The sequence below is a fragment of the Duganella violaceipulchra genome, assembly GCF_019166075.1.
GTDB classification, from domain to species: Bacteria; Pseudomonadota; Gammaproteobacteria; order Burkholderiales; family Burkholderiaceae_D; genus Rugamonas; species Rugamonas violaceipulchra.
This window is the reverse complement of sequence record NZ_JAHTGR010000020.1, coordinates 1-102,537: the sequence shown is the minus strand read 5'-3', so window position 1 is coordinate 102,537 and position 102,537 is coordinate 1. Positions and strand designations below refer to the sequence as shown.

The window sequence follows — 102,537 nt, the reverse complement described above, 5'->3', positions numbered from 1 at the left end:
TGGTGGAGGTAAGCGGGATCGAACCGCTGACCTCTTGCATGCCATGCAAGCGCTCTCCCAGCTGAGCTATACCCCCCGGGCGCAGAAATAATAAAAGCCGCTTGCGCGACTTTTGTTTTCACTACTTGTATCTATCCAGCATAAAGCCAAACATCAAACAAATCAGTACAAACAACGTCAACTACAACATCTACAACTTATCACAACCTTGGCGTCCCCAGGGGGATTCGAACCCCCGTACTCACCGTGAAAGGGTGATGTCCTAGGCCTCTAGACGATGGGGACTGCGAACAACCAATTCTGCAACGTGGTGGAGGTAAGCGGGATCGAACCGCTGACCTCTTGCATGCCATGCAAGCGCTCTCCCAGCTGAGCTATACCCCCGTTTGCTGCAGAAACAAGAGTATAGCAAAGAAGCTGGACTATGCAAATACCCTTTTGCAACTTTGCTCTGGATTCAAGTCAAAATCACAGAAATTTCGCCAGGCGCGCCACAATCGTCTCGCGACCGAAGATCTGCAGCACGGCGTCGATGGCCGGAGTTTGCAGCTGGCCGGTGACGATCAACCGCAGCGGCATCGCCATCTGCGGCATCTTCAGCGTGTTGGCGGCCAACACTTCCTTGATCATCGCCGCCAGCGCTTCCTTGGTCCACTCCACCGTGGCGCAACGCTCGGCGAACTGCGTCAGCGCCGGCTTGACGGCGTCGGTCAGGTGCTGGGTCATCAGCGCGGCGTCCGGCTGCGGCGCGCGGTAGAACAGCATGGCGGCGTCGGCCAGTTCGTTGACGGTGTTGACGCGCTCCTTCATCAGCGCCAGCACGGCCGGCAGCGCAGGCGCGCCGTCGAACACGGCGCCGGCGGCCAGCATGCGCGGCTGGGCCAGCGCGGCCAGGCGTTCGTTGTCGGCCTGCTTGATATAGTGGTTGTTGAGCCAGTTCAGTTTTTCGATGTTGAACTGCGCGGCCGAGTTGGACAGGTGGGTGCCGTCGAACCAGCCGCACACCTGCTCCATCGAGAATACTTCCTCGTCGCCGTGACTCCAGCCCAGGCGCGCCAGGTAGTTCAGGATCGCTTCCGGCAGATAGCCCTGCGCCGGGTAGTCCATCACGTTGACCGCGTCCTTACGCTTGGACATCTTCTGGCCGTCGGCGCCCAAAATCATCGGCAGGTGGCCGTACAGCGGCAGCGGCGCGCCGATGGCGCGCAGGATGTTGATCTGGCGCGGCGTGTTGTTGACGTGATCGTCGCCGCGCAGCACGTGGCTGATTTCCATGTCCCAGTCGTCGACCGCCACGCAGAAGTTATAGGTCGGCGTGCCATCGGGACGGGCGATGACCAGGTCGTCCAGTTCCTTGTTGCCGATGGTGATGGTGCCCTTGACGAAATCGTCCCAGCTCACTTCGCCGTCCAGCGGGTTCTTGAAGCGCACCACCGGCTTGCGGTCGGCCGGGATGGCTGGCAGGGTCTTGCCAGGCTCAGGACGCCAGGTGCCGTCGTAGCGCGGCTTTTCGCCGGCTTCGCGCATGCGCTCGCGCATCGCTTCGACTTCTTCCTGCGACGAGTAGCAATGGTAGGCGGTGCCCGCTTCCAGCATCTGCGCCACCACTTCGCGATAGCGGTCCATGCGCTGCATCTGGTAGAACGGGCCTTCGTCGTGGCTCAGGCCCAGCCATTCCATGCCTTCGATGATCGCCTGCACCGCTTCCGGGGTCGAACGCTCGAGGTCGGTGTCTTCGATGCGCAGCACGAAGGTGCCGCCGAAGTGACGGGCGTAGGCCCAGGAATACAGCGCCGTGCGGGCGCCGCCCAGGTGGAGGTAACCGGTCGGGCTTGGTGCGAAACGGGTGCGGACTGGCTTGGCTGGTGCAGTAGTCATCGAAGTAGGAGTGCTTATGTGTAAAAGAAGCTATTTTACCGCGTCGGCGAAGGTGCGGCGATAGCGCTCTTCCGCATCGGCGCGGGTGTTGATCTCAAATAGCAGCCCGCCCGGCGCCTCACAGAAGAAGCGCGAGCCGCGCTCGTGATAGAAGACCTCGGTTTTCATGGTCACGCCCTCCTGCTTGAATCGGGCATGCAGGGCGCGCACCTCGTCGGCGCTCGGCAACTCGAAGCCGAGATGGAAGTTGTGCGGCCACACGGTCGTGCGGTCGCCGCAGTCTTCAATGACGATATCGAAGCCGTCGCGCTTGAGGATGCTGGTCGGGCCGGCCAGCTCGACCCGGCAGCCCAGCTGGCGCTCAAAGAAGGCAACGCTGGCGGCGACGTCGCTGGAAGGGAAACTCAGATGATTTAAACGCATGATGGACTCCGGTTGCGTGGGTTGGTAGAGACCACAGCATACGGAGCCGGCCGGGCGCCGGCTATTCGCCGCAGCGCAGCTGCGCCGCGGCGAATAGCCGGCGTTAAAACAAGGGCTTACGGCTTAGATCAACAAACCGCTGGCGGCGCTATTCGCATTTTTGAACTCAGACCGATGTCAGCGAAGTAAACAACGCCACCTGCGGAATGATCATGGCCAGCGTGATCAGATAGGCCACCACCAGCACCAGCCAGCGCGCAATCGTCGCCAGCGGCGAGCCGCCGTAGACATTCTGCATCGCCCTGGCGACATACAGGGCCAGCACACCCAACAGCAGCCGGGTGCCCCACAGCGGCGTCAGGTACACCAGCGCCATGATGAAGAAGGCGAACGCATTGACGTGCAGCGCGAACAGCAGGTATTCGCCGTAGCGCCGGCCCGACGGCAAGTACAGCAGCTTGAGGAACAAGGCAAACACCGGCACCATGCAGAAGATCAGATACGGCATGCGGGCGAAGAAACCATGCGTCATGCGCTCGGCCCTTTGCTGGGGCGACAAGGCGTAATACCGGTCGAGCGATTGCTGGAAGGTCGGGAACACGGCACGCAACGCCGACAAGCCCAGCGAAGGATGTTCGCTATCGGGCAGCGTCAGCCCGAAATTGACCTGATTGCCCTCCGGCGTGATGTCCAGTCCGAAGTTGTAATAGCCCAGCAAGAGCTGGTAGCGGGTGACATCGGCCCGGTCCGGCGTCGGATTCCTGGCGTCCTTACGCCCGATATCGGCGGTGACCGAAGGCTGCTTCGCCGCCTTCGCTTCAGACTTGGCCTCCCCCACCGAAAATCCACTGAACTGCAGGAAGGCGAACAGGATAACGCTCAAGGTCAGGAACAGCCGCAGCGGCTGCATGTAGTTGACGCGCTTGCCGGCCATATAGGCCTTGGTCAGCGCGCCCGGACGCAGCAACAGCAGGCCCATCGTGCGCCACAGCTTGCCTTCGATGGCAACGTAGTGGCCGATGAACTCGGCAAGGAATTCCCCCGTGCTGGGTGGATGGAGCACCGCTTCCTGGCCGCACCCATGGCAAAAATCCCCGACCAGGCGGGCTGCACAACCGGGGCAGAATTCAGGGGCGACGTGGTGGGCGGACGGTGCGGGGATGCTATGCAGGGAGGACGACGTCAAGGCTGGCTCGCGGGCAAAGAAAACCCGCATGCTACCCCAGGATGTTGCGTTTTTTAAAATCTTTTTTGGAAAGGTTGCGCTCAGTGTGGGCCGCACGCAACCTTTCCGTCGACGAAAACGCTTACTTGACGGTGACCTTGATCGAGGTGCTCATGCCCGGACCATAGGACTGGTGCAGGCCGTTGGCGAACTGCAGCGACAGGACATAGTTACCGGGCGCCAGCTTGACTTCGGTCTCGGTCTGGCCCTTGCCGAAGTGGATGTGCTGGTCGTCGGCCGGCACCACTTCGCCCGCCTTGACCGGCGCCGCGTTGACCAGCAAATGGTGGTGGCCGGTGTTGGCCGTCATATCGCCGGCCGGCTTGACGTCCATGCCGGTGACGGCGAACTTGACGCGAAACGGGCTGGTGACGGTGGAGCCGTCGAAGGGCTCAACGAAGGCCACCGACTGTTGGGCGTAGGCGCTGGCGCTCAAGGCCAGGAAGGCTGCTGCGATTATTTTTTTCATCATGGGTAATCTCCGGTTAGTCGTTCTTGATGACGATGCTAGGGAACTTGCTGGTCATATCCTTGGCCTTCTCCGAGACCTGCACTGCAATCTTGCGGGCGATGTCCTTGTAGATGGCGGCCACCTGGCCGTCCGGCTCGGCCACCACGGTCGGCTTGCCGGAATCGGCCTGCTCGCGGATGGACAGGGTCAGCGGCAAGGCGCCGAGGAACTCGACGTTGAAATCCTTGCACATCCTGGCGCCGCCGCCGGCGCCGAAGATTTCTTCCGCATGGCCGCAGTTGGAGCAGATGTGGGTGCTCATGTTCTCGACGATGCCGAGGATGGGGATGCCGACCTTCTCGAACATCTTCAAACCCTTGCGCGCGTCCAGCAGCGCGATGTCCTGCGGCGTGGTGACGATGACGGCGCCGGTGACCGGCACCTTCTGCGACAGGGTCAGCTGGATGTCGCCGGTGCCCGGCGGCATGTCGACGATCAGGTAGTCGAGGTCGCGCCAGTTGGTCTGCTCCAGCAACTGCTGCAGCGCCTGGGTGACCATCGGGCCGCGCCACACCATCGGCTCGTCCGGGTCGATCAGGAAGCCGATCGACGACACCTGCACGCCGTAGTTCTCCAGCGGCTCCATGGTCTTGCCGTCCTTGGTTTCCGGACGGCCGGACACGCCCAGCATCATCGGCTGCGACGGGCCGTAGATGTCGGCGTCCAGCAGGCCGACCGAGGCGCCCTCGGCGGCCAGCGCCAGCGCCAGGTTGACGGCGGTGGTCGATTTGCCGACGCCGCCCTTGCCGGAGGCCACGGCGATGATGTTCTTCACGTTGGGCATCAGCTTGAGGCCGCGCTGCACGGTGTGCGAGATCACCTTGCTGTGCACGTTGACGCTGACATTGCCGGCGCCGGGCAGCACGCGCAGCGCGGCGATGACGCTGGCGCGGATGGCGTCGAACTGGCTCTTGGCCGGGTAGCCCAGCTCGATATCGAGGGAGATATCGCCGCCCTCGACCTTCAAATTCTTCACGGCCTTGCCGGAGACATAGTCTTTCGTTGTATTTGGGTCAACGATTTGGGACAGCGCGGCTTTGACGTCTTCTACTGTGATGCTCATGTAACTCTCTCCGTAAAATGTGCCCTCATTCTAGCGCATAGCGACAGAAAAGCCCTCAGACGTGTGCAGTTGCGGCTTCCACTGTTAAAATGTTCTTTTTCCACCCACAAAGTGCATCAACCATGACCCGCAAGCTGTTCGTCACCACTGCCCTGCCCTACGCTAACGCCGCTTTCCATATTGGCCACATGATGGAGTACATCCAGGCCGACATCTGGGTCCGGTTCCAGCGAATGCAGCGCGACGGCGCGAGCGGGGAACAACGCGTGGTGCACTTTGTCGGCGCCGACGACACCCACGGCACGCCGATCATGATCGCCGCCGAAAAGGAAGGCATCACGCCGCAGGAGTTCGTGGCCAAGATCGCCGCCGGCCGCGCCCAGTACCTGGACGGTTTCCATATCGCCTTTGACAACTGGTATTCGACCGATTCGCCGGAAAACGTCGAGCTGTCGCAGGGCATCTACCGCAAGCTGCGCGATAACGGCCTGATCCAGACCAAGATCGTGCCGCGCTTCTACGACCCGGTCAAAGGCATGTTCCTGGCGGACCGCAACATCAAGGGCGAGTGCCCGACCTGCCACGCCAAGGACCAGTACGGCGACAACTGTGAAGTGTGCGGCGCGGCCTACCAGCCGACCGAGCTGATCAACCCGTTCTCGGTGTTCACCAACGCCACGCCCGTCCTCAAGGATTCGGAGCAGTACTTCTTCAAGCTGTCCGACCCGCGCTGCTACCAGTTCCTCAAGGACTGGCTGAACACGCCCGGCCGCCTGCAGCCGGAAATGGTCAACAAGGTCAGCGAGTGGCTGGGCGAGGCCGGCGAAAAGCTGGCCGACTGGGACATCTCGCGCGACGCGCCCTACTTCGGCATCCCGATCCCCGACGCGCCGGGCAAGTTCTTCTACGTCTGGCTGGACGCGCCGGTCGGCTACCTGGCCAGCCTGAAGAACTACTGCGAGAAAAAGGGCATCGATTTCAACGCGCTGCTGAACGATCCGGGCACCGAGCAGATCCACTTCATCGGCAAGGACATCGTCTCCTTCCACCTGCTGTTCTGGCCGGCCATGCTGAACTTCGCCGGCCATCCGGTGATCGACAAGCTCAAGGTCAACGTGCACGGCCACCTGACCGTCAACAATGAAAAAATGTCCAAGTCGCGCGGCACCGGCATCTCGCCGCTGCGCTACCTGAACCTGGGCATGAACCCGGAATGGCTGCGCTACTACATCGCCTTCAAGCTGAACTCCAAGGTCGAAGACCTGGACTTCACCGGCGACGACTTCGTGGCCCGCGTCAACAGCGACTTGATCGGCAAGTACGTCAACATCGCTTCGCGCTGCGCCGGCTTCATCGCCAAGAAGTTCGACGGCAAGCTGGCGTCGTCGCTGTCCGAGGGCGCACAGGGCTGGATCAAGCGCGCGCTGATCACCGCTGACGGCGTCGAGCGCCAGGCCAGCATCGCCGCCAATTTCGAGGCGCGCGAGTTCGGCAAGGCGCTGCGCGAGATCATGGAGATCGCCGACATCACCAACCAGTACGTCGACGAGAACAAGCCGTGGATACTGGCCAAGGACGAGGCCAAGCTGGCCGAGTTGCACGACGTCTGCACCACCGCGCTGATCCTGTTCCGCCAGCTGACCATCCTGCTGTCGCCGGTGCTGCCGGGCGTGGCCGCCAACGTCTCCAAGTTCCTCAACGACGAACAGCTGCTGTGGTCCGATACCGACGTCGCCAGCGGCATCGTGTCGAGCGCGATGCTGGGTCGCACCATCGGCGCCTACGCGCACCTGATGACGCGCGTCGACGCCAAGATGATCGAAGACCTGTTCGATGCGCCGGCCCAACAAGCCGCAGCCGCCGCGGCTCCGGCGGTCGCCGCCAAGCCTGCCAAGCAGCCCGCCGCGCCAGCCGCACCGGCGCTGCCGATGCCGGAAGGCGTGGAAGAACTGGCGCCGCAGATCAGCATCGACGACTTCGTCAAGATCGACCTGCGCGTGGCCAAGATCGTCAACTGCGAACACGTCGACGGTTCGGACAAGCTGCTGCGCCTGACCCTGGACGTGGGCGAAGGCCGCCTGCGCAATGTCTTCTCGGGCATCAAGTCCATGTACCAGCCGGAAGAACTGGTCGGCAAGCTGACCGTGATGGTCGCCAACCTGGCGCCGCGCAAGATGAAGTTCGGCGTGTCCGAAGGCATGGTGCTGGCCGCTTCGGCCAAGGACGAGAAAGCCAATCCAGGCATCTACATCCTCAACCCATGGCCGGGCGCTGAGCCAGGCATGCGCATCCGCTAAGGGCCGGACGATGAACATCGTGGTTCGGGAAGCCAGGAATGACGATGCCAAGCTGATTGCCGACCTCACGCGCGCCGCGTGGGCCGGCAAGGTCAGCGTCACGTCCAGCGGCCACCGCGAAACCGCCGTCCTCGTCGCAGAACACCTGCGCAATGGCGGCGGTTTTGTTTTATTGGTCGATGAACAGCCGGTGGGTTCGGTGCGCTGGCTGCCGCTCGATGCGGAGCCGGATGTCTGGGAGATCTGCCGCATGGGCGTGCTGCCGCAATACCGTGGGAGCAATCTGTCGCAGCATCTGCTGGAGGCGGTGATCCATCACGGCCTGGCGTGCGGCGTGGAGGAAGTGAGGCTGGCCGTGCGCGGCGACCAGCCCAAGCTGATCGACTTCTACACCGCCTTTGAATTCGAACTGGCCGAAGAGCTTGAATACTCGCACGCCAATCCGATGGAACCTCCGCCGCTGGTGATGCGGCGTACGCTCAAGCACTAAGCCGCTACGTCGTGGCGTGGTTGATGTGCTTGAGCAGGGTTTTGATATCGGCTTCCGCCTCCGGCGACACCTGGGTGAACATGCAGCCCACATGGAGCTGTTCGCCCAGCAGAAAGGAGCGGACGCCGCGCGTGACCCGGATTTCCATTTCCGCGACGACCACGGACTCCGATTCCGATTCCGTCTCCAGCTCCAGCCGCACCTCCACCACCTTGCGGCCCTTGAGCAGACCCTTGGTGGCGCTCTTGGTGCAGCGCAGGCCCATCCCGCCCAGCGCGAAATCGTAGATGGGCAGCTCATACATCCTGCCGTTCACCTCGAACGCGGCCATGAACGTGACGCCGAGCGGCGTTTCCACGCGCTCCGATGCGCGCCGGTTCAGCACCGCGCAGGTTTCCGGGAATTTCATCGGGATCAGCTGCGACTGGCCGGGCAGCGAGTTCCAATCCGCATCGGACAGGCGAAACTGAATCTTCGCGTTGCTCATGACGGTGACAAAGGTGACTTTGCCGGGCTGCAGGGTCGAGCCTTCGTTCAATTCCATCACGAAATGCGGCTGCTCGGGATCGACTGACAGTATGCGCCCAAGCACCGGCTCGCGGACGCCGCTGGTGTACATCGAGATCGCTTCGCCACTCGCGGCAAGGGAAGTGAAGGCGTCGCCGATATCGTCCTCGGTCGTCATGTCATACGTGTTGGCGGCGGCTGGGATAGGGCCTATCGCGTCTTGTGGCCGTGGCGGTCCTTTGCGGATCGTGACGGCAGTGTGCTCAGTGAGTAGCATTTCACCACCTATATGTCGACGTTATTTGGGTCTCTTTATAACTTCATCATAGTTTGTGATTTGCTCCATGGCAACCTATTTTTTATAACTTGAAATATAGGAGTGAGAACAACCCACTCCCGCCACCTCTATTTACTTGTAAATACCACAACCGATCACGACGTCGTCCACGCGCTCGACATAGGTGCGCTTGCCGTCGACGGTGCCGGTGCTTGGGTTGGGCCACTTGTAGTCGACCCAGCCCTTGCCTTCCTTGCTCATGCCCAGCGCCAGGATGTCCTTGATCAGGAACTTGCCGTCTGCATCCTTCATCTCCAGCACGTTCTTGCCGACCAGCTTGATGTTGGCGCCGTTGGCCAGTTCCACGCCGTCGCCGTTGGCGCCGAAGGCGAAGATGTACAGATCCTTCTGGATGAACTGCCCCTTCGGATTATTGAACTCGGCGAGGGCCTTCTCCTTGCCGTTCTTTTTCAGGAACTCGCTGGCTTTCTTGACCATCGCCACCGCTTCGTCGGCCGTGCCCTTCTCCGCCGCGCCCGCCCCCAGCGCCGCCAACATCATCAGTCCAGCAAACAAACCCGTGAATAGTTTTTTCATGACCGCTCCTTAGAAAACGTGACGAATGCCGAGATTGAGGCCGCGATTGCCGCTACCGCCTTCGATCGCGCTGCCGACCGTGTAGCCCGCGCCGTTCTTATTGCGGATGTAAGCATACACCCCGTATAAGTCCGTGCGTTTGGACAGGTAGTGGCGATAGCCCGCCGCCAATTGCTGCGCATCCTGGTTGAAGCTGGTCTTGTCGTTCTTGCGGATGTAGGAGGCCAGCCACGTGCCCATCCCCTGCGGCACCGTCACGCCCAGCAGCACCACGCTGCTGTCGATCGACGGCGTCGGCGCCACGGCGTAGCCGAACGGGTTGTTCAGGTTGCGCGGCAAGGCGCTGTTCAAACCCTTGTCGACGCCGTAGGCAAAGTGCGCCTTCGCCACGCCGAAGTCGTACAGCGCGGTCAGCACGGTGTTCTTGGCGCTGCTGGTGTTCTTCAGCGTGGCGGTGTCGTTGTTGCGGTTGTGGTGCGCGAGGCGCACCACCAGCGGGCCGCTGGTGTAGGCGAGCGCGCCGCCGAACTGGCGCTGCGCCGTGCTGTCGCCCGCCACCTCGCCGACGCCGTAGACCACTTCCGCATTGAAGCCGTTGACCACCGGCGACGCGTACTTGACCGCGTTGTCCATGCGGCTGGCGCTATTGCCGGTGGAGGCCATCAGGTTCTTGGTGTCGCCCGCCGTGCCGGAACCGAAGGGGTCGACCGCCGCCACCGCCAGGTACTGCGGCGTGTACTGGCGGCCCAGAGTCAAGGTGCCTGCGGTCTTGCTCTGCAAGCCGACGTAGGCCTGGCGGCCGAACAGCAAACCGCCCTGCCCCATCGCGCCGGTATCGGCCTGGAAGCCGTTCTCCAGCAGGAAGATGGCGGACAGGCCGCTGCCCAGATCCTCGGTGCCTTTGAAACCCAGGCGCGAACCCGATTCAACGCCGCTGGTCAGCTTGGTGCTGGCAGCGGCCGTGCCAACGCCGCCGCTTTCGCGCACCACCGCCACATCGACGATGCCGTACACCGTCACATTGGATTGGGCCGCAGCCGTACCGGCCAATGCGCTCAGCGCCAGCGCAAACATAGTTTTATTCATTTTGTCCCCAGTTGTACAGGCTCTGATAATGGAAGCGGGATAACGAGCCCTGGCTATCCCGCCGGTTGACCTATTTTGCGCCGAAGCCACCGCCGCCGGGAGTTTCGATGGCGAAAACGTCGCCTGGCTGCATCACTGCGGTATGCGTGGCGCCGAACTCCTCGACTGTGCCGTCGCCGCGCTCGACCCAGTTGCGGCCCAACGCTCCCGGCTCCGCGCCTTCCAGCCCGAACGGCGCGATGCGTCTGTGGCCGGCCAGGATGTTGGCCGTCATCGACTCAAGGAAGCGGATACGACGCAGCGCACCGTCGCCGCCCCGCTGCGCGCCCTCGCCACCACTGCCGCGACGGATGGCGTGGGTTTCCACCAGCACCGGGAAGCGCCACTCCAGCACTTCCGGATCGGTCATGCGCGAGTTGGTCATGTGGGTCTGCACGGCGGCCGTGCCGTCGAAACCCGGACCGGCACCGGAACCGCCGGCAATGGTTTCGTAGTACTGGTGCTCGGCGTTCCCGAAGGTGAAGTTGTTCATCGTGCCCTGCGAAGCCGACATCACGCCCAGCGCGCCGTACAAGGCATCGGTGACGTACTGCGACACTTCCACGTTCCCCGCCACCACCGCCGCCGGATAGCGAGGATTGAGCATCGAGCCTTCCGGGATGATCAGCTTGAGCGGCTTGAGCACCCCCTCGTTCATCGGAATGTCGCTGTCGATCAGCGTGCGGAACACGTACAGCACGGCGGCCTTGCAGACTGACAGTGGCGCGTTGAAGTTGGTCGGCCGCTGCTCGCTGGTGCCGGTGAAGTCCACCGTGGCGCTGCGGCTTTCATGGTCGATGGTCAGCTTCACCTTCAGCATCGCGCCGTCGTCCATCTCGTAGGCGAAGCTGGCGTCGCGCAGGCCGCCGATGGCCTTGCGCACCGCCGCTTCGGCGTTGTCCTGCACGTGCTGCATGTAGGCCAGCACCACGTCCTCGCCGTAGCAAGCGGTGGCCTTCAGCAGTTCGTTGGCGCCGGTTTCGCAGGCGCCCAGCTGGGCGATCAGGTCGGCGATGTTCTGGTCGATGTTACGGCTCGGCCAGGGGCCGGCGCCGAACAGCTCGCGCACCAGCGGCTCCAGGAACACGCCCTTGTCGACGATCTTGATGTTATCGAGCAGGACGCCCTCTTCCAGGATGCTGGTGCTGTTCGGAGGCATGGAGCCGGGCGTGATGCCGCCGACATCGCCGTGGTGGCCGCGCGCGGCGACGTAGAACAGCGGCTGGTCGCCGTCGCCGTACACCGGGCAGACGATGGTGATGTCCGGCAGGTGGGTGCCGCCGTTGTATGGCACGTTGAGCACATAGGCATCGCCCGGCGCTATCGTCGCCGCGTGCTGGCGGATCACACACAGCACGCTGTCGCTCATCGAGCCCAGATGGACCGGGATGTGCGGCGCGTTGGCGATCAGGTTGCCCTCGCGGTCAAAGATGGCGCAGGAAAAGTCCAGCCGTTCCTTCATGTTGACCGAGTAGGCGGTGTTCTCCAGCGTGGTGCCCATCTGCTTGGCGATCGCCATGAACAGGTTGTTGAAGATCTCCAGGTGGATCGGATGCACGTCGGTGGTCATCTTGTGCGCGCTGCCGGCGGCCACGCTGCGCTCCAGCAGCAGCGAGTGATCGGGCAGTACGCGCGCGCTCCAGCCGGCGTCCACCACGGTGGTGGCGATCTCCTCGCGGATCAGCGCCGGACCGGCGACGCGGCTGCCCACCGGCAGTTCGGCGCGCACGTGCAGCGCGATCGGCACGGTCTGGCCGTCGACGTAGCTGTAGACGCGGCCTGGCGAATCCGCGCCACCGCCGGCCGGCACTTCGATGACGAAGTCGGCGCCATCGCCCGCGCCGATCGCTTCGGCCGATATCGATTCGATCACCAGCGGCTGGCCTTCCATGACGAAGCCAAAACGGCCGCGATACAGCGCCGCAAAGGCCTCGCTCATGTCGGCCATGTCGGCCAGCGGGATGACGAAGGCGGAATCGCTGTCCTGGTACTTCAGGCGGGCGCACAGTTCGACGCGGATGTCTTCCTGCGCCACCTGCTGCTCCAGCAGTTCGGTGGCGGCGTCGCGCGCCAGCGCCACCAGTTGCGGTCCCAGCTCGGCCAGCGTGACGTCGCTGAGCGGCTGCTCGACCGCGCCTTCGCGCATGGCGCGGATGTCGGCCAGGCCCATGCCGAAGGCCGACAGCACGCCGGCGAACGGATGGATCACGATCTTGGTCATGCCCAGCACGTCGGCCACGCGGCAGGCATGCTGGCCGCCGGCGCCGCCGAAGCAGCACATGGCGTAGCGGCTGACGTCATAGCCGCGTTCCACCGAGATCGACTTGATCGCCTGCGCCATGTTATCGACCGCCACCGCCAGGAAGCCATCGGCCACGGCGGACGGCGACAGCCGGGTGCCGGTTTCGCGGGCGATCTTCTCGGACAGTTCGCCGAAGGCGCGCACCACCACGTCCCGGTCCAGCGGCTGCTCGCCGTTCGGACCGAACACGCGCGGGAAGTGCTCCGGCTGGATACGGCCCAGCATCACATTACAGTCGGTGACGGTCAGCGGGCCGCCCTTGCGGTAGCTGGCCGGCCCCGGATTGGCGCCGGCCGATTCCGGGCCGACCTTGAAGCGGCCGTTCTCGAAGCTGCAGATCGAACCGCCGCCCGCCGCCACGGTATGGATGTGCATCATCGGCGCGCGTACCCGCACGCCGGCCACCACAGTCTCGAACACGCGCTCGTAGGCGCCGTCGTAGTGGGCGACGTCGGTCGAGGTGCCGCCCATGTCGAAACCGATCACCTGTTTCAGGCCGATCGCCTCGCAGCTCTTGACCGCGCCGACGATGCCGCCGGCGGGGCCGGACAGGATCGCGTCCTTGCCCTGGAAGCGGCCGGCGTCGGTCAGGCCGCCGTTGGATTGCATGAACATGATGCGCACGTCGCCTGTATCAGCCGATACCCGCGAAACGTAATCGCGCAGCACCGGCGACAGGTAGGCATCCACCACCGTGGTGTCGCCACGGCCGACAATCTTCATCAACGGGCTGACCTGATGGCTGACGGAGATCTGCGTGAAGCCCACCTCCTCGGCCATCGACCGCAGCCGCTGCTCGTGCTGCGGATAGCGATAGGCGTGCATCAACACGATGGCGATGGCGTCGATACCCTTGGCGCGCATCGCGACGAACTGGCCGCGCAACACCTCTTCATCCGGCGCTTGCAGCACCTCGCCGCGCGCGCCGATGCGCTCGTCGATCTCGATCACTTCCTCGTAGATCAGGTCCGGCAGTTCGATGCGCATGGCGAAGATGTCCGGCCGGTCCTGGTAACCGATGCGCAGCTGGTCGGCGAAGCCGCGCGTGATCGCCAGCGCGGTGCGCGCACCCTTGCGCTCCAACAGCGCGTTGGTGGCGACGGTGGTGCCCATCTTGATCACTTCGATCTGATCAGCCGGCAGCGGATCGCCCGTCTTCAGTCCGAGCATGTCGCGCATGCCTTGCGTGACGGCGTCGTCGTAGCGCTCCGGGTATTCGGACAGCAGCTTGTGCGTGACCAGCTTGCCGTCCGGGCGGCGCGCGACGATGTCGGTGAAGGTGCCGCCGCGATCGACCCAGAACTGCCAGCGAAGTTGTTGAGCGGGGATGTCGTTTTTCATGGTATTACCTTTTTGATTCAAGATTCAAGTTGTTTGCCGGCGGTTTCGGGCAGCGTCAGGGCGGCCAGGATCATCACGCCGTAGGCGGTGCCGGCGAATACGCCGATCGCCTCGCCCAGCGCCATCGACTGGCTGCTCAGGCCTATCATCAGCGGGAACAGCGAGCCGATGGCGCGGCCCATGTTGTAGCTGAAGCCCTGGCCCGAACCGCGGATCGAGGTCGGGAACAACTCGGTCAGGAAGGCGCCCATGCCGCTGAACACGCCGGACACGCAGAAGCCCAGCGGGAAGCCGAGGAACAGCATCACGCCGTCGGTCACCGGCAAGCGGGTGTAGGCCAGGGCGATGCACAGCGAGCCGGTGGCGAACAGGATGAAGTTCTTCTTGCGACCCAGGTAGTCGGTCAGGAAGGCGCTGACGATGTAGCCCACATACGAGCCGACGATCACCATCGCCAGGTAGCCGCCGGTGCCCAGCACCGTCAGGTGGCGCTCGGTCTTGAGGAAGGTCGGCAGCCAGGTGGTGATGGCGTAGTAGCCGCCCTGGGCGCCGGTGGTCAGCAATACGGCGCGCAAGGTGGTGCTCAGCATCCTGGGTGCGAAGATCGCGGCGAACGAGGCGCGGTCCTCCGGCGCCACCGCCTTCTGCTGCGCCACGAACACTTCCGGCTCATCGACGAAGCGGCGGATGAAGATCACGAACAACGCCGGCAGTATCCCCAGCAGGAACAGCGAGCGCCATGCCCATTCCGGCGGCAGCAGCGAGAACATCAACGCATACAGCAGCGCCGACACGCCCCAGCCGATCGCCCATCCCGCCTGCACCATGCCAACCGCCTTGCCGCGATCCTTGGCGCGGATTACCTCGCCGATCAGGATGGCGCCGGCGGTCCACTCGCCGCCCATGCCAAAGCCCATCAGGCCGCGCGCCACCAGCAGTTGGGTGAAGTTCTGCGCCAGTCCGCACAGCACGGTGAAGAAGGCGAACCACAGGATGGTCAGTTGCAGCGTCTTGACGCGGCCGATGCGGTCCGACAGGATGCCGGCGATCCAGCCGCCGAGGGCGGAGGTCAGCAAGGTGACGGTGCCGATCAAGCCGGCGTCGCCCTTGGACAGGCCCCAGGTGGCGATCAGCGTCGGGATCACGAAGCTGAGGAACTGCGTGTCCATCGCGTCGAGCGCGTAGCCGATCTTGCAGCTCCAGAAGGTGCGGCGCTCCTTGCCGGTCAAGGCGTGGAACCAGGAGAAGAATCCCTCCGGCTGGGTGGTTGATAGTGCTCTGGTATTCATGGTGGTCCCCTTTTTTGTCAGGCGTAGCACTCCCCTGCGGACGCGCTGTGCGGGTCCGTCGCGGGTGCTACTTTGGTTTTAAATCAGAACGCGGCTAAAGATGAATTCAGTATGTCGGTCACCAGCATGTAGCCCGGCTGGTGGGTGATCGCCAGCGGCAAGCGCGCGTGGCGGATGGCTTCCTGCGGCGTGACGCCGCATGCCCAAAAGACCGGTATTTCGTCCGGCATGATCTCGACCGGATCGCCGTATTCGGGCCGCGCGATGTCGGCGATGCCGATCAGCGACGGGTCGCCCAGGTGGACGGGCGCGCCATGCACCGCCGGATAGCGGCTGGTGATCTGGATCGCGCGGATGGCGTCGGCGGCCTTCATCGGCCGCATCGACACCACCATCTCGCCGCCGAACGGGCCGGCGCTCTGGTTGCGGATATTGGTGCGGTACATGGCGACGTTGCGGCGTTGTTCGATGTGGCGCAGTTTGATGCCGGCCTCGATCAGCATCTGCTCGAACGAGAACGAGCAGCCGATCGCGAACACCACCAGGTCGTCGCGCCAGACGTCGTGCAGCGAGTGGGTTTGCGACGCCAGCTGGCCGCCGCGATAGATGTTGTAGCCGGGGATATCGCTGCGCAGGTCCATGTCGGCGCCCAGGCGCGGCAGGTTCCACTGGTCAGGCTCGCCCACCGCCAGCAGCGGGCAGGCGCGTGGGTTGCGCTGGCAGAAGCGCAGGAACTCGTCGGCATGCGCCTGCGGCAGGATCACCAGGTTGGCCTGGGCGTAGGCGCCGCAGTAGCCGGAGGTCGGCAGGCGGAATTCGCCGCTGCGTACTTTGTGACGTAATTCGAGTGGGGTCATGGCGCTGGTCTCGTTCATCAAATCGTGAATAACTTGCATGAGTTAAGAATAAACTTGAATAACCCTACACGCCATCTAGTTATTTTTGCTGTTGTTGTATAGTTTTTCTTACCACTCTGCGCTATCTTGGTGCGTCAGGTTAAGGTATTCTTGTTTGCCATGAACATCCGCTTCCTGGAGACTTTCGTCACCCTCGCCCAATTGCGCAGCTTCCGCGCCACCGCCCGCGCGCTGCACGCCACGCCGGCCGCCATCTCGCTGCGCATCAAGACGCTGGAAGAAGAACTGCAAACGGAATTGATCGACCGCGCCAGCAAGGAGTTCCGCCTCACCGCCAACGCCGAATACCTGCTGGGCCACGCCAAGGCGGTGGTCGACGCCACGCGCCGGCTGATGGCGGCGGCGCAGAAGGACAGCGCGATCCGCGGCCGCCTGCGCGTGGGCGTGATCGAATCGGTGGTGCACAGCTGGCTGGCGCAGTACATCCGCGAGTTGAACACCATGTATCCGGAGCTGGAGGTCGACCTGACCGTCGACATGAGCAATGTGCTGGAGCGGCGCCTGCGCGCGCGCGAGCTCGATCTGGTGATCCAGGTCGAGGGCGTCGAGAGCAGCGACATCGTCTCCGAGGCGCTGGCCGTGTATCCGCTGCACTGGATCGCCCGCAAGGGCCTGATCGACACGCGCAAGGAAGGCCTGAACCAGCGCCTGCTGGCCCTGCCCATCCTGACCTTCGGACGCGGCACGGCGCCGCAGCGCATGATCGAGGAAATCGTCAGCAAGATGGCCAACCTGGCGATGGTGCCGCTGGAGCAGACCCGCATCACCTGCTCGCCGTCGGTGGCGGCCATCGTCCAGCTGGTGAAGGACGGCTACGGCGTTGCCGCCATCCCCAGCCTGTTCGTGGTGGACTCGCTCAAGAACGGCGAGTTCATCGAACTGCCGGTGCAGCCCGAGCCGCCGGCCATCATCGTCTCGATGTGCTTCCATTCGAATGCCGAGATGCTGGTGCACGCCGCCGCCAACGCCGCCCGCCAGGCCTGCGCCGGCTACTGCGCGCAGATCGATCCCCGCTACATCAAGTCGCTGGGCTGAGCCTTTTCCTGCTGATTGCACAACAGTAAAAATACTGGGGTGCGCGTGCGCGCGCGGTTTTGATCTACTATTTTCCTGCTGCCGGCGCACCCACCAACAACAACGGAGACATATCATGGCTATCAACATCAAGCGATTGATGGGGCACGCGTTCGTCTGTATCGTCTGTACCATCCTGCTGGCGGCGGCCTGCCCGGCGCAGGCGGTGACGGCCGGTCCCGGCACGTGGAGCGCGCAGCAGACCTGGGCCGCAGACAGCGTCAACGGCGGCAACCTCACCGGTTATTTCTACTGGCCCGCCTCGCAGCCCACGCTGGGCGGCAAGCGCGCGCTGGTGCTGGTGCTGCACGGCTGCCTGCAAACGGCCGGCGGCGACGTGATCAACAGCGGCGGCGACGGCGGCTACAACTGGAAGGCGATGGCCAATCAATACGGTGCCGTGGTCCTTGCGCCCAACGCCACCGGCAATGTCTACAACAACCACTGCTGGGACTACGCCAACACCACCCACACCCGCAGCGCGGCCGGCCACGACGCCATCTTGCTCGACCTGGTGAGCCGCTTCGTCAACGATCCGCAGTACGCCATCGATCCCAAGCAGGTGTATGTGACGGGCCTGTCGTCGGGCGGCGGCGAGACCATGGTGCTGGGCTGCCTGGCGCCGGACGTCTTCGCCGGCGTCGGCATCAATGCCGGGCCGCCGCCGGGCACCACTACCTTGCAGATCGGCGCGGTGCCTTCCGGTTATACCGCCACCACGGCCGGCAACCAGTGCAAGGCGATGGCCGGCGCCAACGCCGGCGCCTTCGCCACGCAGATCGCCGGCGCCGTCTGGGGCACTTCCGACTTCACGGTGGCGCAGGGCTACGGCCCGATCGACACGGCCGGCATCCGCCTGGCCTACGGCGGCAGCTATAGCAAGGGCGGTGCGGTCGCGGTGGCGGGCGGAGGCAGCAACGTGCCCTACACCGACAGCAACGGCAAGCTGCGCACACACGAGATCACGGTGACCAATATGGGCCACGCGTGGCCGGCCGGCAGCGGCGGCCAGAACACCAATTATGTCGACAACACCAAGGTCAACTACCCGGCCTTCGTCATGGATTTCTGGTTCAAGAATAATCTGCGCGCTTCGACGACGCCGGGGCCGGTGATGACTTCCTGCGGCACCACGGTGATCAGCGGCAGCGGCGTCACCATCAGCGGCGCGGCCACGGCCAGCGGCGCCGTGGGCAGTTATGCGGTGCAGCTGAACGGTCCTACCGCGATCAACGATGCGGCGGCCGGCAGCGGCGCCAGCTTCAGCAAGAGCTACAACGTCGCCAGCGGTTACTACACCGGCGGCGTCACCGCCTCCGACACGCTGGGCCAGGTTTCGGGCGCCTGCCCGCTGGCGCAATTCCTGGTCGGCAGCGCGCCGGTGCTGCCGCCACCGACCGGCTTGAGCGCGGGCACGCCGACCGCCAGCGCGGTGGCACTGGCCTGGAACGCCGTCAACGGCGCCACCGGCTACAACGTGTATCGCAACGGCGCCAAGTTGACCGCGTCGCCGCTAAGCGCCACCAATTACACCGCCAGCGGGCTGGCGGCCAGCACCAGCTACAGCTTCGCGGTGTCGGCGGTCGGCGCTGCGGGCGAGAGCGCGCTGTCGACGGCGATCAACGTCACCACCGCGTCGGCGTGGAGTTGCACCGCCGTCAGCGCCAGCAACTACGCCCATGTGCAAGCGGGCCGCGCGCACGACAGCGGCGGCTACGCGCTGGCCAACGGTTCCAACCAGAACATGGGACTGGACAACCTGTTCTTCACCACGGTGCTGGCGCAAACGGCGGTCGGCTACTACGTGATCGGCGCCTGTCCCTGAGGCGTTACAGCGCCAGCACGATGGCTGCGCTACCGGCGGCGGGAACGGCGGAACACATCAGCACCTGCCCCGCCGCGAGCTCGGCGCCGCAGGTGCGCGTGTATTCGACGGCGCCGGAGACCAGGCCAGCCGCGCACGAGCCACATTGCCCCGAACGGCAGCTCGATTCCACCGGAACGCCCTTGGCTTCGGCCAGCTCCAGCAGGCTGCCGGCGCTGCCGTCCCATAGCGCAGCCATGCCCGATTGCGCAAACTGCACCGGCACCGGCGCGGTCGGCTTGGCAATGCTGGTGGCCGCTGGCGCATCGCGCCGCACGCTGGCCGGACCGAACGCCTCGAAGCGTATGCGCGCATCGGCGATGTTCAGGCTGCGCAAACCGTCATACATCTGCTGCATGAACGCGGCAGGGCCGCACAGGTAGAAATCGTAATCATCAAACGACAGCTGGGACCTCAACCAATCGAGGTCGATGCGGCCGGCGCTGGACTGCCAGTTGGCGATGTCGCTGGCCTCGGCCTCGCCGCCGCTGTAGCGTATGTGGACGTTGAGGTTGCGATGCCCCGCAGCCAGCGTTTGCAGGCGTTCGGCAAACGCGTGCTCGTCGCGGTTACGGGCGCCGTGGAAAAAGTAGATGGGATGACGGTGCCGCGTGCGGCTGCCGTTCACCAGCAGACCGTTCAGCATCGCGATCATCGGCGTGATGCCGATGCCGGCCGACAGCAGCACCGCCGGCCGCCGCGTGCCCTGCTCGAACGTGAAATCGCCACCTGGCCCCAGCAGTTCGATGCGCGCTCCCGGCGCCAGATGGTCATGCAGCCAGCCGGATACGGCGCCGTCGCGCTTGACGCTGATGCGATAGCTGCGGCCGTTCGGCGCGTCGGACAGGGTGTAGCTGCGGATGCGCGACGCATCGTCCACCGGCACGCGCAGCGAAATGAACTGGCCCGGCACATGCGCGGCCACGCCCATGCCGTCGGCCGGCTCCAGATGGAACGATCGCACCGTGGCGCTCTCCCGCACCACGTCGGTGACGGTGTAGGGCCGCCAGGCGCTGGTCAGCGCGGCCGCTTGCAGCACGCGGTCCGCCTCCTCCCACACGCCGGTGCGCGCCACTTGCGCGGCAGGCTTGGGAGCGCTCCAGCGGAACGGCAGCGCGCCCACATTGCGCACCACTTCGCGCACATGGAAGCGCAGCAGCTGCTCGGCGCCGGCAAAGGCCCGTAGTTGCGCGCCTTCCCAGATGATCTCCGCCTCCACCGCCACATGCAGCATGTCGCCGCGTTCGAAGTCGATGAACAGCAAGCCCGCGCGCGGATAGCCGAGCAGGTTGCCCATCGTGTTGAAGAAGAAGTTGCCAACGAATTCGGGCGACGTCAGCGTGCGCTCGTCGTCCACCCGCACGAAGCCGGGCCGGCCGCCGCGATGCGAGACATCGACGCCCCGCCCCGATTCGGTCTCCAGGTTGGCGCTGGCGATGAAAAAGGTGTCGGCGCGGGCGATCAGCTCGCGGTCCTGCGCGCTCAACACGGCGGCGCGCAGCACCTGAGGCACAGGCGCGGCCGGCACAGGCGTCTGTACCCGGTCCTGGATGTACTGCGGGCAGTTGCCGAAGCTCTGCGTCACCGCCACCCGCATGCCGGCTTCGTCAATCGCAGCGATCACGCCGTTGACGCGGTTGCGCCGCCGCGTGGTCGGCACCAGTCCCAGCCCGCCGATGTGGGCGCCCTCGCGCAGCTGGCCTTGCAGCGGATCGCCGGCCAGCATGCCGCCGGCGATATGCAGCGTGCGCGCATCCGGCGTCGAGACGAAGCCCGCATCGTTGACCAGCATGGTGGCCCACGGCTGCCCCGCGCCATCCAGCGCGCCGATGAAGAACAGCGGCAGCTCGCCGAAGAACTGGCGATGCTGGTCCGGCATGTAGTCGCGCACACCGGCCGCGCCGGCGCCGGCCATCTGCTCGCGCACGCCCACGCGCTGCTGGATCGCCAGTTCGCCCGCATGGAAAGGTGTGGCGTTCATGATGGCCTCCGCTCAATAGGTTTCGGGCGCCAGGCCGCACGCCGTGGCGACCATCGGCACAAAGCCGGGTAAGGCGCGGACGTTGGCCAGCCAGGCACGGATGTTCGGATAGGGCTTGAGCGAGACGCCGCCTTCCGGCGCATGCTCGATGTAGCTGAATGCTGCGACGTCGGCGATGCTGGGCTGATCGCCCAGCGCGTAGCGGCGGCCGGCCAGTTCCAGCTCCATCGCGTCGAACAGCCGCACCGCGATGCTCTTGGCGCGCTCGTGATCGAACGGCATGCCGAACGCCACCACCAGCCGCGCTACGCACGGGCCGTAGGCGATCTTGCCCGAAGCGTTGGACAGCCAGCGCTGCACCGTGGCCGCCGCCAGCGGTTCGCGCGGCAGCCAGCGGCCGCTGTCGTCGTATTTCGAGGCCAGGTAGACCAGGATCGCGGTCGAATCGGGCAAGGTCACGTCGCCGTCTTCCAGTACCGGTATTTCGCCGAAGGGGCTGCGCGCCAGATGCTCGGGCGTGCGGTTCTCGCCGGCCCGCATGTCGAGCTGGACGAATTCGTACGGCACGTTCAACAGGCTGAGGAACAAGCGCACGCGGTGGGTGTGGCCGGAAAGGGGGGAGCCGTATAGTTTCATGATCAATCTCCTGCGAGGATGGATGGTCTGGCCAGTATATTGAGCGGCGATCGTGCTGATAAGCTGGACAAAACCGGATACTAAGTTCACTCTAGGTGGACAATCATTCTTCGCACACGCCATGGCCGATTTAAGCACCGTCAACCTGAACCGCCTGATCACCTTCGTCGCCGTGGTGGACGCCGGCTCGCTGACGGCCGCCGCCGAGCGCCTGGGACTGGCCAAGTCCATGGTCAGCAAGCATATGCAGTTGCTGGAGGCCGAGGTCGGCGTCGGCCTGCTGCTGCGCTCGACCCGCAAGCTGTCGCTGACCGAGGCCGGGCGCGACTTCTACGACGCCAGCCGGCAGCTGTTGCAGCAGGCCGAGCTGGCCATCGAGCACGCCCGCAGCGGCCGCGCCGTCCCGCAGGGCACGCTGCGGGTGGCCGCGCCGATCGACTACGGGGTGATGGTGGTGGCGCCGGTGCTGTCGCAATTGCGGCTGCGCTACCCGGCGCTGAAGGTGGAACTGCTGTGCGGCGACAGCCTGATCGACCTGATCGCCGAGGGCATCGATGTGACGGTGCGGCTGGGCAAGCTGGCCGATTCGGGCTATATGGCGGCGCGCATCGGCCGCATGGTGCGGCTGCTGGTGGCCAGCCCGGAGTTCGTGGCGCGCTACGGCATGCCGGAGCATCCGCAAGCGCTGGCCCAGTTGCCCTACATTTCGCTGACGGTGCTGACGCAGCCGAACAGCTTCACGCTGGTGGACGGCGCCGGCCAGCAGAGTGAAGTCCGGATGCGCAACATCGTGTTCTCGACCAACACCGCCCCCGCTTGCCGCGCCGCCGCGCTGGCCGGCGACGGCCTGCTGCGCGCCACCTGGTTTTCGGTGCGGGAAGACCTGGCGGCAGGCCGGCTGGTGCGGCTGCTGCCGGAATGGTCGCTGCCGGAGGGCGACATCCACGCCGTGTTCCCGGCCACGCCGCACCTGCCGCAAAAGGTGCGCGTGTTTATCGACGCGCTCAAGCTGGCGGCCGGCGACTAGCGAGCCAGCGGCGGCAACGTATGAGCAGCGCCATCGCCGTCACCGCCGCAACACCGAACCAGAGCCAGGTCGCGATCACCGACGGCGGTTTGCGCTCGCCGGGCGCGGCGCCATCCTTGAACGCCGCGGGCAGCACACGCGGCGCCACCGGCACGATCTTCCAGTCCGCGCGGTTGGCCGGGGCGCGCTGCTGGTATTCGCGCAGCGACAATACGGGATCGTGGCCCAAGGCGCGCGACGACGGGAACTGCGGTATCCGCACGAACAGCAGCGCCTCCAGGTCCGCGCCCAGCTGCGCCTCCAGCGTGCCGCCGGCCGCCCTGCCCGGCACCGCCAGGCGCTTGAGCAAATCGTCGGCAATGGTGTCGAAGGCGACGAAGGGCAGCAACTCGGTGCGCTCGGTCTTCAGGTAGTCGTAGGCGCTCTGGCCGCTGGCCAGGCTGACTTCCTTCAACGCCATGTATGGCAGGGCCACCGCGGCCTTCAGCGGGCTTTCGCCACCCAGGCGCGGTATGTTCCAGCCGAGCGTGCGCAGGGTTTCGACGTTGATGCCGGCGCAATTGGTGCTGGCGTGGCGGTAATGGAAATCCTGCCGGTAGAAGTGGTTGAACACGCGGCCGATCGCCTCCTGGACCAGGGCGGGCGCGCGCTGGTCTTTCAGCACCGCCACCAGCATGTAGGATGGGCGGTACCAGGCCTGGCCGCTGTTGAGGTCACCCATGTAGGCGTCCATCGGCAGGATAGCCGCGACGATGCCTTTTTCGCTGATCGAGGCCAGGCTGTAGAAATTGTTCACCAGCCAGTTGTCCCATTCGCCGGCGGCCCCGAAGCGGCCGGTGGCGACGGCGAAGTGGCCGCCATAGGATTCATCGTCGTCGCCCTGCGCGCCGTTGAGCATGAAGGCCAGCACCGGCTTGCCCGCCAGCGGCAGGGGCGCGCGGCCGCCGTCGCGGCGCCACAGGGTCCGGCTGGCGTAGGGCGCGGTGGCGCCGCCGTGCTGGGCGCGGACCAGGCTTTCGATGGTCTCGCCAGCGGCCAGCGGCGCGCTGGGCGCGGCCGCGCCGAGCGCGTAGCGCTTGGGCCACAGCGTGCGCATCACGAAGCGTTCCTCGGTCAGCGCGCCACGGGCCTTGACCTCGCCGCCGGAAAAAAACGTCAGGCTGCTGCGGTCCACATACGAGCGGTTGGTCGATAGCCTGGGGGTGAACTCGACATTCAGGGGCGCGGCGCCGCCGGCGCGTGCCAGCCGCGCATCGGGCTCCAGCCGGCCCTCGGCCACATGGGGCGAACCTATCCACACCAGCGGCGGCGCCTGGTCGCGCGCGCGCCCGCCGGCAGCGGCCAGCCAGGTCTTGACGTCCTCCTGGGCCCGCTGCCGGGGCGCATAGCCGGCGCCATCGGCCTTGGCCACGGCGATCATGTCGTCGCTGAAGTACCACAGCGCCTGACCGGGCGCGGCGCAATCCTGGCAGCGGCCGGTCGCCAGCTTGAAGCGGTCGCTGGGATAGAGGCCCAGCAAGCCGGGCGCAAGCGCGTCACGCACGCTGGCATCGACGGCTTGCGCCGCTTGCCACGGCAGCGCGGCGCCGATCAGGGCCGCTGCCGCCAGGATGCCGCTGGGGTTGTATGGACAATGCCGCATGATGTCGCTCCGCTGGGTGATGGCGAAGCTGCAGTGTAAGGCGGCCGGTTTTGTGGCTTGTTACGTTCCGTCAATATTTCTTGCGCTAGCGCCGCGCCGACACCACGATGCCGCCGACGATCAGCGCAAACGCCGCCACGTGGTAGCCGTGCGGCGCCTCGCCCAGGAAGGCGGCCGACAACACGGCGGTGAACAAGGGCGTCAGGTTGACGAAGAAGGCGCCGACCGACGGCCCGGCCGCCTGCACGCCCTCGCCCCAGCAGCGGAAGGCGATCACACCCGGCCCGACCGCCACATAGGCCAGCGCGGCCGCCAGGGTCCAGCTCCATTGCACCGGCATCGCGCCCAGCGCCTGCTCGCCCAGCGCGAAGCCGCCCGACCACAGCACGCCAAACGCCACCTGGGCCAGCAGGAAGCCGGCCCAGTCGGCGCGCAGCGCGGCCGGTTCGCGCGCGCGCGTGAGCAGCCAGCTGTACAGCGACCAGGCGATGGTGGCCAGGATCATGAACAGGTCGCCCGCCACCAGCCGCAGCGCCAGCAGATGCTCCCACTCCCCGCGCGCCAGCACCAGCAGCACGCCGGCGATCGACAGCACGGCGCCGGCCACCTGGCGCCGGCCGACCGGCACGCCGAAGAACAGCCAGCCGGTCAGCATCATCCACACCGGCATGCCGGAGGCCACCAGGGTGACGTTGATCGGCGTCGAGGTTTGCAGCGCCATGTACTGCAAGGTGTTGTACAAGCCGATGCCGAGCAGGCCCAGCAACGCATACTGCTTCCAGTAGCGCCACATGCCCGCCGCCCGTCCGAACACCGGCCCGGCCAGCGGCAGCAGGATGGCGGCCGCCAGCGCCCAGCGCAGGAAGTTGAGCAGCACCGGTGGCAGTTGCGCGTGCACCAGGCGGCCGACGATGGAGTTGCCGGCCCACAGCAGCGGCGGCAGGGTCAGCAGGAATACGGTGCGGGGCGTCAGGCGCTGGGTCATCGAGGGTGGACAGTTGTTGAGAAATGAATTGCTGCTATGCCATCGCACTGCTAGCATGGCGCCTTGCTGATTTGCCTAGGCATGCAATCATACCGGGGAACGCGATGCAACGCATAGTGATGGGTATTTTGATACTGTATGTATCTTTTTTCGGAATGGCGCGCGCTGCGGGCTACGAGGTTGAGATGCGGCAGGTGGTCTACCGCGACCTGGTGGCCCATCTGTACTTGCCCAAGACAGCCGCCAAAGTGCCCGTCGTGGTGGCGATCGGCGGTTCGGAGGGCGGGCTGGGCACCGGCGACGCCAATGGCCAGATGATGGCCCCGCACGGTATCGCCGTGCTGGGGCTGGCGTATTTCAGCGCGTCGGGGCTGCCGGCCACGCTGGACCAGATTCCGCTGGAATATTTCATCCGCGCCCTGGACTTTCTGCAGACCCAGCCCGAAGTGGACGCCACGCGCATCGGCTTCGTCGGCGGCTCGCGCGGCGCCGAAGCGGCCTTGCTGGTGGCGTCCATCGATCAGCGCATCAAGTCGGTGGTGGTGACCACGCCCAGCTCGGTGGCCTGGTTCGGCCGCACCCTGCCGAAGTCGGCCTGGACATGGCAGGGCAAGGATGTCCCGGCCATGAGTCCCACGCAGGACCAGGCGCTGCCCCAGGTCGGCCGCTTCCTGGCGGCGCTGGACCAGCAGCAGGTCGTGCGCCAGGCGCGCATCGCGGTGGAGAAGATCAACGGCCCTATCCTGCTGATTTCGGCGCAAAACGACCAGATTTGGCCGTCTTTCCAGATGTCCAACGATATCGCCGCTGAGTTGAAGGCGCAACACTACCCGCACGCGGTCACGCACGACAGCTACCCGACCGGCCACGGTTTCAGCCAGGAGCTGGCGCCGCACATCAAGCAAAGCATCATCGACCACTTTTTGCACACCCTCTAGCCCCGGCGGACGCGGCGGCCAACGATAGAATCACCGCCGGCCGTCGCGGCGCGGTAAAATACGCGTTGCTGATCCACCCACTTAAAAAATATGAAACTCTCCAAACAACATTCGATGTACGAATCCGAGCACACCCTGTTCATCAAGGCGCTGAAGGAAAAGAATCCGGGCATGGAAGCTGGCCAGCAACAAGGCCGCGCCTTGCTGTGGGATCGTCCGCCGGTGTCGCTGGATGAGCAGGAGCGCCAGCTGAAATCGGCCATCAAGCAACAAGCTTACGTTTATCAGAACAAAGTCTAAGCACCGGGGCGGCAAGGATGTTGCCAGACGATACGGCTGAAGCCCAGCCGACTGTGGCCGACCACGGCATCGCCGAGGCGACGGCACTGCCGTCGCCCGAGGCCTTGAGCGACGCGGCCGACGCGGCCGGCGCTGGTGCCTCCGAGGCAGCCGCCGAGGCGGTCGCCGTGACCACCGAAGTGGCCGCCCTCGCCCGCCTGTACGGCGAGCCGCTGCTCAAGATGCCCAACGACCTGTACATCCCGCCGGACGCGCTGGAAATCTTCCTCGACGCCTTCGAAGGTCCGCTGGACTTGCTGCTCTACCTGATCCGCAAGCAAAACTTCAACATCCTCGACATCCCGATGGCGCAGCTGACGCTGCAGTACCTGAAATATGTCGACCAGATCCGCCTGTCCAACCTGGAGCTGGCCGCCGAGTACCTGCTGATGGCGGCCATGCTGATCGAGATCAAGTCGCGCATGCTGCTGCCGCAGCGCCAGTCCGAGCTCGACATCGAGAGCGACGACCCGCGCGCCGAGCTGGTGCGCCGCCTGCTGGAATACGAGCAGATCAAACTGGCCGCCTACGACCTGAACACGATCCCGCAGCTGGACCGCGATTTCGTCCGCACCCAGATCTTCATCGAGCAAAGCCTGGTGCCGGCCTGGCCGGAGGTCGAGGCGATCGACTTGCAGCAAGCCTGGCTGGACGTGATGAAGCGCGCCAAGCTGACCCAGCACCACAAGATCAGCCGCGAGGAACTGTCGGTGCGCGAGCACATGACCGGCATCCTGCGGCGCCTGCAATCGAGCCGCTTCGTCGAGTTCGCCGACCTGTTCGACATCGCCGGCGGCGTGCCGGTGGTGGTGGTGAACTTTGTCGCGCTGCTGGAGCTGGCCAAGGAAACGCTGATCGAAATTACCCAGGCCGAGCCGTTCGCGCCCATCTACGTGCGGCTGGCGTACTCGCCTGCCTGAATCCCCCATTCCCATTACGTCCAGAGCGACCACGACATGAAAATCGTCACCTCCATAGAAGAATTGCGCGACCAACTCAGCGGCCAACTGCGCACCGCTTTCGTCCCGACCATGGGCAACCTGCACGAAGGCCACCTGTCGCTGATGCGCCTGGCGCGCAAGCACGGCGACCCGGTGGTGGCGTCGATCTTCGTCAACCGCCTGCAGTTCGGCCCGAACGAGGACTTCGACAAATACCCGCGCACCTTCCAGGCCGACGTCGAGAAGCTGGAGAAGGAAGGCGTGTACGTGCTGTTCGCGCCGACCGAGAAAGACCTGTATCCGGAGCCGCAGGAATTCCGCGTGCGCCCGCCCGACGACCTGGGCAACACGCTGGAGGGCGAGTTCCGTCCCGGCTTCTTCACCGGCGTGACCACCGTGGTGCTCAAGCTGTTCTCCTGCGTGCAGCCGCGCGTGGCGGTGTTCGGCAAGAAGGATTACCAGCAGCTGATGATCGTGCGTAACATGAGCCGTCAGTTCGCGCTGCCGACCGAGATCATCGCCGCCGAGACCTACCGCGCCGACGACGGCCTGGCGCTGTCGTCGCGCAATATGTACCTGTCGCCGGCCGAGCGCGCCGAGGCGCCGGCCCTGTACCAGAGCCTGAACTCGGTCGCGGCCGAAGTGCGCGCCGGCCACCTCGACGTGTTCCAGCTGGAGCACAAGGCGATGGACGACCTGGCCCAGCGCGGCTGGCAGCCGGACTACATCTCGATCCGCCGCCGCATCGACCTGCAGCCGCCGAGCGCCGGCGACCTGGCGCAAGGCACGCCGCTGGTGGTGCTGGCCGCGGCCAAGCTGGGCTCGACCCGTTTGATCGACAATCTGGAGATTTAAGGCTTGGGGGGCGCTGCGGGCGCCACCGGCAACACGGTGACGCCCTGGGGCGGCAGCTGGATGACCATGGCCGGCGGCGCAGCGGCGGTTGGCTGCGCCTTGGGGATCGCATTATTCAGCACGAAGGTCATGACCGTCACCACGATAGTGATCGCCGCGACCAGCACGCCCACCATCCATTTGACGGACTGCGACGTCGCCCGTTCGAAAGCGCTGTCGATTTTCGCCTCCAGCGCCGCGCGCGTCTCTATCATCATCGCAACGATGGCTGCGAGCTTGGCGTCGGTGGCCTCGAACTTGGCGTCGACGGCGGCGAACCCGGCATCAATCTTGGCGTGGGTGCCAGCAAGCCCGGCATCGAGCTTGGCGTTGGTGGCGTCGATCTTGGCGTTGGTGGCAGCTAGCCCGGCATCGAGCTTGGCGTCGAACGACGACACCTTGGCGTCGATATAGTCTTTGTCGGAATTGGCGTTCATGGGCCGATCATCCGCCTCGCCATCGGCGCTGTCAACGCCCGCGCCGGCGCCGCTTGCGACCGATCAGGCCGCGACGTTTTGGGCCCAGGCCAGCGCCGACAGGTGGGCTTGGTTGACCTCTTCCGGGCTCAGCTTGAGGGAGGCGGCCAGCGAGGCCACCAGGTCGGAATTGAGTTCGCAGGCCTCGGCCAGCGCCAGGTAGGGCCCGTACTTGCCGCTGCGTGTCAGCAGCGCGGCGACCACGTCGTCGGACAGCTGGATGTTGGCCAGCACTTCCTCCATGGCGATGCCCAGCAGCCGGTCCAGCAGCGAGAACATGCCGGCCACGAAGACGTTTTCCGCCTCGCCCTTGCCCAGCGCCGCCAGCGCCAGCAGCTCGGCCAGGCGGCCGCGCACCACCGCCGTCTCCAGCAGCACCGGCGAATAGCCCGAGGTGCTGGCCGTGGCCAGCAGCAAGGTCAGCCAGCGGTACAGCGGCGTGTAGCCCAGCAGCGTCAGCGCCTGCTTGAGCGACTGGATCTCGCGCCCGGCGCCGAAGCCGGCCGAGTTGATGAAGCGCAGCAGCTTGTAGGACAGCGTGGCGTCGCGCTTGAGCACCGCCTCCAGCTGCGGCAGGTCGGCGTTCTGGCGCACCATCTGCATCAGCTGCATGATGATGGTCTGGGCCGGGTTCATGCCCTTGCTGTCGCTGCTGGGGCGCGGCGTCAGGTGCAGCTTGCCGACGAAGGCGTTCAGGCCAAGCGCGGCGCAAGCGTCGAAATCGGCCCAGTTGCTGACCGGACGCGCCACCATCGCCACCGCCGACTGCTTCAGCGCCGCATAGGAGCGCGCCTGGCTGCCGACGTCGGCGCCGGAAAAGCGCACTTCCACATACGAGGCGATGGTCGGCAGGCGGGCGCCGATGCGGGCCAGGTCGGCCTCGCGCAGCAGGATGCCGACGCCGCCGGCGCGCAAGGCTTGCACGGCGGCCAGCGTGTCGGGCTGGGCCAGTTCGGAGGTCTTGATCGACAGCACGGTGCGTTCCGGCGGCAGCTGGTGCAGCGCGTCGGTCGACAGCATGGCCGGCACCGCTTCGAGGAACAGGGTCTTGTCGCGCAGCAGCCAGTTGCCGTCGTCGTCGACCATCTGGCCGGCGACGAAGGCCAGCAGCAATTCGAGCTCGGCCGGCGTGGACGGGGCCGCGCCCTGCCGTTGCCAGCAGAGTTCATACCCAACCACACGCTGCTTGGGGTCGAGCAGCGGCTCACGGACGAGGAAATTGGTTTGATGCATGATGCTCGTATCGGAGTAGGCCCGCGGCGAACGGGCCGGTACAGATCAGAAGCCCAGACTATCCAGCAAGTCGTCCACCTGCTCCTGGTCAGCCACCACGTTCTCGCGGGTCGGATCGATTTGCGGTCCGTTCAGCAAGCCGTTGTCGATTTCCTTCTTCATCTGTTCGGGCGCAAAGTCGATCAGCATCTGCACCAGCTGCTTTTCGAGGTTCTGCGCGATCGACGTGACCTTCTTGATCACCTGTCCGGTCAGGTCCTGGAAGTCCTGCGCCATCATGATGTCCATCAGATGCGCCTTGGTCTGCGAGGTCCCGGCCGATGCGCCGTCCAGCGCGGCGACGGTTTGCTGCGCCAGCGCGCGCCACTGCTGGTCCGAGGCGCCGGCCGCCAGCAGGCCGTTCCACGAGGCGCTCAATTGCCTGGCGTCGCCGGCGATCTGGTCCTGCAAGGGACTGGCGGCGTCGGTGGCGTTCAACACCTTCTGCGCCGCGTCTTCGCTCAGGCGCGCCACGTAGTCCAGCCGGTCGCGCGCGTCCGGGATGTCCGACGCCGCTTTCTCGATCAATTTGTCCAGGCCCAGGCCGCGCAGGCTTTCATGCAAGGCGCGCGTCATGTGACCGATGCGCGACAAAAACTCTTCATTCGGCTCCACCGCAGCCGCGATGGCGCCGCTTTGTTGCTCAACCATCATCAAGCTCCGAGCTTTTCGAAGATCTTGTTCAGCTTTTCATCCAGCGTTGCAGCGGTGAACGGCTTGACCACGTAGCCGTTGGCGCCGGCCTGGGCCGCCGCGATGATGTTTTCCTTCTTGGCTTCGGCGGTCACCATCAGCACCGGCAGCTTGGCCAGCGCGGGATCGGCGCGGATGTTCTGCAACATCGTCAGACCGTCCATGTTCGGCATGTTCCAGTCGGACACGACGAAGTCGAAGGTCTCGGCGCGCAGCTTGGCCAGCGCCATCACGCCGTCTTCCGCCTCGTCGACATTGGCATAACCCAGTTCTTTTAACAGATTCCGGACAATGCGGCGCATCGTCGAAAAATCGTCAACGACTAAAAATTTCATCTTTGGATCAGCCATGAATTACTCCGTTGTTTCTCTACGCGGTGGTTGTTAATAAGTTCTACGTGCCAGCAAGTTGTAGGATAGCATTTTCGTTGCTTTAAGGCGAACAAAGTAGCAGTAAAACGTCACACTTGACGATTTAAAGCTTTTTACACCCGCAATGCGCGCATGCCGTGGGCCGCCAGGTAGCCCAGCACCATGCCGGGCAGCGCTTGCAAGGCTCCCACCTCGTGGGCGGCGCCGATGGCGATCGCCTCGCGCGGCATGCCGAACACCACGCAGCTGGCCTCGTCCTGGGCGAAATTATACGCCCCCGCCCCCTTCATCTCCAGCATGCCGGCCGCGCCGTCCTTGCCCATGCCGGTCAGGATCACGCCGACCGCGTTCTTGCCGGCGCACTGGGCGGCCGAACGGAACAGCACGTCGACCGAGGGCCGGTGGCGGTTGACCGGCTCGGCCTGGTCGATCCTGGTCATGTAGTTGGCGCCGCTGCGGGTCAGGTACAGGTGCGAGTGGCCGGGCGCGATGTAGGCGTGGCCGGGCAGCACCCGCTCGTTGCCGGCCGCTTCCTGCACCGAGATCTTGCACAGTGTATCGAGGCGCTTGGCGAACGAGCGCGTGAACCCTTCCGGCATGTGCTGGGTGATCAGGATGCCGGGACAGTCGGACGGCATCTGCATCAGGAATTCGCGGATCGCCTCGGTGCCGCCGGTGGAGGCGCCGATGATGATCAGCTTTTCCGACGAGGTCAGCGGATTGCGCAGCTGCGGCAGCTGGGTTTGCCCGCCCTGGCCGTCGGCGCCCGGCTGCGGCAGGGTGCGGGCCCGCACGCGCGCCTTGGAGGCGGCGCGGATCTTGTCGGTGATGAGCTCGGTGTACTCGCGCATGCCGGCCTGGATCGAGATCTTCGGCTTGGTGACGAAGTCGACCGCGCCGAGCTCCAGCGCGCGCATGGTGATCTCCGAGCCGCGCTCGGTCAGCGAGGACACCATCACCACCGGCATCGGCCGCAGCCGCATCAGCTTTTCCAGGAAGTCGAGGCCGTCCATCTTCGGCATCTCGACGTCCAGGGTCAGCACGTCGGGGTTGGTCTGCTTGATCAGCTCGCGCGCGACCAGCGGATCGGGGGCCACGCCCACCACTTCCATGTCGGGCTGGCTGTTGATGATCTCGCTCATCACGCTGCGGATCAGCGCGGAGTCGTCGACGATCAGGACTTTGATCTTCATAAAACGCTACTTTCCGGGCAATAGGCCCTGACTACACATTCAAAATAAGTTAAAACAGGTCGATCTCGCCGCCCACCGGCGCCTTCTTCAGGCGGCTGGCGTATTCGATCTCGCGCTTGGCCAGGGTGTCGTTGTGGGTCTGCATCAGCTTCTTGACCAGCACCTTGCCGCTGCGCGGGAAGAAATACACCTTGCGCGGATGGATGTCGTTCAAGTCCTCGGCCACCACGCGGATTTTCTCGACCTTGAGGAAGTTCAGCACGAAGGCGGCGTTGCGTTCGCCGACGTTGATGGCGGTGAAGCCCTTCAGCACCGCGCCGCCGCCGAACACCTTGGCCTCCATGTTCTCGCGCTTGGCGCCGGCCTTGAGCAGGTCGTTGATCAGGATCTCCATCGCGTAGGTGCCGTAGCGGGCCGAGGCCGACACCGGGCTGTTGGTGTCGCTGCCGCCGTCGGGCAGCATGAAGTGGTTCATGCCGCCCAGGCCGGTGACGCGGTCGCGGATACAGGCCGACACGCAGGAACCGAGCACGGTCACGATCAACATGTCCTTGTTGGTGAAGTAATACTCGCCCGGCAGGATCTTGGCGGCCTCACAGTCGAACGTTCTATCGAAATATACGTTCGTGGCAAATTGTTCGAGGTCCATGTTTTACTCTCATGTGCGTTGCGTTGCTTTGAGGGCAGCGCCACGGTGTTGTTCGTCCAGCTCATACACCGTCTTGCCGCGTAGTTTGAGCGACTCCGACACGTAGAGGAAATTCTCCGAGTGGCCCGCGAACAGCAGGGCGTCCGGTTTCATCAGCGGGACAAAGCGGGACAGTATTTTACGCTGTGTGGCTTTGTCGAAGTAAATCATGACGTTGCGGCAAAAGATCACGTCGAACTGGCCGCTCAGCGGCCAGCTGTCGGCCAGCAGGTTGAGCGGCTTGAAGGTGATCATGTTGCGCAGCTCGGGCCGCACGCGCGCCATGCCCTCGCGGTCGCCCTTGCCCTTGAGGAAAAAGCGGCGCGAGCGCTCCGGCGACATCTTCTCCAGCCGGTCCATGGTGTAGACGCCGTTGGCGGCCGTGGCCAGCACATTGGTGTCGATGTCGGTGGCGATGATGTGGCAGTTGGGCGTGAGCGTGTTGAAAGCCTCGCACACGGTCATGGCGATCGAGTACGGTTCCTCGCCGGTCGAGCTGGCCGAGCACCAGATGGTGATAGCCTCGCGCTTGTGCTTGATGTGCTCGGCGAGCAGCGGAAAGTGGTGGGCCTCGCGGAAGAACGAGGTCAGGTTGGTGGTCAGCGCGTTGGTGAACGACTCCCATTCCTCGCCCAGGCGGCCGGCCTCCAGATCGTCCAGGTACTTGCCGAACGAGCCGATGCCGGTGGCGCGCAAACGCCGCGCCAGGCGGCTGTACACCATCTCTTGCTTGCTGTCGGCCAGCGAGATGCCGGCCCGTTTGTAGATCAGGCCGCGGACGCGTTCGAAGTCCTTGGCGTTGAAATCAAACTCTTTGACGGTGTCTTTGGGTTGCGGCATGTTCTGTATTCCTTCATTTAAAACTAACAATGCCTGCAACGGCGCCGGTGGCGCCGCTTTGCTGCGGACTGCTTAAAACTCTTCCCACTCGTCGCCGGCGGCCGGCGCGGCGCTGGCCAGCTTCTTGGGCGCGGCCGGCTTGGCGGCAGCCACCGCCGGACGCGCGGCCGGGCGGCTGCTCACCACCGGCGCCGGACGCGGCGCCGGCACGGCCGCGCGGGCGGCCGGACGGCGGGCGTCGTCCTGGTTCAGCTTGAAGATGCTGACCGCCTGCGCCAGCATCTCGGCCTGTTCCTGCATGCTCTCGGCGGCGGCGGCGGCCTGCTCCACCAGCGCGGCGTTCTGCTGGGTCATCTCGTCCATCTGGGTGATGGCCTGGTTGACTTCCTCGATACCGTTGCTCTGTTCCTGGGTGGCGGCGGTGATCTCGCCCATGATGTCGGCCACCTGGCGGATCGAGGTGACGATCAGGCCCATGGTCTGGCCGGCCTCGTCGACCAGCTTGCTGCCGGCGTCGACCTTGTTGACCGAGTCGCCGATCAGTTCCTTGATTTCCTTGGCGGCGCCGGCCGAGCGCTGCGCCAGGTTGCGCACCTCGGAAGCGACCACCGCGAAGCCGCGGCCCTGCTCGCCCGCGCGGGCCGCCTCGACGGCCGCGTTCAGCGCCAGGATGTTGGTCTGGAATGCGATCCCATCAATCACGCCGATGATGTCGACGATCTTGCTGGAGCTGGCCTTGATCGAGCCCATGGTCTCGACCACTTGCGAGACCACGGCGCCGCCCTTTTCCGCCACCGACGACGCGGTCACGGCCAGCTGGTTGGCCTGGCGGGCGTTGTCGGCGTTCTGCTTGACGGTGGAGGTCAGTTCCTCCATCGACGAGGCGGTCTCCTCCAGCGAACTGGCCTGCGACTCGGTGCGCGCCGACAGGTCGGCGTTGCCGGAGGCGATTTCCTGCGAGGCCGTCGAGATCAGCTCGGTGCCGGTGCGGACGTCGCCAACGGTCTTGGCCAGGCTGTCGTTCATGTCCTTGAGCGCCTGCAGCAGTTCGCTGGTCTCGTCCCGGCCTTCGACCTGGACTTGCGAGGTCAGCTCGCCGGCCGCCACCTTCTGCGCCACCTCGACCGCGCCCGACAGCGGCACGGTGATCGAGCGGGTGATGACCATGGCGCACACCACGCCCAGCGCCACGGCCACCGCGCCGAGCACGAACAGCACCATCATCAGGCTGCGGTCGGCGGTGACGGAACCGTCCATCACGTCCTTGGCGTAGGCGCGCTGCATGTCGACCAGTTTGTTGATCAGGGTCAGGGTCTGCTGGTTGAGCGGGTCGATGCGGCCGGAAATGACCTTGGCCGCGCCTTCGCTGTTAAACGCCAGCACCTGGCCGATGGCTTCCTTGAAGGCCTTGTCGACGTCGGCGTCCAGCGCCGCGATGTCGGCCAGCGCCTTCTTCTCGGCGTCGTTCAGGCCGAGCGCCTTGAGGTCGGCCAGCGCCTTGTCGTAGCGGGCGCGCTGGTCCTTGACCTTTTGCTCTTCCTTCTGCATCAGGCTGACGTCCGATTGCAGGCCGATGTTGCGCATGGCGATGCCGGTCTCGAGCATCGAGCTCTTCATCGTGCCGGCCTGCAGGTTCTTGGCGTTCGACAATTCCAGGCCCTGGGTCAGCTTGTTCTTGTTGCTGTAGTTGAGGTAGTTGGTCATCAAGACCATCGCCACCAGGATCGCCAGGATGCTGCCGAAGCCGATGCGCAGTCGTGCGCCAATTTTGAAGTCGCGTAAATTCATGGTGTTTTCTCCCCTATGCCGTCTGTTCTATCGTCCGCCGGGAACTGCCTGCGGACCCCGTTATCGTGTGGGTACTCTGGCGCGCACTCTGTTGGGCGCTGCCGTCATTGCTTGCCGCGGCGTGGTCTAGGCCGCGATTTGTTCCATCAAGCCCATCTCGGCGCTCGACATCAGTTTGTCGATGTTCACCAGGATCAGCATACGCTCATCAATGGTGCCCAGTCCAATCATGTAGTCGGAACTGAAGGCGGTGCCCATTTCCGGCGCCGGCTTGACCTGCTCGGGCGTGAGCGTGGTCACGTCCGACACCGAGTCGACCACCATGCCGACGATGCGCCCGCCGATGTTGAGGATGATGACCACGGTGAACTGGTCGTACACCGGCTCGCCCAGGTTGAACTTGATGCGCATGTCGACCACCGGGATGATGATGCCGCGCAGATTGATCACGCCCTTGATGAAGGCGGGGGCGTTGGCGATCCGGGTCACCGTTTCGTAACCGCGGATTTCCTGCACCTTGAGGATGTCGATGCCGTATTCCTCCGAACCGAGCGTGAACGCCAGGTATTCGTGGCCGGCGATCTCGTTGGCCCCGGTGGTTAGTACGTCTGCCATGATGATTTCCTTGGTGGGATTAGCTAAAAATCTGTTCGTCAGCGAGCTGACGGGATGAACGTATCAGGGCGGCCACGTCGAGGATCAGCGACACGCCGCCGTCGCCCAGGATGGTGGCGCCGGAGATGCCGGCCACCTTGCGGTAATTCGATTCGAGGTTCTTGACCACCACCTGCTGCTGGCCGACCAGGTCGTCGATGAACAGGCCGGCCTTGCGGCCGTCGGTCTCGATGATGACCACGATGCCCTGGCAGGGGTCGGTGTAGCGCGGGGCGATGCCGAACATCTGGTACAGCGGCACCAGCGGCAGGTATTCGCCGCGCACCTTGATGACCCGGCCCTTGCCGGAGATTTCCTTGACGTCTTCCGGCGCCGGCTGCAGCGATTCGATGACAAAGCCCAGCGGCAGGATGTAGACCTCCTCGCCGACCCGGATCGACATGCCGTCCAGGATCGCCAAGGTCAGCGGCAGCGAGATCGAGATGGTGGTGCCGAAGCCCTTGGCCGAGCGGATGTCGACCACCCCGCCCATGGCGGTGATGTTGCGCTTGACGACGTCCATGCCGACCCCGCGGCCGGAGACGTCGGTGACCTGCTCGGCGGTCGAGAAGCCGGGCGCGAAGATCAGTTGCCAGACCTCGGCGTCGCTCATGTTCTCGTGCAGCGGCAGGCCGTTCTGCTCGGCCTTGGCCAGGATGCGTTCCCGGTTCAGGCCGCCGCCGTCGTCCGACACCTCGATGATGATGTTGCCGCCCTGGTGGGAGGCCGACAGGAACAAACGGCCGGCGTCGCTCTTGCCGCCGGCGCGGCGCACCTCGGGCATCTCGATGCCGTGGTCGATGGAGTTGCGCACCAGGTGGGTCAGCGGATCGACGATGCGCTCGATCAGGCCCTTGTCGAGCTCGGTCGCGGCGCCGTTGGTGATGAAGTCGACCTTCTTGCCCAGCTTGGCCGCCAGGTCGCGCACCATGCGCGGGAAGCGCGAGAACACGAAGTCCATCGGCATCATGCGGATCGACATCACCGCTTCCTGCAGGTCGCGGGTGTTGCGGGTCAGCTGGCTGACGCTGTTCAACAGGCGCTCGTGCACCATCGGGTCGAGCGTGTCGACGCGCTGCTCGATCATCGCCTGCGTGATGACCAGCTCGCCCACCAGGTTGATCAGCTGGTCCACCTTCTCGATCGACACGCGGATCGACGACGATTCGGCGCCGGGGCCGGCGCCGCCCTTCTCTTCCTTCTTGGCGGTCTTCTTTTCCTCGTCGGCGGCGGCCTGCTGCACGGCCGGCGCCTCGATGACGATGCCGGCGGCGGCGCGGATCTGCTCGACCGGCTGGAAGAAGCCATAGCCCTGGGCGTCCTCGCTGCCGGCCTGGGCGGCGGCGCGGATCTCGTCGAGCGGCTGGAAGAAGCCGTAGCCATCGGTACCGGCGGCGGCCGGATGCAGCTCGGCCTCGTCGAAGAAGCCGTAGCCGAGGTCCTGCTCGACCTTGGAGCGCTCGGCGTTTTCCAGGCGCGCCTGTTTGGCGTCCAGCGCCGGCAGCTCGGTCACCACCATGTCGTCCGGGTTCAGCACGAAGGAGCAGATGGCGATGATGTCGTCCAGGCTCTCGTGGGTGGTGACCAGCATGGCGTTGCGCTCCTTGTCGAGCGGCGTGATCGACACATGGCCCATCAGGCCCAGCTCGGCGCCCAGGGCGGTCACTTCGCGGTGCACCATGACCGGCAGCTCGAGCCGGTAGCGGCGTCCGCCGCTGTGGTCGACCACCTTGGCCTCGGCCGCGTGGAACGACGGCGCCACGGCGGCCATGGCCGCCAGCGGCACGTCCTGCGCCAGCGACTGCAGCATCATGCGCACGTCGCCGACCGCGTCCTGGTCGACCGTGCTGCCGTGGCGGTGGCCGTCGAGCTGCATCTTGAGGATGTCCTTGGCCGCCAGGAAGGCGTCCACGTGCTCCGAGGTCAGCGCCATCTCGCCCTTGCGCACGCGGTCGAGCAGGGTCTCGAGGATGTGGGTCACCTCGGTCATGTCGGTCACGCCGAACGTGGAGGCGCCGCCCTTGACGGAATGGGCGGTGCGGAAGATCGCGTTGAGGTCTTCGGCGTCCGGCTGCGCGACGTCGACCGCCAGCAGCAGGCGCTCCATTTCAGCCAGCAGCTCCTCGGCCTCATCGAAAAAGACCTGGAAGAACTGGCTTATATCGATGGTCATGGGGATACTCCGTAAGTTTCGCTCAGCTTCATTGCATGCGCCTTATCAGCCGATGACCTTCTTCACCACCTCGATGAGCCGCTGCGGATCGAAAGGCTTGACCAGCCAGCCATTGGCGCCGGCGGCGCGGCCCTTGGCTTTCATCTCGTCGGACGATTCGGTGGTCAGCATCAGGATAGGGGTCTTCTGGTAGGTCGGCAGTTCGCGCAGCAGCTTGATCAGCTGCAAGCCGTCCATGCGCGGCATGTTCTGGTCGGTCAGCACCAGGTCGACGCTTTGCAGCTTGGCTTTTTCCAGGCCGTCCTGGCCGTCCACCGCTTCCACCACCAGGTAGCCGGCGGCCTTCAGGCTGAAGGCCACCATCTGGCGCAGGGAACTGGAATCATCAACTGCAAGTATTGTCTTGGCCATCTTTGCTCTCACTCATTAAATGCGGGACACGCGCCCCGTTGGTATCAATCGGCAGGTTGCGGCGTTCAGAATAATTCGATGTCGCCGCTCTCCAGGTGTTGTTGACTGACGGCCTTGCGCAGCACGCTGCGCAGCTCCAGGCTCTGGATCGCCAGCGCCATGCTGACCTTGCCCAGCAGCGCGACGATTTCCTCGTTGTCGCTCTCGGGCAGCATCTCGGCGCCGTGCGCGCCCAGGGTGCCGAGGAATTCGCGCAGGCCGGTCACCCGCTTGAGGGTGCGGTCGAGCAGCTGGCTGGTCATGTCCTGGAATTGCAGGCTGGTGATGGCGGCGTTGACATAGCCGCCCACCTGGCCCTGCAGGGCTTCCAGCTGGCTGCGCTGCTCGGGCGTGGCGGTGCCGCCGTCGAGCAGCAGCTGGATCGTCGCCTGCTCGGCCTCGACCGCCTGATGGATGGCCATGAAATTGAAGGACAGCTTTTCGATCGCCTCCTCCAGCAGCAGGCCGGTCTGGATCAGATCGGTCTCGACTTCGGTCAAATGCTTGCGTCCATGGTCAGACACGCCCGACAACAGGCGTTTTACATGTGAGCCCAGGATTTTTTTTCTCGTCATAACAGTCTCGTTGTTCCGCGCTGATCGTACACCCACTACTTCGTTACATCCGCCTATTTGCGCACCGGCGGTCCGGCCGGCGCCGGCGCCGGCGCCGTCTCCGCTTCCGCGCCCACGTCCAGCTGGCGGGCGCCGTCGCGCATCACATTTTCCTCGGTGCGCTTGTTCATCACGATGATGCTGATGCGGCGGTTGATCGGGTTGAACGGGTCGGCCTTGTCCAGGTGGGCGGCCGAGGCCAGCCCCACCACCCGCAGCACCTTGCCGTCGGCCATGCCGCCGGCGATCAGCTCGCGCCGCGAGGCGTTGGCGCGGTCGGCCGACAATTCCCAGTTGCTGTAGCCGGCGTCGCTCAGGTAGGGCGTCGAGTCGGTGTGGCCGGACAGGCCGATCTTGTTGGGCACCTCGTTCAGCACGAAGCCGATTTCATGCAGGATCTCGCGCGTGTACGGTTGCAGCTCGGCCTTGGCCAGCGCGAACATCGGACGGTTCTGCTCGTCGACGATCTGGATCCGCAAGCCTTCGCTGGTGATGTCGAGCAGCAGCTGCTCCTTGTACTTCTTCAGCAGCGGGTTGGCCTCGATCTTGGCTTCGATCTTTTCCTTGAGCGCCTTCAGGCGCTGGTTTTCCTCGGCCTCCAGCGCGGCCTTGGCGGCGGTCAGGTTGAAGGTCTTCTTGACCACCGGGTCGTCGCTGGCCTTGACCTGGCCGTCGCGCCGGGTCAGGTCCTTGCCGCCGCCGGGGATCACCGAGGAGCTGTCGCCGCTGCCCGAGCCGCCCTGCAGCGCCACCTTGAGCGGCGTCTTGAAGTATTCGGAGATGCCGTTGAGGTCGCCCTTGGTGGTCGAGCCGAGCAGCCACATCAGCAAGAAGAAGGCCATCATCGCCGTCACGAAGTCGGCGTACGCGATCTTCCAGGCGCCGCCGTGGTGGCCGCCGCCGCTCTTCTTGATGCGCTTGACGATAATCGGCCGCAAGCCTTCTTCAGCCATGGCGATTCCTTATGGTGGCCGCGGCGCCGCCTGTCATGCGCGCGCTCACTTGGCCTTCGATTTCTTGATATGGTCTTCCAGCTCGGCAAAGCTGGGGCGCTCGGTCGAATACAAGACCTTGCGGCCGAACTCCACCGCCAGCGCCGGCGCGTAGCCGTTCAGGCTGGCCAGCAGGGTGACCTTGACGCACTGGTACATCTTGGTCGATTCGTCCAGCTTTTGTTCCAGCAGGCTGGCCAGCGGACCGACGAAGCCGTAGGCCAGCAAGATGCCGAGGAAGGTGCCGACCAGCGCGTGCGCGATCAGGATGCCCAGCTCGGCCGGCGGCAAGCCCACCGATTCCATCGTATGCACCACGCCCATCACCGCCGCCACGATGCCGAAGGCCGGCATGCCGTCGCCCAGCTTGGCCAGCGCATGCGCCGGCACCGCGTGCTCGTGGTGGTGGGTCTCGATCTCGTTGTCCATCAGGTTCTCGATCTGGAACGCATCCATATTGCCCGACACCATCAGGCGCAGATAATCGGTCATGAACTCGACGATGTGGTGGTCCTCCAGCACGCTGGGATACTTGCTGAACAGCGGGCTCTGGTCCGGGCTGTCGATATCGCCTTCGATCGACATCAAGCCTTCCTTGCGCACCTTGGAGAGCACGTCGAACAGCAGCGACATCAGCTCCATGTACAAGTCCCTGGTGTAGCGCGAGCCTTTGAACAGGGTCGGGATCGCGGCCAGCGTGGCCTTGATCGCCTTGGCGTTGTTGCCGACCAGGAAGGCGCCCAGCGCGCCGCCGCCGATCATCACCAGCTCCAGCGGCTGCAGCAGCGCGGCCAGATGCCCGCCATTCATGGCGAAGCCGCCGAACACGCCGACGCAGACCACTACATATCCAATTATGACTAACAAAGTGCCCTGACTCCCCGGTATGAACTCGGCCGGCATCCACCTAACAATCGGCCGATTTCAATAAATTTACATGTAGAACTACAATAGCGTGACTAGGGGGGAGCGGGCAAGTGATTAACGCGAAATGATGCTTAAAAGTACCATATGTAGAGGGCTTCCTCGGCCGCTGTGGCGCGGATGGTCCGGTCGGGCGCACGGGCGTCGATAGCGAATTCGTAGCTGGCCAGCATGGCGCCGGGACGCATCTCGGCCGCCGCCTTGCGCCACAGGCCGGCCATCGCGGCCGGCGACAGATAGGCGAACACCAGGTCGTAGCGGCCGAAGTCGAGCCGCTCGTAGTCGCCCAGGGTGAAGCGGGCGCGGCTGCCGCCGGCGGCGGCGCGCAGCCGGCTCGCCAGCCACGGCAGCGGCGCCAGCTCGATGCCGCTGCACTCGGCGTCCGGCCGCTGGCGCGCCAGGTACAGCACCAGCCCGCCCAGGCCGCTGCCGATGTCGATCACGCGCAGCGGCCGGCCGTCGGCCGCCGGCGGCGGCAGGACTTGACGTACCGCATCCCAGACCGCCGGCGTGGACGGGTAGTACGGCACTTGCGTACGAAAAGTCGACCAATACCAGCCCAGCAACAACAGGAACACGGCCAGGAACAGCCACGACGGCAGTTGCAGCGCCTGCGCGGCCAGCAGCGCCGGCGGGAACAGCAGCTGGATCGCGCGCCACCACACGGCCAGGCCCAGCTTCCAGGTCAGGCCGGCCGCCAGCAAACCCTGCACCACGGCCACGCTCCAGAGATCGACCGGTAAACGACAACTGGCCATCACATAGATGATGGCCAGCGTCAGCGGCGCAACGCCGCATTGGATCAGCAGCGCCCGCACGGCGGGGGCGCGGGCGATGCGCTTCAGGTAGGGGTCGGGGCCGGGCCGGCTCACGCGGCCAGGGCGTCGGCGTCGCGCGCCTTCTTGGTCTTGCCGGCGCGCGAAGGCATATGGCACAGGCCGCAGACATAGCTGCCGTTCAAGTCCATGCAGTTGACCACGAACTTGCCCTGGCACTTGCCGCACGGGGCCAGCTCCAGCATCCGGCCGCTGAAGAAGCGCACCAGGGTCCAGGCGCGCGTCAGCGACAGCAGCGGCTCCTCGCCCGCCTCCGGCGGCATTTGCTCCAGGTACAGCTTGTAGGCTTTCATGACCGCCTCGATGCCGGTGGCGCCGGCGTGCTCGGTCAGGAATCGATGGATGTTGATGAACAGCGAGGAATGGATGTTCGGCTGCCAGGTCAGGAACCAGTCGGTGGAGAATGGCAGCATGCCCTTCGGCGGCGACACGCCCTTCAACTCCTTGTACAGCTTGAGCAGGCGCTCGCGCGACAGCGACACTTCCGACTCCAGCAGCTGCAGGCGCGCGCCCAGCTGGATCAGTTCGATGGCCAGCTGGATTTCCTGGGCTTCCGTCACTACGCTTTTCTTGGACATGATGCGGCTCCGGCTCGGGGTCAGGCGATTTCTTCGACGGCCTGGCCGGCCATCAGGATGGCGGCGTGCGACTGGGCCAGCACGCGGTCTTTATTGTAGTTGGTCAGCATCGACAGGATGGCGCTGTCGTCGAAGCGGAAGCGGGCCAGCATCATGTTGCCGCCTGCCAGCTTCAGGATTTGCGCGTTGCTCATGCCTTCGATCAGCTCGGCGATGTCGGCGGCGATGCCAAGGCGGAAGATCGCGGTGACTTTGTCGGCGCGTATCATCTGCTGGGCCAACATCAGGTAGCTCAGGTTGGCGTCGCGAATTTCAGCCATCATATCGTTAGCGGTCATTTCCATCTCCTAGTCCGTTATCTGCACTGCGGAACACATTTGCGTTTCCAGTGAGATACATTCTGCGGGAGCAACAAAAATACGAGTAGAGGAGGTTCTCCGTATTTTCCGTCCGGAAATAGCGAACACGACCCGTCGGTGTTTGTCTGACAAACACTCGCAGATCGTTCATCCACGCCCTTGCGGCGCAGGTTTGGTAAGGTCCCAGTTCTTCAAAAAAGTCCTGTCATGAAACGAAAAATAGTGCAGTTCAGCGACTCTTTTTTGCTACATCTAACCCGGTTACGGCAGCATTTCGAGGAACTTTAGGGTTCCAGTGAAAATAATTTGAATTATTCTCGACTCCAGCTTGCTACCCGATGGCGCTTTTCCGCTCATCATGAAACTGGTAACGGCAGCGTTTTGGGGAACTTGAGGGTTTTTTTGAAAAAAATCGAAAATAATTTAAAAAAAGTCGCCAGGCCAGTGTTCATGCGGGTTTGCGCTTACCCCGCAAGCCTGGGGTCTGACCCCGCACGGGGTCAGACCCCGGTTTTTCGGGTTACACTGGCAACTTATTGAAGCCTAAAGCATCCACCCACCTTGCAAGAAGGTTACATAATGACAACTCGCAACGACTGCCTGGGCCGCGACGCGCACGATCCGCTCGCCGCCCTGCGCGACCAGTTCGACCTGCCCGCCCATGTGATTTATTTGGATGGCAACTCTTTAGGCGCCCGCCCCAGGGCCGCGCTGGCCCGCGCCCAGCAGGTGATCGCCCAGGAATGGGGCCATGACCTGATCCGCAGCTGGAACAGCGCCGGCTGGTTCGACCTGCCCAAGCGCCTCGGCAACCGCCTGGCCCCGCTGATCGGCGCCGCCGACGGCGAAGTGGTGGTCACCGATACCACCTCGGTCAACCTGTTCAAGGCACTGGCCGCAGCCCTGCACATGCAGGCCAGCGACCCGGCCCCGGCGCAACGCGAGCGCCGCGTGATCGTCACCGAACGCTCCAACTTCCCCACCGACATCTATATGGCCCAGGGCCTGAGCGCTTGGCTGGAACGCGGCTACACCGTCAAGCTGGTCGACAGCGTGGAAGAACTGCCGGCCGCCATCGGCGCCGACACCGCCGTCGTCATGCTGACCCACGTCAACTACCGCACCGGCTACCAGCACGATATGCGCGCCACCAGCGCGCTGGTGCACGCCGCCGGCGCGCTGGTGGTCTGGGATCTGGCGCACTCGGCCGGCGCGGTGCCGGTCGACCTCAACGCCGACGGCGCCGACCTGGCCGTGGGCTGCACCTATAAATACCTGAACGGCGGCCCCGGCTCGCCGGCCTTCATCTGGGTGCCGGCCAGGCATCAGGCGCGCTTCCGCCAGCCGCTGTCGGGCTGGTGGGGCCACGCCGCGCCGTTCGCCATGGCGCCCGACTTCGCCCCCACCGACGGCATCGGCCGCGCGCTGTGCGGCACCCAGCCGGTGGTGTCGCTGGCGATGGTCGAGTGCGGCCTGGACGTGTTCGGCCAGACCAGCATGGCCGCCATCCGCGCCAAGTCGCTGGCCCTGACCGACCTGTTCATCGAACTGGTCGAGCAGCGCTGCGCCGACCATCCGCTGGGCCTGGTCACGCCGCGCGAGCACGCCCGCCGCGGCAGCCAGGTCAGCTTCACCCATCCGCACGGCTATGCAGTGATGGCGGCGCTGATCGCGCGCGGCGTCATCGGCGACTACCGCGAACCGGCCATCATGCGCTTCGGCTTCACGCCGCTGTACACCAGCTATGCCGATGTCTGGGACGCGGTGGACATCCTGCGCGACATCCTGGACCGCAAGGACTACAACGTCGACGCCAAGCGCGACGCAGTAACCTAATAACGAGATAAACAATATGAGCGATACCAAAGACACCGCCAGCGGCTGCCCGATGCACGCCGCCGCGCCCGCCGCCGGCGCCGATGCCCAATGGCACGGCGCGCAAATGGACTTCAGCAACAAGATGAACTACGGCGACTATCTGGGCCTGGACCAGATCCTCACCGCCCAGCATCCGCTGTCGCCCAACCACAACGAGATGCTGTTCATCATCCAGCACCAGACCAGCGAACTGTGGATGAAGCTGATGCTGCACGAAATGCACGCGGTGCGCGCCCACCTGCAGTCGGACGACCTGGCCCCGGCCTTCAAGATGCTGGCCCGCGTGGCCCGCATCATGGACCAGCTGGTGCACGCATGGGATGTGCTGGCGACGATGACGCCGCCTGAATACACGGCCATCCGCCCCTATCTGGGCGCGTCGTCGGGCTTCCAGTCCTACCAGTACCGCGAGATCGAATTCATCCTCGGCAACAAGAATGCAGCGCTGCTCAACGTCCACACCACCGCGCCGGACGCCTTCGCCGTGCTGGACAAGGCGCTGCGCGAGCCATCGGTGTACGACGAAACGATCAAGCTGTTGGCCCGCAACGGCCTGCCGGTTTCCGCCGAGCGCCTCAACGCCGACTGGACCCTGCCGACCACCGCCGACGCGTCCGTCCAGAACGCCTGGCTGGAAGTCTACCGCGATCCGTCCCGCTACTGGGCGCTGTACGAACTGGCCGAGAAGCTGGTCGACCTCGAAACCGCGTTCCGTTTCTGGCGCTTCCGCCACGTCACCACGGTCGAGCGCATCATCGGCTTCAAGACCGGCACCGGCGGCACGGCCGGCGTCAGCTACCTGCGTAAAATGCTCGACGTGGTGCTGTTCCCCGAACTGTTCGCGCTGCGCACCGCCCTTTGAGATTGCCGCGGGAATACACACCATGGGTGTACCCCCGCGCTCCTTCTAGCAAACCTGCTGAATTTTTTACTGAATCCTACTGGATTGAACTTCCTTGGGCTGCTGCGGTCTAACTCAGTAGATCCAAGCAAAATTCAGCAGATTTCAGCAAGGAGTACAGCATGGTTGCTACAACGAGCGTGAATGTCTCACCCACCACCCTGCTCGCGCTGATGGAGCGGCTGCGCGAGACCGGAGCGAGCATCGATCCGGCCGAAGCGATCGATGCCGCGATACGCCACTGGCTCGCAACATCGGCTCATGCGCCTGACGCCGCGCCGCGCGGCTACCAATGGAAAACGCTGTTCCTGCCTGATGGCACATGGCTGCGCATGGCCTACCGTGGCGACCATGAATACGCCATCGTCGAAGGCGACCGCATCATGTACAAGGGCCGCGCCATCTCGCCCAACCAGTTCGCCAGTGGCTACGCCGACAGCGTGCGCAACGCATGGCAAGACATCTCGATCCGCATGCCAGGCGAAAAGCACTGGAAATTGGCCGGCGTGCGCCGCCGCGAACTGGTGCGCGCAGCAGCAGCAGCAGCAGCAGCGCCCACGCCCGCTGCCGCAAGCGCTCCAGCCATCGCACCACCTCCACTCGTCGCCAGTGCGCCATGCGTGGCGCCGCCCCTGCCCCGCAACACCGACCCCGGCCAAGGCTGGACGGAGCCCGAACGCAGAAAATTCCGCTTCCGACTCGAAGACGTCGCATTCAATTGAAGACAATTGTCCACGCTTGCGCATACTGCCAGCGCCGGCAAGTATCACGCGCCCCGCCGAGGTAAGATCAATACCATCTTACCCAGCAAGGAAAACGCATGGACTACGAAATACTGACCCTGGCCGGCCTGTGGAATTCCGGTCCCGCGCACTGGCAAACGCAGTGGGAAGCCAAGCACCCCGACTGGCTCCGCGTGCCGCACCGCGACTGGGAAACGCCGGACCGCGACGACTGGGTGGCCGACCTCGAAGCCGCCATCGCCCGCTGCAAGCGCCCGCCGGTGCTGGCCGCGCACAGCCTGAGCTGCTCGCTGGTGGGCCGCTGGGCCGCCTCCGGCTCGCCGCTGAAGATCGCCGGCGCCTTCCTGGTCGCCCCCAGCGACACCGACGCCCCCGGCTATCCCGACTGCACCACCGGCTTCCAGCCCATGCTGCTGGCGCGCCTGCCCTTCCCCAGCCTGGTGATCGCCAGCAGCGACGACCAGTACGTCAGCCCGCGGCGCGCGCGCCAGTTCGCGCAGGCCTGGGGTAGCGAGTACATCGAGATCGGCAACGCCGGCCACATCAACGGCGACGCCGGCTACGGCCCCTGGCCCGAAGGCGAACAAATGCTGCTGAACTTCTGCGCAGGTCTACCCCTCTAACCTGTGCATCACGCACCAAGGAGGGAATAAAAATGAACCAGCGTATCCGCAATTGCGCAGCAGCCGCCGGCCTGCTGTTCACCGCCATGACGGCCAGTGCCGCCAACTACACGGCCATGCTCACCGGACCGAAGGAAGCACCGCCCAACAGTTCTACGGGCATGGGCGCGGCCTTCGTCAAGTTCGACGCCGCCAGCCACGTTCTCGAAGTGGACGTCGCCTTCGGCGGCCTGCTCGGCACCACCACCGCCGCGCACATCCACTGCTGCACCGACACGCCGAACACCGGCACCGCCGGCATCGCCACGGAAACACCCACCTTCGGCGGCTTCCCGCTGGGCGTGACCAGCGGCGCCTATTCCAACACCTACAACACCTCGCTGGCGGCCAGCTGGAACCCGGCCTTCCTCAGCAGCCACGGCGGCACCACGGCCGGCGCCGAATCGGCCTTCGCCGCCGGCCTGGCCAGCGGCGCAGCCTATCTCAACATCCACAGCAGCCTCTACCCTACCGGCGAGATACGCGGCTTCCTGACAGGCGCGGCCCCGCCGGTGCCCGAACCGGCCAGTTTCGCCATGCTGGGCCTGGGCGTGCCTGCCATGCTTCTGGTGGCGCGGCGCCGCCGCAAAGCCTAGCTAACGCGTCGCGCCAACCAGCGGCAGCTCGATATAGCTGTCGTGGTAGACGCGCTGGGTCGCCTTCCTGTAGTCGGACGGCTGGGCGTAGAAGATATTCGGCACAAAGGTCTGCGGATTGCGGTCATACAGCGGGAACCAGCTGGACTGCACCTGCACCATGATGCGGTGGCCCGGCAGGAACACATGGTTGGTGGTCGGCATGGCGAAGGTGTAGGGCAAGGCCGTGTTGGCCGCGATCGGCCTGGCCGTCTCCAGGCTCTCGCGGTAGCGGCCACGGAAGATATCGGCCGACACCATCAGCTGGTAGCCGCCCATCTCCGGCTGTGCCGCCACCTGGTCCGGATAGACGTCGATCAGCTTGACGACCCAGTCCGCGTCGCTGCCGCTGGTCGAGGCCAGCAGGTGCGCCACCGGCTCGCCGCTGATCTTCACCGGCGCCGTCAGCACGTCGCTCGTGTAGCTCAGCACATCGGTGCGGCCGGACGCCTCGCGCTGGTCGTCCACCAGCCAGCGCGGCCAGGTCTGCCCCTTGGCCTCGTCATAGCCATACGGCGCGATCGGCCGCGCGCGGAACGGCACCGGCTTGCCCGGATCGGACACATATTCATCGAACGCGCCGCGCTGCGCCGGCGCCGAGGCCGGCCGCGACGCCTCGTTGCTCAGGCTCAAGCGGGCATTGGCCGCCAGCCTCAGCGTGGCCGGCGCGATCGCGCAGCCGCTGACGCAGCCGCTCGGCCAGCTGTTGAGCGAACGCCATTTATTGGTCCCGGTCTCGAACGCCGACACCGGCGCGATCTGCGCCGCCGGCGCATCGTCCTTCAGATAGTGGTCCAGGAAGGGCCGCAAGATCTCTTGCCGGAAGTGCAGCGCAGTATCGCTGTTGAAGCGCAGCGCGCCCAGACGGCTGCCGTCGCCGATGCCGCCGCCGTGGTTCCACGGCCCCAGCACCAGGAACACCTTGTTGTCCTTGTCCTGCGGCTTGATCGCCTTGTACACCGCGATGGCGCCATAGATATCCTCGGCATCCCACAGGCTGTGCACCAGCAGGGTCGGCACCGTGACCGGCTGGCGCGCCAGGATCTGGTCCATCGCCTGCGCGCTCCAGAACGCGTCATAGGCCGGATGGGCGACCATCTTGCGCCAGAAGCCGCTCTGCTCCACCCCGCGCTGGCGCGCCAGCTCGCCCGCCGAGCCGGCGCGGAGAAAGGTGTCGTAATCGTCGAAATGGCTGCTGTACCACTTGGCCTCGTTGCGCCGCGTGACCACCTGCTCCAGCACATACGACAGGTTGATCTGCCGGAACGCGCCGTTGTGGAACCAGTCGTCGCCGCGCCAGCCATCCACCATCGGGTTCATCGGCACCGACGCCTTCAGCGCCGGATGCGGATTGACCAGCGCCATCAGCGGCAAAAAGCCGTCGTAGGAAATGCCGATGATGCCGACCTTGCCATTGGTCTCGGGAATATTCTTGACCAGCCACTCGATGGTGTCCCAGGTGTCGGTGGAGTGGTCGACCGGCGTCGGATTGAGCGCGCTGCCGCTCAGCGGCCGGTTCATCACATAATCGCCCTCGGAGCCGTACTTGCCGCGCACATCCTGCACCACGCGGATATAGCCGCCCTCGACGATGACGTCGGCCGCGTTGTCATAGCCCTGCAGGATGGATTCCATCTGCGAGCTCTCGTTGTGGCTGGTCAGCTCGACCGCGTTGTAGGGCGTGCGCGTCAGCAGGATGGGCGCGTTGCGCGCCTTGCGCGGCACGATGATCACGGTGTTGAGCTTGACGCCGTCGCGCATCGGCGCCATCACGCTGCGTTTGACGTAGTCGAGCCCGTCGACCGGCGCCTTGAATTCGTCCGGCGTCTCGCTGGGCAAGGCGGGATAAAGGGGCGCGGCCGCCACGCCCGGCGTCGATGCCGGCAGCTGGGCCAGAACGGCGGGAGCGGATACGACAAGGGCGCCAGTCAGCGCCCAAAGGATCTTTTTCATGTATATCCCGGGAGTGTGCCAGTGAAACCTAAAAATAGCACAACTCCCGGAACCGGCCTTATTTGCTGGCGCCGTTCAGCAGCATTTCATTCAGACGCTTGACGAAGGTGGCCGGATCGCTCAGCGAACCGCCTTCGGCCAGCAAGGCCTGGTCGAACAGGATGTTGGCCCAGTCGCTGAAGGAACTACCAGCTTCCTCGTACTTCAGGCGCGTCACCAGCGGGTGGTTCGGGTTGATCTCCAGGATAGGCTTGGACTCCGGCGCGCTCTGGCCGGCGGCCTTGAGCATGCGCAGCAGGTTGCCCGACAGCTCATGCTCGTCCGCCACCAGGCAGGCCGGCGAATCGGTCAGGCGGAACGTCACGCGCACGTCCTTGGCCTTGTCCGACAAGGCTTCCTTCATCTTGCCGACCAAATCCTTGTACGAGGTCTCGGTCTCCTCGTGTTCCTTCTTCTCGGCCTCGTCTTCCAGCGCGCCCAGATCCAGGCCGCCCTTGGCCACCGACACCAGCTCCTTGCCTTCGAACTCGGTCAGGAAGGACAGCATCCACTCGTCCACGCGGTCGGTCAGCAGCAGCACTTCCACGCCCTTCTTGCGGAAGATCTCCAGGTGCGGCGAGTTTTTCGCGGCGACGTAGTTATCGGCCGTGACGTAGTAGATCTTGTCCTGGCCTTCCTTCTGGCGCGCCACGTACTGCTCCAGCGAGACGCTCTGCTCGTCGTTCTCGTTGGCGGTCGAGGCGAAGCGCAGCAGCTTGGCCAGACGGTCCTTGTTGGTCGCGTCCTCGCCGATGCCCTCTTTCAGCACCTGGCCGAATTCCTTCCAGAAGGTGACGTACTTGTCCTTCTTCTCCTGCTCATCGGCGTTCGCCAGTTCCTCCAGCATGCCGATCACGCGCTTGGTCGAGCCGTCGCGGATCACCTTCACATCGCGCGACTCCTGCAGGATCTCGCGCGACACGTTCAGCGGCAGGTCGGCCGAATCGATCACGCCCTTGACCATGCGCAGGTAGGCCGGCATCAGCTGCTCGGCGTCGTCCATGATGAACACGCGCTTGACGTACAGCTTGATGCCGCCGCGCTTGTTACGGTCCCACAGGTCGAACGGCGCCTTGGCCGGGATGTACAGCAGCTGCGTGTATTCGCTGCGGCCTTCGACGCGGTTGTGCGTATGCGTCAGCGGCGCCTGGAAGTCGTGCGACACGTGCTTGTAGAATTCCTCGTACTGCTCCGGCGTGATGTCCGACTTGTTGCGGGCCCACAGCGCGCTGGCCTGGTTGATGGTCTCCAGTTCGTCCTTGACGACGGTTTCCTTCTTCTCCTCGTCCCACTCTTCCTTCGCCATCACGATCGGCAGCGAGATATGGTCGGAATACTTGCGGATGATGGACTTGATCTTCCACGACGACAGCAGCTCGTCCTCGCCTTCGCGCAGGTGCAGGATGATGTCGGTGCCGCGGCCGGTCTTCTCGATCTGCTCGACCGAGTAATCGCCCTCGCCGGCCGATTCCCAGCGCACGCCTTCGGCGGCGTCCGCGCCGGCGCGGCGGGTTTCAACGGTGATCTTGTCGGCGACGATGAAGCCCGAATAGAAGCCCACGCCGAACTGGCCGATCAGGGCAGCGTCCTGCTGCTGGTCGCCCGACAGCTTGCCGAAGAACTCCTTGGTGCCCGACTTGGCGATGGTGCCCAGGTGCGAGATCGCCTCGTCCCGGCTCATGCCGATGCCGTTGTCGGAAATGGTGATGGTGCGCGCGGCCTTGTCGAACGAGACCTTGATCTTCAGTTCATGGTCGTTGCCGTACAGGGCGTCGTTGTTGATCGCCTCGAAGCGCAGCTTGTCGGACGCGTCGGACGCGTTCGAGATCAGCTCGCGCAGGAAAATCTCCTTGTTCGAGTACAGCGAGTGGATCATCAGCTGCAGCAGCTGTTTCACTTCGGCCTGGAAACCCAGGGTTTGCTTGTCGTTGTCTGCCATTTTAAGAGCCTCAATAGTCTTGTGGTGAATGTGATTAAAAACGCAAAGGTTTGACGAAAGTGGGGATTATAAGAGGGATTTCAAGAGCGGCCCAATTCTCTTTCGAGGAAGCGCCACACCGCCGGCTCCTGCATCGCCGCCACATTGAGCCGCATGCGGGTCGACGGCAGCTGCTTGGGCGAGAACAGACTGCCCGGCGCCAGCAACAGGTTGTGCGCCATCGCCCTCTCGGTCAGCACATTGGTGTCGCAGCCGGCATCGGCCCACACGAACATCCCGGCCGGCGACGCCACATCCACCGTCAGCCCCACCCGCTCCATCTGGCGGATGGTCTTGGCGCGGATCGCGTCCAGCCGCGCGCGCACCCGGTCCGTGTGCTTGCGGAACAATCCCTCCGACAGCACCTTGTACACCACCCGCTCGCCGATATCGCTGGTGGTGAGCATGGTCAGCATCTTGCGGTCGGCCAGGCGCTCGGCCCGTTCCGGCGACGCCGCGATATAGCCCACCCGCAGATTGGCCGCCATCGTCTTCGAAAAGCCGCCCAGGTAGATCACCCTTTGCAGCTGGTCCAGCGCCGCCAGCCGCGTGGCCGGCTGCACCGCGCTGCCCGGATGCAGGTCGCAATAGATATCGTCCTCGACGATCAGAAAATCGTGCTCCTCCGCCAGCCGCAGCACCTGGAAGGCCTTGGCCGCCGACAGCGAGGTCGAACTGGGGTTGTGCAGCACCGAGTTGATGATGTACAGCTTGGGCTTGTGCAGCGCCGCCAGCTCCGCCAGCTGCGCGATGTCCGGGCCGTCGGCCAGGCGCGGGATGCCCACCACCTTGGCGCCCAGCGCGGCGAAGGAGCCGAACATCAGGAACCAGGCCGGATCGTCGACGAAGATGGTGTCGCCCGGCCGCGTGAACTCGCGCGCCACCAGGTCCAGCGCCTGCGTCACGCCGGCCGTGGTGACGATCTGCTCCGGCGCGGCGGCGATCTCCAGCTCGGCGAACTTCAGCTGCAGCTGCTGGCGCAGCGGCAGGAAGCCCTGCGGCACGCCGTAGCTCACCAGCAGGTTGGGGTGCTGCCGGCTGACCGAGCGCAGCGCGTTGGCGATGGCCGCGCCGTCCTGCCAGTCGGGCGGCAGCACGCCGGTGCCCGGCATCTGCGCGTGCGGCATCTGCCGGAACATGTTCCGCACCAGCCAGACCACGTCGATCGGCTTGGCGCCGGGGTGTTCGCGCTCGCCCTCGGCCGCGCGGCGCCGCGCGCCAGGCCGGCGCTGCGCCAGGTTCAGCTCCATCGCCGCCGGCTCCCGCACGAAGAAGCCGGCGCCCCGGCGCGACTCCAGGTAGCCCGAGGCCACCAGCTTGTCGTACGACGCCACCACCGTGAACGCCGACACCGCGTGCGCCGCCGCGAACGCGCGGATCGACGGCATGCGCGCGCCGCCGCGCAGCAGGCGGTCGTCGATGCGCGCCGTCACCGAGCGCACGATCTGGTCGATCAGCGTCTCACCCGACTCGCGCGACAGCAGCCCCACCATCGCCCCTGTCTTCGCAGCCTTCGATGGCGCGACCGCCACCGACGTCACGGCCGGTCCCGGCGCTGCAGCCGCCTTGGCTGCCGAACGCGCCTCGGCCGCCGCCAGCGCCTCGGCCACCGCCTCCGCCGCGGCCGACGCGGCGGCGCCCAAAAGTGAAGTGCGCGAGCGTGTATTGGTCATATTACCGTCACAGTATGAGAAATTATGTGCACAAGTGTACTGGCACTGTACTGGTTTTGTCACGTAGCATACATCCATACCGCCTATAACCATATTGATAACGCCACGGAGACCCGCATGACCCACAGCGCCCCGCCGCCCGCCGCCGCCATCATCCCCACCCGTCCGGGGCTGAGCGACGAAACCACCGGCATGTTGCTCGGCCTGATCGCGGTCGCCATCTTCAGCCTGACCCTGCCGTTCACCCGGCTGGCGGTCGGCGGCGGCGAGGCAGGCAACGGCCTGGCGAGCGCCAGCCATGGCGCCGGCCTCAGCGCAGGCTTATCCCCCACCTTCGTCGCCCTCGGCCGCGCGCTGGTGGCCGCCGTGCTGGCCGGCGGCTGGCTGGCCTGGAAGCGCGCGCCGCTGCCGCCGCGTTCCGCCCTGCTGCCGCTGGCGCTGGTGGCCATCGGCTGCATCATCGGCTTCCCCTGGCTGACTTCGATCGCCATGCGCAGCCTGCCGGCCGCCCACGGCGCCGTGCTGGTCGGCATCCTGCCGCTGGCCACCGCCGTCTTCGGCGCCCTGCTGGCCGGCGAAAAACCGTCGGCCGGCTTCTGGATCATGGCCAGCGTCGGCTCGGCGCTGGTGGTCGGCTTCGCGCTGGGCCAGAGCGGCGGCAGCCTGCACCTGGCCGACCTGGCCATCTTCCTGGCCGTGCTGCTGGCCGCCATGGGCTACGCCGCCGGCGGCCGCCTGTCGCAAACCCTGGGCGGCCAGCAGACCATCTGCTGGGCGCTGGTGCTGTCCGCGCCGGCGCTGCTGCCGCTGGTGGCCTGGCTGTGCTGGCGGGAGGGCCCGCAGCTGGCCGCCGCCGGCGCCGCCGCCTGGACCGGCTTCGCCTACGTCTCGGTGTTCTCGATGTTCATCGGCTTCTTCTTCTGGTACCGCGGCATGGCGCTGGGCGGCGTGGCCCGGGTCGGCCAGGTGCAGCTGGTCCAGCCCTTCCTGTCGCTGCTCGGCGCGGCCGTGGTGTTGGGCGAGGCGCTCGAATGGCCCACTGTCGTTTTTGCAATCGCCGTCATCGCCGTGGTGGGTGCCGGCCGCAAAATGCAGGTGAAACGGGGCTAAAACCGTAGACTATCTTGATTTCGCCGCGATTGTGGGCAGCCCCTGCCGCTGACGTACAATATCGGTCTTGAACCCGAATTTCCCACTTACTCTTTGGATAAGCACATGTCTGTCTACGAAAAACTGAAAGCGCTCGAGATCACCCTGGCCGCCCCCGCCACCCCGGCCGCCGCCTACGTCATGTACGCCCAAACCGGCAACCTGGTGTTCCTGTCGGGTCATATCGCCAAGCGCGCCGACGGTAGCCTGTGGGTCGGCCAGTTGGGCAAGAACATCGACACCGCCGAAGGCAAGGCCGCCGCGCGCGCCATCGCCGTCGACCTGATGGGCACGCTGCAAGCGGCCGTCGGCGGCGACCTGACCCGCGTCAAGCGCATCGTCAAGGTCATGAGCCTGGTGAACTCCACGGCCGACTACACCGAACAGCACCTGGTCACCAACGGCGCCTCCGAGCTGCTGGGCGAAGTCTTCGGCGAAGCCGGCAAGCACGCCCGCTCGGCCTTTGGTGTCGCCCAAATCCCGCTTGGCGCCTGCGTCGAAATCGAACTGATCGCGGAAGTCGCGTAAGCGGGCGGCTCCTTATCCGGAGTCGTTCCTTTTATAAGAGCACGCCATAAGCGAGCTTGTTGAATAGCCGGCAGCGCCGGCATCCTCTAGTGAGACATGTATGAAAATCGAAAACCCCAATCCGATCCAGTGGCGCTTCTCCGAACGCGCCGACCAGCTGCAATCGTCCTTCATCCGCGAGATCCTGAAGATCACCCAGCAGCCGGAGATCATCTCCTTCGCCGGCGGCCTGCCGTCGCCGCTGACCTTCCCGATCGACGAAATGAAAGCCGCCTTCGACAAGGTGCTGAGCGAAAACGGCAAGGTCGCCCTGCAATACGGCCCGACCGACGGCTACCTGCCGCTGCGCCAGTGGATCGCCGATTCGCTGTCGACCAACGGCGCGAAAATCGTGCCGGAACAGGTCTTGATGACCTCCGGCTCCCAGCAAGCGCTGGACCTGCTGGGCAAAGTGCTGATCGACGAGGGCAGCCGGGTGCTGGTCGAGACGCCGTCCTACCTGGGCGCGCTGCAGGCGTTCTCGGTCTACCGTCCTGAATTCAAATCGGTCGCCACCGATGAACACGGCCTGGTGCCGTCGTCGCTGGACGCCGTCGCCCAGGGCGCGCGCCTGCTGTACGCGCTGCCGAACTTCCAGAACCCGACCGGCCGCACCCTGTCCGTCGAGCGCCGCCTGGAGCTGGTGGAAACCTGCGCCCGCCTCGGCCTGCCGCTGATCGAGGACGATCCGTATGGCGCCCTGAGCTACAAGGGCGACCCGCTGCCGAAGATGGTGGCGATGAACCCGGACGGCGTGATCTACATGGGCTCCTTCTCCAAGGTGCTGACCCCCGGCATCCGCCTGGGCTACGTGGTCGCCCCGCTGCCGCTGGTGCGCCGCCTGGAGCTGGCCAAGCAGGCCGCCGACCTGCACACCTCGCAGCTGACCCAGATGGTCGTGCACGAAGTGATCAAGGACGGCTTCCTGGGCCGCCACATCCCGAAAATCCGCACCCTGTACGGCGACCAATGCCAGGTCATGCTGGACGCCATGGCCCAGCACTTCCCGGCCGGCGTCGAGTGGACCAAGCCGGAAGGCGGCATGTTCATCTGGGTCACCCTGCCTAAGCACATCGACGCCATGAAGCTGCTCGACGAAGCGATCGCCCAGAAGGTCGCCTTCGTGCCCGGTTCGCCGTTCTACGCCAACGAGCCGGAAACCAACACGCTGCGCCTGTCCTTCGTCACCGTGGCGCCGGACCGCATCCGCACCGGCATCGAGATCCTGGGCAAGCTGATCGCCGCCAAGATCTAAGACATCGCACCGCCGTGGGCGGCGCTCGCCGCCCACATCCCCGCCGGCTTTATCACCAAAAGTAACGAAAACCGGGCAAAGTAGTAACATCCCATCAACAATCAGCAAGCCAGTCCCCTGCTGGTGTGGCATCGCCGTCACTTCCGAAGAAATCCTCAAATCGCCAGGGATTTTTTTTCACCCGGAGCCGAGCTGAAGCGTTATGATTTGAACGGATAGTCACTTTCAGATCAGGCCAGCCTTTGTTCACCCCAGTTCCCCATCCCATCCTTGCCACGCGGCGCGATGCCGCGATACTCATAGTGGACGACGCGCCGGAGAACCTGAGCGCGCTGCGCAAGCTCATGGTCCAGCAGGGCTACCAGACCTTCGTCGCCACCTCCGGCGAGCGGGCGCTGAAGATCGCCCGCCGGGTCCATCCCGACCTGATCCTGCTCGACGTCGTGATGCCCGGCATGGACGGCTTCGAGACCTGCCGCCAGCTGAAAAGCCACGCCGCCACCCAGCGCATCCCGGTGATCTTCATGAGCGCGCGCACCGAGACCGAGGACGTGGTGGCCGGCTTCGACATCGGCGCGGTCGACTACATCAGCAAGCCGCTGCGCATGGCCGAGGTGTGCGCCCGCGTGCGCACCCAGCTGCAGATCCGCAGCAAGAGCGAGACCCAGGAAGAACAGGCCGAGCGCCTGCGCACCATCGTCGAGAACATGGCCGAGGGCCTGCTGATCATCGAGGCCGACGGCCGCATCCAGTACACCAACCCGGCCTGCGACCAGTACCTGGGCTACCAGGAGAACGAACTGGCCGGGCGCGCCATCGGCGACCTGCTCAATCCCCTGGTGGCGCAGGAATACCTGGACTACTTCGACCGCTACGCCGCCGCGCCGGAAACCGCGCACAGCCACGGCACGCGCGAGGTGATCATCCGCCACCGCAACGGCAGCTCGGTGTGCATGGACCTGACCTTGACGCCGATGTACCTGCGCCAGCCGCTGTTCATCGGCCTGCTGCACGACATCACCCACCACAAGCAGTCGGAAGACGCGCTGCAGCGCGCCGCCATGGTCGATCCGCTGACCAAGATCGCCAACCGCCGCCACTTCGACACCTTCCTCGAAAAGGAATGGCAGCGCGCCATGCGCAGCGGCCAGCCCTTGTCGCTGGTGGTGCTGGACGTCGACCACTTCAAGCTGTACAACGACACCCTGGGCCACCCGGCCGGCGACGCCTGCCTGCAGCAGGTGGCGCAGGCGATCGCCTCGCACGCGCTGCGCCCGACCGACCTGGCGGCGCGCTATGGCGGCGAGGAATTCGTGCTGCTGTTCGCCGAAACCGACGGCGACTCGGCCCACCTGCTGGCCGAATCGATCCGCGCCCACGTCGAATCGCTGCAGATTCCGCATCCGCGTTCGACCACCTCGGCCTGGCTGACGGTGAGCATCGGCGTGGCCACCATCGTCCCGCACCAGCTCGACAACACCGAATCGCTGTTCGTCGCCGCCGACCGCGCCATGTACGTCGCCAAGGAAGGCGGCCGCAACCAGGTGCAAGCGACCCAGACCGGCAGCGCCGCGATGGAGGCGGTCAAGGCGCTGGTGATGCGCTGATCCGGCCATGGCCGCGCAGGGCCCCGAGCCCGAGCGGCACGCTGGCCGCCAGCGCCAGCAGCGAAAACAGGATCACGCCCCAGCCGCCCATGCCCTGGAACAGCGCCCCGGCGCCGACCGTGCCCAGCGCCACCGCGGCAAACGTCACCACCACCGATTGCGACAGCAGCGTGCCGTTGCGGTCGCGCGCCGAGATAAAACTGTTCAGCACCGCCATCACGGTATAAAAGGCGGCGTTCAGCGCCAGCTGGGCGATGAAGAAGGCCGCCGCGCCGTGCGCGGTGAAGAAGCCGGCCACCGACACCGACATCACCACCAGCGCCGCCATCACCGTCAGCCCGCGCCGCGCCGCCAGCGCCGGTATCGCCGGCACCACCGCGCCGAAGAAGCCCAGCAGCGACGACAGCGACAACAGCATCCCCGTCGTCGGCAGGGACAGGCCGATGCGCTCCCCCTGCAAGGCCGACACCGCCCACACGCCCGCCTGCACGCTGTAGACGCCGACGAACACGCCCCACGCCAGCCAGATCTCCGCCCGGCCGCGCCGCCGGCCCGCATACACCTCCGGCTGCGGCAGCAACTGCGGCATCAGCACCGGCACGCGCACCGCCCCCACCGCCAGCACCGCCGCCAGCAGCGCCAGGCCGTACCAGATCCCGCTGCTGTCGGCCACGCCGGGCAGCAGCGACAGCAGCGTGAACACCCCCGCCACGGCCAGGCCGGAAAGCAGCAGCACCACGCCCCACAGCCGCTCCGCGTCGCGATGGCAGGCCAGGCAGATGCCGACCATGACGATCATCTGCGCCTCGCAGAACCCGGCCGCGAAGCGTGCCGCCGCGAACGCCGGCGCCGACACGATCAGTGCCGACAACACCTGGCTCCACACCAGCAGCACCAGCGCGCCGGCGGTGAGCCGGGACGGCCAGCGCCGGGCCAGCGCCGGCAGCACGATGCAGCCGGCCAGCATGCCCAGCATCTCCGCCCCGGCCAGCATGGTGGCCTGGCCCTCATCCAGCCGCAGGCGCGCCATCGCGTTGGTCACCAGCAGCGGCATCATGGTGGTGCCGCCTATGCCCAGCGCCCAGCAGCAGGCCAGGATCAAGGTGGGACGGGCTGGTCGCGCGGGCTGCGCTGGCGTGATGGTCATCTGTTCTCCGAGGTATGCGGCGACTCTGCGCGCCGTCACCCAGCATACGACGGCGCCGCGCCGACACAGGTCCAAAACGGCCAGAAAGCGACACTCAAACGGCCATTTCCGCGCCGGCCGCCCCATGCGCGCAAATCCGGACTATGCTGGCTACATCTTCAAAAGGAGCACCCGTGACGGCGAAATCCCACCACCCCGATGCCGATGCCGACGTACCGCCCCATGTGATCCGCCAGGTGCTGCAACTGGTGGCCAGCCGGGGCCACTCGCCCGAACGCCTGTGCAAGGGACTGGGCTTCACGCCCGAGAATCTATGCGACGCCAACTTCCGCGTCTCCTATCGCCAGACCAGCCAACTGGTCAGGCGCGCCATGCAGCGCTGGGGCGACCCGGCCATCGGCATCGCCACCGGCGCCCGCCAGACCGTGGTCTGTTTCGGTCTGCCGGGCCTGGGCATGCTGACCTGCGCCACGCTGGGCGAAGCGTTCCACTACCTGATCCGGCACCAGCGCGCGGCCGGCGCCTTCACCGTCAATGAACTCGGCATCCTCGACGAACACCACTTCGTCGCCGAGGTCACGACCCGCTTCCACGATCCGGAGATGGAGCCGTTCTTCATCGAGGAGATTTTCGTCAGCAGCGTCGAAGTCTCGCGCGCGCTGGTCGGCTCGCACTTCCGCCCGGCGCGGCTGGAGCTGCGCTATCCGCGCCCCGCCTACGCCAGCGCCTACAACGAGTACTTCCGCTGTCCGGTGGTGTTCAACGCCCCGTTGAACCGCCTGATCTGCGACATGGCCTGGTTCCACTGCCCGCTGCCGACCCACGACCGCTACATGCAGGCCACCCTGCAAGCGCAGATCGACCAGCTGCTGGCCGTCGACCAGCCGCGCAACGATTTAGTGGAATCGATCATGAACCTGCTGCGGGCCTCGGTCGACGAGGCGCCCGGCCTGGCCGCGATCGGCGCGGCGCTCAATCTCAGCGAGCGCACGCTGCGCCGCCGTCTGTCGGACCTGAACACGTCCTATCAACGCCTGGTCGACCAGGTACGCTACGAATGCGCGCTCGACCTGCTCAAGCGCAGCGACATGCCGCTGGTGGAAATCGCCATGGCCACCGGCTTCACCGATGCGCGCAACTTCCGCCGAGCGTTCAAGCGCTGGTCCGGCATGCTGCCGAACCAGGTGCGGCAAGGCGCCGTCGCGCCGCGCCTGAACGCCTGGGCCTAGTCCCTCGTCAGGACAGCTCCCACTTCCCTTCCCGCGACACCGCCAGCCCGCGCTTGCGCAACGACTCCAGGTAGCGCGCATGGCCGCGCACTCCCTTTTTGCGGAACAGCGGTATCAATCGCGGCAGAAAATTCGGCGCCAGCATCGCCAGCCGCACCGACCATGACTCGCTCCAGCGCGGATAGCGCTCCAGGCAGGGCCGGTCCAGCATCAGCATCACCTGGCGCGCCACATCTACCGGCTGCTGCGGCGTATCCATGAACTGCAAGGTGTTGCCGCCTTCGACCGCCTCGCGCATCAGCATCGGCGTCTCCGTGGCCGAGGGCAGCACGTTGCCGACATGGACACCGTGCCGCTCGCGGTCCATGCCCAGGCACAGCATGGCGCCGCGCAGGCCGAACTTGGTGGCCGAATAGACTCCGGTCTCCGGCAGCGGGAAAATGCCGCCCAGGGACACGGTGTTGATCACGCGGCCGTCGCCGCTGCGCTGCAAGGCCGCGAAGGCCAGCCGCGTCAGCACGATCGGCGACAACAGGTTGATGTTCAGCTCCGCCAGGATGTTATCGACCGGCCTATCCTCGAAATGCCCGGTGCCGGTGATGGCGGCGTTGTTGACCAGGATGTCGAGCCGGCCGTAGCGCGCCTGCACGAAGGCCAGCAGGGTGGCCAGCTTGTCGAAATCGGTCAGGTCGACCGCCACGCCCACCGCCGCCGGCCCCAGCTCGGCGGTGGCGCGGTCCAGCGCATCCTGGTTATGGTCGGCCAGCACGCAGACGATGCCGCGCTCGATGAAGCCGCGGCAGATCTCGCGGCCGATGCCGCCGGCGCCGCCGGTGATGAGGGCGATCCGGCCGCCCTGCGATGTTGTAGCCATGTGCATTCCTCTCAGGTGTTGATGCCGCCGGCCGCGCCCAGCTGCATCCAGATGGTCTTGGTCTCGGTGTACTGGTCGTGCGCCATCAGCGACTTTTCGCGTCCGCCGAAGCCGGACTCCTTGTAGCCGCCGAACGGAACGCCGGTGTCTCCCTCGGAGAAGCAGTTGACCGACACGGTGCCGGCCCGTATCGCCCGCGCCACGCCATGCGCCGCATCCAGGTTGCTGGTGTAGACCGAGGACGCCAGGCCGTAGTTGGTGTCGTTGGCCATCGCCACGCCCTCCGCCAGCGTGTCGAAGCCCAGCACCGACAGCACCGGTCCGAAGATCTCCTCACGGGCGATGTTCATCCCCGGTTGCACCTTGTCGAAGATGGTCGGCTCGACAAAGCTGCCGCCGGACTCGCGCCGCACCTGCGCGCCGCCATGCACCAGCGCCGCGCCCTGCGCCTTGCCGCCGTCGATGTAGGCCAGCACGCGTTGCATGTGGCCAGGTTCGATCAACGCCCCCACCCGCGTGGCCGGATCGAGCGGATCGCCTACCCGCCATTCGTCGAACGCGCCCTTGACCAGCTCCAGCAATTCGTCCTTGCGCGACCGGTGCACGATCAGGCGCGAACCGGCGCTACAGTTTTCACCCTGGCAGAACAGCGCCCCGGTGGCCACCTGCTGCGCCACGCGCGGCAGGTCGGCGGCGTCGGCCAGCACCAGCGCCGGGCTCTTGCCGCCGCATTCGAGCACCACCCGCTTCAGGTTCGACTCGGCCGAGTACTTGAGGAACAAGCGCCCCACCTCGCCCGACCCGGTAAAGCTGATGCAGTCGATGTCGCGGTGCCGGCCCATCGCCTGCCCCACCGTCTCGCCGTAGCCCGGCACGATATTCAGCACGCCCTCCGGCAGGCCCGCCTCCAGCGCCAGGCGGCCCAGCATCAACGCCGTCAACGAGGTCTGCTCGGCCGGCTTGATCACCATCGAATTGCCGCTGGCGAGCGCCGGGCCGATCTTCCAGCCGGCCAGGTAGAGCGGAAAATTCCACGGCAGGACCGCGCCCACCACGCCGATCGGCTCGCGCACGATCATCGCCACCACATCGGGCGCGGTCGGCGCCATCTGGTCGTACAGCTTGTCGGCAGCCTCGGCGTGCCAGCGCAGGCTCTCGATCATGTCCGGCAGGTCGGCCCCCAGCGCATCGCGTATCGGCTTGCCGGAATCGAGGCTCTCCATCAACGCCAGCGTCTCCAGGTTGGTCTCGACCAGGTCGGCCAACCGCAGCAGCACCTTCTTGCGGTGCTTGGGCGGGGCCCCCGACCAGTGGCCGCGCTCGAAGGCCTGGCGCGCCGAGCTGACCGCGTCGTCCACTTCGACCGCGCCGCAGCGGGCGATGCCGGCCAGCCGCCGCCCGGTGGCGGGATTGATGGAGTCGAACTCCTCGGCCGAAACGGCGTTGACGAAGCGGCCGCCGATCAGCGCGCGGGTTTCAAAATCCAGCTGCGTCGCTTGCTGCTGGTAGTACTGCACTGTCTTTTCCACTGACTTGTCCACGGTATTCCTCTCAAGCCGCCGCGCGCAGCGCCGGCGATGGTTGCGCTGTCGCCTTGACGCGCAAATGGTCGTAATAGGTTTCGCTCAGTTCCGGCCAGCCCATCTTCTTGCGCAGCTGCTTCAGGTAGGACTTGAGCGCATGCGCCTCCAGATACACCTCGTGCCGCTGCGACTTGACGAATTTCAGGCCACCCGACAGGTCCGGATCATCCTCGGCGATCAAGGCGTCGAAGCGGCTGGCGCCGCCGGGGTTGTCCAGCTGGTCGCGCAGATAGGCGGCGATCATGAAGGCCTCCGTGTCGAACAGCTTGTAGGCGCTGGAATTGGTTTCGACATAACCGATACCGAACAGGTTGCGGTGGTCGCGGCTGAACATCGACAGGTAGAGCTGTGGCCTGCCGCCGCGCCACTCGAAATACTCGGCCGCGTATTTGCAGCTCCACTTGTAGCCGGTGGCGTAGATCACCAGGTCCAGCTGCTCGCGGCTGCCGTCCTTGAAGACCACGTCGTCGCCGTCGTAGTAGGCGATGTCCGGCTTGACGGCGATATTGCCGTGCTGGAGATTGTGCAGCAGCTGTGAGTTGAGCAGCGGATGGCTCTCGAACAGGCGGTGGTCCGGCTTGGGCAGGCCGAAGCGGGTCAGGTCGCCGGTGAACATCTTCAGCAGCAGCCCCATGACCGGGCGCGCGATCCACATCGGCAGGTGCGGCCCGCTCTCGCTCACCTGGTCGGCCGGCAGGCCAAACAAATGCTTGGGAATGAAGTGGTAGCCGCGCCGCAGGCTGATGAAGGCCCGCTTGGCGCGCGCCGCCGCGTCGCAGCCGATGTCGGCGCCCGAGTTGCCGGCGCCGACGATCATCACCCGCTTGCCGGCGAATTCGTCGCTGCTCTTGTAGGTGACGGAATGGCGGATCTCGCCGTTGAACTGGCCCTTGAGCTCCGGCATATTGGGATCCCAGTTGCAGCCGGTGGCGCAGATGACGGCGCGATATCGCCGCCTGCTGCCATCGCCCAGCGTTACCAGCCAGGTGCCGCCGTCTTCCTTGTGCACGTCACGCACCGGCGTGTTGAAGCGGATCGCGCCGCGCAGGCCGAAGGCGTCGGCATAGCTGCGCACATAGCTCAGTATCTGCTGGTTGGTCGGGTAGTCGGGGAAGGACTTCGGCATCGGGAAGCCGATGAAACCCGACAAGTCGCGTGACGAAATGAAGTGGGCCGATTCGTAGATCGGGCTGCCGGGATTGCTCATGTCCCAGATCCCGCCCACATCCGAATGGCGCTCGAACTGCTCGTAAGCCAGCTTCATGCCCTTCAACGCCCGCGCCGCCGACAGGCCGCCTGGCCCCGCGCCCACCACGCACACCGCGTTGCCGCAATCGATAATTTTATCCGTCTGTTGGTCCGCCATGTTCACTCTCCCGTTTTATGAAATTACAGGATTCATTGTGCAAACAAAGGCCGCCATGCACGGGGGCCAAAAGGACAGGCAGGGAGCAATTCCGGCCAAGGCTGCCCCACGGGCGGCCCTGCAACACCGGGGCCGGCTTGGCCACGCGGGCATCCCCGGCTGTCCGATCCCGCCCCCCTCACCGTCCGGCGCGCGTCTACAGTCCATTCACAACGCAGCAAAAAAAACACATCCATCAACCCGGGAGATATCGTGAAGACACCAGCAACCAAGCCACCGTCCAGCCGCATGCGCATCCTCGCGCACCACATCGCCATGGCCTTCGCGGGCGGCGCGACGCTCGCCGCGCACGCCGCCAGCGACGACATACAGAAAGTGGTCGTCACCGCGCAATCGCGCTCGCAGTCGGTGCAGGACGTGCCGATTTCGATGGAGGTCGTCACGGCCAGGGACATCCAGAACCTCGGCGCCAAAAACCTCGGCGACCTGACAGGCTACCTGCCCGGCCTCCAGGTGGACGCCACCCAGGCCACGCAACCGGTGTTCGGCATACGCGGCGTGCAGCCGGGCGATTTCGGCATCGGCACCGACACGCCGGTCGGCATTTACGTGGACGGCGTCTACACCGGCAAGACCGGCGGCGCGCTGATGAACTTCATCGACATCCAAAGGGTCGAGGTGCTGAAAGGGCCGCAAGGGACTCTGTTTGGCCGCAACAGCGCCGCCGGCGCGATCTCCGTCGTCACCAATGAGCCGGACGACAACTTCGACATGGCCGGCCACATCAAGGTCGGCAACGACAACCGCGTCAACCTGGACGCGATGCTTAACCTCCCGCTGGGCAAGGACACTGCGGCGCGCCTGGTGGTGGTGCGGGCCGCCAGCGATGGCTGGGTGCGCAACACCACCACCGGCACCCGCACCGGCGGCGACAACTCGTGGGCCACCCGCCTGTCGCTGAAGCAGAAGATCAAGGACGCCACGCTCAATCTCTCGTGGGAGCACGAACAGCTGCGCCAACACGGCTGGCCGGCGTTCGGCGTGGTCAAGAACCCCACGCTGCCGCAGTCCGGCTACACCGGCGTCTATGATGCCGCCTACGTCGCCAACTTCGTCGACCCGCGCAAGGCGCCGCTGGAGAACGACACCGACGGCCGCGAGCGGCGCGTATTCGACGGCGTCACCCTGCGCGCCGAACTGCCGCTGGGCGGCGTGACGCTGCGCTCGACCTCCGCCTTTCGCACCTTCTCCTCGTCCAACCTGACCGACAACGACGGCACCAGCCGGGCCGACTTCCACCTGGCCACCGACGATCACAAAAGCGCCTACAACTGGCAGCAGGAGTTCAAACTGTCCGGCAAGACCGATAAGCTGGACTGGATCGCCGGAGTCAGCTTCTACGACAACCGCGAACGCCAGATCTCTTCCGCCAACGTCAACACGGCGACGCTGGACAGCATCAGCCAGATGCAGGGCGGCGCCGCCGATTTCGCCACGCTGTTCGCCGGCCTGGCACAAGCCGGCGTGCCCGGCGTCGACGGCTCGTCTAATTTTTCATGGGGCGAGAACACCTACCCCAAGCTACACAGCCGCGCGGTATCGATCTACGAGGACATCATCTGGCACGTGACGCCATCCACCAACCTGACCACCGGCGTGCGCTGGAGCCGGGACCGCAAGACGATGCAATGGTACGTGCCCGCGCGACAGTCGCCGGAACTCGACGCCCTGCTCAACACCTACGGCCCGGCCGCAGGGCTGGATGCGACATCGCTGCCGGCCAACGTGGTGTTCAGCGCGGCGGGACAACTGGCCGCCACGCCGGTCAGCGCCTCGCACAGCTGGAACGACTGGAGCCCGCGCGTGGTGCTGGACCATAAGCTGACCGGCGATCTGCTGTTGTTCGCATCGCTGTCGCAAGGCTACCAGGCCGGCGGATTCAACGTCTTCACCCCGCCCAATCCGGCGTCGGCCGATGCCAAGGCGCGCGACCCGAGCTTCGCACCCGAGAAGATGACCAACCTGGAGCTGGGTTTCAAGCTCTACCTCCCGAGCATGCGGGCCACGCTGAACGGCTCCCTGTTCGCCTACCGTTTCAAGAACCTGCAGGACATCAAGCTAGGCGGCACCGGCGCCATTTCGACCTACAACATCGTCAGCAGCGACCCGCAGGCCAAAGGGCTGGACCTCGACGGCCGCATCCGCGTCGCGCCCAACGTCACGCTGTTCGCCGGACTTGAGCTGATCGACCAGACCTACCACCGCTACCAGACCACCGGCAGCGACGGCGCCACGTTGAACCTGTCCGGCCAACCGGTCGGCACGCCAGTCTTCAGCGGCATAGCCGGCGTGAACGGCAGCTGGGAAGCGCCTGGCGGCAGGATCAGCGCGACGCTGCAAGGCAGCTACCACGGCAAATCGCGCTGCAACGACGACACCCGCGCGCTGCAATGCATGAACGCCCCGGCCTTCCGCACCGGCACGTCGGTCGGCAAGGCGGACCTGCGCCTTGCCTGGGACAGCGCCGGCGGCAAGTTCGGCGTGGCGCTACTGGTCAACAACCTGTTCGACAAGCGCTACGTCTACAACCTCGACGGCCAGACCAAGCCGCTCGGCATGCCGTTCGCCAGCATCACGCCGCCACGCACGATCGGACTGGAGTTGCGGGGCAGCTTGTAATGCCTGGATAACGCTCCCGGCCCGCGCCCATGTTTGCTACACTGCTTGCCGGGCCGGGCCAGGGCCCGCAACAAGGCAACTCAACGAAGGGGTATTGCATGACGCGTTACGCTTGTATGCTGCGGGGAATCAACGTTAGCGGCCAGCGCAAGCTGGCGATGAAGGAACTCGTCAGCCTGTGTCAGTCGCTCGGCTTTGCCGAAGTCGAAAGCTATCTGCAGAGCGGCAATATCGTCCTCGATACCGATCTGGCCGCAGCAGAACTGGAAGCGACGCTGGAGCGCGCCATTTGCAGCGAGTTCGGCTACGCCGACGTCGACGTGCTGGCCCGCACGGCGCCGGACATCCTGGCGGTGCTCCAGGCCGTGCCCGCCGCGTGGCAAGCGCACGATACGGCAAGCTTGTATTTCACCTTCATCAAGACCGCCCCGGCCGCCATGCCGGCGGCGGGCGTCGGTTTCCTTCCCGATGAATTCATCGTCGGGAAAAAAGTGGTCTACGTCCACTGCCCCAACGGCTACGGCAAAACCAAACTGAACAACAACTATTTTGAGCGCATCCTGAAACTGCGCGCCACCACGCGCAACTGGAACACCATCACCAAGCTGTACCAGCTCACGGGTGGAACGGAGCTGGCTTGAGCCACATAGCCGATCCCGGTCAGAGTGCGCTGATGTGTAATGTTACTGACGCATCGAGGACAAATCCAGTAGCTATCTAACGGCGGCCTTTGGCATGCATTGCGACGAATTCGGCATGAGTGATCGTTCCCGCGCGCGCGTTTTTGATCGCCGCGATCGCGTCCAGCGTCTGCTGTTCCGTGCCGCTGGCGCTGGGCACCAGGTCTGCGACTGGCGCGTCCCGATTGGTGATCGTAATACGCTCCCCTTGCTGGATCCGTTTAATCAAGTCTGCCAATTTAGTCTTCGCCTCATGGACTCCATATGCGCGCACGGTGCCCTCCGAGGTTTTTCATGCAGTACAACCGAGTCTATTCACTAGACCAACTCCATGCAAGGCGATTTACATCCGCATCATGGCGCCGCGCCCAGCTGGCCGCGGGAAGTCTGACTTGCCTTCGCCGCCATGCTGCGGGCAAAGACCTAGTTGCCCCGGCTGCGGATGAAGTCGGGATACCGCGCGATGCTGCCGTACTCGATTTTCTTGAACGGCGGCTTTTTCGCCAGCGCGCACCTGAGCGGCTCACTTTCGCTCTGGCTGCAATATTCATCCCCAGCAGGTGGGCCTGCGGCGCGCCGTGCCTTATTGGGCCATGCGCGGATTGGCAAGCTCGTCCAGGCGTTCACTGCGCGGCAGGCTGTTGGAGACCTCGCCGTTCAAGCGCACCGTGATCAAGTCGCGGAAGCCGGTCGGCGCGCCAAGGTCCACCAGCTTGACGCCCTTGAGGAAAATATTGACGGCCTGGCGCGGACAATTGAAGCCGACGTGGACCAGCACATCCTCTTCCAGCAGGCGGGCGCCGACGGTGGTGGCGGACAAATCGACATCGGTCATGCCGTCGGCGCTGAACGCGACCGTGTGATTCTCCTGCGAGACGGCGAGCTTGTAGCGCACCTCGCCGCATTTGCCCGCGTAGACCGTCTCCAGCTGCGCGGCCTGCGGAAGATGCGACGCGGTGACGATGCGCACACGTTGTTCATCGGCAAACGCAGGAGCAGCCAGACAAACCAGCAACAACAGGGCGGAAAAAGCGAAAGTACGCATCATGTGGATACTTAAAACATTATCGAAAATGCATTATGCCACAGCGTGCCGTCACAGCTGTTCCGGATAGCCGGTGATATCGGCGATCTCCTGGTACATCGGTTGCAGCTGCTTGTACATGTTCAGATAAACCCGCCGATACAGCTTGTCGTAGATCTGCCGGTTCGCCTTGATCGGATGGAACACCCGCCCCGGCCGCGTCATCGCGTGCGTCGCGCTGTCGAAGTCCTTGTGCAGCCCCAGTCCCGCCGCCACCGCGATGGCCGCGCCCAATCCCGACGTCTCGTACACATGCGCGCGCGCCGCCGGCAGGCCGAAGATATCGGCCGTCAGCTGCATCGCCGCATCGCTCTGCGAGCCACCTCCCGCCACGCGCAACTCCGTCACCGGCACGCCGCCGCGCTTCTCGATCCGTTCCTTCCCTTCGCGCAGCGCGTAGGCCAGGCCTTCGAGGATCGCCCGGTACATATGGGCGCGCGTGTGGACGTCGCCGAAGCCGATCATCGCGCCCTTGGCCTCCGGCCCCGGCGTTTTGATGCCGGGGCTCCAGTACGGCTGCAGCATCAGCCCCATCGAACCGGGTGGCACCTCGTTCACCAACAGATCGAACATCGCCTCCGGCGACCTGCCCTGCTCCGCGCCGGCCATCCGCTCAAAGTGCCCGAACTGCTCCTTGAACCAGTTCACCATCCAGTAGCCACGGAAGATCTGCACCTCGGTGCTATAGGCGCCCGGAATGGCCGCAGGATAAGGCGGTATCAATGGCGTGACTTCGACATATTTTTTCGTCGTGGTGTTGATGGTGGCCGTGGTGCCGTAGCTCAAACAGGCGATGTGCGGCTCCAGCGCGCCGGCGCCGATTACCTCGCAGGCCTTGTCGGCGGCGGCCGCCACCAGCGGCGTGCCTTGCGGGATGCCGGTCGCCTCGGCGGCGGCGGCGGTGATCGCGCCGATCACCGTGCCCGGCGCCACCAGCTCCGGCAGCATCTCCGGCTTGATGGCCAGCGCTTCCCATTTCCAGTCGCGCGCGCCGGCCCACTGGTGCCTCTTGTAGTCGAACGGCAGATACGCCACCTGCGACCCAACCGAATCGACATGCCGCCCGCACAAACGGAAATTGAGGAATCCCGACAGCAGCAGATACTTGTCGGTCTTCGCCCATATCTCCGGCTGGTGCTCGGCGATCCAGTTGATCTCCGCCTCGCGGCGGAAGTACTCGATGGTGCCGGAAACGCGCGCCAGCTTGAACGCGGTGCGCCACAAGAAACTCAGCGGCTTCTGCTTGCCCACGCGGCGCTGGTCCAGCCAGGTGATCGCCGGCCGCAGCACCTTGCCGTCGCGGTCCAGGTTGACCACCGTGCCGCGCTGCGTCGTCACCGCCACGCCCTTGACGGCCGAACGCGGAATATCGGTCGAAGCCCACAGCTGCCGGCACGCCTGGCCGACCGCCGTCCAGTAGCCGTCGGCGTCGTGCTCCGCCCAGCCGGGATGATCGGAGAAGTAAGCCTGCAAATGCACCTGCGCCTTGGCGGCCAGGTTGCCGTCCAAATCGAACAGCAGCGCGCGCACACTCTGCGTGCCATTGTCGATGGAAAGAAGGTATTGATCGGCCATGTCGCTCTCTATGCGGGCAAACTGTAGTGGGTATTCCATAATGCCAGATAGGCGGCCTGCTCGACATTCCAGCGCTGGTCGCTCCAGCCCAATTCCGGCTGGCAGATGGCGCGTATGCGGTCGAGGATCTCGACGCCGCCGCCGCGCAGCTGGATGCCGATGCGGCTGCGGCGCAGCAGCAGGTCCTCCAGCTTCTGCACCGACTCGCAGCGGGCCGCCCAGCGCAGCTGCGCCCAGATGGTCTCCGTGCCCGCGATCAGCGACAGTTCGCCCGGCTGCGCGGCTTCGATCACGTGCTGCGCCCAAGCACCGTAACGCCCTTGCAGACGCAACGCCTGACCCGCTGGCAGATGCCGCTGGTAGACCAAACGGGGCTTCGGGCCATTACCAAAGACCGGTTGCGGCTCCAGCTTGTCGCGCCAGTCCGGCAGCAAGGTGGCCGCCAGTTTGAGCGCATCGAGCGCGATCACGCGGAACGTGGTCAACTTGCCTCCCGTGACCGTCAACAGTCCATCCTCCAGCCACAGCGCATGGTCGCGCCCTTCCTTCGACGGATCGGCCTTGCCGCTGTCGATCACGGGACGCACGCCCGCATAACTGGCGATAACGTCGCGCTCCTGCAAGTCCAACTGCGGGAACTGGTCGTGCAGGGCCGCCATCAGGTAGTCGACTTCGGCGCGCGTGATCGCCGCCTCGTGCGACAGGTCGCCCTTGTGGTCGACATCCGTCGTGCCCACCAGCGTCACGCCCTCCCACGGAAAGGCGAACACCGGCCTGCCGTCCTGCGGATGCATCAAACTGATCGCCTGCGCCAGCGGCAGGCGCCAGGCCGGCAGCACCAGATGGCTGCCGCGCAAGGGCCGCAAGCGCGGCTTGGCGCCGCGCGCCGCCGCATCGCCCTGCAAGCGCAAGCCGTCCGCCCACGCACCGGTCGCGCTGATGACCAGCCGCGCGCGCACCTCATGCTGCGCGCCGTTCAGGCCATCGCGCAGCCGTGTCCCGCACACTCCGCGCACGCCGCCATCGGCCCGCAGCAGCGATTCCACCGCCATGTAATTGACCGCCACGCCGCCATGCTGCTGCGCCTCCTGCAACACGCGCATGACCAGCCGCGCATCGTCGGTCTTGGCGTCGGTGTAGACCATGCCGCCCTTCAGCCCCTTGGTGGAGACGTTCGGCGCCAGCGCCTCGAACTCGTCGCGGCCGAAATAATGGCGCGCCTTCTGCCCCGCCATGCGGTCATAGATCGCCAGCCCAAGCAGGAACATGCGCTTGCCCGGCTTGCGGCCTTCAAACTCGCCGAACGCGAAACTCTGCGGCTCCACCAAGCCCGCCGCCTGCTGAAGCAAATGCTGCCGCTCATGCACCGATTCACGGGTCAGCGCAAACTGGCCTTCCTTCAGATACCGCAAGCCGCCGTGCACCAGCTTGGACGAGCGGCTCGACGTACCCCAGGCAAAATCCCGCTGCTCCACCAGCAGCGCCTTCAGGCCGCGCCGCGAAGCTTCCAGTAAAATACCCGCGCCGGTAATGCCGCCGCCGATCACGATCAAATCCCACTCGCGCCCCAGCACCTCCGTCAAGCCGGAACGCCCGCCACTGCGCCACAGCGCCGTCATGGCAGCAGCTTCCCTGGATTCATGATCTGCTGCGGATCGAAGTGCGCGAACAAGGCACGCATCGCCGACAGGCCCAACTCGCCCTTCTCCGCCACCAGATACGGCGCGTGATCGCTGCCCACGCCATGCTGATGGCTGATGGTGCCGCCGTTCTCCACGATCGCCATGCTGACCGCATGCTTGAGTGTGCGCCAGCGCGCCAGGTCCTGCTCATAATCGCCGGCCAGCCGGTACACAAAGGTCGAATAGACGCTCGCCCCCTGCGCATACAGATGCGACAAGTGCGTGTAAGCGTGCACCTTCTCGCCATGCTGCGCCAGCGCGCCCGTGGCGGCAGCTTCCAGCGCCCGCATCATCGTGCCCACGCGCGGCCAATCGACCGCCGTTTCCACCGTATCGATCGCATAGCCGTGCTGCCAGGCCGCGTTGCGCAGGTACACATTGCGGAAACGGTTCTGCTTCCACTTGTCGCCCATCTTGCGGCCGATGTGCACACCGCCGTGCGTCGCCGTCAGCGCCAGCGCATCGCTCAGCGACGCCTTGGCCGCGGCCTTGCGGCCGCTGACGCCTATCATCAGCATGCACTTGCCATCCTTGCAGCCGCGCCATGACAGATAGCCTTCCAGCGCGCCGATCAGCTTCTTGTGGCCGGCCAGCGCCAGCATGGTGGTCGTCTCCAATGGATTCGACAGACGCAGCATCGACAGCGACAACCCGGCCTGCACCACCTGCCGCACAGCCGCCTCCGCCGCATCCCAGCTCGGGAAGAACACCGCATGGAAGGCCTCGTACTCCGGCAGCGGCGTCACGCGCACCGTGGCCTCGGTCAAGATGCCCAGCCGGCCCTCGGAACCCAGCACCATCTCGCGCAGATCCGTTCCCGCCGCCGATGCCGGGAAGGTCGGGATATCCAGCGTACCGGCCGGCGTCTCCACCTTGCCGCCCCTGAACATCTGCTCGATGCGGCCGTAGCGCAGCGACTGCTGGCCGGACGACCGCGTCACCACCCAGCCGCCCAGCGTCGAATACTCGAACGACTGCGGAAAATGGCCCAGCGTGTAGCCGCGTGCGCGCAACTGTGCCTCCAGGTCCGGCCCGAACACGCCGGCGCCGAAGGTCGCCAGCTGCGATTCCGTATCCAGGTAATACATCTGCCGCAGGCGCGTCAGGTTCACCGCCAGCACCGGCCGCGCGCCGGCCGGCGCGGTCAGATGCCCGGCCACGCTGGTGCCGCCGCCCTGCGGTATCAGCGCCACGCCGAACTGCTGCGCGTAGTCGATCAGCGCCCGCACCTGCTCCGCGCTCTCCGGATAGGCCACGCCGTCCGGCGCCGTCTCGATCACGCCATAGCGCAGGCGCAGCCAGTCCGGCAGGCTCTGGCCCAGCGCATTGCGCAAGCGGACTTCGGCCGATGTATCGATCAACCCATCGATCAGCCCATCGGTCAAAGCATGCGGCGGCAGCCGCGAAGGCGCGATGCGCGCACAAGCCTGCTCGAACGCCGCATCCGCCACCGGCGTGCCATTGCCGACGCGCTGCGCCAGAAAGCCCAGCGCATCCTCGCTCAGCGCAAACTCTATCGTATCGTCACCCCAACCATTCCAGCGTCTCATTGTTTTCCTGTCTGCGTAGCGGAGCGCTTGCTATACTGGCGCGCACCGAGTTTGAATGACAACAGAATAAGATAACGAACCAACCTGGTATTGCGCTTTTATGACACACGCCTTGTTCGATCATGCCAAGTACGCCCGCTGACCTGCCGCGCCGCGTGGCCGGCTCCTACCTGCAGCCCCTGCTCGAAGCGGCGGCCGCGCGCGGCGTCACGGCCGCGGCATTGGAGCGCGCCGCCGGCATGGCGCCAGGCGCCCTGCAACCGCTGCCCGACTCGCTGCACGCCGACGACTACGTGCGCCTGCTCGACCTTGGCGCCGAACTGGCGGCCGATCCGCATTTCGGCCTGCACGTGGGGGAACGGGTCAAGCTGGGCACCTACAGCGTGTATGGCCTGATCCTGCTCAGCTGCCGCGACTTCGGCCAGGCCTTCGAGCAGACCATGCGCTACGAGCAGCTGGCGCATGACCTGGGCCGCTCCACGCTGACGGTGGCGGACGGCGTGGCCCACTACACCTGGCACAGCAACTACGGCCCGGCCCAGCGCCACCTGGCCGACAGCGTGTTCGCCGGCATCCGCGTGTTTGGCAACTGGCTGGCCGGACTCACGCTGCCGGCCGCGCAACTGGCGCTGATGCACGACGGCGGCGCCGCCGAAGCCCGCGACGAATACGTGCGCGTGCTGGGCGCCATGCCCAGCTTCGGCGCGCCGGCCAACGTCGCCAGCTTCGACGCCGCCCTGCTGGCCTTCCCGGTGCCGAACGCCGACGTCAGCCTCTACCCGGTGCTGCAACAGCACGCCGAACAGCTGCTGCGCCAGCGCGCCCAGACCGACAACTCGATCGCCCAGCAGGTGCACGCGGCCATTGTCCGTAACCTCGCGCACGGCCAGGTGCGGCTGGCCTCCATCGCCGAAGAATTGAAACTGTCGCCGCGCACGCTGCAACGCAAGTTGAGCGAGGCCGGCGCGACCTTCCAGCAGATCCTGGACCAGGCCCGCTTCGCGCTGGCCAAGGACTACCTGCGCCAGCCGGAACTGAGCCTGGTGGACATCGCCTTCCTGCTGGGGTACCAGGAGCAGAGCGCCTTCAACCACGCCTTCAAGGAATGGGCGGGCGTCAATCCCGGTGCATATAGGAGTTAGATCGCGTTGCCCTTGATTCGCACGAACGGCCCGATGCACTTGTCCGTGCGCCGCTCCACGCACATCAGGAACATGTCGCCGCTGGGGTGGAACAGCAGATAACTGGTGACGGCGCGCCCGACCTTGGTCACATCGCCGAGGCAATCGCGCTTGCCGTTGTCCTTGACGATGGTGTCGACTTCCTTGTAGAAGCCCTGCTTGTCCGGCTGGTCGCTGATGGCGAAGGTGGATTCGGCCACCTCCTCGTTGCTGAACACCAGCGTGGTGCCGTCGGCGCGGATGCGATAGGTCTCGCTGCAGGAGCCGTCGGGCAGCGTGATCTGCCAGGTGCCGATCACCGGGTGGCTCTGGCGCAGCGCAGGCGCGGCGCCGGCCGGCGCCATCAGGACAACCGGCATCGCCAGCATCGCCACCGCCCGCCTCAGACGTTTGTTCATGGCCCGCCTCCGCTACGCTATTTTTCAGCCACCGCCTTCATGTTCGCCAGGCCGGTTTCGAAGTCCTTGCCGATCATGCGGTCCATGCTGACCACCAGGCCCATCAACTTGGTCATGAAGTCGCTCGGGCCGGACATGGTCCAGCTCACGGTGGTCAGTTCGCCCTTGGGTTCCAGCGCGAACTCGGTCTGGCAGTGCGATTCGAACGGCTTCAGGAAATCGAGCTTGATGTCCACCTTGGCGGGCGCCTGGCCGGTGATCTCCATGCGCCCCGCGCCGACCTTGTCGTCGCCTTCCCATGCATAGACGGCGCCCAGGTCCTTGGGCGCGCCGCTGTAGGTGCGCTTCATGGCCGGGTCCAGCTTTTCCCAGGGCGACCACGACGTCCAGTTGTGGAAATCGCTGATCAGCGGCAGGATCTTATCGGGCGGCGCCTTGATGGCGATGGTGCGCTGCACGCGGAAACTGTCCGGCTGCATCGCGGCCAGGCCCAGCACAATCAATACCAGAACGACGACACCGATGGCGATCTTCTTCAGCATGATTTCTCCCTTTTTTAAGATGCGCGTCTAGACTAGCATGTTTTTTTGATCAGTCGCACCGGCAATGCGCTCGGCGTCATCGTGAAGGTGAAGCGCTCCTCGACCGGCGCCGCGCCCGCCTCGCGCTCGATCGCAAAATTCTTGACCAGCATGGACATCGCCATCTTGATCTCGGCCATCGCCAGGTAACGGCCGGGACAGAAGCGCGGCCCGCCGCCAAAGGGGAACAGCTTGCGCGCGGGATCGTCGCCGTTGCCATGGGCGCCCTCCAGCCAGCGCTCCGGCTGGAAGCTTTCCGGCTGCGCCAGGTCGCAATCGCGCTCGGACGCCTGCCGCAGCAGCAGGAAGATCACCGTGCCGGCCGGCACCAGCAGATCGCCCACCACCGCGTCGTCGTTCGGCTGCGCCGCCATGATGGGCGCCACCGGTTTCAGGCGCATCGCCTCGCGGGTGGCGGCGTCGATGTATTTCAGGCGCTCCAGCAGATGGTAGTCGTCCAGCACGGCCTTGGAACCGAGCACCTGTTCCGTCTCCGCCGCCATGCTGCGCGCGGCCTGCGGATGGGTGGAAACGAAATCGATCAGCCAGGCCGTCGTGTTCGAGGTTGTGTCCTCGCCGGCGAACACCATGGTGATCGCATTGCCCACCACCGCCTCGTCGGTCAGGCCGGAATCGGGCTCGTCGCGGGCGACGATCAGCGCCTCCAGCATATTGGAGGGCTTCTGCCGCAAGGCCGGATTGGCCTTGATGCGCTTGCGGGCCTCGGCGATGAAGCCGAAGATGGCGCGCTGGATGCGCGCGGCGGCGGCGATGGCCTCGTGGTCGTCGGCGCGCTTGAGCATCGCGATGCGCCAGTAGGCAAACGGCGACGTCAACCGCCTGGCCACCAGCTTGAACAGGAATTCGATATCGCGCTGCAGCGGATGCTCCTCCAGCTCCAGCGTGTTGATGTCCTGGCCCATCGCCAGGCCGATGGTCACGTCCAGCGTATAGGCCTTCAGGTCGCGCAGCACGTCGACCGGCTTGCCGGCGGCGATGGCGGCGTCCCAGCGCAGGCGCAGGCGTTCGGTCAGCGCCGTCAGCGTGGGGAAGAAGTTATGAATCACTTCCGGCGTCAGCGCCCGCATCACCAGCTTGCGCTGGCGGCGCCAATCCTCGCCCTCCGCCGTGAACAGGCCGCGCGTGCCGACCTCGTTCAGCATGTCGGCCGTGCGGCTGGAACGGCGCATCGCGTCGGGCCGGTCGCGCAGCAGGCTGGCGATCAGCGCACGGTCCGACGTAGCGATGATCTCCTTGCGCATGATGCGGAACTTGTACAAGGTGCCGAACTCGCGGCTCCAGTCCTCCAGCGCCTGGTGCAAAGGCTTGCGATTGATATCGCGGACATTGCCCAACAGCGGCCGGCCCTTCGGCCCAGGCAAATCGGCGAGGCTGCGCAGCTGCGGCGGTCCGACGGACGTCAGTTCCATGGTGATCCCCATTTGATTAAGTCTCCGCGTACACTATACCCCGAAATGTTGACGATATACTCACTTAACCGAGGAAACCGATGCTATCGCACGTCTATGTGGGAATTAACGACTTTGAACCGGCGTTCGCCTTCTACCACGCGGTGATGACGGACCTGGGCACGCGCCTGCGCTTCAGCGACGCCGCCAAGCCCTGGGCCGCGTGGCAGCCGGCCGAAGGTGCGCGCCCGCTGTTCATCATCGGCAAGCCGTATGATGGCCAGCCCGCCACCTGCGGCAATGGCCAGATGGTGGCCCTGATGGCGCCCACGCGCGCGGCGGTCGACCGCGCCCACGCCTCCGCGCTGGCGCATGGCGGCACATGCGAAGGCGCGCCGGCGCTGCGCCCGCACTACCACGCCAACTACTACGGCGCCTACTTCCGCGACCCGGACGGGAACAAGCTGTGCGTGGTCTGCCACGACGCCGGATAGGAGAAAAGCGGCGTGCGGCGGGCCGCCTATTTTGCTGCAATGCGGCAACTTTTCGACGGGTATAATCTTGCTTCGCCTGCTGGGTCACAACCACTACTCCAGCCTGCGCCAATCAAAATTAAAGGACTCCCCGTGAATCGTTCGCTGATCAGCGCCGCCTGCTGCGCCCTGCTCGTCTGCTCCACCCCATCGCTGTACGCCCAGGCCGTCGCGCCGGTCTCCGGCATCGACCTGAAATCGCTGGACCCGGCGGTCCGTCCGCAGGACGACTTCTACGGCTACGTCAACGGCGTCTGGACCCGCAACACTGAGATCCCGGTCGACAAATCGACCTGGGGCACCTACATCGAATTGCGCGAAACCGCGCAAGGCCAGCTGCGCGCCGTGATTGACGCCACGCTGAAGCATCCCGGCAAGCCAGGCAGCGACGCCCACAAGATCGCCGACCTGTACACCAGCTACATGAACGACAAGGCGCGCAACGCGGCCGGCTTCAAACCCTTGAAGGCCGACCTGGCCCACGTGGCCGCCATCAAGGACAAGCAGGACTTGCCGGCGCTGTTCGCCTACCTGCAACGCAACGGCATCCAGACGCCGTTCTCGGCCCACGTCGCGGCCGACGCCCAGGACCCCGAGCACTACACCGTCAACGTCAGCCAGTCCGGCCTGGGCCTGCCGGACCGCGACTACTACCTCAAGGACGACGACGCCAAGCTCAAGGCCGTGCGCGCCAAATACCAGCAGCACATCGAGACCATGCTGACCATGAGCGGCGACAAGGATGCCGCCACCCACGCCGCCCAGGTGCTCGACATCGAGACCCGCCTGGCTTCCGCGCAGTGGACCCGCGTGCAGATGCGCGATCCGGTCAAATCCTACAACCGCGTCGAGTTCGACAAATTCGCCACGCTGGCGCCGGCCTTTGACTGGAAGGCTTACTTCACCGCCGCCGGCCTGGCGCCGAAGGAATCGTCGGCCGTGGTGCGTCAGCCGAGCTTCTTCGGCGGCTTCTCCGAGACCGTGGCCAACGTGCCGCTGGATGCGTGGAAGAGCTATTTCAACTGGCGCATCATCGAAAGCTATGCGTCCTATCTGAACGACGCCGCCGTCAAGGAGCGCTTCGCCTTCGAAGGCACGGTGCTGCGCGGCGTGCCGCAGAGCGAACCGCAGTGGCAACTGGCCTTGCGCTTCACCGACGGCGCGCTGGGCGACGCGGTCGGCAAGCTGTATGTGGAAAAATATCTGCCGGCCGAAACCAAGCCGCGCGTGATGGCGATGTTTAACAACTTCGTCGCCTCGTTCAAGGACGGCATCGAGAAGCTGGACTGGATGGGACCGGAGACCAAGAAGGAAGCCCAGCTCAAGCTGGCGGCCTTGAAGCCGAACATCGCCTACCCGGACAAATGGCGCGATTACAGCGCCATGAAAACCCAGCAGAATGACCTGATCGCCAACGTGCGCGCAGTGCGTGCCTGGACCCGCCAGCGCAACCTCGAAAAGCTGGGCAAGATCGTCGACCGCGACGAATGGTCGATGACGCCGCAAACCGTCAACGCCAGCTACAACCCGTCGCTGAACGCGATCACGATTCCGGCCGCGATCCTGCAGCCGCCGTTCTTCAACGTGAAGGCCGAAGACGCGGTCAACTATGGCCTGCTCGGCATCACCTTCGGCCACGAGATCAGCCACGCCTTCGACGACTCCGGCAGCCAGTACGACGCCAAGGGCCGCCTGCGCAACTGGTGGACCGCGGAAGACCGTACCGCCTTCAAGGCGCGCGCCGCAGGCCTGGTCAAACAGTATGGTTCGTATAGCCCGGTGCCGGGCTACTTCATCAACGGTGAGCTGACGCTGGGTGAAAACATCGGCGACAATTCGGGCCTATCGATCACCTACCAGGCGTATCAGCGTTCGCTGCAAGGCAAGCCGTCGCCAGTGCTGGACGGCCTGACCGGCGAACAGCGCCTGTATATCGGCTTCGCGATGAAATGGCGCGCCAAGCTGCGCCCGGAAGCGGCGATCGCCCAGATCAAGAGCGATCCCCATTCGCCTGGCGAATTCCGCGCCAAGGGCACCGTGATGAACCAGCCGGGCTTCTATCAGGCCTTCGACATCAAGCCGGGCGATCCGATGTACCTGCCGCCCGAGCAGCGCGTGATCATGTGGTAAGAAGTTAGGGGTAGTTCGGCATGCCTTGGCCGCGCGCGGTCCAGGGCATGTCGTCAACCAGTCAAATTCATGGCTTTGCGCCCAGCGAGACAGCCTGCCATCGATCAGCCTCGACCTTGTTCAGCGGGACACCTTTTCCCTCGCGATAAATCAGCGCCAAACGCTCGATTGCGCCTGTATTGCCACGTTCTGCGGCCTTCCGGTACCAGGTGGCGGCCTGGGCGTAATCGCGGGGTACGCCGCGCCCAGTCCAGTACATCGAGGCCAGGTTCAGCATCGCTGAAATGCTACCGTTATCGGCAGCCTTCGCGTACCACTGGCGGGCAAGAGCGTTGTTCGCAGCTGTGCCCCGGCCCTGCTCGTACATGGTAGCGACATTATTCTGCGCGGCCATGTCACCATGCTCGGCGGCCTTGCTGTACCACTTGAATGCCTGCTCGTAATCCGGCGGCCCGTCCACACCTGCAACGTAGAGCGCGGCCAGGTTCGATTGCGCCTTAATGCTCCCTTGGGTGGCGGCCTTCAGATACCATTCCACGGCGAGCCGTTTATCCTTCTTCGCACCTACGCCACTATCGAGTGAAACGGCGAGGTTGTACTGGGCGTCCACATTGCCTTCTTCGGCCAGTTTGCGATAGATATCCGCCATGGCTTCGGGGTGCTGCGCCGCTATCAGCAGCTGCGCCTCCATGCTTCCCTGCTCCGCCGCAGCCCGATACCAAAACGCGGACTGCTCCGGGTTCTTCGCAGTTCCCCGACCCTGCTCATAAAGCACGCCTACTTTCATCTGTGCGTAAGGGTCTCCCTGCCTGGCTGCCTTCAGATACCAATCGAAGACTTCACTGTCCCGCCCCAGGTCCGGATTCGCCGCAAGCAATTCGGCGAGGTCACGCTGCGCTATGGCCAACCCCGCATCGGCGGCTTGGTGGTACCAGGTGCGCGCCTGGCGCAGGTTAGGCGTAACACCAAGCCCTTTCTCGTACATGGTCCCGATATAGTACGGTGCTGCTGCGTCGCCGAGGTTTGCCGCTTGGGTGAATGCGGCCAACGCACGGGTATAGTCTTGCGCGACGCCCTGTCCTCTGAGAAGCAAAGCGGCCATATTGCTCATCGCGGCCGGACTTGCGTGTTGCGCCGCCTGCGAATACAGGGTAAAGGCCATGGCCAAGTCCTGCGTTACCCCGGCCCCTTCCTCGTATGCCTTGCCAAGATTGTTTTGCGCCGAAGCGTTGCCGTGCTCTGCGGCTTGTTTGTACCACGCAACCGCGCGCGCGGGGTCCTTCTTTACGCCGCAGCCGTCCGCGTACAGCATGCCGATCAGGTTTTCCGCAGTATCACTGCCGCGCTGTTCGGCGCGGTTCAACCAAAACAAAGCCTGCTGACAATCTTTTGCCGTCCCTTCGCCTCGCATATGCATCCGCCCCAACGTCGATTCGGCAATGGGATCGCCACGTTGGGCGTGCACGGAAAATTCTTTGAGCGCCTTCGCGAAATCGCCGCGCTTGTAGAAGTACATCGCATCAGCGACGCCATCCGACACGGCTACGCCAGCCACTGGGCGCGCACACACCGGGACACCGGCCGTCAGTTGAAAACCAAGCAGTATCAATGCGGCTTTTTTGATTGTCATCGCGTTTTCATTCGAGAGAATCCGAGTCCCGCACCCGCTTGCGGCTGCCGGTGTAATAATTGCTCAGCACTTAACTGATCAGAGAACCAACGATCCCACCAACTACGCCCATGAGTATTAGCAGGCAGGTGTAGCCCAACACTCGACCCAGCGCCCGCAACCGAAGGCCTTTCTCATTGCTGCTAAATACGTACAATGGAATCGCCAGCGGCGCGACCGCTACAACACCCACGCTCAATATAAATGAGCGCTTGAATTCTTTTTGTATGCTGTCTACGCGATACCAGTAGAAGATCGCTATGCCGACTAAAAACGTGGAAAACAGACTCCACCAAGCCGGCTCTGACAATTTACGAGCGTCAAAAAAACCGCTCACCAGGCCCATAAAAGCAAACAACGCCAACAAAAAAATTTCTATCTTTTTCTTCATAATGAGATTTCACCGGTCCAGAACTATCACAGACCTCTTTCCGAGGGCACTCAGCATAACATCTTGCCCACATGAAAAATCCACCAAATGTCACGCTACCCAGTCTGATTCCGAAAGGTCTATTATCGTACACAGCGAAATCTAAATTGGGATGAGCGATGAAGACTAGCACCATGAAGAGCCGTATCAGCAATAGCCTGACGCTGTCGGCATCGGAACAAGACCGCATATACCGCGCCAATCGCGTCTGCTTGCGTGCCTTGGAGGTGCTGGAGGACGAGGATGCCGCTCGCGCATGGATACGCCGCAGCAATCGGACGCTGGGCCGTCCCACGGCTTTGATACATCAGGCCAGCGCTTCCTTCGCCGCCTGCTCCGGCGTCAAGCCATCGTAGAACAGGTCCGTGAACCACTCGACCTGCTCTTCGATATGCTCTTGCGCCTGTTCCTGCGTGGCGCCGCCCTTCACCAGGAAGCCCTCCACTTCGATACACCAGTGGATCAGTTCCAGGGTTTCCGGGTCCAGCTCTTCTTTTTTCTTTGCCATGATAGTTCTCTACATCGTGATGGATACAAGCCGCCAGTGTAACAGGCGGCCCGACTACTTCGCCGGATACAGCACCACCTGCACATAATTATTGGTGTCGAAGTAGCGCCTGGCGGCGTCCTTCAACTCGGCCGCCGTCAACGCCCCGACGCGCGATTCATAGGTCAGCACATCGGCCGGATCGGTCTTGTTGAAGAAGGCGTTCATCAACACCGCCATCCAGTAGCCGTTCTCGCGCAAGCCCTTGCGGTAGTTCTCGATCCACGAAGCCTTGACCTTGGCCAGGTCCGCGTCCTCGGCGCCGTCCTCCTTGATCTTGTCGATCTCCGCGAAAGTCGCCGCCAGCACCTTGTCGACGTTCTCCGGCGCGCATGGCAGGTTGGCCGTGATCGAATAGTTCTGGTACGGGATGCGCTCCATGTTGCCACGCACGCCGCCGCTGTACATCGCGCCCATCTTCTCGCGCAGCACCTCGATCAATTTGATGTTCAGTACCTCGATCAGCGCCTGCAAGCGCATGCGCTCCTGCGACGAGAACGACGCCTCTCCGGTAAAGGACAGCGAGATCGTGCTCTTGGGCTCAGAGCCCGCGTGCACTTCCTTCTTGATCACGCCACGCACCGGGCGCACACCCTCGTCCTTGAACGCCACCGGAATATCGCCCACCGGCAGGCTGGCCAGGTAGGTCGCAATCAGGGGCTTGACCTTCTCCACATCGAAGCTACCCGCCATGAAGAAGGTAAAGCCCTTGGCGCTGGACATGCGGCTGTTGTAGATGTCGACCACGCGGTCCATGCCCAGCTGGTCGAAGTCGGCCGGCTTCGGCGCCCGCTGCACGCGCGGGTTGTTGTTGTACAGCGTGGCCGTGATGGTATCGCCGAAGATCGACTCCGGCCGCGCCATATTGTTCTTCGCCAGTTCGCGCTGACGATCGACGTAGGCGCTGTAGATCGCCGCATCCTTGCGCGGCTGCGTCATGTTCAGGTACACCAGTTGCAGCATGGTCTCGACATCGCCGCTGCCCGAACCGCCGCTGACGGTCTCGTTGATCGAGCTGACGCTGGCGTTGGCGCCCGCCGTCTTCCCGGCCAACACCTTCACCAGATCGCTCGGCGTGTAATCGCGCACGCCCATCTGATGCACGATGTTGCTGGCGTAGCGCGCGTTGAACAGGTCCTGGTCGCCGAACAGCGACCAGCCGCCGTAACGCAGGCCGGCCAGTATCACCTGGTCATTATTGAAGTCGGTCGGCTTCAGCACCACCTTGACGCCGTTGCTCAGAGTAAGCTCCGTCAGTCCCAACCTGGCGTTCACGCTCTCGCCGACGATGCTGCCGGCCTTGGGCGGCGCCGCCATCAGCTGGCTGGCATAGACCTTCTCATCCTGCGCCTTGACACTGATCTTCTCCGCCGCGCTGGCAGTCGCCAGCAGCTCGTCGGCCTTCGGCGCCGGCACGCCCGCCACCTCGGTACCGGTGTAGATCACCAGCTTGTTCTGGCTATCCGGGATCGCCGCCCGCACCGCGGCGTTCACTTCGGATAGCGCGATGCCCGGTATCAGCTCGCTGGCGTAGCGGTACTCCATCGCGATGCCGGGTATGGTCTCCTTGTCGAGGAAGTTGCGGATGTACTCTGCGGCGTAGCCCGCCGAATCGGATTTATCGCGCTCGTTGTACATGCGCTCGTAGTTGCGCAATATGCCTTTCTTGGCCCGCTCCACTTCGGACGCGGTAAAGCCGTACTGGCGCGCGCGCTGGTCTTCCTGCACCAGTGCGTTGATCGCCGGCGTGACGCCGCCCTTGCCCAGCACCGCACCAGCGCCGAACGAGCGGTAGCCGCGCATCACGGAGCTCATGCCGCTGCCGCCTTGCAGGAACGGTGGATTGGCTTGCTGCGTCAACTCGTGCATGCGTTGGCTGAGGATGAAGCTGTACATGTTCTCGATCAGCTTCTGGCGATAGTCGGCGATGGTGGCACCGGCCGGCCATTCCTGGATCGGGTAGCGTATGTAGACCGAGTTCGCGCCGATCTCCTTGTCCGTGAACACCACGCCTTCGGATTCCGCGCGCTCGGGTATCCTGGCGTACTCGCGCGGGCGCTCGTTCTGCGGATTTTTCAGGCCGCCGAAATGCTGGGTGATCAGCTTTTCCGCATCGGCCGGTTCGATATCGCCGACCACCACCACCGCCATCAGATCCGGACGATACCAGTCGCGGTAGTAGCGCTTGACGGCGTCGTGCCTGAAGGTCTTGAGGATGTCCTCTTTACCGATCGGCATGCGCTGTGCATAGCGCGAGCCATTGAGCACCTTCGGCAGCAGCACCTTGTTCATGCGGTCGTCCACGCCTTTGCCCATCCGCAGCTCCTCCAGCACGATACCGCGTTCGCTGTCGATGTCGGCGTCGTTGAACGACAGGCCATGCGCCCAGTCCTCCAGCACCTGGAAGCCCTGCTTCACCACCTCCGGCTTATCGGTTGGCAGCGGCAGGATGTAGACGGTTTCGTTGAAGGTGGTGTAGGCATTCAGGTCGGCGCCGAACTTCACGCCTATCGACTGCAGGTAGGACACCAGTTCGTTGCGCTTGAAATGGGTCGAGCCGTTGAAGGCCATATGCTCGGTGAAGTGCGCCAGGCCTTGCTGGTCGTCGTCTTCCAGGATCGAGCCGGCCTTCACCACCAGCCGCAGCTCGAGCTTCTTCTCGGGACGGGTGTTCTTCTGCACGTAGTAAGTGAGGCCGTTGGGCAGCGTGCCCACCTTGACCTGCGGCCCGACCGGTACCAGATCGCTCAATTTCAACGGCGGCTGATCGGCGGCTTGCGCCATGAAGGAACACGCCAGAAGAACGGCGGCGGCGGCGCTACGCATTGTCATCAGCTTCATCTAATTTAACTCCGAGAAACCTCGTCCTTCCGGACGGGAAGTGAAAGGAGTCAACTGCGAATTGCACAGCAATTCGGGCACGATAAAAAGCCATGCCGACGCAGCTGAACTCAGGTTGATTAAAACGGGAACCAGCTCTAACTCTGTTGGTCAAACAAACATGAAACTGGTATACCGCTATCGTGTGAAGTCGCAGACCGGCCTGCTGAACCAGCAGTCGCGAACGGTCAACTTCGTCTGGAACTACTGCAACGAAAGGCAGAAGGATGCGTTGCGTTTCAATCGCCGCTGGCATACGGGTTTCGATTTGATCAAGTTGACCACCGGCTGCAGCAAGGAGCTTGGTCTGCATTCCGGTACAGTCAACGACGTGTGCCAGCAGTACGCCAAATCGCGCGCCCAGTCGCACCGTCCCTATCTGCGCTACCGGGGACGCAAGTCTCTGGGCTGGGTGCCGCTCAAGGGCCGTGAACTGAAGCGCGAGGGTAATGCCTTCCGCTTCGCCGGGAATACCTTTCGGGTGTTTTATTCGCGCCCTCTCCCCGAAGGTAAGATCCTCGATGGTACAAACTTCTCCCGCGATCGCCGGGGCAACTGGTTCCTGAACATTACGTTGGAAGTGGTGGAGCCACCTGCGAGAGTCCCGGTGTGCGCCATCGGCATTGATTTCGGCTTGAAGGACTTCGCCACGCTGTCGAACGGCGACAAGATCGCCTCGCCGCAAATCTACCGGGAGGCCGAAGCGACGCTGGCGATGGCGCAGCGTGCGTGCAAGAGACGACGAGTTAAGGCCATCCATGCCAAGATCGCCAACCGTCGCCACGATTTTCTTCACAAGCTTTCCATTCGCTTGGTCCGCGATTTCGACTACATCGTGGTCGGCAATATCCATGCCGCCGCCCTCGCCAAAACCAGCATGGCGAAATCTGTTCTTGATGCAGGCTGGTCGTCCCTTCGTAATCAACTGGCGTACAAGGCTGTTAAGCATGGCGCCTGGTTCGAGGAAGTAGACGAACGTTTCACCACCCAGATCTGCTCGAATTGTGGCGCGATGCCCGATTCGCGGCCGAAAGGTATCGCAGACCTTGGAGTAAGAGCATGGCGATGCAGTGATTGCGGTGCTGAACATGATCGTGATCTTAATGCTGCGTTAAACATTCTCCGTCGCGGACGTGCGACGCTGGCAGCAGGAATCCCCGTACCTTAGGGCGGGGAGGACGTCAAACCCGTTGCAAAAATAAGAAGGAAAAAGCTACCTTACACTGAAATTCTTAATTTGGGCTAGAATCCTTCCTCGCCTGCCAGCCGGCAGGATATAACGACGTCTTCGGGGCGGGGTGCGATTCCCCACCGGCGGTAAAGCCAGCAATGGCCAAGCCCGCGAGCGCCTTCTCACGAAGGGTCAGCAGATTTGGTGTGATTCCAAAGCCGACGGTATAGTCCGGATGAAAGAAGATGTGCGGTGACGCGGCCTCCTGCCCGAGCGATCGGTGTGGCGGGCCGCGCGTATTCGCTTGCCCTGTCGCGTTTTTCGCCAATTTGCGAGGAGCGTTTCACATGTTAGACCAACAATCCGCAGTATCCCCCTACTCCCTGGTATCGGACGATCTGGAAGGCCGCATCGCCGCGGCGCTGGAAGCCATGCGCGCCGGCGTGCCCGTGATCCTGCTCGACGATTTCGACCGCGAGAACGAAGCGGACCTGATCGTCGCCGCCGAAAAAATCACCGTGCAATCGATGGCCATGATGATCCGCGAATGCAGCGGCATCGTCTGCCTCTGCCTGAGCGCCGACAAGGTGCGCGCGCTGGAACTGCCGATGATGGCCGCCGACAACGGCAGCCGTTACGGCACGCCGTTCACGGTGTCGATCGAAGCGCGCGACGGTGTGACCACCGGCGTTTCGGCGGCGGACCGCGTCACCACCATCCGCACCGCCATCGCGGCCGATGCGCAACCGCGTGACCTGGTCCATCCCGGCCACGTTTTCCCGCTGCGCGCCACGCCCGGCGGCGTGCTGGCCCGCAAAGGCCACACCGAAGGCTCGGTGGACCTGGCGACCATGGCCGGCCTCAATCCGGCCGCCGTGCTGTGCGAGTTGATGAACCCCGACGGCACCATGATGCGCGGCGCCGACATCGAGCAATTCGCCGAACTGCACGGCATGCCCATCCTGACCATCGCCGAGATGATCGAATGGCGCACCACGCGCGGCGTTTAAGCCGGCTTGCCCAGCTTGATGTAGCGGTACACCAGCACTAGCGCGCCCGCGTAAGCCGCAGAAATCAAGCTAAACGCAAGCGGCAAACGCCACGCCCACTCGGGCACCATGTGCATCACGGTGCCCATCATCGCCACGCCGACCAGGGCGCCGATCTGACGATTGGCGTTCAACGCGGCGGCGGCGCTGTTGGAGTGCGCCTTGCCCGCCACCAGCATCACCGTGGTGGTCATGCCCGGAATCGCGACACCGATGGCGACGTTCATAATCGCCGCCGTCAGCGCCAGCAGCCAGTATGGCGTTTGCGGGGTCAGGCCGATCAGCATCAGCACGGCCATGCCCAGTCCCACCATCAAACCAAGCAGCATAGGCGGCCTTGAGCCGACCCGCGCCGCGATGCGTCCCGAGATCAGGTTGCCGACCGCGAAGGCGGCCATCATCGGTATCAGCTTCAGCCCGGTGTGCAGCGCATCGGCGCCGGACTGCTGGATGTATAGGCTGATCAGGAACAACTGGCCGAACACCGCAAAATTAATCAGGAAGCCCACGCCGTTGGCCGCGGCAAACACCGGCGTTTCGAATAGCGCCCGTGGCAACAGGGGATGCGCGCCGCTGCGCTCGCGCCGCACCAGCAGAAAAACCGAGGCCACGGTCACCACAAAGGCGACCAGCACCGGCGCCGCGCCCCAGCCCAGCGCCGGGCCTTCGATCAGCACAAAGCTCAACGCCGCCAGCGCGGCCATGCCCAGCAGATGGCTCAGCATCGACAGCGCCCGTTCCATGCGCGGCGTGGCAGGCGCCACCAGCTGCGTCAACACGATGCCAAGCAGGCCGATAGGCACGTTCACCCAGAACACGCTGCGCCAGCCGAATTCGTGTACCAGCAGGCCGCCCACCAGCGGACCGGAGGCCGACGAACAACCGACGATCGCCGACCACGTGGCCAGCATGCGCGCGCGGGTGGCTTGGTCCTCATAAGCGTGCGTCAGCAGGCTCAGTGAACTCGGCATGAACAGCGCCGCACCCGCGCCTTGCAGCAGCCGCGCGGCGATCAACGCATTGCCGCTGGGGGCCACGGCGCACAGCACCGAACCCAGAATGAACACGCTCAAGCCGCCCTGGTAGACGTTTTTCGGGCCATAGCGGTCGGCCAGCGCGCCGCCGGCCATCAGCAGCGCGGCGAAGGTCAGCGTATACCCGTCCACCACCCACACCAGGCCGGTGAGCGGCACACCGAGGCTGAGCGAGATATCGGACAAAGCGGTATTGACGGCGGTGACATCGATCATCGCCATCACGAAGCCGATGGCCAGTGTCATCAACACCAGCAAGGCGGGAATCTGGCGCGGCTGGATTGCCGGCGCCAAGGTGCCAGGGTTATTCATGATGCATCCTTCAGTGAGTATGCATTGATGTTAGCCTTCTTGTATGATGCAGTAAATACGCATAATATCGGCACCTCGATGCAAAAATGCATCACCACCGGAAACCCGCATGGATTGGGACAACGCCAGGATTTTCCTGGCCATCTACCGCAAAGGCACGCTGCGCTCGGCCGCCGCCGCCCTCGACATCGACCAGGCCACCGTCGGCCGGCGCCTCAACGCGCTGGAAAAATCGCTGGGCGCGCGCCTGTTCCTGCGCACGCCGTCCGGCTACCTGGCCACGCCCGCCGGCGAACTGGCCGTCACCGCCGCCGAATTGATGGAGCACGCCGCCCTGCAATTCCAGCGCGAGATGCAAGGCATCGACAATCGCCTGTCCGGCATCGTCCGCGTCAACACCTCGGACACCATCGCCAGCCACTCGGTGCTGGGCGCCATGCAGCGCCTGCACGCCATGCATCCGGAGATACGCATCGTCCTGAGCACCAGCACCGAGATCACCAACCTGACCCGGCGCGAGGCCGACCTGGCGGTGCGGACGCTCAAGCCCACCAGTCCCGACCTGATCTCGCGCCACCTGACCCGCCGCAGCATGGCCCTGTACGCAACGCCCGCCTACCTGGCCGAACGCGGCATGCCGGTCCAGGGCAACGGCATGCAGGGGCACGACATCGTCGTCTATCAAGGCTCGGTGGCGCCGCGTCACATGGAGAAGCTGTGCATGGAGCCGATCGCCAACGCCCGCGTGGCGATTGAAGTCAACAGCGGCATGGTGATGCTGGACGCCGCCCGGCGCGGCATGGGCGTGGCCGAACTGCCCTGCCACATGGCCGACGGCGATCCGCAGCTCACCCGCATCTGGCCCGAGCGCGTCGACCACTACGATGTCTGGCTGGTGATGCACAGCGACCTGAGTCGCAGCGCCCGCGTGCGCGCCGCCGCCGACGCCATCATCGCCACCTTCGCCGAAGAATAGCCGTCCGTGGCGGACATGCGCCGGCACTGTCGCGGTGCTAAGATGTCAAGATGAGCATAGAAGCAGCTATCCCGTCTGCGCTGAAGCGCCCGATCCATGCGACCGTCAACTTGCTGAACAGGTGGTGGCGGCTGCTGCAGTTCGCGGTGCTGATGCTGTCGCTGGCTTTGAGCCCCGCCAGCTACGCCGGCGCCAACCGCAACCTGCTGGCGCGCCACATCGTGCGCGACACCGCGCCCAACCTGGCCTGGTACGGCGTGCTGTCGGCGCTGGTCAGCCTGGTGCTGATCCGCATCGTGGTGGTCACGTCGCAGAGCTACGGCCTGTCGCGCTTCGCGCTGGAGATGGTGGTACGCGTGCTGGTGCTGGAACTGATCCCGCTGACCGCCGCCGCCTTCGTCGCCCTGCGCACCACCTTGCCGGCGGGACTGGAGTTCTCGCAAGGCCGCAACAACGCCGACAACACCAGCGACGACGAACTGCACCAGGAGTTCTTCCCGCGCGTGGCCGCCGGCGTGTTCGCCGTCTGGATGCTGGCCGCCGTCAGCTGCGTCATGACGCTGATCCTGGCCTACCTGTCGCTGTACGGCTTCACGCCGTGGGCGCTGCCCGGCTACACCCGGGTGGTCGGCCAGGTCTTCAATCCGGCGGTGGCGCTGATCCTGATGCTGAAGATCGTCTTCTTCAGCTTTGCGGTCGGATTGATACCGATGGCCTCCTCCTACTACTTCGGCGCCAGCTATCGCGCCAAGGTCACGCACGGCCTGTACGACATGGTGCGGCTGTTCGCCGTGATGCTGCTGATCGAAATCGCCTCGTTGATGGGCAACTACTACTGAGCGGAATGGAATAATGACCGAACCAACAAACGAAGCGGCGCCGGTGCGCAACGCGGAATTCAAGGCGGCTTTGCTGCTGGTGCTGATGGTGGTGCTGGTGGCCGGGTCGGCGCTGTACCTGATGTACGCGCGCGGCGCCTTCGAATCAACGCAGACGCTGGTGCTGCAGGCGGACGACTCGGAAGGCGTCAGCGTCGGCATGGACGTCACCTTCGCAGGCTTCCCGATCGGCCGCGTGCGCCGCATAGAACTGGGCAAGGATGGCAAGGCGCGCGTGATCGTCGACGTGCCGCGCAACGATGCGCACTGGCTGCGCAGCTCCAGCATCTTCACGCTGGAACGCGGCCTGGTGGGCGGCGCCAAGCTGCGCGCCTTCAGCGGCATTCCGACCGATCCGCCGCTGGAAGACGGCGCCGCCCGCGCGCTGCTGGTCGGCGACGCCGGCGCGGAGATTCCGCGTCTGCTGGCCGCCGCCAAAGACCTGCTGGAAAACCTCAACGCGCTGACGGCGGAAAACTCAGCCTTGGCGGCGAGCCTGGCCAACGTCCAGGGCGTCACCGGCAAGCTCAATGGCCCCAACGGCGCCATGGGCCTGATCGCCGGCGACGACAAGAACGCACAGCAACTGGCGGAGCGCGCCAACAAGCTGCTGATCACCGTGAACGCACTGGCCACCAAGGCCGATAGCCTGATCGGCCACGCCGACACGCAAGTCTTCGGCAAGCAAGGCGTGATGACGGACGCGCAAGCGACCATCGTGCAGCTCAATGGCCTGCTGGCCGACGCCCGCAACAGCCTGAAGAAAATGGACGCGGTGCTGATAGAGGCGCAGGCCATCGGCGCCAACGCCAAGGAAGCCACGGCCGATCTGGGCACGCTGCGCGACGAGGTGGAAAGCAGCTTGCGCCGGGTCGAACAACTGGTCAATGAGATCAACCGCAAATGGCCGTTCAAGCGCGACACGGAGATCAAGCTGCCATGAAGACCATCACCTCCCTGATCGCCACGCTGATCGCAGCCGCCCTGCTGGCCGCCTGCGGCAACAACCCGCCGGTGCCGGACTGGCAAATGAACGCGCAAAGCTCCATCGAACGCTCGACCGCCGCCTACATGTCCGGCAACGCCCGCGTGGAAGCGGCCGAGTACCAGCGCGCCCGCGAAGCGCTAGCCAGCACCGGCAAGGTCGACCTGATGATACGCGCCGAATTGATACGTTGCGCCGCCCGCGTCGCGTCGCTGGTATTCGAGGAGTGCACCGGCTACGATAAATTATCGCAAGACGCCGGCCCGGCCGACCGCGCCTACGCCGCCTACCTGTCCGGCCGCGCCACCACCGCCGATGCCGCCCTGCTGCCGGCGCAGCACCAACCGGTTGCCTCCGCGTCCAGCGACGCAGCCGCCGCCAGCGCCGCGCAAGCCATCGCCGACCCGCTCTCCAAACTGGTGGCCAGCGGCGTGCTGCTGCGCGCCGGCAAAGCCACGCCGCAAATCCTCAGCGGCGCCGTGGACACCGCCTCCGCCCAAGGCTGGCGCCGGCCACTGCTGGCGTGGCTGGGCGTACAGGCCATGCGCGCCACGCAGGCAGGCGACACCGCGGAAGCCCAACACATCCAACGCCGTATCAACCTGATAACAGAGAAGCCACTATGACAACCGCCATATCCGCCGTCGACGTCCCTCCGAACAGTGAAATCGCCAGCCGCCTCGCCGGCGCCTACTACTACGACTCTTACGAAACAACGATCAAACCCACATCGCAATCCGCGCTGGAGCTGTACTTGCAGGTGGTGGCCGGGACGCCGGCATGGATCAACACCATGATGGCGCTGCGTAATCGCGTGGTCGCCCTGTTCGGACTGAAAAACCTTGGTGGCCTTGGCGACGTCGATGCCGCCAAGCCGGCAGCTGTCTACCGCGTCGGCGACCGTGTCGGCATTTTCACGATCCGCTACCTGAGCGAACAGGAAGTCATCCTCGGCGACAGCGACAAGCACCTGCGCGCCGAAGTCTCCGTTTGCAAAGCGCAGGACAAAGTCGCCGTCACCACCGTGGTCCACATCCACAACCTGCTGGGCCGGGTCTACATGCTGTTTGTAGCGCCCATGCACCGGCTCATCGTGCCCGCGTCGCTGAGGAACGCCCGTTTTCTGTAGGCCGGCTTCTGCTAGAATCTCGCCCCATGAACACCCGACTCATCTACTCCACTGAAACCGGCCGCATGTGCCCCGATTGCGGGCAGCCGGTCGCCGATTGCCGCTGCAAGGCCGCAGCCAAATCCAAGCCCGCCGGCGACGGCGTCGTGCGCGTGTCGCGCGAATCGAAGGGCCGCGGCGGCAAGACCGTCACGCTGGTGAAGGGCCTGGCGCTGGACGCCATCGCTCTCGCCCTGCTGGGCAAACAACTGCGCAGCGCCTGCGGTTCCGGCGGCACCGTCAAGGACGGCGTCATCGAAATCCAGGGCGACCACTGCGACCTAGTGATGGAAGCCCTGAAAAAACAAGGCCACCAACCCAAGCGCACTGGCGGCTAGCGGGTACGCTGGTTCGATAGGTAGATATTGTCGCGTTCCAGCTTGCTGCCGTCACGCACTGCGGCCTGCCAGGTTTCGGTGCTCACCACCGCGCCGAAGTTGGAATGAAACACCGTGTTGAACACGCGGTGGATTTCTTCCGCACTAACCTTGCCGGCCGCGTTCTCGTACGGCAGCGCACCGGTGGCGTCCTCCAGAACTTCCACTTGCAAGCCGCGATGCATCGCCTCGTAGATGGTGGACGCATTGCAGTTGTGCGTCATGTAGCCGACGATGGTCAGCGTATCGATGGCGTTTTCCTTGATCCATTCGGCCAGGTCCGTGCCAGTGAACACGCTCGCCATTTTCTTATTGATGAAATGGTCGTGCGCGCGCTGTGCCACCACGGGATGTACCTTCCAGCCATCCGAGCCAAGGCCGAAGATCGGCGAGGTTTCCGGCGCGTCGTGCTGCACCACCACCACGGGGACGCCCGCCTCGCGCGCGGCGTCCATGGCGCGGCCGATATTCGGCAGCGAGGTCTCAACCGGCGGATATTCAATCTTCATCTTGCCGGTGAAGTACTCGTTTTGTACGTCGATCACGATCAAGGCACGGCGTGGGGTTGCGGTCATGATTTTCTCCTGTAGGATAAGGCGGAAGCGCCCGGTGAGTGACATTGTCCGTCGCCGTGCAGTTATTCAAAAGTGGCCCGAAGGCCACCATGCGATATAATCAGGCCATGTCCGCACGCACCTCGCCCATCCAGAAATTCCGCATCGCCGTCATCGCCTTCGACGGCATCAACCCTTTTCACCTGTCGGTGCCGTGCCAGGTATTTGGCGCCCAGCGCGCCGACTGCGAGAGCGCCACCTTCGACGTCAAGGTGTGCGCGGAAGACCCGGGGGCGCCGCTGACCACGACGGCCGGCTTCGAAATCGTCGCGCCCCACGGCCTTGCCGCCCTGGCCCGCGCGGATATCGTCATCCTGCCGTCGTGGCATTCCGACTGCCGCCCGGCGCCCGCCAGCCTGCTGCAAGCCTTGCGCAAGGCCCATCAGCGCGGCGCGCAGGTAGTTGGCCTGTGCATAGGCGCGTTCCCGCTGGCGGAAGCGGGCCTGCTGGACGGCCACACGGCCACCACGCACTGGGCCAACGCCGACATCATGGCCGAGCGTTACCCCAAGGTCCGGGTCGACCGTGAAGTCCTGTATGTCGATGAAGGGAAAGTGGTCACCTCGGCCGGCGTGGCGGCGGGTCTTGACTGCTGCCTGCACTTGCTGCGGCAGCTGTGCGGAGCGGAGATCGCCACTCGCGTGGCGCGGCAGATGGTGGTCGCCCCGCACCGCCAAGGTGGACAAGCGCAGTTCATCGAGCGTCCGCTGCCCGTCAACGGCAGCGACGACCGATTCGCGCAGGTACTGGCATGGGTAGAAGAGGATCTGACGCAGAACCACAGCATCGACGCGCTGGCCGAACGCGCCCTGATGAGCCGCAGGAACTTCACCCGCCACTTCCGCCAGGCCACCGGCACCTCGGTCAAGCAATGGCTGCTCAACCAGCGGCTGGCCCACGCCCAGCATCTGCTCGAGAGCAGCGAAGTGTCGATCGAGATGGTGGCGCAGCAGGCGGGGTTTGGTTCCGCGCTGTCGCTGCGCCAGCATTTCCGGGCGGCGTTGCGGACCTCGCCGTCGGAGTATCGCAAGTTGTACCGCTCCTCCGTACTGGATTGACGGCGCGGGAGCCTATTCCCCGGCTGCGGCGGCGGCTTCGCGCAGCTTGTCCTTCTTGCTCTTGCGCTTGCCCTTGATGCCGCCGTTGACGGTGTCCGTCACCGAATCGGCGGCCACCGGCGGCAGCGTCTCCACCGGTTCGAAGCCGGCGATCTCCTCGCGCGGCAGCAGAATCTCCTGGCGCTTTTCGATCAGGCGGAAATGCTGTTCCGTTTCCGCGCTGACGAAGCTGATCGCCACGCCGCTCTCGCCCGCGCGGCCGGTGCGGCCGATGCGGTGCGTGTAGTCCACCGCCGAACGTGGCAGGTCGTAATTGACCACCGCCGGCAAGCGGGCGATGTCGATACCGCGCGCCGCCACGTCGGTCGCCACCAGCACCTGCAGGCGGCTGGCCTTGAAATCGCCCAGCACCTCGGTGCGCGCGCCCTGGCTGAATTCACCGTGGAAGGCGCCGGCGCGGATGCCGTTGCGGTTCAGCTTATCGGCCACATGCTCGGCCGCGTACTTGGTCGCCACGAACACCAGCACCCTGCTCCACTTGTGCTCCTGGATCAGATGCTTGAGCAGCATGGTCCGGCGCGGCACATCGACCATGATCGCGCGCTGCTCAATATCGGGTTTGCTCAGTGGTTCGGACAGCACCTCGATGCGCGTCGGCTGGTGCAGCATGCCGTCGGCCAGCGCCTGCACCGCCGGCGGGAAGGTCGCCGAGAAGAACAGGTTCTGGCGCTGCTTGGGCAGCAGTTCCAGGATGCGGTTCAATTCTTCGCTGAAGCCCAGGTCCAGCAGGCGGTCCGCCTCGTCCAGCACCAGCATCGCCGTGCGCGAGATCTTCAGCGCATTGTGGTCGATCAGGTCCAGCAGCCGGCCCGGCGTGGCGACCACGATATCGACGCCGCCGCGCAACGCCATCATCTGAGGATTGATCGACACGCCGCCGAACACGATCGACACCTTGACCTGCATCGGCAGATGCGCCACCAGCTTGCGGATCGACTCGCCCACCTGCGCCGCCAGCTCGCGCGTCGGCACCAGGATCAGGCCATGCAGCTGGCGCGCGCCGTTGCGGTTGTCCAGCAGCGATTGCAGCAGCGGCAGCGCGAAGGCGGCCGTCTTGCCGGACCCGGTCTGTGCCGCGCCCAGCACGTCCTCCCCGCGCAAAATGGCGGGAATGGCGGCGCTCTGGATGGCGGTCGGCTCCTGGTAACCGATTTCGGTGACGGCGTTAATCAGTGAGGGAGCAAGGCCCAGCGAAGAAAAAGACATGTTGGCCTTCATAGTGTGAATTTGCCGACAGTATAAAGCATGCTAGATGCATTTCCCCCGTAGCTTGGCGATCGGAATGAACGGCAACGCCAGAATGCCAGTCAGGAAAAATGTCGGTTGCCGCTTCAGTCCTTCCGAATGCAGGCAGTCCGGCACCTTCGCCTCCTTGAAGGCCGCGGTCATGATATCGCTGCTGCGACTGGCGCCGCCGCCGAACACCGCAACCTCGCGCGGCAAGGACTGCGGCGGGATCTCGGCCGCCATTGCCTCGGCGACCGCCTTGCGCAGCGCCGGATCGACGTGGCCCTCCATCGCCTTCACGGCAGCCGGCGCAACGACGGCGTCGAGGTAGGCATCCTTCTTCACATCGTCAGCCCATGCGCTTGATACGATGAGAATCGACGCCAATACAACACATCCACGCATAAGAATTTCACCCCGTAATTAGCCAGACGGATCATTATCGTGCAAAAATAGCTCATCTAGTTAAGAAAAATACCATGATCAATTGGGATGCCCACGCTTGCCTGCCGCAACATCCGCAGGCCGACTTCACGCCCGTCCAGCGGCTGCACGCCGCCGGGGTGAACTACGTCTCGCTCAACGTCGGCGGCGATATGAACCCGATCTCGCAAGTGATGTCCGTGATCGCCGGCTACCGCGCCACCATCGACTCCGATCCGGACCGCTACGTCCTCATTTCCAGCGTGGACGACGTGATCCAGGCCGCCGCCGACGGCCGCATCGCCATCAGCTTCGACCTGGAAGGCGCGATGCCGCTGCTCGACCAGCCGGAGATGATCGCCCTGTACGCCCAGCTGGGCGTGCGCCAGATCCACTTCGCCTACAACCGCAACAACAACGTCGCCGACGGCTGCCACGACCTGCCGCGCGGCCTGACGCCGCTCGGCTACAGCATGGTGAACGCCGTGAACGACGCTGGCATCCTGATGGACTGTTCGCATACGGGCCGGCTGTGCAGCCTCGATATCATGGCCGCGTCGTCGCAGCCGGTGATCTTCAGCCACGCCAATCCGTATGCGCTGGTGCAGCATGGGCGCAACGTCACCGATGAACAGATCCGCGCCTGCGCTGCCACGGGCGGCGTGGTGTGCGTGTCCGGCCTGTCGTGGTTCCTGGGCAAGGAGCATCCTGGCGTCGACGATGTGGCGCGCCATGCGGCCTACGTCGCGGATCTGGTGGGCGTATCGCATGCCGGCATCGGCCTCGATATCTGCTTCCAGCAGCCAGGCCTGGACGACACCCCGCCCGGCGATTTCGACCCCGGCTACTGGTGGCCCGCCTCCGCCGGCTACAGCGCCAGCCGTCCGCCAACCTTCACGCCGCCGGAAGTCTGGCGCCAGCTGGCCGCCGCGCTGCGCAAGGTCGGCATGACCGACAGCGAGACCGAACTGGTCATGGGCCGCAACATGATGCGCGTGGCGCAGCAGGTCTGGAGCAAGCCGCAGGCGCTGTTGAAGGCCGCCTGACGATCAGGCGCTGAGCGCCTTCATCTCCGCATACAGGTTGGCCTTGCCCTCGAAGCCGATGCCGTTCAGGTCCGGCATCGTGATGTAGCCGTTGTCGACCCGGACGCCATCCGGGAAGCCGCCGAACGGCTGGAACAGGTCCGGGTAGGACTCATTGCCGCCCAGGCCCAGCCCCGCCGCGATGTTGAGCGACATCTGGTGGCCGCCGTGCGGGATGCAGCGCTTGCGCGACCAGCCATGCTCGTGCAGCATGTCCAGCGTGCGCAGGTACTCGACCAGGCCATAGCTCAACGCGCAGTCGAACTGCAACCAGTCGCGGTCCGCGCGCATGCCGCCGTAGCGTATCAGGTTGCGCGCATCCTGCATCGAGAACAGGTTCTCGCCGGTGGCCATCGGCTTGTCGTAGTAGTTGCGCAGCGTGGCTTGCAGTTCGAAGTCCAGCGGATCGCCCGCCTCCTCGTACCAGAACAGATCGTACTGCGACAAGGCCTTGGCGTAGGCAATGGCGGTATCGAGGTCGAAGCGGCCGTTGGCGTCCACCGCCAGCTTCTGGCCGTCGCCAAGCACGCTGAGGATGGAATCGATGCGGCGCAGGTCCTCGTCCAGCGAGGCGCCGCCGATCTTCTTCTTCACCACCGTGTAGCCACGATCGATGTAGCTGCGCATCTCGTCCTTCAGCGCATCGTGGCTCTGGCCCGGATAGTAGTAGCCGCCCGCCGCGTAGACGAAGATCTTCTTGTCCGGCGTGCCGTTGCCGTAGCGGTCCGCCAGCAGCTGGAACAAGGGCTTGCCTTCGATCTTGGCCACCGCATCCCAGATCGCCATATCGATGGTGCCGATCGCCACCGAGCGTTCGCCGTGGCCGCCCGGTTTCTCGTTGGTGTACATGCAGTCCCACACCTTGTGCGGATCGAGGTTGGTGCCGGCGTCGTTCATCAGCGAGATCGGATCGGCCTCCAGGATGCGCGGGATGAAGCGCTCACGCATCAGCATGCCCTGGCCATAGCGGCCGTTGGAGTTGAAGCCATAGCCCACCACAGGCTTGCCGTCGCGGATCACGTCGGTGACCACCGCCACCAGGCTCAGGGTCATCTTGCTGAAATCGATGTAGGCGTTGCGGATCGGTGAACTGATGGGTATGGTCTTTTCGCGGATCTCGATGATTTTCATTGTGCTGTCTCCAGTGGGCTAAGAATGGAAGCAAGCTTACTCTTGAAAAGCAGTCGTATAATTCACTGACATTTACTCCTTTATACACTTCAAGTGAATAATGACATCGTCTCCGAATTGTCCTTCTTTGTGCTGCTGGCGAAGCTGGGCAGCCTGTCCGCCACCGCGCGCGAGTTGGGCATCACGCCGCCCGCCGTCACCAAGCGCCTGATGCAGATGGAGCAGCGCCTCGGCGTGCGGCTGCTGAACCGCACCACCCGCCGCGCCAGCCTGACCAGCGAGGGCGAGACCTATCTGTCACAGGCCGTGCGCATCCTCGGCGACATCCGCGACATGGAGGAATCCGTATCGAGCAGCCGCGCCGCGCCCAAGGGCCTGCTGCGCGTGAACGCCACGCTGGGCTTCGGCCGCACCACCATCGCGCCGCTGGTTTCCGCCTTCTCGCGCCGTTATCCCGATGTGGAAGTACAGCTGCAACTGACCGACCGCGCCATCAACCTGGTGGAAGACGCCTACGACCTGGGCATCCGCTTCGGCGAACTGCCCGATACGCGGCTGGGCGCGCGCAAGATCCTCTCCAACCAGCGCTTCCTGTGCGCCTCGCCGGCCTACCTGAAGCGCCATGGCGCGCCCCGCCTGCCGCAAGACCTGGCCCAGCATCGCTGCATCCTGCACCGCCAGAACAACGACACCCACAGCACATGGAAGCTGGGCAAAGGCCGCAAGACCGAAACGGTGAAGGTGCACGGCAGCCTGTCCAGCAACGACGGCGACGTGGTGCTGGGCTGGGCGCTGGACGGCCACGGCATCCTGCTGCGCTCTGAGTGGGACGCCGCCAAGTACCTCGACAGCGGCCGCCTGCAAGTGGTGCTGGCCGATTACACCCTGCCCTCGGCCGACCTGTACGTCTATTATCCGAGCCGCCAGCAACAGCCGGCCCGCGTGCGCGCCTTCATCGACTTTCTGGCGGAGAGCGTACCGGCAGCCACTGCGCCACGCAAAAAGCCATCTCCGGCACGATAAACAGCCAAAGCAGCGGCGCGCCGGTGACGGCCAGCGTCCAGGTCATCCAGGTCGAAAACAGCAGCCGCGCCAAGCCGTCGAAGCGGCCGAAGCGCTGCTGCGGGTCGCTGATGCGCAGCAGCGACCACACCAGCACCACGCTGCCGAGCAGGCAGGCGAACAGCACGTGGAACGGTTCGAACGCAGGCAAGGCTGCGCCGCCCAGCAACCGGTTGATGTCGTCCAGTTGCGTGCGGGCGTAGGCGAAGCTCCACGGCGTGGCGAAAGGCGCCGTCACGATCAGATCGTAGATGGCGCTGCCGAGTACAATTTTGCGGAAAGTCGATGATGCGAGCATGGCGTCTCCTGGAATATGGTGGAGCCATGCTAAAGCCTGAAGTACACTTCAAGGTCAATTGATATTTGGAGCCGGCCCTTTGCGGCCTACTCCGAAGTAACAGCTTTGACGTCGGCAACCCCATTGACCTCGGCGAAATGCTGGAGCGCGACGTCCAGCGCATCCATGAACTCGCGCACCATGATGGGCTTGGTCAGATAATTGAAGAACCCGGCTTCAATACCTTTTTCTATGTCCCGCGGCATGGCATTGGCCGACAAGGCGATCACCGGAATGTGCGAGGTTGCCGGATCGTCGCGCAACATTTTCAGCGCGCCGTAGCCGCTCATTCCCGGCAGGTTGATGTCCATCAGTATCAAATCGGGCAGATGTTTCTTGGCCATCAAAATGCCGAGATGACCCGTCACCGCGGTCATCAATTGCAGATCGTCCCGTCGTGCGATCAACTGCCCCACCAGCGCCAGATTGGCCGGATTATCCTCGACGTACAGTAGCGTGCGGCGATGGTCCAGGTCGCTCCAGGCGACCTGGTCGTCGCATCGGGCCGCCATTGCGCCCGGCAATTCCGTTTCCAGGCCAGGCGCTTCCGCCGCCAACAATTCGAACCAGAATTCACTGCCCACGCCGACGGCGCTGTCGACACCGATGCTGCCGCCCATCAGTTCGATCAATTTCTTGGTCACCACCAGTCCGATCCCGGTGCCTTCTTCGGTGCTGGCTTCCTGCCCCAGCCGGTTAAACGGCTGGAACAGGTGCGCCAGTTTATCTGCCTGCAGGCCCACGCCGGTATCGATCACGCTCACGCGTATGCGGCCGTCTGCTTCAAACCCGCAGTTCACCGTCACGGCGCCGCCGGGGCGATTGTATTTGATGGCGTTCGACATCAGGTTCACGATGACCTGCTTGACCCGCGTCCGGTCCGCGTGCACGAAGAATGGATGCTCGAAGCTCGGGAAATTCACGGCGATGCCACGTTGCTCCGCCTGAGGCGCCATCATGGCATTGCAATCGAGCAGCACCTCGGTGAGCGACATCGTCTCCTTGGAAAGGCTGACCTTGCCCGATTCGATCATCGCCAAATCGAGTATTTCGTTAATCAGGCGTAGCAGATACCAGCCGGCCTGCAGGATCTGATCGATCGAGGTTTTTTGCGCGCTGGACGGCGGCGGGACATCCGACGCCATCAGTTGCGCGAAGCCCAGCACGGCGTTCAGTGGCGTGCGCAATTCATGGCTCATGTTCGACAGGAATTCCGATTTGGCCAGGTTGGCGATTTCCGCCGCCGCCTTGGCGCTTTCCAATTCGATATTGTTTTCCTGCAGCCTGTGCTCAAACTGCTTGCGGTCGGTGACGTCGCGCGCCGCCGCGAACACCCCCTGCAGCTTGCGGTCGCGGTCGTGGAAGGTCGAGGCGTTGAACGACACCACGGTCTCGGAGCCTTCGCGCGACAGCGCGGTCAATTCATAGTTGGTGAGCTTGCCTTCGCGCAATACGCGCGAAATGCCGGCTTGCGCCCGGTCCGGATCGGTGAAGTAGTTCTTGAACGGCGCGCCGATCAGTTCATCACGGGTGCAGCCGGTCAGCGATTCCATCTGCTGGTTGACGTCGGTGATGATGCCGCGCGGGTCGGTGGCCATCAGCGCGTCGATATTCGACTCGATCAGCGAGCGGGTGTAGAACTGCTGATCGCGCAGGCGCTGGTCAAGCACCGCCTGTTCGGCCTCGACCTGCTTGCGCACGGTGTTGTCGGTGCCGATCAGCAGGTAGCCGATGATCTGCTCGCTGTCGTCGCGCAGGGCCGTCACCGACACCATCGCCGGGAAGCGGCTGCCGTCCTGGCGGATGTAGGTCAGCTCATAGATGTCCTCGATGCCGCGCGAGGCCTTGAACACCAGCGCCTCGAAGCCCGGCGTGATCG

94 protein-coding genes, 3 tRNA genes and 1 riboswitch are annotated in these 102,537 nt (G+C 64.8%); of the genes, 36 read left to right on the top strand and 61 right to left on the bottom strand.

Annotation, left to right across the window (positions count from 1 at the left end; genetic code table 11):
• From KVP70_RS28190 to apbC, 8 genes are all read right to left on the bottom strand, one after another.
• A tRNA-Ala gene (locus KVP70_RS28190) sits at nucleotides 1-76 on the bottom strand.
• A gap of 133 nt (nucleotides 77-209) precedes the next feature.
• Nucleotides 210-285: transfer RNA gene (locus KVP70_RS28185), tRNA-Glu, on the bottom strand.
• Between the two features lie 23 nt (nucleotides 286-308).
• Nucleotides 309-384: transfer RNA gene (locus tag KVP70_RS28180), tRNA-Ala, on the bottom strand.
• Nucleotides 385-468: 84 nt separating this feature from the next.
• Nucleotides 469-1,878 (bottom strand): glutamate--tRNA ligase, encoded by a 1,410-nt coding sequence (gltX, locus tag KVP70_RS28175; protein WP_217945707.1) that lies wholly within the window; start codon nucleotides 1,876-1,878, stop codon nucleotides 469-471.
• 30 nt (nucleotides 1,879-1,908) lie between these two features.
• Nucleotides 1,909-2,301, bottom strand: a complete 393-nt coding sequence (locus tag KVP70_RS28170) for a VOC family protein (protein ID WP_217945706.1) — start codon at nucleotides 2,299-2,301, stop codon at nucleotides 1,909-1,911.
• A gap of 166 nt (nucleotides 2,302-2,467) precedes the next feature.
• Entirely contained in the window at nucleotides 2,468-3,364 is an 897-nt protein-coding gene (locus tag KVP70_RS28165) for a DUF3667 domain-containing protein (protein ID WP_217945705.1), read from the bottom strand.
• Between the two features lie 244 nt (nucleotides 3,365-3,608).
• On the bottom strand, nucleotides 3,609-3,998 hold the full coding sequence (locus KVP70_RS28160; protein ID WP_217945704.1) for a DUF4399 domain-containing protein: 390 nt from the start codon (nucleotides 3,996-3,998) through the stop codon (nucleotides 3,609-3,611).
• A 13-nt stretch (nucleotides 3,999-4,011) separates the two neighbouring features.
• Nucleotides 4,012-5,100 carry an iron-sulfur cluster carrier protein ApbC gene (gene apbC / locus KVP70_RS28155; protein ID WP_217945703.1) on the bottom strand — a complete coding sequence of 363 codons (1,089 nt, stop codon included), beginning with the start codon at nucleotides 5,098-5,100 and terminating at the stop codon, nucleotides 4,012-4,014.
• A gap of 122 nt (nucleotides 5,101-5,222) precedes the next feature.
• Between apbC and metG the strand changes: the two genes are divergently transcribed.
• Together metG and KVP70_RS28145 are read left to right on the top strand one after the other, a co-directional pair.
• On the top strand, nucleotides 5,223-7,397 hold the full coding sequence (metG, locus tag KVP70_RS28150; RefSeq protein ID WP_217945702.1) for a methionine--tRNA ligase: 2,175 nt from the start codon (nucleotides 5,223-5,225) through the stop codon (nucleotides 7,395-7,397).
• Nucleotides 7,398-7,407: 10 nt separating this feature from the next.
• Nucleotides 7,408-7,887: a GNAT family N-acetyltransferase gene (locus tag KVP70_RS28145; RefSeq protein ID WP_217945701.1), complete on the top strand. Its 480-nt coding sequence runs from the start codon at nucleotides 7,408-7,410 to the stop codon at nucleotides 7,885-7,887.
• Nucleotides 7,888-7,891: 4 nt separating this feature from the next.
• On the opposite strand, the gene KVP70_RS28140 is transcribed toward KVP70_RS28145, so the two are convergent.
• From KVP70_RS28140 to KVP70_RS28115, 6 genes are all read right to left on the bottom strand, one after another.
• Nucleotides 7,892-8,572, bottom strand: a complete 681-nt coding sequence (locus tag KVP70_RS28140) for a PilZ domain-containing protein (protein ID WP_217945700.1) — start codon at nucleotides 8,570-8,572, stop codon at nucleotides 7,892-7,894.
• A gap of 231 nt (nucleotides 8,573-8,803) precedes the next feature.
• Complete coding sequence (locus tag KVP70_RS28135; RefSeq protein WP_217945699.1) at nucleotides 8,804-9,268, bottom strand: cache domain-containing protein; 465 nt, start codon at nucleotides 9,266-9,268, stop codon at nucleotides 8,804-8,806.
• Nucleotides 9,269-9,277: 9 nt separating this feature from the next.
• Nucleotides 9,278-10,354, bottom strand: coding sequence for a porin (locus KVP70_RS28130; RefSeq protein ID WP_217945698.1), 1,077 nt, complete (start codon nucleotides 10,352-10,354; stop codon nucleotides 9,278-9,280).
• A gap of 70 nt (nucleotides 10,355-10,424) precedes the next feature.
• Complete coding sequence (locus KVP70_RS28125) at nucleotides 10,425-14,036, bottom strand: hydantoinase B/oxoprolinase family protein (RefSeq protein WP_217945697.1); 3,612 nt, start codon at nucleotides 14,034-14,036, stop codon at nucleotides 10,425-10,427.
• 17 nt (nucleotides 14,037-14,053) lie between these two features.
• Nucleotides 14,054-15,325: an MFS transporter gene (locus KVP70_RS28120; RefSeq protein ID WP_217945696.1), complete on the bottom strand. Its 1,272-nt coding sequence runs from the start codon at nucleotides 15,323-15,325 to the stop codon at nucleotides 14,054-14,056.
• A gap of 83 nt (nucleotides 15,326-15,408) precedes the next feature.
• A complete protein-coding gene (locus KVP70_RS28115) occupies nucleotides 15,409-16,200 on the bottom strand; it encodes a putative hydro-lyase (protein ID WP_217945695.1) in 792 nt (263 codons plus the stop codon).
• A gap of 141 nt (nucleotides 16,201-16,341) precedes the next feature.
• On the opposite strand from KVP70_RS28115, the gene KVP70_RS28110 reads away from it, so the two are divergent.
• Nucleotides 16,342-17,277: a LysR family transcriptional regulator gene (locus KVP70_RS28110; RefSeq protein ID WP_217945694.1), complete on the top strand. Its 936-nt coding sequence runs from the start codon at nucleotides 16,342-16,344 to the stop codon at nucleotides 17,275-17,277.
• Between the two features lie 115 nt (nucleotides 17,278-17,392).
• The gene (locus KVP70_RS28105; protein ID WP_217945693.1) at nucleotides 17,393-19,141 is read left to right on the top strand and encodes an extracellular catalytic domain type 1 short-chain-length polyhydroxyalkanoate depolymerase; all 1,749 of its coding nucleotides are present in this window, start codon (nucleotides 17,393-17,395) and stop codon (nucleotides 19,139-19,141) included.
• 4 nt (nucleotides 19,142-19,145) lie between these two features.
• Here KVP70_RS28105 and KVP70_RS28100 read toward each other — a convergent pair whose 3' ends face one another.
• Both KVP70_RS28100 and KVP70_RS28095 read right to left on the bottom strand, forming a co-directional pair.
• Nucleotides 19,146-21,161 (bottom strand): 2Fe-2S iron-sulfur cluster-binding protein, encoded by a 2,016-nt coding sequence (locus KVP70_RS28100; RefSeq protein ID WP_217945692.1) that lies wholly within the window; start codon nucleotides 21,159-21,161, stop codon nucleotides 19,146-19,148.
• 12 nt (nucleotides 21,162-21,173) lie between these two features.
• Nucleotides 21,174-21,797 (bottom strand): glutathione S-transferase family protein, encoded by a 624-nt coding sequence (locus tag KVP70_RS28095; RefSeq protein ID WP_217945691.1) that lies wholly within the window; start codon nucleotides 21,795-21,797, stop codon nucleotides 21,174-21,176.
• Between the two features lie 121 nt (nucleotides 21,798-21,918).
• On the opposite strand from KVP70_RS28095, the gene KVP70_RS28090 reads away from it, so the two are divergent.
• Nucleotides 21,919-22,824, top strand: a complete 906-nt coding sequence (locus KVP70_RS28090) for a LysR family transcriptional regulator (RefSeq protein WP_217945690.1) — start codon at nucleotides 21,919-21,921, stop codon at nucleotides 22,822-22,824.
• Here KVP70_RS28090 and KVP70_RS28085 read toward each other — a convergent pair.
• Together KVP70_RS28085 and KVP70_RS28080 are read right to left on the bottom strand one after the other, a co-directional pair.
• Nucleotides 22,802-24,466, bottom strand: a complete 1,665-nt coding sequence (locus KVP70_RS28085; protein WP_217945689.1) for a hypothetical protein — start codon at nucleotides 24,464-24,466, stop codon at nucleotides 22,802-22,804. The two genes, KVP70_RS28090 and KVP70_RS28085, sit on opposite strands and share 23 nt — an antisense overlap.
• Before the next feature lie 85 nt (nucleotides 24,467-24,551).
• The gene (locus KVP70_RS28080; RefSeq protein WP_217945688.1) at nucleotides 24,552-25,451 is read right to left on the bottom strand and encodes a DMT family transporter; all 900 of its coding nucleotides are present in this window, start codon (nucleotides 25,449-25,451) and stop codon (nucleotides 24,552-24,554) included.
• Nucleotides 25,452-25,636: 185 nt separating this feature from the next.
• On the opposite strand from KVP70_RS28080, the gene KVP70_RS28075 reads away from it, so the two are divergent.
• The 4 genes from KVP70_RS28075 (at nucleotide 25,637) to panC (ending at nucleotide 28,524) form a co-directional block, all read left to right on the top strand.
• Complete coding sequence (locus tag KVP70_RS28075) at nucleotides 25,637-26,389, top strand: acyl-CoA thioester hydrolase/BAAT C-terminal domain-containing protein (protein ID WP_217945687.1); 753 nt, start codon at nucleotides 25,637-25,639, stop codon at nucleotides 26,387-26,389.
• A 90-nt stretch (nucleotides 26,390-26,479) separates the two neighbouring features.
• Nucleotides 26,480-26,689, top strand: a complete 210-nt coding sequence (locus KVP70_RS28070) for a DUF3460 family protein (protein ID WP_008450053.1) — start codon at nucleotides 26,480-26,482, stop codon at nucleotides 26,687-26,689.
• A 17-nt stretch (nucleotides 26,690-26,706) separates the two neighbouring features.
• Complete coding sequence (locus KVP70_RS28065; RefSeq protein ID WP_229225141.1) at nucleotides 26,707-27,648, top strand: segregation and condensation protein A; 942 nt, start codon at nucleotides 26,707-26,709, stop codon at nucleotides 27,646-27,648.
• A gap of 36 nt (nucleotides 27,649-27,684) precedes the next feature.
• Nucleotides 27,685-28,524 (top strand): pantoate--beta-alanine ligase, encoded by an 840-nt coding sequence (gene panC, locus KVP70_RS28060; protein ID WP_116988173.1) that lies wholly within the window; start codon nucleotides 27,685-27,687, stop codon nucleotides 28,522-28,524.
• Here the strand turns inward: panC and KVP70_RS28055 are convergent.
• The 17 genes from KVP70_RS28055 to flhD all read right to left on the bottom strand — a co-directional run bounded on the left by KVP70_RS28055 (nucleotide 28,521) and on the right by flhD (nucleotide 43,443).
• Nucleotides 28,521-29,000 (bottom strand): hypothetical protein, encoded by a 480-nt coding sequence (locus tag KVP70_RS28055; protein WP_217945686.1) that lies wholly within the window; start codon nucleotides 28,998-29,000, stop codon nucleotides 28,521-28,523. The two genes, panC and KVP70_RS28055, sit on opposite strands and share 4 nt — an antisense overlap.
• A 63-nt stretch (nucleotides 29,001-29,063) precedes the next feature.
• Nucleotides 29,064-30,272, bottom strand: a complete 1,209-nt coding sequence (locus tag KVP70_RS28050; protein WP_217945685.1) for an EAL and HDOD domain-containing protein — start codon at nucleotides 30,270-30,272, stop codon at nucleotides 29,064-29,066.
• 45 nt (nucleotides 30,273-30,317) lie between these two features.
• Nucleotides 30,318-30,965: a protein phosphatase CheZ gene (cheZ, locus tag KVP70_RS28045; RefSeq protein ID WP_217945684.1), complete on the bottom strand. Its 648-nt coding sequence runs from the start codon at nucleotides 30,963-30,965 to the stop codon at nucleotides 30,318-30,320.
• Entirely contained in the window at nucleotides 30,965-31,354 is a 390-nt protein-coding gene (gene cheY, locus KVP70_RS28040; protein ID WP_026334356.1) for a chemotaxis response regulator CheY, read from the bottom strand. The genes cheZ and cheY overlap by 1 nt, the downstream gene beginning before the upstream one ends.
• A gap of 134 nt (nucleotides 31,355-31,488) precedes the next feature.
• Entirely contained in the window at nucleotides 31,489-32,568 is a 1,080-nt protein-coding gene (locus tag KVP70_RS28035) for a protein-glutamate methylesterase/protein-glutamine glutaminase (RefSeq protein WP_217945683.1), read from the bottom strand.
• Between the two features lie 49 nt (nucleotides 32,569-32,617).
• A complete protein-coding gene (gene cheD / locus KVP70_RS28030; RefSeq protein WP_020702289.1) occupies nucleotides 32,618-33,217 on the bottom strand; it encodes a chemoreceptor glutamine deamidase CheD in 600 nt (199 codons plus the stop codon).
• A 9-nt stretch (nucleotides 33,218-33,226) separates the two neighbouring features.
• Nucleotides 33,227-34,096, bottom strand: coding sequence for a CheR family methyltransferase (locus KVP70_RS28025; RefSeq protein ID WP_217945682.1), 870 nt, complete (start codon nucleotides 34,094-34,096; stop codon nucleotides 33,227-33,229).
• A gap of 72 nt (nucleotides 34,097-34,168) precedes the next feature.
• A complete protein-coding gene (locus KVP70_RS28020; RefSeq protein WP_217945681.1) occupies nucleotides 34,169-35,884 on the bottom strand; it encodes a methyl-accepting chemotaxis protein in 1,716 nt (571 codons plus the stop codon).
• A 126-nt stretch (nucleotides 35,885-36,010) separates the two neighbouring features.
• Nucleotides 36,011-36,499: a chemotaxis protein CheW gene (locus KVP70_RS28015; protein WP_020702286.1), complete on the bottom strand. Its 489-nt coding sequence runs from the start codon at nucleotides 36,497-36,499 to the stop codon at nucleotides 36,011-36,013.
• A 19-nt stretch (nucleotides 36,500-36,518) separates the two neighbouring features.
• On the bottom strand, nucleotides 36,519-38,711 hold the full coding sequence (gene cheA, locus KVP70_RS28010; RefSeq protein ID WP_217945680.1) for a chemotaxis protein CheA: 2,193 nt from the start codon (nucleotides 38,709-38,711) through the stop codon (nucleotides 36,519-36,521).
• Between the two features lie 45 nt (nucleotides 38,712-38,756).
• Entirely contained in the window at nucleotides 38,757-39,122 is a 366-nt protein-coding gene (locus tag KVP70_RS28005) for a response regulator (protein ID WP_026334355.1), read from the bottom strand.
• A 65-nt stretch (nucleotides 39,123-39,187) separates the two neighbouring features.
• Entirely contained in the window at nucleotides 39,188-39,736 is a 549-nt protein-coding gene (locus KVP70_RS28000; protein ID WP_026334354.1) for a hypothetical protein, read from the bottom strand.
• Between the two features lie 53 nt (nucleotides 39,737-39,789).
• Nucleotides 39,790-40,728: a flagellar motor protein MotB gene (gene motB, locus KVP70_RS27995; RefSeq protein ID WP_217945679.1), complete on the bottom strand. Its 939-nt coding sequence runs from the start codon at nucleotides 40,726-40,728 to the stop codon at nucleotides 39,790-39,792.
• A 45-nt stretch (nucleotides 40,729-40,773) separates the two neighbouring features.
• Nucleotides 40,774-41,634 (bottom strand): flagellar motor stator protein MotA, encoded by an 861-nt coding sequence (gene motA / locus KVP70_RS27990; protein ID WP_026334353.1) that lies wholly within the window; start codon nucleotides 41,632-41,634, stop codon nucleotides 40,774-40,776.
• Nucleotides 41,635-41,765: 131 nt separating this feature from the next.
• Complete coding sequence (locus tag KVP70_RS27985) at nucleotides 41,766-42,563, bottom strand: class I SAM-dependent methyltransferase (protein ID WP_262311740.1); 798 nt, start codon at nucleotides 42,561-42,563, stop codon at nucleotides 41,766-41,768.
• Nucleotides 42,560-43,105 (bottom strand): flagellar transcriptional regulator FlhC, encoded by a 546-nt coding sequence (gene flhC / locus KVP70_RS27980; RefSeq protein WP_026334351.1) that lies wholly within the window; start codon nucleotides 43,103-43,105, stop codon nucleotides 42,560-42,562. The genes KVP70_RS27985 and flhC overlap by 4 nt, the downstream gene beginning before the upstream one ends.
• A gap of 20 nt (nucleotides 43,106-43,125) precedes the next feature.
• Complete coding sequence (gene flhD / locus KVP70_RS27975) at nucleotides 43,126-43,443, bottom strand: flagellar transcriptional regulator FlhD (RefSeq protein WP_020702278.1); 318 nt, start codon at nucleotides 43,441-43,443, stop codon at nucleotides 43,126-43,128.
• A gap of 600 nt (nucleotides 43,444-44,043) precedes the next feature.
• Between flhD and kynU the strand changes: the two genes are divergently transcribed.
• From kynU to KVP70_RS27950, 5 genes are all read left to right on the top strand, one after another.
• Nucleotides 44,044-45,300 carry a kynureninase gene (gene kynU, locus KVP70_RS27970; protein WP_217945678.1) on the top strand — a complete coding sequence of 419 codons (1,257 nt, stop codon included), beginning with the start codon at nucleotides 44,044-44,046 and terminating at the stop codon, nucleotides 45,298-45,300.
• A 16-nt stretch (nucleotides 45,301-45,316) separates the two neighbouring features.
• Entirely contained in the window at nucleotides 45,317-46,204 is an 888-nt protein-coding gene (kynA, locus tag KVP70_RS27965) for a tryptophan 2,3-dioxygenase (RefSeq protein ID WP_217945677.1), read from the top strand.
• Between the two features lie 161 nt (nucleotides 46,205-46,365).
• Nucleotides 46,366-46,965: a hypothetical protein gene (locus KVP70_RS27960; RefSeq protein ID WP_229225140.1), complete on the top strand. Its 600-nt coding sequence runs from the start codon at nucleotides 46,366-46,368 to the stop codon at nucleotides 46,963-46,965.
• Nucleotides 46,966-47,063: 98 nt separating this feature from the next.
• The gene (locus KVP70_RS27955; RefSeq protein ID WP_217945676.1) at nucleotides 47,064-47,609 is read left to right on the top strand and encodes an RBBP9/YdeN family alpha/beta hydrolase; all 546 of its coding nucleotides are present in this window, start codon (nucleotides 47,064-47,066) and stop codon (nucleotides 47,607-47,609) included.
• A gap of 32 nt (nucleotides 47,610-47,641) precedes the next feature.
• On the top strand, nucleotides 47,642-48,244 hold the full coding sequence (locus KVP70_RS27950; RefSeq protein WP_217945675.1) for a CHRD domain-containing protein: 603 nt from the start codon (nucleotides 47,642-47,644) through the stop codon (nucleotides 48,242-48,244).
• Here KVP70_RS27950 and KVP70_RS27945 read toward each other — a convergent pair whose 3' ends face one another.
• The 3 genes from KVP70_RS27945 to KVP70_RS27935 form a co-directional block, all read right to left on the bottom strand.
• Nucleotides 48,245-50,236, bottom strand: coding sequence for a CocE/NonD family hydrolase (locus tag KVP70_RS27945; RefSeq protein WP_229225139.1), 1,992 nt, complete (start codon nucleotides 50,234-50,236; stop codon nucleotides 48,245-48,247).
• 58 nt (nucleotides 50,237-50,294) lie between these two features.
• Entirely contained in the window at nucleotides 50,295-52,214 is a 1,920-nt protein-coding gene (gene htpG / locus KVP70_RS27940) for a molecular chaperone HtpG (protein ID WP_217945674.1), read from the bottom strand.
• 80 nt (nucleotides 52,215-52,294) lie between these two features.
• On the bottom strand, nucleotides 52,295-53,746 hold the full coding sequence (locus KVP70_RS27935) for an aminotransferase-like domain-containing protein (RefSeq protein WP_416053853.1): 1,452 nt from the start codon (nucleotides 53,744-53,746) through the stop codon (nucleotides 52,295-52,297).
• A gap of 297 nt (nucleotides 53,747-54,043) precedes the next feature.
• Between KVP70_RS27935 and KVP70_RS27930 the strand changes: the two genes are divergently transcribed.
• The 4 genes from KVP70_RS27930 (at nucleotide 54,044) to KVP70_RS27915 (ending at nucleotide 58,504) form a co-directional block, all read left to right on the top strand.
• Complete coding sequence (locus KVP70_RS27930; protein WP_229225138.1) at nucleotides 54,044-55,036, top strand: DMT family transporter; 993 nt, start codon at nucleotides 54,044-54,046, stop codon at nucleotides 55,034-55,036.
• Between the two features lie 105 nt (nucleotides 55,037-55,141).
• Nucleotides 55,142-55,603: a RidA family protein gene (locus tag KVP70_RS27925; protein ID WP_217945672.1), complete on the top strand. Its 462-nt coding sequence runs from the start codon at nucleotides 55,142-55,144 to the stop codon at nucleotides 55,601-55,603.
• A 100-nt stretch (nucleotides 55,604-55,703) separates the two neighbouring features.
• Nucleotides 55,704-56,897: an aminotransferase-like domain-containing protein gene (locus KVP70_RS27920; RefSeq protein ID WP_020702267.1), complete on the top strand. Its 1,194-nt coding sequence runs from the start codon at nucleotides 55,704-55,706 to the stop codon at nucleotides 56,895-56,897.
• Between the two features lie 242 nt (nucleotides 56,898-57,139).
• Nucleotides 57,140-58,504: a diguanylate cyclase domain-containing protein gene (locus KVP70_RS27915; RefSeq protein ID WP_229225137.1), complete on the top strand. Its 1,365-nt coding sequence runs from the start codon at nucleotides 57,140-57,142 to the stop codon at nucleotides 58,502-58,504.
• Here the strand turns inward: KVP70_RS27915 and KVP70_RS27910 are convergent.
• Entirely contained in the window at nucleotides 58,482-59,651 is a 1,170-nt protein-coding gene (locus KVP70_RS27910) for a hypothetical protein (RefSeq protein ID WP_217945671.1), read from the bottom strand. The two genes, KVP70_RS27915 and KVP70_RS27910, sit on opposite strands and share 23 nt — an antisense overlap.
• 173 nt (nucleotides 59,652-59,824) lie before the next feature.
• Between KVP70_RS27910 and KVP70_RS27905 the strand changes: the two genes are divergently transcribed.
• Nucleotides 59,825-60,880 carry an AraC family transcriptional regulator gene (locus tag KVP70_RS27905; protein ID WP_217945670.1) on the top strand — a complete coding sequence of 352 codons (1,056 nt, stop codon included), beginning with the start codon at nucleotides 59,825-59,827 and terminating at the stop codon, nucleotides 60,878-60,880.
• Between the two features lie 7 nt (nucleotides 60,881-60,887).
• On the opposite strand, the gene KVP70_RS27900 is transcribed toward KVP70_RS27905, so the two are convergent.
• From KVP70_RS27900 to KVP70_RS27890, 3 genes are read right to left on the bottom strand one after another with little or no spacing between them, the layout of a single operon-like run.
• Nucleotides 60,888-61,754 carry an SDR family NAD(P)-dependent oxidoreductase gene (locus tag KVP70_RS27900; protein ID WP_217945669.1) on the bottom strand — a complete coding sequence of 289 codons (867 nt, stop codon included), beginning with the start codon at nucleotides 61,752-61,754 and terminating at the stop codon, nucleotides 60,888-60,890.
• Nucleotides 61,755-61,765: 11 nt separating this feature from the next.
• The gene (locus KVP70_RS27895) at nucleotides 61,766-63,283 is read right to left on the bottom strand and encodes an aldehyde dehydrogenase (protein WP_217945668.1); all 1,518 of its coding nucleotides are present in this window, start codon (nucleotides 63,281-63,283) and stop codon (nucleotides 61,766-61,768) included.
• 22 nt (nucleotides 63,284-63,305) lie between these two features.
• A complete protein-coding gene (locus tag KVP70_RS27890; RefSeq protein WP_217945667.1) occupies nucleotides 63,306-64,703 on the bottom strand; it encodes a flavin-containing monooxygenase in 1,398 nt (465 codons plus the stop codon).
• Nucleotides 64,704-64,955: 252 nt separating this feature from the next.
• Here KVP70_RS27890 and KVP70_RS27885 point away from each other — a divergent pair, with 252 nt between their 5' ends.
• Both KVP70_RS27885 and KVP70_RS27880 read left to right on the top strand, forming a co-directional pair.
• On the top strand, nucleotides 64,956-67,382 hold the full coding sequence (locus tag KVP70_RS27885; RefSeq protein WP_262311739.1) for a TonB-dependent receptor: 2,427 nt from the start codon (nucleotides 64,956-64,958) through the stop codon (nucleotides 67,380-67,382).
• 98 nt (nucleotides 67,383-67,480) lie between these two features.
• Nucleotides 67,481-68,023 (top strand): DUF1697 domain-containing protein, encoded by a 543-nt coding sequence (locus KVP70_RS27880; protein WP_217945666.1) that lies wholly within the window; start codon nucleotides 67,481-67,483, stop codon nucleotides 68,021-68,023.
• A gap of 76 nt (nucleotides 68,024-68,099) precedes the next feature.
• Here KVP70_RS27880 and KVP70_RS27875 read toward each other — a convergent pair whose 3' ends face one another.
• From KVP70_RS27875 to KVP70_RS27855, 5 genes are all read right to left on the bottom strand, one after another.
• On the bottom strand, nucleotides 68,100-68,336 hold the full coding sequence (locus KVP70_RS27875; RefSeq protein WP_332844093.1) for a type II toxin-antitoxin system Phd/YefM family antitoxin: 237 nt from the start codon (nucleotides 68,334-68,336) through the stop codon (nucleotides 68,100-68,102).
• Between the two features lie 309 nt (nucleotides 68,337-68,645).
• Entirely contained in the window at nucleotides 68,646-69,110 is a 465-nt protein-coding gene (locus KVP70_RS27870; RefSeq protein WP_217945664.1) for a hypothetical protein, read from the bottom strand.
• A gap of 48 nt (nucleotides 69,111-69,158) precedes the next feature.
• Nucleotides 69,159-70,721 (bottom strand): FGGY-family carbohydrate kinase, encoded by a 1,563-nt coding sequence (locus tag KVP70_RS27865; protein ID WP_217945663.1) that lies wholly within the window; start codon nucleotides 70,719-70,721, stop codon nucleotides 69,159-69,161.
• Nucleotides 70,722-70,729: 8 nt separating this feature from the next.
• The gene (locus KVP70_RS27860) at nucleotides 70,730-72,340 is read right to left on the bottom strand and encodes a glycerol-3-phosphate dehydrogenase/oxidase (protein ID WP_217945662.1); all 1,611 of its coding nucleotides are present in this window, start codon (nucleotides 72,338-72,340) and stop codon (nucleotides 70,730-70,732) included.
• Nucleotides 72,337-73,953: an FAD-binding oxidoreductase gene (locus tag KVP70_RS27855; protein ID WP_217945661.1), complete on the bottom strand. Its 1,617-nt coding sequence runs from the start codon at nucleotides 73,951-73,953 to the stop codon at nucleotides 72,337-72,339. The genes KVP70_RS27860 and KVP70_RS27855 overlap by 4 nt, the downstream gene beginning before the upstream one ends.
• A 122-nt stretch (nucleotides 73,954-74,075) precedes the next feature.
• Between KVP70_RS27855 and KVP70_RS27850 the strand changes: the two genes are divergently transcribed.
• Nucleotides 74,076-75,095 carry an AraC family transcriptional regulator gene (locus KVP70_RS27850; protein ID WP_217945660.1) on the top strand — a complete coding sequence of 340 codons (1,020 nt, stop codon included), beginning with the start codon at nucleotides 74,076-74,078 and terminating at the stop codon, nucleotides 75,093-75,095.
• Here the strand turns inward: KVP70_RS27850 and KVP70_RS27845 are convergent.
• Genes KVP70_RS27845 through KVP70_RS27835 form a run of 3 tightly spaced genes read right to left on the bottom strand, consistent with a single transcriptional unit; the run spans nucleotide 75,092 to nucleotide 77,543 of the window.
• On the bottom strand, nucleotides 75,092-75,532 hold the full coding sequence (locus tag KVP70_RS27845; protein ID WP_217945659.1) for a hypothetical protein: 441 nt from the start codon (nucleotides 75,530-75,532) through the stop codon (nucleotides 75,092-75,094). The genes KVP70_RS27850 and KVP70_RS27845 overlap by 4 nt on opposite strands.
• 17 nt (nucleotides 75,533-75,549) lie before the next feature.
• Complete coding sequence (locus KVP70_RS27840; protein WP_217945658.1) at nucleotides 75,550-76,074, bottom strand: SRPBCC family protein; 525 nt, start codon at nucleotides 76,072-76,074, stop codon at nucleotides 75,550-75,552.
• A gap of 32 nt (nucleotides 76,075-76,106) precedes the next feature.
• On the bottom strand, nucleotides 76,107-77,543 hold the full coding sequence (locus KVP70_RS27835) for a cytochrome P450 (protein WP_217945657.1): 1,437 nt from the start codon (nucleotides 77,541-77,543) through the stop codon (nucleotides 76,107-76,109).
• 80 nt (nucleotides 77,544-77,623) lie between these two features.
• Here KVP70_RS27835 and KVP70_RS27830 point away from each other — a divergent pair, with 80 nt between their 5' ends.
• Together KVP70_RS27830 and KVP70_RS27825 are read left to right on the top strand one after the other, a co-directional pair.
• Complete coding sequence (locus KVP70_RS27830) at nucleotides 77,624-78,016, top strand: VOC family protein (RefSeq protein ID WP_217945656.1); 393 nt, start codon at nucleotides 77,624-77,626, stop codon at nucleotides 78,014-78,016.
• Between the two features lie 132 nt (nucleotides 78,017-78,148).
• Nucleotides 78,149-80,185, top strand: coding sequence for a M13 family metallopeptidase (locus KVP70_RS27825; RefSeq protein WP_217945655.1), 2,037 nt, complete (start codon nucleotides 78,149-78,151; stop codon nucleotides 80,183-80,185).
• 67 nt (nucleotides 80,186-80,252) lie between these two features.
• Here the strand turns inward: KVP70_RS27825 and KVP70_RS27820 are convergent, their stop codons facing one another.
• Nucleotides 80,253-81,815: a tetratricopeptide repeat protein gene (locus KVP70_RS27820; protein ID WP_217945654.1), complete on the bottom strand. Its 1,563-nt coding sequence runs from the start codon at nucleotides 81,813-81,815 to the stop codon at nucleotides 80,253-80,255.
• A gap of 70 nt (nucleotides 81,816-81,885) precedes the next feature.
• Nucleotides 81,886-82,245 carry a hypothetical protein gene (locus tag KVP70_RS27815; RefSeq protein WP_217945653.1) on the bottom strand — a complete coding sequence of 120 codons (360 nt, stop codon included), beginning with the start codon at nucleotides 82,243-82,245 and terminating at the stop codon, nucleotides 81,886-81,888.
• Between the two features lie 158 nt (nucleotides 82,246-82,403).
• Here KVP70_RS27815 and KVP70_RS27810 point away from each other — a divergent pair, with 158 nt between their 5' ends.
• Entirely contained in the window at nucleotides 82,404-82,640 is a 237-nt protein-coding gene (locus KVP70_RS27810; RefSeq protein WP_217945652.1) for a hypothetical protein, read from the top strand.
• Here KVP70_RS27810 and KVP70_RS27805 read toward each other — a convergent pair.
• Both KVP70_RS27805 and KVP70_RS27800 read right to left on the bottom strand, forming a co-directional pair.
• The gene (locus KVP70_RS27805) at nucleotides 82,592-82,792 is read right to left on the bottom strand and encodes a hypothetical protein (protein WP_020702248.1); all 201 of its coding nucleotides are present in this window, start codon (nucleotides 82,790-82,792) and stop codon (nucleotides 82,592-82,594) included. The two genes, KVP70_RS27810 and KVP70_RS27805, sit on opposite strands and share 49 nt — an antisense overlap.
• Before the next feature lie 54 nt (nucleotides 82,793-82,846).
• Nucleotides 82,847-85,672 (bottom strand): M16 family metallopeptidase, encoded by a 2,826-nt coding sequence (locus tag KVP70_RS27800; RefSeq protein WP_217945651.1) that lies wholly within the window; start codon nucleotides 85,670-85,672, stop codon nucleotides 82,847-82,849.
• 160 nt (nucleotides 85,673-85,832) lie between these two features.
• Between KVP70_RS27800 and KVP70_RS27795 the strand changes: the two genes are divergently transcribed.
• Nucleotides 85,833-86,879, top strand: a complete 1,047-nt coding sequence (locus tag KVP70_RS27795) for an RNA-guided endonuclease InsQ/TnpB family protein (protein ID WP_217945709.1) — start codon at nucleotides 85,833-85,835, stop codon at nucleotides 86,877-86,879.
• A 112-nt stretch (nucleotides 86,880-86,991) separates the two neighbouring features.
• Nucleotides 86,992-87,133: riboswitch (FMN riboswitch) on the top strand.
• 96 nt (nucleotides 87,134-87,229) lie between these two features.
• Nucleotides 87,230-87,892: a 3,4-dihydroxy-2-butanone-4-phosphate synthase gene (gene ribB, locus KVP70_RS27790; RefSeq protein ID WP_217945650.1), complete on the top strand. Its 663-nt coding sequence runs from the start codon at nucleotides 87,230-87,232 to the stop codon at nucleotides 87,890-87,892.
• On the opposite strand, the gene KVP70_RS27785 is transcribed toward ribB, so the two are convergent.
• A complete protein-coding gene (locus KVP70_RS27785; protein WP_217945649.1) occupies nucleotides 87,889-89,277 on the bottom strand; it encodes an MFS transporter in 1,389 nt (462 codons plus the stop codon). The two genes, ribB and KVP70_RS27785, sit on opposite strands and share 4 nt — an antisense overlap.
• Nucleotides 89,278-89,386: 109 nt before the next feature.
• Here KVP70_RS27785 and KVP70_RS27780 point away from each other — a divergent pair, with 109 nt between their 5' ends.
• The 6 genes from KVP70_RS27780 to KVP70_RS27755 are packed head-to-tail and all read left to right on the top strand — an operon-like array spanning nucleotide 89,387 to nucleotide 93,622.
• Nucleotides 89,387-90,253: a LysR family transcriptional regulator gene (locus KVP70_RS27780; protein WP_217945648.1), complete on the top strand. Its 867-nt coding sequence runs from the start codon at nucleotides 89,387-89,389 to the stop codon at nucleotides 90,251-90,253.
• Between the two features lie 50 nt (nucleotides 90,254-90,303).
• Nucleotides 90,304-91,092, top strand: coding sequence for an MlaE family ABC transporter permease (locus KVP70_RS27775; RefSeq protein ID WP_217945647.1), 789 nt, complete (start codon nucleotides 90,304-90,306; stop codon nucleotides 91,090-91,092).
• Between the two features lie 13 nt (nucleotides 91,093-91,105).
• Nucleotides 91,106-92,074, top strand: coding sequence for an MlaD family protein (locus tag KVP70_RS27770; protein WP_217945646.1), 969 nt, complete (start codon nucleotides 91,106-91,108; stop codon nucleotides 92,072-92,074).
• Entirely contained in the window at nucleotides 92,071-92,742 is a 672-nt protein-coding gene (locus KVP70_RS27765; protein WP_217945645.1) for a hypothetical protein, read from the top strand. The genes KVP70_RS27770 and KVP70_RS27765 overlap by 4 nt, the downstream gene beginning before the upstream one ends.
• Nucleotides 92,739-93,245 carry a DUF2867 domain-containing protein gene (locus tag KVP70_RS27760; RefSeq protein WP_217945644.1) on the top strand — a complete coding sequence of 169 codons (507 nt, stop codon included), beginning with the start codon at nucleotides 92,739-92,741 and terminating at the stop codon, nucleotides 93,243-93,245. Before KVP70_RS27765 ends, KVP70_RS27760 begins: the two co-directional genes overlap by 4 nt.
• Before the next feature lie 26 nt (nucleotides 93,246-93,271).
• Nucleotides 93,272-93,622 (top strand): translation initiation factor Sui1, encoded by a 351-nt coding sequence (locus KVP70_RS27755; protein ID WP_217945643.1) that lies wholly within the window; start codon nucleotides 93,272-93,274, stop codon nucleotides 93,620-93,622.
• Here the strand turns inward: KVP70_RS27755 and KVP70_RS27750 are convergent.
• Nucleotides 93,619-94,236 (bottom strand): cysteine hydrolase family protein, encoded by a 618-nt coding sequence (locus KVP70_RS27750; RefSeq protein WP_217945642.1) that lies wholly within the window; start codon nucleotides 94,234-94,236, stop codon nucleotides 93,619-93,621. The genes KVP70_RS27755 and KVP70_RS27750 overlap by 4 nt on opposite strands.
• Nucleotides 94,237-94,343: 107 nt before the next feature.
• Here KVP70_RS27750 and KVP70_RS27745 point away from each other — a divergent pair, with 107 nt between their 5' ends.
• Nucleotides 94,344-95,333 carry a GlxA family transcriptional regulator gene (locus tag KVP70_RS27745; RefSeq protein WP_217945708.1) on the top strand — a complete coding sequence of 330 codons (990 nt, stop codon included), beginning with the start codon at nucleotides 94,344-94,346 and terminating at the stop codon, nucleotides 95,331-95,333.
• A 12-nt stretch (nucleotides 95,334-95,345) separates the two neighbouring features.
• On the opposite strand, the gene KVP70_RS27740 is transcribed toward KVP70_RS27745, so the two are convergent.
• Together KVP70_RS27740 and KVP70_RS27735 are read right to left on the bottom strand one after the other, a co-directional pair.
• Nucleotides 95,346-96,599, bottom strand: coding sequence for a DEAD/DEAH box helicase (locus tag KVP70_RS27740; RefSeq protein ID WP_217945641.1), 1,254 nt, complete (start codon nucleotides 96,597-96,599; stop codon nucleotides 95,346-95,348).
• 42 nt (nucleotides 96,600-96,641) lie between these two features.
• Nucleotides 96,642-97,007 (bottom strand): hypothetical protein, encoded by a 366-nt coding sequence (locus tag KVP70_RS27735; protein WP_217945640.1) that lies wholly within the window; start codon nucleotides 97,005-97,007, stop codon nucleotides 96,642-96,644.
• A gap of 92 nt (nucleotides 97,008-97,099) precedes the next feature.
• Here KVP70_RS27735 and KVP70_RS27730 point away from each other — a divergent pair, with 92 nt between their 5' ends.
• Nucleotides 97,100-98,089 (top strand): dipeptidase, encoded by a 990-nt coding sequence (locus tag KVP70_RS27730; RefSeq protein ID WP_217945639.1) that lies wholly within the window; start codon nucleotides 97,100-97,102, stop codon nucleotides 98,087-98,089.
• 3 nt (nucleotides 98,090-98,092) lie between these two features.
• On the opposite strand, the gene KVP70_RS27725 is transcribed toward KVP70_RS27730, so the two are convergent.
• Nucleotides 98,093-99,259, bottom strand: coding sequence for a mandelate racemase/muconate lactonizing enzyme family protein (locus KVP70_RS27725; RefSeq protein WP_217945638.1), 1,167 nt, complete (start codon nucleotides 99,257-99,259; stop codon nucleotides 98,093-98,095).
• A gap of 93 nt (nucleotides 99,260-99,352) precedes the next feature.
• Between KVP70_RS27725 and KVP70_RS27720 the strand changes: the two genes are divergently transcribed.
• Nucleotides 99,353-100,282 carry a LysR family transcriptional regulator gene (locus KVP70_RS27720; protein ID WP_217945637.1) on the top strand — a complete coding sequence of 310 codons (930 nt, stop codon included), beginning with the start codon at nucleotides 99,353-99,355 and terminating at the stop codon, nucleotides 100,280-100,282.
• Here KVP70_RS27720 and KVP70_RS27715 read toward each other — a convergent pair.
• Nucleotides 100,212-100,619 carry a hypothetical protein gene (locus tag KVP70_RS27715; protein ID WP_217945636.1) on the bottom strand — a complete coding sequence of 136 codons (408 nt, stop codon included), beginning with the start codon at nucleotides 100,617-100,619 and terminating at the stop codon, nucleotides 100,212-100,214. The two genes, KVP70_RS27720 and KVP70_RS27715, sit on opposite strands and share 71 nt — an antisense overlap.
• 86 nt (nucleotides 100,620-100,705) lie before the next feature.
• On the bottom strand, nucleotides 100,706-102,537 hold a 1,832-nt coding region (locus KVP70_RS27710), incomplete at its 5' end, for a PAS domain S-box protein (protein ID WP_217945635.1).

Coding starts and splice junctions, on each gene's coding strand:
- motB (WP_217945679.1), bottom strand. CDS start 40,728: ATGGCTGAAGAAGGCTTGCGGCCGATTATCGTCAAGCGCATCAAGAAG.
- KVP70_RS27920 (WP_020702267.1), top strand. CDS start 55,704: ATGAAAATCGAAAACCCCAATCCGATCCAGTGGCGCTTCTCCGAACGC.
- KVP70_RS28095 (WP_217945691.1), bottom strand. CDS start 21,797: ATGAAACTATACGGCTCCCCCCTTTCCGGCCACACCCACCGCGTGCGC.
- KVP70_RS28115 (WP_217945695.1), bottom strand. CDS start 16,200: ATGAACGAGACCAGCGCCATGACCCCACTCGAATTACGTCACAAAGTA.
- KVP70_RS28000 (WP_026334354.1), bottom strand. CDS start 39,736: ATGACGAGAAAAAAAATCCTGGGCTCACATGTAAAACGCCTGTTGTCG.
- KVP70_RS28055 (WP_217945686.1), bottom strand. CDS start 29,000: ATGAACGCCAATTCCGACAAAGACTATATCGACGCCAAGGTGTCGTCG.
- KVP70_RS27755 (WP_217945643.1), top strand. CDS start 93,272: ATGAACACCCGACTCATCTACTCCACTGAAACCGGCCGCATGTGCCCC.
- KVP70_RS28140 (WP_217945700.1), bottom strand. CDS start 8,572: ATGACGACCGAGGACGATATCGGCGACGCCTTCACTTCCCTTGCCGCG.
- KVP70_RS27820 (WP_217945654.1), bottom strand. CDS start 81,815: ATGACAATCAAAAAAGCCGCATTGATACTGCTTGGTTTTCAACTGACG.
- KVP70_RS27815 (WP_217945653.1), bottom strand. CDS start 82,245: ATGAAGAAAAAGATAGAAATTTTTTTGTTGGCGTTGTTTGCTTTTATG.
- KVP70_RS28015 (WP_020702286.1), bottom strand. CDS start 36,499: ATGGCAGACGTACTAACCACCGGGGCCAACGAGATCGCCGGCCACGAA.
- KVP70_RS27855 (WP_217945661.1), bottom strand. CDS start 73,953: ATGAGACGCTGGAATGGTTGGGGTGACGATACGATAGAGTTTGCGCTG.
- KVP70_RS27800 (WP_217945651.1), bottom strand. CDS start 85,672: ATGAAGCTGATGACAATGCGTAGCGCCGCCGCCGCCGTTCTTCTGGCG.
- KVP70_RS27715 (WP_217945636.1), bottom strand. CDS start 100,619: ATGCTCGCATCATCGACTTTCCGCAAAATTGTACTCGGCAGCGCCATC.
- KVP70_RS27950 (WP_217945675.1), top strand. CDS start 47,642: ATGAACCAGCGTATCCGCAATTGCGCAGCAGCCGCCGGCCTGCTGTTC.
- KVP70_RS28110 (WP_217945694.1), top strand. CDS start 16,342: ATGAACATCCGCTTCCTGGAGACTTTCGTCACCCTCGCCCAATTGCGC.
- cheZ (WP_217945684.1), bottom strand. CDS start 30,965: ATGATGGTTGAGCAACAAAGCGGCGCCATCGCGGCTGCGGTGGAGCCG.
- kynA (WP_217945677.1), top strand. CDS start 45,317: ATGAGCGATACCAAAGACACCGCCAGCGGCTGCCCGATGCACGCCGCC.
- KVP70_RS27745 (WP_217945708.1), top strand. CDS start 94,344: ATGTCCGCACGCACCTCGCCCATCCAGAAATTCCGCATCGCCGTCATC.
- KVP70_RS27750 (WP_217945642.1), bottom strand. CDS start 94,236: ATGACCGCAACCCCACGCCGTGCCTTGATCGTGATCGACGTACAAAAC.
- KVP70_RS28135 (WP_217945699.1), bottom strand. CDS start 9,268: ATGAAAAAACTATTCACGGGTTTGTTTGCTGGACTGATGATGTTGGCG.
- KVP70_RS27890 (WP_217945667.1), bottom strand. CDS start 64,703: ATGGCGGACCAACAGACGGATAAAATTATCGATTGCGGCAACGCGGTG.
- KVP70_RS28160 (WP_217945704.1), bottom strand. CDS start 3,998: ATGATGAAAAAAATAATCGCAGCAGCCTTCCTGGCCTTGAGCGCCAGC.
- KVP70_RS28145 (WP_217945701.1), top strand. CDS start 7,408: ATGAACATCGTGGTTCGGGAAGCCAGGAATGACGATGCCAAGCTGATT.
- KVP70_RS27740 (WP_217945641.1), bottom strand. CDS start 96,599: ATGTCTTTTTCTTCGCTGGGCCTTGCTCCCTCACTGATTAACGCCGTC.
- panC (WP_116988173.1), top strand. CDS start 27,685: ATGAAAATCGTCACCTCCATAGAAGAATTGCGCGACCAACTCAGCGGC.
- KVP70_RS28105 (WP_217945693.1), top strand. CDS start 17,393: ATGGCTATCAACATCAAGCGATTGATGGGGCACGCGTTCGTCTGTATC.
- cheD (WP_020702289.1), bottom strand. CDS start 33,217: ATGGACCTCGAACAATTTGCCACGAACGTATATTTCGATAGAACGTTC.
- KVP70_RS28020 (WP_217945681.1), bottom strand. CDS start 35,884: ATGAATTTACGCGACTTCAAAATTGGCGCACGACTGCGCATCGGCTTC.
- KVP70_RS27880 (WP_217945666.1), top strand. CDS start 67,481: ATGACGCGTTACGCTTGTATGCTGCGGGGAATCAACGTTAGCGGCCAG.
- cheA (WP_217945680.1), bottom strand. CDS start 38,711: ATGACCATCGATATAAGCCAGTTCTTCCAGGTCTTTTTCGATGAGGCC.
- KVP70_RS28090 (WP_217945690.1), top strand. CDS start 21,919: ATGGCCGATTTAAGCACCGTCAACCTGAACCGCCTGATCACCTTCGTC.
- KVP70_RS28170 (WP_217945706.1), bottom strand. CDS start 2,301: ATGCGTTTAAATCATCTGAGTTTCCCTTCCAGCGACGTCGCCGCCAGC.
- gltX (WP_217945707.1), bottom strand. CDS start 1,878: ATGACTACTGCACCAGCCAAGCCAGTCCGCACCCGTTTCGCACCAAGC.
- kynU (WP_217945678.1), top strand. CDS start 44,044: ATGACAACTCGCAACGACTGCCTGGGCCGCGACGCGCACGATCCGCTC.
- KVP70_RS27930 (WP_229225138.1), top strand. CDS start 54,044: ATGACCCACAGCGCCCCGCCGCCCGCCGCCGCCATCATCCCCACCCGT.
- htpG (WP_217945674.1), bottom strand. CDS start 52,214: ATGGCAGACAACGACAAGCAAACCCTGGGTTTCCAGGCCGAAGTGAAA.
- KVP70_RS27795 (WP_217945709.1), top strand. CDS start 85,833: ATGAAACTGGTATACCGCTATCGTGTGAAGTCGCAGACCGGCCTGCTG.
- KVP70_RS27780 (WP_217945648.1), top strand. CDS start 89,387: ATGGATTGGGACAACGCCAGGATTTTCCTGGCCATCTACCGCAAAGGC.
- KVP70_RS27860 (WP_217945662.1), bottom strand. CDS start 72,340: ATGACGGCGCTGTGGCGCAGTGGCGGGCGTTCCGGCTTGACGGAGGTG.
- KVP70_RS28050 (WP_217945685.1), bottom strand. CDS start 30,272: ATGCATCAAACCAATTTCCTCGTCCGTGAGCCGCTGCTCGACCCCAAG.
- flhD (WP_020702278.1), bottom strand. CDS start 43,443: ATGACCGCTAACGATATGATGGCTGAAATTCGCGACGCCAACCTGAGC.
- KVP70_RS27945 (WP_229225139.1), bottom strand. CDS start 50,236: ATGAAAAAGATCCTTTGGGCGCTGACTGGCGCCCTTGTCGTATCCGCT.
- KVP70_RS27730 (WP_217945639.1), top strand. CDS start 97,100: ATGATCAATTGGGATGCCCACGCTTGCCTGCCGCAACATCCGCAGGCC.
- KVP70_RS28100 (WP_217945692.1), bottom strand. CDS start 21,161: ATGAACGCCACACCTTTCCATGCGGGCGAACTGGCGATCCAGCAGCGC.
- KVP70_RS28075 (WP_217945687.1), top strand. CDS start 25,637: ATGCGGCAGGTGGTCTACCGCGACCTGGTGGCCCATCTGTACTTGCCC.
- KVP70_RS28120 (WP_217945696.1), bottom strand. CDS start 15,325: ATGAATACCAGAGCACTATCAACCACCCAGCCGGAGGGATTCTTCTCC.
- KVP70_RS28130 (WP_217945698.1), bottom strand. CDS start 10,354: ATGAATAAAACTATGTTTGCGCTGGCGCTGAGCGCATTGGCCGGTACG.
- KVP70_RS28080 (WP_217945688.1), bottom strand. CDS start 25,451: ATGACCCAGCGCCTGACGCCCCGCACCGTATTCCTGCTGACCCTGCCG.
- metG (WP_217945702.1), top strand. CDS start 5,223: ATGACCCGCAAGCTGTTCGTCACCACTGCCCTGCCCTACGCTAACGCC.
- KVP70_RS27810 (WP_217945652.1), top strand. CDS start 82,404: ATGAAGACTAGCACCATGAAGAGCCGTATCAGCAATAGCCTGACGCTG.
- cheY (WP_026334356.1), bottom strand. CDS start 31,354: ATGGCTGATCCAAAGATGAAATTTTTAGTCGTTGACGATTTTTCGACG.
- KVP70_RS28085 (WP_217945689.1), bottom strand. CDS start 24,466: ATGCGGCATTGTCCATACAACCCCAGCGGCATCCTGGCGGCAGCGGCC.
- KVP70_RS27725 (WP_217945638.1), bottom strand. CDS start 99,259: ATGAAAATCATCGAGATCCGCGAAAAGACCATACCCATCAGTTCACCG.
- KVP70_RS27835 (WP_217945657.1), bottom strand. CDS start 77,543: ATGGAACTGACGTCCGTCGGACCGCCGCAGCTGCGCAGCCTCGCCGAT.
- KVP70_RS27840 (WP_217945658.1), bottom strand. CDS start 76,074: ATGCTGAAGAAGATCGCCATCGGTGTCGTCGTTCTGGTATTGATTGTG.
- KVP70_RS27805 (WP_020702248.1), bottom strand. CDS start 82,792: ATGGCAAAGAAAAAAGAAGAGCTGGACCCGGAAACCCTGGAACTGATC.
- ribB (WP_217945650.1), top strand. CDS start 87,230: ATGTTAGACCAACAATCCGCAGTATCCCCCTACTCCCTGGTATCGGAC.
- KVP70_RS28025 (WP_217945682.1), bottom strand. CDS start 34,096: ATGCCGCAACCCAAAGACACCGTCAAAGAGTTTGATTTCAACGCCAAG.
- KVP70_RS27955 (WP_217945676.1), top strand. CDS start 47,064: ATGGACTACGAAATACTGACCCTGGCCGGCCTGTGGAATTCCGGTCCC.
- KVP70_RS28005 (WP_026334355.1), bottom strand. CDS start 39,122: ATGGCCAAGACAATACTTGCAGTTGATGATTCCAGTTCCCTGCGCCAG.
- KVP70_RS28065 (WP_229225141.1), top strand. CDS start 26,707: ATGTTGCCAGACGATACGGCTGAAGCCCAGCCGACTGTGGCCGACCAC.
- KVP70_RS27935 (WP_416053853.1), bottom strand. CDS start 53,746: ATGGTGGGGCTGCTGTCGCGCGAGTCGGGTGAGACGCTGATCGACCAG.
- KVP70_RS27775 (WP_217945647.1), top strand. CDS start 90,304: ATGAGCATAGAAGCAGCTATCCCGTCTGCGCTGAAGCGCCCGATCCAT.
- KVP70_RS27925 (WP_217945672.1), top strand. CDS start 55,142: ATGTCTGTCTACGAAAAACTGAAAGCGCTCGAGATCACCCTGGCCGCC.
- KVP70_RS27910 (WP_217945671.1), bottom strand. CDS start 59,651: ATGACCATCACGCCAGCGCAGCCCGCGCGACCAGCCCGTCCCACCTTG.
- flhC (WP_026334351.1), bottom strand. CDS start 43,105: ATGTCCAAGAAAAGCGTAGTGACGGAAGCCCAGGAAATCCAGCTGGCC.
- KVP70_RS28035 (WP_217945683.1), bottom strand. CDS start 32,568: ATGAAGATCAAAGTCCTGATCGTCGACGACTCCGCGCTGATCCGCAGC.
- KVP70_RS27870 (WP_217945664.1), bottom strand. CDS start 69,110: ATGATGCGTACTTTCGCTTTTTCCGCCCTGTTGTTGCTGGTTTGTCTG.
- KVP70_RS27850 (WP_217945660.1), top strand. CDS start 74,076: ATGCCAAGTACGCCCGCTGACCTGCCGCGCCGCGTGGCCGGCTCCTAC.
- KVP70_RS27845 (WP_217945659.1), bottom strand. CDS start 75,532: ATGAACAAACGTCTGAGGCGGGCGGTGGCGATGCTGGCGATGCCGGTT.
- apbC (WP_217945703.1), bottom strand. CDS start 5,100: ATGAGCATCACAGTAGAAGACGTCAAAGCCGCGCTGTCCCAAATCGTT.
- KVP70_RS27765 (WP_217945645.1), top strand. CDS start 92,071: ATGAAGACCATCACCTCCCTGATCGCCACGCTGATCGCAGCCGCCCTG.
- KVP70_RS27770 (WP_217945646.1), top strand. CDS start 91,106: ATGACCGAACCAACAAACGAAGCGGCGCCGGTGCGCAACGCGGAATTC.
- KVP70_RS28070 (WP_008450053.1), top strand. CDS start 26,480: ATGAAACTCTCCAAACAACATTCGATGTACGAATCCGAGCACACCCTG.
- KVP70_RS27830 (WP_217945656.1), top strand. CDS start 77,624: ATGCTATCGCACGTCTATGTGGGAATTAACGACTTTGAACCGGCGTTC.
- KVP70_RS27865 (WP_217945663.1), bottom strand. CDS start 70,721: ATGGCCGATCAATACCTTCTTTCCATCGACAATGGCACGCAGAGTGTG.
- KVP70_RS27760 (WP_217945644.1), top strand. CDS start 92,739: ATGACAACCGCCATATCCGCCGTCGACGTCCCTCCGAACAGTGAAATC.
- KVP70_RS27960 (WP_229225140.1), top strand. CDS start 46,366: ATGGTTGCTACAACGAGCGTGAATGTCTCACCCACCACCCTGCTCGCG.
- KVP70_RS27900 (WP_217945669.1), bottom strand. CDS start 61,754: ATGGCTACAACATCGCAGGGCGGCCGGATCGCCCTCATCACCGGCGGC.
- KVP70_RS27785 (WP_217945649.1), bottom strand. CDS start 89,277: ATGAATAACCCTGGCACCTTGGCGCCGGCAATCCAGCCGCGCCAGATT.
- KVP70_RS28125 (WP_217945697.1), bottom strand. CDS start 14,036: ATGAAAAACGACATCCCCGCTCAACAACTTCGCTGGCAGTTCTGGGTC.